The organism is Parabacteroides sp. PFB2-10, from assembly GCF_029893085.1.
In the GTDB taxonomy this organism is placed as follows: domain Bacteria; phylum Bacteroidota; class Bacteroidia; order Bacteroidales; family Tannerellaceae; genus QVMG01.
On the sequence record NZ_JARXWI010000005.1, the window covers coordinates 57,672 to 173,014 of the forward strand.

The following is a 115,343-nucleotide window of genomic DNA, read 5'->3' on the forward strand; positions in this document are numbered from 1 at the left end:
TCTATTGTCACATGCAATGATTTCTCATTAGTCGACGGCATACTATACATGGCATCCGTCATAATGGCCTCTACAATAGAACGTAGTCCGCGAGCTCCTAATTTAAACTCTAACGCTTTGTCTACTATATACTCGTATACATCTTCGTTAAACGACAACTGGATATCGTCCATTTCGAATAACTTGACGTATTGTTTGATAATCGAGTTTTTCGGTTCGGTCAGGATGTTGCGCAATGTCTTACGATCGAGCGGATCCAGGTAGGTAAGAATCGGCAGACGTCCTATGATCTCAGGGATCAAGCCAAATGACTTTAAATCGGTCGGCGTAATATACTGCAGCATATTTTCCCGGTCGATCCCTTTAGTACTTTTGCTGGAGGCATAGCCCACCACACGCGTATTCAACCGCTGGGCAATCTTTTTCTCTATGCCGTCGAAGGCACCGCCGCAAACAAAGAGGATATTCTTCGTGTCGACCGGTATCATTTTCTGCTCCGGATGCTTACGTCCTCCCTGAGGCGGCACATTCACCACCGAACCTTCCAACAGTTTCAACAACCCCTGCTGAACACCTTCCCCGCTCACATCACGGGTGATCGACGGGTTGTCGCTCTTACGGGCAATCTTATCGATCTCGTCGATAAAGACAATGCCCCGCTGAGCCGCTTCCACATCGTAATCGGCAGCCTGCAGCAAACGCGTCAGGATGCTTTCGATATCCTCGCCCACATAGCCGGCTTCGGTCAGAACTGTCGCATCGACAATCGTAAAAGGCACATGCAACAATTTGGCGATGGTGCGAGCCAATAGGGTTTTGCCCGTACCGGTTGCCCCCACCATGATGATGTTCGATTTTTCAATCTCCACATCATCGGATGTTACCTTCTGGATCAATCGCTTATAATGGTTATAGACTGATACGGAAAGACGCTTTTTGGCAGCATCCTGTCCGATCACATATTGATCCAAAAAAGCCTTAATATCTTCCGGTTTAGGCAGATCTTTCTGATTCAACCGGAAGGAGGTTGCCTTTGCAGGCATTTGTTCATTAACTATTTCGTACGCCTGCAATGCACATTCATCACATATCGCACCGGAGATACCATTAATCAAGAGATTAACATCCCGGCTTCCTCTTCCGCAAAACGTACAAACGTCGCCTACTTTGGCCATATTTATCTTTCCTTCTTAGTGAATATATCATCGATCATACCATACGCTTTGGCTTCCGCGGAGGTCATCCAATAGTCACGATCGCTATCGCGTTCGATCTCTTCAATCGTTTTCCCGGAATGGTCGGCAATGATCTGGTACAATTCTTTCTTTACCTTCAACACTTCGCGTACAGCAATCTCCATATCAGAAGCCTGTCCCTGCGTTCCGCTCATCGGTTGGTGGATCATCACGCGTGAGTGTTGCAAACCGAAACGTTTTCCTTTGGTTCCGGCCACAAGCAATACCGAAGCCATCGAAGCTGCAATACCGGTACAGATTGTCGAAACGTCGCTGCCGATAAACTGCATGGTGTCGTAAATACCAAAGCCTGCGTAAACAGACCCTCCCGGAGAGTTGATATAGATAGAAATGTCCTTGCCCGGATCGCTTGAATCCAGGTAGAGCAATTGCGCCTGTATCACATTAGCCGTATAGTCGTCTATCTGTGTTCCTAAAAAGATAATACGATCCATCATCAGACGGGAGAATACATCCATTTGTGCAACGTTTAACTGGCGCTCTTCTATAATCGTCGGAGATATATAGCTACTTGTTATATTCATATAACTATCCAGGGCCGTGCCACTCAGACCCAAATGCTTTGTAGCATAATTTCTAAAATCTTTCATACTTCTAAATTATTGTTTTTATCTCTATAAACACACTTCTTAACCCTTATCCCTTTTTTTAACGGAATAGCAAAGTTATAAATAAATTTCTAAAACATACAAATATTTCACTCCACGCGGGTTGTTTTTTTCTTTGCGCTTAAGTTCGTCAAGGTAAATGGCTGAATATCAAAAACAAAACACCTCAAAAAGACATAAATAACCGCAGGAAACAGATATTTTTCCAATAGAAATTATCTATTAACCCTGCGGTTATCCTTTTATTTGTCGAATAAATAAAATTTACGCTTCAAACAGCTTATTGAATTCGTCGATCGTCACCTCTTTGGTATCCAGCTTCACATGGTCTTTCAACCAGGCGGTCAGTTTATCCTCCACCGCTCTGTCGATCACGTTCTGCAATGTCTCTTTGTTCTTCAGCATATCCTTGGCGTAGTTGTCGAGGATATCATCGGGCACAGAAAGCATGCCGTACTGGGCAAACTGTGACTTAGCCACGCGACGAGCGAAGAGATTCACATCTTCCTCTTCCACTTTGATATCGTTCTTGCGGATGATTGTTTCTTTTACCAGGTGGAATTTCAGGTCGTCGATGATCTGAGGATATTCAGCTTCTATCTTTTCCGGTGTATTCTTCTCATTGGCAAGCAACAACCAGCGCTTCAACAGATCGTCGGCAAACGGCAGGTCGCCTGCTTTTTTTGCCAATACCGCACGTGCGTCTGTCAGGAACTTATAATCTGCCTGCGGAGCAAACTGTTCGGCCAACACCGCGCGAATGCGTGATTTGAATTCCTCTTCCGTAGTCACTACGCCTTCACCAAACACTTTATCAAACAACTCCTGATTCAATTCGCCCATCTGATGACGGGTGATTTCCTGAATCTCAAAACTGAAATCCGTATTGGTGGCAGCTACCTGATCTTTCTCAATTTTCAGGAAAGCGGCAATTTCCGCTTCAGCGCCTTCGTAGGCCTTAAAGGGATTGAATATGACAACCGAGTTGAGCCCTGCCTCCATAAATTTAGCCTTTTCAGCCTCATCTTTGATATACATCGGCATAACCACCGACTCTTCCGTGCGGATTCCTCCCTCTTTCGGCAGGTCGTTTTCCAATTCGACTACCAATCCTTTGATCATATCCCGCTCTTCCACATCTTTCACCTGCTCATAGGTACCAAAGTTCTGACGGTATGATTCAACCTGTTTTTCTACCATATCATCGTCGATCGTAACCTGGTAGAAAGGGATTTTAGTCTTTTTATTGAGTTCTATTTCGATTTCAGGAGCCAACGCTATGTCGAAGACAAACTCAAACGTTTCATCCGTATCAAAGTTCAACGGCTTCTGTATCTCTTCGTTCGGAAGCGGCTCACCCAGGATATTCAGCTTTTCTTCACGGATGTATTTATACAGATTATCTGAAACCAGCTTGTTTACCTCTTCAACCAATACATGTTTTCCATACATCTTCTTTACCATTCCCATCGGTACCATGCCTTTCCGGAACCCCGGAACGTTGGCTTTCTGACGGAAATTACGCAAGCTTTTTTCTACCTGTTCTGCATAATCTTCTTTTACTATCTCCATGGTAATCATACCACGAGAAGCATCCTTATTCGTTAGTGAAATGTTCATTCTGAATGATTTATATGATTAATTTGTTACTTCCTCGCTCAAATTAGGCTGCAAAATTAGACTTTATCTTTCAATCACGCAAATGGAAGGTAGTATTTTTATTTTAGATTTTCATCGGTTCGACCTAACCGATTGAGGAATAAGCCTTTCGCAGAGTTTTTGCTTTTCAGAAGTAACGATTTAGTAACCGTTCGTATTTCAGCGATTTGCAGTATAATACTACCGAAATAACTCGGGTATAAAGGCAAGTAATTTCTTGGAATATCTATTTGTATTCAGATAATAACACTATTTTCTATGAATATTATAGACTTTATTATTACCCTCAATCATTATTTCATCGCAATTCCACTTAAGAGTAATATCATTTAATTCAGTTGTATCAAATTCGTTAATTGCGCTTAGTGGTGGTTTGATATAATTATCAATAAAATGCGACATTATATTACCTGATCTTTCTTCTAAGTGACTCCAAGCCTCTGCTCCCACATATACGGTGCCTCCATTGTCTTTAAATGCTTTAGACAATTCGGTTAATCTATTTGATGGCGTAGGATCTAATACAACAAGAATCGGCTGGATACCTGCTGCCATACATTCCATAGGGAATGATAATTCCTCGCCAAAACGACCCTGCCCACTTGCTGCAATAGTAACACGAAGCTTAAATTCATAAGCTACATTTTCAGCCCCAATATAACAATCGATTTGTCTCCCGGTAGATTTTGGTTGACCATTTTCATCTAACCGTTTTACAGGAGAATTTGTCGAACTTACAGATTCGCCCCCCAATGAACTAGCTAATATAGGTTCAAACAAATAGCCTGTCTCTTGACCTGAACGATTATCGATGTCAAAAATCCATTTTCTCCAAATCAGCCAACTATTTAACAAAGAATTATCACAGATTCCATATTCAAGCAATCCTCTCGGCCCAACTTGATCCATTGTTGGTTTAGGCTGTGTACATAAAATCCTATGGTACTTCAAACGCCTTTTATGTAAGGAACATAAATTCAGAAAATAGAGTCCAAAATCCCCTTCAATTTCAACACCAAAGGCTAAAGCTTGTTGAAGCTCTTGTATTGATGGTGGGTTGCTATGAGAGCAAAACCATTCAAATTCTATCTCATAATAGTTTTGATTAGGAAGTTCGGATGCGTCTAAACCTAAAGCCATTGGTTCCCACTTTAGATCATTACAAATAATCAAAAGGATTGCGTATAATTCAGACTCACTTAAAACCACTGTTGGAGAGCCTGATTCAAGAAGTCTACTCCTGCTAAATAAATTTTTTACAGTTGAATTAATAGCCATTATCAAATATGTTATATTGTTTGTTCTTCATTAAGATTAGCTCTGTCAGTTGTCTTTCTGTTTCTTTTAATGCAGGACTTAGTCCATTGGATTTTGTGAGAACAAAGTCCAATAGTGATCCGGTATTTGACTTAACACTTTGGATAGATTCAATGCTATAAATGTGCCGAGCAAATATTTCAGCCAGCAATGGAGGTATTGCATTCCCTATTTGTTGTATTTTATCTCCAGTGCATCCACAAAACATGAAATTATCAGGGAACGTTTGTATTCTAGCACATTCCCGGATTGTTAAATAACGATTCTCAGTAGGATGGACAAACTCTCTAATTGCAGCACTTGTGATAGTAAGACTAGGCTCATTTTCTTTCAATCGTTTTAAACCAGATGGAGCTCCTCCTCTTTTCTCTGTTGGCATTCCATCTTTAACTCTCCTGGCAGCTCTCTTACAAAACGAAGGGTGTTGTAAGTGATCAGGAAGGTCTTTCATTGTTTGACCTTGATTGAGTTCTTTAACCCTATCATACTGAATTCCTGTAAGACTCTGAGTAAAGTGATCGGTTACGATTCCTGTAGGGTTTTTTAACACTTTCGCCCAACTATTTGAAAAATCAATTTCATACTGAAGGCTGATATTCTCACTCGAGGGAGACGGAAGTCCCGTTAATGCTTGGGCAATGGTGACTATTTGTCCTTGAGGCTTCGGAAACTTAAATACTTGTCCAAATCTATTCCCGATGATAATAACCCGCTTACGTTTTTGTGGAATTCCATAGTCGTGAGAATAAACCTTTTCTAATCTTACCGTATATCCTAATTTGGTCAAAGCAATTATGGTCTCTCTAATATATTCTCCCTTTTTAGCTGTCAATAAACCTTCAACATTTTCCATTAAAAACCATTTAGGCTTTATTATATCCAAGGCTTGAACATACTGCTTTAAAAGGCTATTTCTAGGATCATTCTCAGATCTAGATCCTGCTGTACTAAACCCCTGACAAGGAGGCCCACCTATAACAATATCGACCTCTCCCGTATGTATGTTTAACGTAGATAATATGTTGTGAAAGTCAATATCCCGTATGTCTTTACATTCCGCAAAAGTCTCAGGAAAATTAGTATTGTATGTTTCTATTGCAGATCTATCAATATCTGAAGCATACATTATTTTATAACCCGCATTTTTAAATCCGAGTGAGCACCCTCCTGCTCCAGCAAAGAGACTTATTGCTATTGGTTTGATATTCTTCATTATTTTCACTAAATTGAAATAGCGCTATATCACCAATGCTAAGAAGATGTTAGTTGATCATATATGCGTATTTACTATGCAAATTTAAGAAATATAGCGGAAAGCACCAGCATCAATCGGCACTAAATAAGAACCATGTGGCAGTAAATTGACTCCCTTGTTCAAGTAGCGAAATAGAAACTCATCTCCTGTTGCGTTCTGCCGAAATACGGTTTTCCGCCCATAATCATATATGTAAATAAACGTTAATTTACCCGTTTTCGATAAAATGCCCAATTTACGATTTGTAATTTCGGCAGGACTTTGCGCGCAAAAAAGGGGGAGTTTGGAGACAAACTCCCGGGAGAAACACTTTTTAACGTATGGATTTGTAAGCAAAATGGCCGTTTTGCTTACAATCGCTATTTTAACATTTAAATGGGGTCGGGTTGAAAAAAAGAGGGGGTGGTTACGGTTCTTCGGTCGCTTCTTTATAGAACGCGTACCGGTTCATCACGTCATAGACATAATTTAATGTTTCCGTCGCCCGCAAATAGCCGTGTTTGATATCGGGATCGTTATAGTATTGCGGATCGCTTTTCATGCGGATGCCTTCCGATACATTATCATCCCAAACGGTCGGGTCCTTCCCTATTTTTTCAGCCAGGATCTGGGCATCGTAGACATGGCCGACACCGGCATTATAGGAGGCAAGGGTAAGTTTTATAACCTCCTCTTCCGAGTCATAGTTCTCAAATCTACGACGGAAATTTTTCAGTACCCTGACAGACGTTTGTATGCTTATTTCAGGATCTTTCACCTCGTGAGGGCTGACCCCAAACGCACGGGCTGTTCCGGGCATAATACCCATAAGTCCTTCCGCACCAGCCCAAGAAACGGCCAACGGGTTGAAGGTTGATTCCTGAAAAGCGATCGAAGCGAGCAATTGCCAATCCCAGCCCAAGTCGGGCGCATACTTTTTAAACAAATGGTCGTAGGGCGAGATATGTCCGTCTTGTATGGCGGAAGTCACTCCGCCATAGGGTTGTTTGCTTAGTTCGAAATAGCGCTTCGTTACAGCACGATAGCTTTGCTGGCCGATCTGTCCTTCCGCCCATTCGTCGATGGCGGCTGCCAACAACGGACTCTGCCGGCTTACGATCCAGGAGGCGCGCTGCGGGAAGCTAACCGGCAGGTTCAGGTTGATATTCCAGTGATAAGTCTTGTTGAGACGCGCGGTCATCTCGTCGCTCACCGTGTAGGGGATCTCTCCTCTGGAGACCATACCGATCAGGTCTTCGGTCGTTATGGTGTCTTTTTCGATGTGTCGGATCAGGATGCCACCGCCCAGTTCGTCATTCAGGTTGTTGAGGCGTTGGGCATAAGGCGTGCCTGCCTGCAGGTAGACCTCCCGGCCAATCAGTTGGGTGACATCGGTTAGGATGGTGTCGCCTCGGTTGGATCGCTGGATCAATACCTGCGCGGATTGTCTCTCCTGGCCGGTATACAAAACATTTTCTTTCAATTCGTTATCGACCTGAATGGGGTAAGCTACGACGTTGGCCTCGCCGGCAAGCAGCATCTCGATCAGGCGAGAGGAGTTCTCGGCGATCTTCAGGTTGAGGGTCAGGTTGTGGGTTTGCGCAAAATCCTTGATCAGTTCGTATTCATAGCCCATCTCTTGCATACGATACTCGAAGTAGGAGGTGGAACTGTATAAGGTGACGGCAGTCAGTTCGCCCGCATCGATTAATTGAGGAAGGTCTTTGTGGATGGGGTCTTCTGCCTTCTTTTTTATACATCCCCCCAGGATCATACATGTAAACAATGAGATAAACAGCCCGAAAGCCGCTTTCTGCGAATGAGTCATTGCATTAATCTCTTTTCTCTAATAAAACCACATTCTCCACATGGTGGGTATGTGGGAACATATCGACAGGTTGTACCTTCGTTACCCGGTAGGCCGGATCCAACAATTGCAGGTCGCGTGCCTGGGTGGCGGGGTTACAACTAACATAGACAATACGTTCCGGAGCAGCGAAAAGGATGGTCTTGATGACATCATCGTGCATACCGGCACGCGGAGGATCGGTAATGATCACGTCGGGACGGCCATATTGAAGGATAAAATCTTCGTTGAGAATATCTTTCATATCGCCGGCAAAGAAGAGGGTGTTATCTATCTTGTTAATAGAAGCGTTTACCTTCGCGTCTTCAATGGCTTCGGGTACATACTCGATACCGATCACCTGTTGTGCCTGGCGGCTGACAAAGTTGGCGATGGTGCCGGTTCCGGTGTAGAGGTCGTAGACGAGCTCTTTTCCGGTCAGTCCGGCAAACTCGCGCGCCACTTTATATAAGGTGTAGGCCTGTTCGCTGTTTGTCTGGTAGAACGACTTGGAGCCGATCTTAAAGGACAAACCTTCCATCTCTTCAATAATATGGTCTTTGCCGTGGTAGACAATCACCTCCTGGTCGGTAATGGTGTCGTTGCGCTTTTCGTTTATCACATATTGAAGCGAGGTGATCTCCGGGAACTGCTCCATCAGATAGGAAAGAAGCGCTTCGCGAAGCGGGGCATCTTCCTGGTAGAACACGACCACGACCATCAGATCGCCGATCGAAGTGGTGCGTATCATCAGGGTGCGCATGAATCCCTCCTGGTTGCGCAGGTCGAAGAACGAATAGCCTTCGTGCGCGAAGCAATAGTCTTTGATGGCTAAGCGGATGCGGTTGGAGATATCATTTTGCAGCCAACATTGATTGATATCGAGCACTTTGTCGAACATGCCCGGGATATGGAAACCCAATCCGTTCATATTGTCGAACGAGGCGTCCGACTTGATTTGTTCCTCTGTCAGCCATTTCTTGTTAGAGAAGGTGAACTCCAGTTTGTTCCGGTAGTAGACCGTCTTCTCGGATCCGATGATTGGGAATATTTCTCCTAAGTCAACCTTGCCGATCCGGGTCAGGTTGTCGATCACCTGTTTGTGTTTGTAGTTGATTTGCTCTTCGTAGGGGAGATGTTGCCACTTGCAACCGCCGCACACACCGAAATGTTCACAAAAAGGTTGTGCCCGCTTTTCCGAATACGAATGAAAATGGATTGCTTTCCCTTCCGCGTAACTGTTCTTTTTACGGGTTAATTGGATGTCAACGATGTCACCGGGAGCTACGTAAGGAATGAAAATAACTTTGTCGTTTACCTTTGCAATTGCCTTTCCTTCTGCGGCCACATCAATGATTTCAACGTGTTCAAGCAGGGGTAATTGCTTCTTCTTCTTAGCCAATGTAGTTGTCTTTAAAAATTTCGCCACGCAAATGTACATATTTCATCGATACAATAGGTCTAAAATGGTTATAAAACAGTTTGTTTATTCTTTATTGATAGCGCGTTATGCTATGAAAATTATATATATCTTTGCACTTTGCAATGTCGAGTTGGCAAAACCGCAAACATATTACATCATAATAATTACACTATTAGTCTATTTATGGAGAAGAAAAGAGTTTACACCTTCGGTAACGGAAAAGCCGAAGGAAAAGCAGACATGAAGAATCTGCTGGGAGGTAAGGGAGCAAACCTTGCCGAGATGAATTTAATTGGCGTTCCGGTACCTCCGGGATTTACGATCACTACTGACGTATGCTCTGAATACTATGAACTTGGCCGTGAAAAAGTTGTCGAATTACTGAAGTCTGACGTTGAAAAAGCCATTCAAAACGTAGAAGGATTGATGAACTCCAAATTTGGGGACATCGAAAATCCGTTGTTGGTCTCTGTTCGTTCGGGTGCGCGTGCTTCTATGCCGGGTATGATGGACACGATCCTTAACTTAGGGTTGAACGACGAGGTGGTTGCCGGTATGTCTCGCAAGACAGGCAACGAACGTTTTGCTTGGGACTCCTATCGACGCTTTGTGCAGATGTACGGCGACGTGGTGTTGGGTATGAAGCCAACCAGCAAAGAAGAGATCGATCCGTTCGAAGCGATTATCGAAGAGGTGAAGGAAGCCAAAGGCGTTCACTTAGATAACGAGCTGGAAGTGGCCGACCTAAAAGAGTTGGTAGCGAAGTTTAAAGCGGCTGTGAAAGCGCAGACCGGTAATGATTTCCCGACCGATGCCTACGAACAACTGTGGGGCGCTATCTGCGCCGTGTTCGATTCCTGGATGAACGAACGCGCTATCCTGTATCGTAAGATGGAAGGTATCCCTGCGGAATGGGGAACGGCTGTGAACGTACAGGCGATGGTATTCGGTAATATGGGCGAGACATCGGCAACCGGTGTTTGCTTCTCGCGCGATGCCGGTAACGGTGACGACGTGTTCAATGGCGAATACCTGATCAACGCGCAGGGAGAAGACGTGGTGGCCGGTATCCGTACACCGCAGCAGATCACCAAGGCTGGTTCACAGTTGTGGGCTGAAATGGCAGGCATTCCGGAAGAAGAAAGAAGAACGAAATATCCTTCTATGGAAGAGGCGATGCCGGAAATCTATAAAGAACTGGATGCGATCCAACAGAAACTGGAAGACCATTACCGTGATATGCAGGATATGGAGTTCACGGTTCAGGAAGGAAAACTTTGGTTCTTGCAGACCCGTAACGGGAAACGTACCGGATCGGCGATGGTTAAGATCGCGATGGATCTGCTTCGTCAGGGCATGATCGATGAGAAAACAGCGCTTTTACGTATCGAACCGAACAAATTAGACGAACTGCTTCACCCGGTATTCGATAAAGACGCTTTGAAGAAAAGCAAGATATTGGCTAAAGGGTTGCCAGCTTCTCCGGGAGCAGCTACCGGACAGGTTGTTTTCTTTGCCGAAGACGCTACCGAATGGTATAAAGGCGGCAAGAAGGTAATCCTGGTTCGTATCGAAACTTCTCCGGAAGACTTGGCAGGTATGGCAGCGGCAGAAGGAATCCTGACGGCTCGTGGCGGTATGACTTCGCATGCAGCAGTGGTTGCCCGCGGTATGGGTAAATGTTGCGTATCGGGCGCCGGATCTATCAAGGTTGACTACAAAAAGAAAACCATAGAGATAGACGGTAAACTGTTCAAAGAGGGAGATTTCATCTCATTGAACGGATCAACGGGTGATGTGTATGAAGGACAGATCCCGACGATGGCTGCCGAAGTGACTGGTGACTTCGAAGAACTGATGACGCTGGCCGACAAATACACCAAGATGGGTGTACGCACCAACGCCGATACGCCGCATGATGCCGCTGTAGCTCGTAAGTTTGGTGCTTGTGGTATCGGTCTTTGCCGTACGGAACATATGTTCTTCGAAGGCGAAAAGATCAGAGCGATGCGCGAAATGATCCTGGCCAACTCTGTCGAAGACCGCAAGAAAGCGCTGGAAAAACTGCTTCCTTATCAGAAAGAAGACTTCAAAGGCATCTTCAAAGCGATGGAAGACTGCCCGGTAACCGTTCGTTTGTTGGATCCTCCTTTGCATGAGTTCGTTCCACACGACGAAAAGGGACAGAGCGAAATGTCGCAGGCGATGGGCTTACCGGTAGAGGTGATCCGTCAACGCGTGGAGTCTCTGGTGGAATTCAACCCGATGTTGGGTCACCGTGGTTGCCGTTTGGGTAATACCTATCCGGAAATCACCGAGATGCAGACACGTGCTATCCTGGGTGCAGCCCTGGAGCTGAAGAAAGAAGGCGTGAAAACCTATCCGGAAATCATGGTGCCGTTGACCGGTATCGTATACGAATTCCTGGAACAGGAAAAGATTATCCGTGATACAGCGAAGAAACTCTTCGAAGAAATGGGCGACGAGATCGAATTTAAGGTGGGAACCATGATCGAAATCCCTCGTGCGGCACTGACTGCCGACCGTATTGCTTCTGCAGCTGAGTTCTTCTCTTTCGGAACAAACGACTTGACACAGATGACATTCGGTTATTCCCGCGACGATATCGCTTCGTTCCTTCCGATCTATCTGGAAAAGAAGATCCTGAAGTTCGACCCGTTCCAAGTGCTCGACCAGAATGGTGTAGGCCAGTTGGTACGCATGGCAGCCGAAAAGGGACGCGCGCAACGTCCGGATCTGAAATGTGGTATCTGCGGTGAGCATGGAGGCGAACCCTCTTCTGTGAAGTTCTGCCATAAGGTTGGATTGAACTACGTGTCTTGTTCTCCGTTCCGTGTGCCTATCGCACGCGTATCTGCCGCGCAAGCCGTGCTCGAAGACTAAACGATAAACGCGTTTACATATACAAAAAGAGTTGCCTGGAATCAGGCAACTCTTTTTGTATAGTCATGTTTGTATTTTCAATTACTTTACGCTTCGCTAAACGATCTTCATTCTTCATTGCTTTACGCTTCGCTAAGCGATTTCCGCTTCGCTCCAATTCCCCATCACCTCGGTGCTCTCGTATAAAGGAATATAGCAATGACCGAATAGATGATATTCGGGATCCAGGCGGCCACCATAGGAGTCACATAGCCATTGATAGCAAAGGTGGAGGTGACGGTCGTAAAGAGAATATAGGTAAAACTCAACCCGATCCCGATCCCGATATTCAGCCCCATTCCCCCTTTTACTTTGCGGGAGGAGAGCGATGCCCCGATGGTAGTCAGAATAAAGGCCGCCAGAATACCGGCATACCGCTTGTGATATTCTATTTCAAACTGTTGGATATTGCCGATCCCTCGCTGCTTCTGCCGTTTGATATAGGTATAAAGCTGCGGGGTAGTCATCGTTTCGTTGTCGTTGACCGCGATCAGAAAGTCGGAAGGAATGATAACAATAGTCGTATCTTTCCGCGACCCCTCGGTAATGGTTTCACGCATCCCTTCAAAATCACGGATCATATAATCCATAATCGTCCATTGGTATAGGGTGTCATATTTGATAGAACTTGCCGTCAGGTTAGAGACCAATCGTTTGTCTTCAAAATGTTTCAGGGAGAAACGATACCCCATGCGCGACTTCGTGTCGTAGCTGCCGAAATAGGCAATCACACCCGGTTCTACCTCCAACTGGATATCCCGGGCATATTCCACCCGTTTATCCTTTATGTAATTGTTTTGGAACTCAATACGCGTGATATTGGCCGGAGGAATAATAAAAGCATTCAAAACAAAGGTCGCTATGGCAATCACCGCCGCCGAGATCATATAAGGCAACATCAATCGCTTAAAACTCACCCCACTCGCCAGCATGGCGATGATTTCCGACTTATCGGCCAGCTTCGAGGTAAAAAAGATAACCGCAATAAAGGTAAACAGCGGGCTGAACAGATTCGCGAAATAGGGAATAAAGTTCATGTAATAATCAAAAACGATTGCCCGCAGCGGCACTTCCGGATTCAGGAACTTATCGATCTTTTCATTGATATCGAACACCACGGATATGGAGATAATCAAAACAATCGCGAAGATATATGTCCCCAGAAATTGCTTGATGATATACCAATCGATCCGTTTGAGTCCCAAGGTGTATTTCATTTTTTACAGGCGGTTTGAAAGTTGAACAACCATGCCACGTTTCCACGCGACAAAATCCCCGGCGATAATATGACGGCGCGCCTCTTTGACCAGCCATAGATAGAAGGCCAGGTTGTGAAGCGAAGCAATCTGAAGCCCCAACAGCTCCTCCACCTTGATTAGATGGTGCAGGTATGCTTTACTATACAGGGTGTCAACATACGAATTGGCATCCGGATCGATGGGAGAAAAATCATCTTCCCATTTTTTGTTCCGTATGTTGATAGTACCATATTGTGTGAACAGTTGCCCGTTGCGCCCGTTGCGTGTCGGCATGATGCAATCGAACATATCGACGCCCCGCTCGATGGCCTCCAACAGGTTCACCGGTGTGCCGACGCCCATCAGGTAGCGCGGTTTGTCTTCCGGCAATATCTCGTTCACCACTTCAATCATTTCATACATTTTTTCCGTCGGCTCGCCTACCGCCAGGCCACCGATTGCATTACCATCCGCCCCTTTACTGGCGACATTCTCCGCCGCTCTCCGCCTGAGGTCGGGGTATACACATCCCTGAACAATGGGGAAAAGGCTTTGCGCGTAGCCATATTTTGGTTCTGTCTCGTTGAAACGCTTGAAACAACGATCCAGCCAGCGTTCGGTCAGTTCCAGGGATTGCTTCGCATAGGCATACTCGGCATCTCCCGGCGTACATTCATCGAAAGCCATGATGATATCGGCTCCGATAGCCCGTTGGATATCCATCACGTTCTCCGGTGTAAACAGGTGTTTGGATCCGTCGATATGCGAACGAAATTCAGCTCCCTCCTCTTTGAGTTTGCGGTTTTCCGCGAGAGAAAAAACCTGAAATCCACCACTATCGGTCAGTATCGGACCGTTCCAACTGTTGAACTTATGCAGTCCCCCCGCCTTTTCCAGGATTTCGATGCCCGGCCGAAGGTAAAGATGGTACGTATTTCCCAGAATGATCTGTGCGCCGATATCCGTTGTCAATTCAGGCATCTGCACTGCTTTTACCGTCCCCTGCGTCCCTACGGGCATAAAAATAGGCGTCTCGATCACTCCATGGTCTGTTGTGATCGTTCCGGCTCTGGCATGGGAGTGAATATCTTTTTGTTCTACTTCAAATGTCATCTCGCGGTAAATTGTCAGCAAAGGTAATATTTCCATTGGTATTTGACAATAAAGACGGGAAGAAGTGTTTGCTTAAAGATTCAGCGGAAGGCAAGACCCGTTTTTGGGTCTTTCTCCGACAAATGTTAAAATATCGATTGTAAGTAAAACGGCCGTTTTGCTTACAAATCCATACGTTAAAAAGTGTTTCTCCCGGGAGCTTGTCTCCGAAGTCCCCCCTTTTTGCGCGCAAAGTCCTGCCGAAATTACAAATCGTAAATTGGGGGTTTCGCTGAAAACGAACGATTTAACATTTGTTTATAAATTGGTTTTAAATAAGTTTAATACTCTCCTTCTTTTGCACGAGAGACTATTAAGCTATTTTTACAGCTCGAATTGTAATTCATAGCGACCAATAACTTTTTTATTAATATTATGATGAAACGAATTAGCTTACTCACTCTCTTCTTAGTATGTTTAGTAACCCTTTTGGGGGCAGAAACGCAAATCAGAAATTTAAAGACGGAATATTCCACGACCCCGCTGGGAATCGATGTGGAAAAACCGCGCTTTAGTTGGCAAATGCATTCCGAAGAAAACGGGATGAAGCAACAGGGGTATCAGATTGTCGTTACCGATGAGGCCGGGCAGATCGTATGGGATTCCGGGCGAGTCGGGAGTGATGTCTCGTTGAATATCCGCTACGATGGAATGCCGTTAAAACCGGCTACGCGTTACGATTGGAAGCTGGCAGTCTGGGATCGAAAAAACAAACAACACAAGGCGGCATCCTGGTTTGAAACCGGTTTAATGAATCCAACCCTCGCAGCCTGGCATAATGCTAAGTGGATTGGTGGGAGCGACGAGGATATGGTTTTCTATGCGCATTATCTTCCGGTATTCCGGATGGAGTACAGCCTTCAGTTAGACGAAGCAACGAAATCGACCAGAGCAGGCTTTGTCTATGGAGCCAACGATGCGCGTCTGATGGATAAGAACATGAATATCTTTCATCTGGAAAACGCTCCGGATACTTCCTATTGTATGTTGGAGATCGATATCGCGCCTTTGTCTTCGGGTGCAGAAGCTCTGTTGCATATCTACCGGAGAGGCTATCACCCCGATGATAAAAAGGAGGAGCCGTTCAGGAGCTTCCCGATTCCTTTATCGCTTATTCACGATCAGAACAAATACGAAAAACACCGGATCCGCTTGACCAGCAATCTGGGGCATACCCAGGTGGCGATCAACGACACGACCGTTGCCTCCCTGGGAATGAACCCTATCAATCAGGGAGGTGATTACATCGCTTTCCCGGTGGTGGGCGATATCGGTTATTGCGTTCCTCCTCACCAGACGGCGACCTTCTCGGATATCGAGATTCGTCATTTTCGCCGGCCTTCTGCGGTGATTGCCCAAGGGAGAAACGAAACAGTGGCGGGCGGAGAAGAGGGCTCGTTCAAGACCTACGATCCGAGCCGCAACGCGATGTCCATGTTGCGTACCACCTTCGCCACCGGGCAGCCCGTGAAAAAGGCGCGCCTCTATGTGACGGCACGTGGCATTTATGAGTTTTATATAAACGGAAAACGGGTAGGCGATGATTTCTTTAATCCCGAGATGACGCAATACAACAAAACCCATATGTACCAAACCTTCGATGTGACCGCCTTTGTACAGTCAGGAAAAAACGCGATGGGCGCCATTCTGGGCGAAGGTTGGTGGAGTGGCGGAGCTACCTATACCGGCGACAACTGGAACTTTTTTGGTGACCGGCAGTCGCTCTTAGCCAAATTGGTGGTGACCTACGCGGATGGGAAAGAGGATATTATCGTTTCCAACCCCGACGACTGGCAGTGTTTCAACGACGGCCCTGTGGTTTATGGCAGCTTCTTCCAGGGGGAGGTCTATGATGCCTCGAAAGAGAAACAGATAAAAGGATGGAATAGTGCGTCGTATGATGCTTCCGGTTGGAAAAAGGCTGTGGTGGTTCCGCTTGCGGGCACGATCGCCTTTCCGGAGGAGCGTTATGCCGGTATGCAGCTTATCGGGCAATACGGACAAACGGTGAAAGCCATCAAAGAGCTGACAGCCCAGTCGGTGGAAGAGGTGCGTCCGGGTGTGTTTGTGTATGATATGGGGCAGAACATGGTCGGTGTGCCCCGCATTCATCTTTCGGGACAAAAAGCGGGGCAGAAGATCAACCTGCGTTTTGCCGAGGTGAAATACCCTGACCTGCCGGAATATAAAGAGCTGGTGGGAATGCTCATGCTCGAGAATATCCGCGCAGCCATGGCACAGGATATCTATTATACCAAAGGAGGGGAAGAAACCATTCAACCCCGCTTCACCTTTCATGGGTATCGCTTTCTGGAGATCACCGGCATCGATCGCCCGTTGCCTCTGGAAGCGGTCAAAGGCGTGGTGATCAGCTCCGTTCACAACCTGGCCTCTTCGTATGAGACATCCAATGAGCAGGTCAATAAACTATGGGAAAACATCACCTGGTCGACCTATGGAAACTTCCTCTCTATTCCGACCGATTGTCCGCAACGCAATGAGCGGATGGGATGGAGTGGCGATATCTCTGTCTTTGCCCGCGCTGCCAGCTATTTGGCCGACGCGCCTCAGTTCCTGCGCCGCCATATGCTTGCCATGCGTGATTCGCAGCGTGAAAACGGTCGTTTCCCGGATGTGGCGCCGATGGATGTCGGCTTTGGCGGTTTGCTTTGGGGAAGCGCCGGCATTACGGTTGCCTGGGAGGCTTACCAACAATACCAGGACGAGGATCTATTGGCTGAACACTATGACGCCATGAAGCGTTATATCCATTTCCTTCAAGATGAAATGATGGATAAGGAGAGCGGTCTGATTGTGCAAACCCGCGCCTGGGGTGATTTGGGCGACTGGTTAGGCCCCGAGGAGAGACGCGACGATAAGTCATTATTGTGGGAAGCCTACTTTATCTATGACCTGGATATTATGCAGCGGGTAGCCACGGTGCTTGGAAAGACAGCGGATGCCTCCCGATTTGCCACCCTATTGGCGGAGCGGAAAGCCTTCTTCAACGCGACTTATATCCATCCCGCCACCGGGAAAACAATCTTCTCGGCATTCGATGAAAAGCGTAAAGGAGAATGGGTCGATACACAAACCTCTTATATCCTTCCCCTTGTTTTCGATCTGGTAGAGGGCGAAGCGAAGAACAAACTAACCGCCCGTTTTATAGAAACCATGCGTCGCGAAAACAAAGCGGATAACGGTGTGATTTGTCCGCCCTACTCGCTGATGACAGGCTTTATCGGTACCACCTGGGTAGCAAAAGCCCTGTCGGACAATGGCCATACAGCCGATGCCTATCGGTTGTTGCAACAAACCTCGTACCCCTCCTGGCTCTATCCGGTAGAGCAGGGCGCAACTACCATCTGGGAGCGTTTGAACTCCTATACGCATACCCATGGCTTTGGCGGAAACAACTCGATGAACTCGTTCAATCACTATTCCTTTGGCGCCGTAGCCTCCTGGATGTATAACTATTCCTTAGGAATCGAACGCGATGAGAACGAACCGGGATTCAAACACTTCCTATTGAAACCCGAACCCGACCCGACCGGTGAAATGACCTTTGCCAAAGGACATTACGATTCGATGTACGGGCGCATAGAGAGCGCCTGGAAGAAAGAGGGGAATGTTTGCACCTATTCCTTTGTCGTACCGGCTAATACAACAGCCACGCTTTCCCTGCAGGCCACTTCCGAAAAGAATATAAAAAGCGGAAAGAAAGCCTTCAAAAAGATGAAAGGAGTATTATATAAAGGATCAGAAAACGGCCGATACCTCTTCGAACTCGAACCGGGAAGCTACCATCTGCAATGTGATTTTTAAGGAATCACCCTCTCTCAATACCTACATATAGGTATTGGGCGGTTTATGTAGAAGCTGTACCTTTGCAAGGAGAAACAAAACGAGATGAAATTATCGGAATTAAATACCGGAGATAAGGGAGTCATAGTGAAAGTGATGGGGCGTGGCGCCTTTCGCAAGCGCATCGTCGAAATGGGTTTTATCCGTGGGAAAGAGGTCGTGGTGATTCAGAACGCCCCATTAAAAGACCCTATTCACTACCGGATCATGGGCTACGACGTATCGCTCAGGCGCAGCGAAGCGGCACTGATCGAAGTGGTCAGCGCCGAAGAGTTTGCCTCCACCCTCCTGGAAGCAGAAAACAACACTTCTTACCCAGGCTCTCCCATAATGCCTTCCGATGAAGACCTGCAGGCAATCGCTATGCGGGAACGTAAGATCATCAATGTGGCGTTGGTGGGCAACCCCAACAGCGGAAAAACATCTCTCTTCAATTGGGCCTCGGGCCAACACGAACATGTGGGTAATTACAGCGGCGTGACGGTCGATGCCAAGGAGGGAACATATAAATTAAACGGATATACCTTCCGTATCGTCGACCTGCCGGGCACCTACTCTCTATCGACCTATACCCCTGAAGAGCTCTATGTGCGTAAACACCTGCAGGAGGAACATCCCGACGTGGTGCTCAATATCATCGACAGCTCAAATCTGGAGCGTAATCTCTACCTGACGACCCAACTGATCGATATGGATATGCGCATGGTGATCGCGCTTAATATGTACGATGAACTGCAGAACAGAGGCAATAAACTCGACCACGAAGGGCTTTCGGTCCTATTGGGGGCACCTGTTGTACCGACGATCAGCAAAAACGGCTTTGGTATCAAAGAACTGTTCGATCGTATTATCAAGGTGTACGAAGAGGAAGATCCGGTGGTTCGTCATATACATATTAATTATGGAGAGGTCTTAGAGAAAGGGATCAAGCAAGTAAGGCGCTGCCTGAAGCAGCATGCCAATATTCCTCATAATAATTCCAAACGTTACCTGTCCATCAAGTTACTGGAGGGGGACAGCCAGGTCGAATCCTATATTCAAAGCCATTCGGAGGGAGAGATGATTCTGGAAGAACGCAACAAAAGCGTGGCCGAAATAGAAAATCTCCTGCAGGAGGACTGTGAAACGGCTTTCACCGACGCGCGCTATGGGTTTATCTCCGGCGCTCTATTGGAAACATACGAAGAAAATCAGCTGCAAAAGATCAACAAAACACAGATCATCGACACCTTTGTGACCAACAAATTATTGGGTTTCCCTATCTTCTTCCTCTTTATGTGGATCATGTTCGAAGCCACCTTCCGCTTCGGTGCCTATCCGATGGAATGGATCGAATCGGGGGTGGCCTGGTTTGGCGACACCATACGCCACACTATGACGGATGGGCCACTGAAAGACCTATTGGTCGACGGCATCATCGGCGGCGTGGGGGGTGTGATCGTATTCCTTCCCAATATATTGATACTCTACCTGTTTATCTCCTTTATGGAGGACTCGGGCTATATGGCACGGGCTGCCTTTATTATGGATAAGATCATGCACCGGATGGGGCTGCATGGAAAGTCGTTTATCCCGCTGATTATGGGATTCGGTTGCAACGTACCGGCGATTATGGCCACACGCACGATCGAAAGCCGCAACAGCCGGATGATCACCATGCTGGTCAATCCATTGATGAGTTGCAGCGCCCGCCTGCCGGTCTATGTCTTGTTGGCAGGAGCCTTCTTCCCCAAACATGCCGGAGCAGTGCTTTTCAGCATGTATATTACCGGCATTCTATTGGCAGTCGGCATGGCTCGTCTGTTCAAACGCTTCCTGTTCAAGAAAGAAGATGTGCCGTTTGTAATGGAGTTGCCGCCTTATCGCATGCCGACTCTCAAATCGATCCTGATCCACATGTGGGAAAAGGCACGGCAATACCTCCGGAAGATGGGGGGTGTCATCCTTTTTGCTTCTATTATTATCTGGTTCCTGGGCTATTACCCCCGCCATTCGGCCGGAATGGAGGCCTACGATGAACGGATAGCCGTGGTGGAAAACAGCCTGGAGGACTCGGAAGAGAAAGAGGCCACCCTGGCCGAACTGGAGCGTCTCAAATCAATGGATCACCAGGAACATTCCTATATCGGGCGTATCGGTAAAACCATACAACCGGCTCTGGCACCGTTGGGCTTCGATTGGAAAATGAGCGTGGCATTGATGACGGGCATGGCAGCCAAGGAGGTGGTAGTGAGCACCCTGAGTGTATTATACACCGGCGACGAGGAGGATTCGCAGAAATTGGCCGAACGGCTGATGGATGATCGCGATGCGTCGGGCAAGCCGGTATTTAATCCGTTGGTAGCGCTCAGCCTGATGCTCTTCGTCTTGATCTATTTCCCGTGTGTTGCTACGGTAACGGCTATCAGCAAAGAGTCGGGCTCCTGGAAATGGGGGCTGTTCACGGTGGTTTACACCTGCATCCTGGCCTGGATTGTATCCTTCGTTGTCTATCAGACGGGCGGATGGCTTGTTCAATTATTAACCTAAAACCCCAAAAGAATATGTGGCAGGAAATAATCGTTCATCTGATCGGCGTCTTAGCTCTGGCATACGCTGGCTGGAAGATCTATCGTCTTTTCCGTCGTTCCAAACAGACTAATAATCCCTGTGCCGGTTGTTCGGGGTGCGCTTTTGCGGAGGAGGCGCACAAAAGAAAATAAATTATCCCTATCTTTGAGCCTATTACATCTAATAGTATCGACCTTATGAAAAGAAACTTAATCGCTTTATGCGCTCTGTTCCTATGCGGCACGCTATGGGCAGCGCCTATTTCTATCCAACAGTTCAACTATGCCGGGCCTTACGAGGTGAAAACACCTTTTATCGGTGATAGTGCAAATGTTCAAAACAAGAAGTATTCCGAGAAAGAGCTGTTGAAGAGCCCGCTCTCTTTTTCCCTGTTGCGTACGAATGGCCGGGTATTGACAGCCACGGACGAAGGCATCGCCCTGCCGGGATCGTCTTATGATTACGCGCTCCATCTACTCTCTTTCTACCTGGCGAGCGATCGCTACTGCGCGGGTTCCCTTGTGATCGATGGGGCCGATGAGGTGGAGATCTATGTGGATAATAAACTGCAAAAGGGGAGTGCCCAAAAGCTATCACTCACATTAGAGCCTCGCACCTACGAGGTGGTGATTAAATACCTGTCGAAAGGAGCTGCTGAAAGCACGCTTAAGGTCTCCTACGAAAGCGAACAGTCTGCCGAGATTACGGCAACGACATCGCCCGAACGCACCTATACACTTGGCGATGTGTTCGACGGGAAGCGCATTCAATCGGCATCGCTCTCTCCCAGTGGCAAATATTACCTGGTTAGTTATAGCGTGAGCTTTCCGGGCGGGCGGCAAAACAGCTACCGTCAATTGGTGGAAGTGGCTACCGGGCGCCTGATTCTTACGGGCGATCAGCGCAATCTGCAATGGATGCCGCGGGGCGATCAGCTCTATTTCACCCGTCAGGGCCTTGAAGGACGTGAGCTTGTCACCTTCGATCCGATGAATCTGAAAGAGAACATTCTGGCCAACAACCTGCCGGAAGGCGGCTTCCGCTTCTCACCGACAGAAGATTTTCTGTTGTTCTCCATCTCCGAAGAGGGACCGGAAGAGCGGAAAGATATTTACGAAGTATTGGTGCCCGACGACCGTCAACCGGGTTGGCGCACGCGTTCCTTTATTCATAAGTATGATCTGGCCACCGGATTGATGCAACGCCTCACATTCGGTTACCTGACCACCAGCATCAACGACATCTCGCCCGACGGCAGGTACCTGCTTTTCTCTACGCGGGAGCCATTCCTAACCGAGCGTCCATTCACACGCGCCTCGCTCTATCGGATGAATCTCGAGACATTCGAAACGGATACGGTCCTGAAATCGGCTGGGTTTGTCAACCGTGCGCAATACGCTCCCGATGGGAAACAGTTGCTTATCAGTGGCTCACCGGAAGCATTCGATGGCATTGGCCTCAACGTGGCACCGGGACAGACTGCCAATATGGGCGACGCACAGTTGTTTCTTTACAACCTGTCGAATGGCGAAGTCAAGCCATTAACCAAAGAATTCGATCCCTCGATCGACCAAGCGGTTTGGAACAAATTCGACAATCTGGTATATATCATGGCCAAAGACCGCGACCGGGTGCGCCTGTACACCCTCGATCCGATCAAAGGATCTTTCCGGACAGTGGAAGCTGAAGAGGAGGTAGTCAGTGATTTCGCGCTGGCTAAAACATCTCCTTCCCTGCTCTATTACGGATTGAGCGCCTCCAATTCACAGCGTTTGTATGTGCAGGACACAAAGAAAAACAAAACAACTCTATTGGAAGATCTCTCCAAAGAGATCCTGAAAGATATCCGCCTGGGAGAGGTAAACGACTGGAACTTTACGAATGCCCAGGGCGATACGATCTACGGACGCTATTACCTGCCGCCGAACTTCGATGCAAACAAAAAATATCCGATGATCGTTAATTACTACGGTGGCACTACGCCTACGGCACGCGTAATGGAAAGCCGTTACCCGTCGCATGTATATGCCGGCATGGGCTTTATCGTTTACATCATTCAACCCAGCGGAGCCACCGGCTTTGGTCAGGAATTTTCTGCCCGCCACGTCAACACCTGGGGCATACAAACAGCGGATGATATTATCGAAGGAACGAAGAAATTCTGCGACACTCACTCGTTTGTCAACCGGGAAAAGATCGGTTGTATGGGCGCTTCCTACGGAGGCTTTATGACTATGTTGCTGCAAACCAAAACAGATATATTCGCGGCTGCCATGTCGCATGCCGGTATCAGCGACATCACCAGCTATTGGGGCGAAGGCTACTGGGGTTATTCCTACAGCGCACAGGCCACAGCCAACCGATATCCCTGGAATGCCCGTGATATTTACGTGGAGCAAAGCCCGCTTTTCCATGCCGATAAGGTAAATACGCCGATCCTCTTCCTGCATGGAGCCAGCGATACCAATGTGCCCGTCGGGGAGAGTATTCAGATGTTTACCGCCTTGAAACTCTTAGGAAAGCCGACCGCTATGGTGTTGGTCGACAAACAAGACCACCATATCCTCGACTACGACAAGCGAACCCGTTGGAACAACAGCATCTACGCCTGGTTCTATAAATGGCTGAAAGACCAGCCCGAATGGTGGGATGCACTCTATCCGCCGAAGAATTTATAAGATAATTGAGGAATATAAGCCGGCCGGGATCATTCAAACCGAATGGTCTTGGCCGGTTCGATTTTAGTGATCAGGTAAGAAGGGCCTAAGAGCATCAGAAGTGTAGCAGCCAGTGTACCGATATTCAGGAGCAGAAGCGCTCCGAGGCTCAGGTCGATAGGCACAGCATCTAAGTAGTAGGTAGCCGGATCGAGCGGTATCAAACCGAACTGCGCCTGCAGAAAACAGATCACTAACCCGATCACATTGCCCCAAAGCATGCCTTTGCCTATAATAAAAGAGGAAACATACAGGAATATCTTACGGATACTCCGGTTGTCTTGCCCCATCGCTTTCAGGATACCGATCATATTGGTGCGCTCAAGAATAAGCACCAATAAACCGGAGATCATCGTAAATCCGGAGACCAAGATCATCAGGAGAAGAATAACAACTACATTGATATCCAACACCTCCAGCCAACCAAATATGGCAGGATTCAACTCTTTGGCCGAACGGGTGTAGAAATTATTGCCGTCACGATCCTGCTGTTCCGCCATCTCAAAATAGACATTTTCGGCTATTTCATCAAGGCGTTCGTAGTCGTTGATCTGCAATTCGATACCGCTTACCTGGTCGGAATCCCATCCATTTAAGCGGCGCACCTGCCGAATATCAACCAATACAAACAGTTTATCGTAATCCAGAAAGCCCGTATCATAGATGCCGGTAATCGAAAAACTACGCGCCCGCACATTGTCCTGCACAAAATAGGAATGAAACCTGTCGCCTACCTTCAGACCAAGCATATCGGCCAGCGTGCGCGAGATAATGGCATCCGTCGAATTCTTCTCCGGATCCAGCGAGAAGACATCCCCCTCTTGCAGGTTTTCGCGGAAGAAGGTCCAGTCGTAATCCGCGTCGATACCTTTTAGGACAATACCTTGGAAGTCCTCGTCGGTCTTCAGAATACCCGGCTTGGTGGCAAATGTTTCCACATGCCTGATGCCCGGAAGCGACCGGAGCTGCTCCATCAAGGTGTCGTTAACCGCTATCGGAAGATATTCAAAGGAAGCATTATTATCGAAGTTGGTGATTTGGATATGCGCGCCGAAGCCAATCACCTTTTCGCGTATCTGCTTCTTAAAGCCGACAATAATGGCAATCGACAGAATCATCACCGCCAGCCCCAGGGCAATACCCGCCATGGCCACCTTCACCGTTGGCGAAGTCACCTTCTTGTCTCCATCCTTATCGAAATGGATCCTGCGTGCGATGAACAGTTCTAAATTCAATTATAAATGAATTTAGAATTATGAATTATGAATTATGAATGATGATTTGACCGCAAGAGGCCTCTCATAATTCATAATTCATCATTCATAATTCATAATTTATTATAGGTTTCAAGTGCCTTCTCCAGCACCACAAGCGCTTTCGCCAGTTCCTCTTTATTCAGGACATAGGCGATGCGCACCTCGTTGCGTCCCAGGTTAGGATTGGTATAGAAGCCGGAAGCCGGAGCCATCATAACGGTCTGCCCTTCGTATTCAAAGTGTTCCAAACACCAGGCACAGAATTTATCGGAATCGTCGACCGGCAACTGAGCCACGGTATAGAAAGCACCCATCGGAATGGGCGAATAACAACCGGGAATACGGTTCAATCCATCGATCAGGAAGTTGCGGCGTTCTAAGTATTCATTGTACACATCGAGCATATACTCTTCCGGCGTATCGAGCGATGCCTCGGCAATGATCTGACCAATCAATGGCGGACTCAAACGAGCCTGACACCATTTCATCACATTCTCGCGCACCTGCTTGTTCTTTGTCAGAATAGCCCCGATGCGGATACCACATTCACTATAACGCTTCGATACGGAGTCGACCAATACGACATTATTTTCAATCCCTTCCAGGTGAAGCGCCGAGATATAGGGAGCGCCGGTATAGCAGAACTCACGGTAGACCTCATCGGAGAAGAGAAACAGATCGTATTTCTTGACCAGATCACGGATCTGCTCCATCTCCCGGCGGGTATACAGATAACCGGTCGGGTTGTTCGGATTACAGATCAGGATCGCCTTCGTGCGCTCGGTGATCAGTTCTTCAAACTCTTCGATCGGCGGCAGGGCAAAGCCTTTCTCGATAGAAGAGGGAATGGTTTTGATCACCGCACCGGCCGAGATAGCAAACGCCATGTAATTGGCATACGCCGGTTCCGGCACAATTATCTCATCACCCGGATCCAGGCAGGCCATAAAAGAGAAGGAAACCGCTTCCGATCCGCCGGTCGTGATGATGATATCGTCGACATCCACCAGGATATTGAAGCGCGCATAATAATCCACCAACTTTTCGCGAAACGAACGGATCCCTTCGCTGGGAGAATATTCCAACACCTTGCGATCTACCTGCCGCATCGCCTCCATCGCGACTTCAGGTGTAGGGATATCCGGTTGACCGATATTCAAATGATACACCTTCGTTCCCCTTGCTTTAGCCTTATTAGCCAGCGGAACAAGCTTGCGAATGGGAGAAGCAGGCATACTGACTCCTCGTTGCGAAATGTTGGGCATAATACTCTATTTATTGAAAGTTGAATTGCAAATCGCTTTGCGAAGCGTAAAGCAAAATGGAAAATTGAACGTTTTTCAAAGCATATACTGTTACTTTGTCACAAACAACCTTCCATTTGAATTATTTTGCTGCAAAAGTAGCGCAATTAGCGATATTATGCAAGTAAGTCGTTTTTTTATTTACCCGGAGGAGGCGAATCTTTGCTGGCGTGCATCGTAGAGATGAAAGCATGCGGATCGACCTCTTTCACCTCTTCCTTCAAACGAGGCATATCTTTGCGCTCGGCAATCGTAAAAATAATCTCACGCTCTTTGCCTTCATACATGCCACGCCCATGCAGAAACGTACCCCGCATTTTCATCTTATCGACAATAATATGCTTGATCTCCTCTGTTTTGTTGGAAACGATAAACACCGCCCGGTTGGGATTTTCCACCTGGAACATATCCACCACTTTGCCATACACAAAGATGGTAAACCAGGAATACAAAGGCACTGTCCAATCCTGGAAAGCCAAAAGACCCAATACCACAATCGCCGAATCCAATAAAATAATCAGATTACTCACTTTTATATTGGAGTTTATAGCTATTACCCGTGCCAACACATCGGTTCCCGCGCTGGTACTCTGTGCTTTGAATATACAGGCCACCCCGGCTCCCAGTATGGCACCGCCATAGAATCCGGCGATAAAGGGGTCGTTCTCCAATAAAGGCTCTGTCAGGAAGTAAGAAAGTCCGTCGGTAAAGAAGGAAATCAACAGAAAGGTAACAGCGGTTTTCGGCCCCGACGACAAGCCCAGTTTCTTCAAAGCAATGATCATCAGCGGCACATTAAAGAAGAGCGCCGTTGCCCCCATTGGCAAGCCATCAGGCAGAAAAGAGAAGACCCCCTTCGTGACATGATGAAGCACAATGGAAATACCATAGACACCTCCCGGTACAATCTTGTAGGGCGCAATAAACAGGACATAACTCAACGCTTGCAGAAACGATCCCACGACAATAAAAGAGTAGTCGGTCAGATGCTTTTTCCATGTAATCGGCGTGGAAAGCTGGATTTTTTGTTTCATGTTTTGACTAATAATTATTTGTGTGTTTACCAGCCGCAAAGATATATAAAAAAAGAGGTTACCTTTTTCAGACAACCTCTTATTTTATATTCTGCACCGAATTATTTTGAATCGGCATAATAGGTATCGGGATCAGAAAACCTTTCCGTCATGATATAACCGGAATTAATCCCGTTAAAGATCCTCAGGTATTCTTTCATCTGCCTTTTAGTCAACACCTTTTCCATCGAATCAAGCATCTCTTTCACCAAAGCCTTCCTCTTTGTATCTCTCACCTGAAGATCTTTCATTCCGGCTATTTCCAGTTGAACCGCAATAAAATAGTTATTGATCTCCCCTACTCTCTTCTCCTGCCGGAGCGTCACCCCAAGCATATCACACAGCCAGTCGGTATGTATACTGATTGGTTTCTGACAGATCACTATATCTGCCTTTTGCGCGAAACCCATACTCCCGGTAAACAAAACCACCATTATTGCAATCACCCATCTTTTCATAATCTTTCTACTTATTAAACTATTTATACTATACGACCTACCCTATACAAAATGAATGTATAGACAAAGTAAATAATAGTCTCAGGGCCCGGAGATTTCAATTACGACTTCTACTATATAGACTCATACACTTAGGAAAACGTTGCAGAAAAAAGAAGATTTATTTCGTTAAAAGAAATCATCGTGCATTTTTGCAGCACGACAATCCCTCAAATGTTAAAATAGCGATTGTAAGCAAAACGGCCGTTTTACTTACAAATCCATACGTTAAAAAGTGTTTCTCCCGGGAGTTTGCCTCCGAAGTCCCGCTTTTTTGCGCGCAAAGTCGGGCGGAAATTACAAATCGTAAATTGAGGGATTATCCAAAATCGAGCGTATTAACATTTAGAAACACTTACTTATTCAATAATTTGGCGGTGGTCGATTCTCTTTCCGTATATACCTTCACAAGAAGCACCTCCTGGTTGTAGTGTGCCACCGGTATCTCCAATTGGGATTTGCCGGTATTATACTGTTGCCAAATCGTTTCGCCATTTGTGCGGACAACACTCACATTTTTGATCTCACTGCCATCCATCGAATGCACATAAATCACTCCCTGCGACAGGTAGACGGCGATCGACGATCCGGAGATCTCTTCCAATCCGGTCGGTGAAGCGAGACTGATCAGGCTGAAACGTCCTAATTGGTCGCCTTCTGTGTTCTCAAAGCTGTATGTGAAGCTGTCGCCTGTTATGCGTGTCAATACATTCTCCTTGGTGTCCTTGAAGTAGAACTCATCGTAGTCGCCCTTCAAGGCTAAGAAGCCGGAAAGCGTCAGCGTGGTCTTCAGTTTACTGTCGGTCACCAACCCGATAGGCAATTCTTGCGGCAATCCCCACATCCGGTTAATATCCAGGTACATGCCTTCGGTTACTGTAAAGACTTTCGGCACCTCTTTCACCCCTTCGATCAGCATCACACGGGAGTCCTCGTTGGCATGATAGGCCTTGCCCGCCTTTTCGGAAAGCACCACTACTGCCTGCGAACGATGATCAACCGTCGACGCCTCGATGGTCAACAACGGATAAGGCGAAGATTCGCCGGAGGCGGAACGCAATCGGCTGCCGGCAGGATCCGTTACACTCATCGCGCCGGTGATCAATAGCTGATTTCCTGCGGCGACTGTTTCGCCTTCTTCTCCGGCTTTTTGCCTGATCTTTACGATAAAAGACTGCATCGGAGGAATGGATTTCCAGGTCAAATTCTTATCCGGATCCGTAGTGGCTACGACATTCAGCCCACCATATACATCTTTATTCTCGTCGTCCTTAACTGTATATTCCTCCCCACTCAAAGCAATGTATTGATTACCTCCCGATAGGATCCGGTATTCCGGTGTGATAACAGCCGCATTCACCCGATAGAACTCTTCAAAATCGATATGGCTCATAAACGGATTACCCACCAGCTTGACCGTATCGGTCGCTTCGATTGGAATAGTCACCAACGCATTCTCATCCTGAGTTGCCTCAAACGCAAAGCGATGTCCGTAATCGCGTCCCTTATCCGGGATGGTCTGGTAGTTTTTCTGATGCAATGCTTTGGATATCTCATCGTAGAAATGGAATGACATGCGATTATCCGGGAAGAAATAGGCCATACTATCCATATCTGTCGTCTTGCTGTAATTACTGATTCCAAGATCCGGATTGGCATAGAAGGCATCGTTTGTGTAATAGATCTTACCAATCCGCGCGCTAAATCCTGTTCCGGCTTCCAAGCGCTCGTTTACATTGTGGAACGGCTGTGTCCAGTCGACATAGACAGCACCTGTCTGCGGACTGCTTGTGTCATGCAGCCGCATCTCCGTCAGTGGGTTTTGCCGTTCGAACATAAAGTCACCCGAATACATATCGCGCAACGGTGCCGAGAGACCGAACCAGCGGTTGGTTGGCAACTTCAAGTCGACCTTGGCATAGTTATATATCAACTGATCGACACGTCCCAACTCCGAACCTGCCTTGAAGTGGATCGTATCGCAGGCATTGGGCACATAGTTGTAATCGAATTCGATAAAAGGGGTCGCGTGTATATCAACTAAATCTTTTTGTATATACATCTCCGGTTCAAACAGCAATGCTTCCACCTCCATCGAAATAATCTTCTTCGAGGTGTCATAGCCGGTAGCTTCTGAGTCTCCCTGAGTTACATGAAGTGAATCCACCAAGTTTTCATATTCCTCCAAGGCCGCGTATGTACTTTTCCCCGCGGGAATAATCACTTTTGTTTGCGGGAGCGGAGGGAAGGTCTTCACCTCGGAAGCTGTCTCGGTATATATGCCATCTTTCTTTACCGGTATATACCAGTTGCCGTCGCGGTTCCAATCACTCTTGCCTCCTGTAGCTTCATCATCCCAGTTAGCACCCCAGATCACGGTATCAGGCACTACCTTCAGGCGATAATCCACTGACAGGTCGCAATCGCTTCCTTCTAACGCCCAGTCGTCGGCTCCGGTAGCCTCCAAGACAAAGTCGTAGGTATAGCCGGGTTTGAAGTGATATTGTGCATTCTCACCTGTCCCCTCGACACTTACGAAGTTGCGCAGAACCGCATCATTAGCCAGAATCTCTATGCCGATCTTGTTGTTCGTAATACGGAAATCACCGATCATAGAATCGATAGGCAAGGGGTCTCCCTCCTGTGAGACTTCGTTTACGACCGGATCTTCGAAGAAATAGTTGTAGCCATTATGCACCATCGGATAAGATTCCAAAGCAAAACGCGGACCACGCTCAGTCGCTAACTTCCAGCGCACATTCATCATGTCGGCGGGCGAAATATCCCTATAGCCTTCTTCTGCTTCCGGATCATATTCTCGGGTGATCGGAACCTTGACATCCCGTGCTAACTTATCGGTATAAACCGGATCGATCAAACCGATATAAGCCTCGGCAATCGCTCGACCTTTCATCTCACCAATCACTGATTCCCCTTCTTCATTGAGTACATCCGTAAGCCGGACAAGCGCGTTGCGTATCTCATCAAAATAAAGCATCGGAAGCACAAACTGCTCGGTAGGCCGTATCTCTTTTCCGTCAACCTTTTTCCTTTCCGGCAGACGTACGGTAAAGATATATTCCTCGCTATCGATATCGAAATAGGGCATATCGGGTTGGCCGGAGGGCATTACCTGTCCGAACCACGAGTCGGGCGACCAGCTCTCGGCTTGCAAAGCGATCTGCGTCGGAGTGGTACAGATATGTACAAAATCCTTCATTTCCTCATTGGTGAGTTCATTGAGGTTTTCGACCAGAAACGCCACATTCGACGGCACCACCGTCAGGTAGTTGGCAGCCAATGAGGTAATAGAGAGATCGGTATGATCCTTGTATAATATCACATAGCCCCGGTGTTCCCAATAAAGCATACGCGCCAATAACTTATTCAGATCCTCCAGATCCTTGATATAGGGGACTCGCTTTGAATCATCGGTGGTTATATTTCCATCCGCATCAATATAATTATCGTTATAGTCGGTCATATAATAGACGACGTGGTAGTCAGTACTATTATCCTTATAAGAGTCGGCTGTAAAACGGGTTGCTGTTTCAGCATTTATTTCTGTTCCCGGTGTATGTTTGATATCTGTATAATACTTACCGGTTTTAAAATCAATATATTCCCAATAATGATGATTATTCGGATCTGTGGATAGCGTTCTGTAATCGACCGGGAAAGCTTTCTGATTAGCAGAAGGCAGGTTGGGTTCGTATGGATAAAAGTAACGATAGGCCGAGAGATCTTTCTTCAATGTCCGGAAATCAACCGGTTTCTGTTCCAAGGTATTCCCTGTATTCTTATTATCCCGTGCGCCAATACGCGTAGCGGAGGTGACTGCATCTAAAGCAGTGGGTTCTATTTCAGCTCGCGTTACCGATATGCCGGGAATGATATGCCTGAAATAGCCTCCATACTGGTTAAAGCCGACGTAGTTGGGCTCGCCCCAAACCCAGGCAGGGCCATTATAGTTTTCATCCAATTGCCAGGCTTGCCCCTGAATGGTATCTAACCAGACATCAAACCCGTCGCGGTTGCGGATAATGGCATTCTCTATGGTTCTGAAAAGCAGCGTATCCATAGAATTAACATCTTCATATTCCCCTTTAAGCGTATACGTAAACTCCCGCGCGTTGTATATCGTATCTTTTTTCGCACTATCCTCGTCGTTTTGCACAACGATAAAAGGCTGCGTATTGAGCGGTCCGAGATACCAGTCATAATAGGCAAACATCTTCTCCTCGGTATTGGGTTCGGTCGCGTATGCCTTCACATTCACATCGTTATTGGTACAGATAGCCAGGTCGCCCGTCTCCTCCAAAGAGGCTCCCCCGACAGTCATCTCGAAGTCGGTGGCATCGAACTGAATCTTAAAGGCGGCAGCACCGGCACATTTGGGAGAGAGAATAGAGGCGGTAGATTCCCCTACATAAATACTATATATGCCCGTATTGAATTCACCTGCCGATCCACTCCCGTCATTCAATACAGAGGTAGGTATCAACTGACTAAACACCAACATATAATCTCCGTCAGCAGAGCCATACCGATAGAGATACATACCGTTGTATTCAGGGTGTGCAGGATCTCTGCAAACCTTTATATTAAATTTATTATTACCGTAATCTGTTTTTCCTGCAATACTGTCTGTATTGAACACTTTGATGGGTATAACACCATAGTGATATTTGTATTCTTTATCATAATACCCCATATTGACATACATATTATCACTGCCTGAACCATTTTGTTTGGCAGGGAAGGTCTTGTCGGCCGCATCTATAAAACGGAAGAATAAGGAATCGCGAATCGCAGTATCTCCTCCCGGCCAAAGCTGACTTAGGTTCACCTCTACGGACATGGTCAATGGTTCGGTAATTTCAACCCCACCACCATCAGGCAAACAAAATACTTCATTCGTACGCACCGCCGAAATAGCCGGGTTGGTACGGTAGACGCATATATCATCGAGGGCAAAGTCATTCCCGGTGGTGCTTAAGCCGTTATTTTGTATTTCCAGACGGAAATCGATCGCTTGTTCTCCTTGTTCTTTTTCTTCTCCTTCTCCCTCTTCCGGTATCAGTTCCGGAGGAATCACAAAATCGAAGCCAATCTGAAACCATTTATTGACATTCCCATAACCAATATCGCCGGTATAGAAACGTTTCACAATGGTTTCCGTTCCGTCATCACCAATAGTTTTCAATACAAATACCAGGTTGGGGCGGGTAGCAACATTTGTTGCACCATTGTCGGCAGAGGTACTGGAACTATTATTCAGATTCACTACCCAAGCGGAGAAATACAATTTCGCTCCGGCACAAAACGATTCATTAAAGTTGAGGGTAGCAAAGATCCCCGGCTGCTCCGAGGCATCCACATAAAGCATATTCCCCATTTTGGCAGTGCCACCACCAGCTTTCAGATAGGTAATGTCACTCACGGTCGCAGTAGTTGACCAGCTATCACTTTCGGTAACCCCATTGATCTGCTGTGGGAAGCCATATTCACTCCAATAGGGTGGTCGGTGGTGAAGATGGGTTCCGGTACCTGACGATGAATAGTGAAGCGGATTGGTAAATCCATAGGTCGATTCATCGGGAGCAAGGCGTTGTACCCCCATCCCGTAAAGCGAATATTCTCCCCGTATATTGGCGGGAGGGAAAGGTTCGGGAAGCGGACTCTGTTCCTCCCCCATCTGGTCGAAGGTTTTCGAGATAATCAATTTCTTATCCGGCAGATGGGCGAAAAGGTCATCTGCTGCTTTGGCAGGATCAATTAGTTTAGGACCCACCGCGCTTTTTGCTTTATAGGTAACCTGAAAGATAGCCACACGCTTTTGCACCGTAACCCCTCCTCCGCTATAGTACGCATCCACCGCATAGTATTCTGTTCCACCGGCGGTTTTACTGGATGTATTGATCTGCAAATATTTATTATTATTAGTAGTACCAGGGAAAGAGTAGATTCCTCCGGTCAGAGGTTGAGTTGTATTGTTAACATCATCTATTTTATCTACTTTGTACCATCTGAATTCCCCGGCTCTATACAGTTCCTTACCGCTTTTTATCCAATAGTCACCAGTAAATGTTCCAGCTTTGTATTGCGGCGTCAGACGCAAGCGGGTTCCTCCATCGGCTGTTCCAACAGGAGCCTCTAATTCATAGACTTCGTAGGTTGTACCTTTACTTAACGCATCATCAATAGCATCAGCCATCTCACTTGCCGGGAGGATATGAAATACATTACGTACCGAGAGTGACGGTTCGATCATCTCCCCGGAATTATCACTTACATCTCCCGTCCATGTGAAATCACTATAGTTACTTAAGTCGCAATAGATAGTCGCGTCATCGCTATAAAAATCATCCGGTATATCATAGTCTACCTGGGATCCACGATCTATTCCACTTTTATTGGCATTAAAGTACATTACCCCGTTGGTCATCGTAGCCTCGGTGGAACCGGTGTTAAGCACAGGGGCAAACAGATCCAGATCCGGTGCCAGTTCTTGCCCCGCAGTCGTTATTTTATACCATCGGTAATAAGCAAAATTTTTGGTTGAGGTAATCAATCGTTCCGTAGCCCCATCAACGGTATAAATGTTATGGTGCAGTTCATGCACATTCTGACGCGACTGTATAGGTTGTTTGCTGTGTTTATAAATAAAGGTTGCCTGTGGAATAAGCGATCTTGCCTTGATCACAATATTATCAACATCCAATAGAGGGGTCTTTTCTCCTTCGGCCGTTTGCATTGTATTCTCAACTTTCACCTGTATGATCGATTTGCCGCCATGGGATATATCCCCCACGGTTTCAGGTTGGTAATTGATCGTGTATGCATAATAATACCAGGCATCCGGATAGTTCGGATCTTCATGCGTGGTGATAGCCCAGTCGGGAACGGTTAGTTCCAAAAATTTCTCTTCAGTGTTTCCTGTTGACGCATCCTTAAAAGTCAAGGTCACCTTACCAACAGAGTAAAGTCCCGGGGTTGTTGAGGTTTCCTGCAATGTGCCATCCGTGATGGCACGCATCCAAACCGAAAAGCGGATGACCGTATTTTTATCTGCATCAAACTCATTCAGGTTCTGGTAAAAAGACTCACTCTTTGGCAAACGGGTGAAGTAATAGCCGTCACCATCGGTATTTCCAGCTGCATAATGACCATAAACAACCTTGGCTTCTGCACTTCCTCCATATCCGATCGGGACCAATGTATAGTTAAAACCTACCATCTCCTTGCTCAAGTCTCCTTTCTCCTGGTTCCAGATATCATTGATTGTCGGAGTGGGTGGCAGTTTGTCCCAAACATTTTCCGCATTAGCTGCTACTTCATTGGACACAATCTCCTGATCATCATTTTTTACAATACTCTCCTCTGTCGAGGTCAGTAAGAAAACAGAATTTGCTTGTCCATAATTAGCGGCTGCTGATACGGTGGTAGTCGTAGATACTCCATTATGATAGAGCAATGTTCCCCCTCCTGCTTCTACAGTAGCTCCGGACTTGGAAACCAATTTAAAATACATAATATCTTCCGTATTCTTATCAGAAACCGGAACCTTGATCAAACGCCACATGGCGCCATCCGAAGAGGGATCATCGGTCAAGGTGGGAGTTCCGTCCTCACCCACCGCCAAGCAATAATCACCCAGTCCCAATCCTGTATTGCGGATATGATACCATCCGGGCTGTCCATATACCTTGCCATCAACTCCCGTCCTATATTCTACAGCCTCAAAGGTCCATTCGGCACCGATATATGTAGCGGATTGGGTAGCTATACGGGAGGTATTGGTTTCCGAACTATATGACACCGCCCCTTCTACGATCGTATTTGTTCCCCGATTTCCAAAGCTCAAGGTTGGAGCGTTTGAAATATCAGACCACTCTCCCCATTCGCCTTCTGTCCATCGATTTTGCCACCATGATTTAGTATCTGTCCTCGTCCTCGTCCCACTTCCCGTAGCTGTTAAATAGGTATTCCCCGATATATTCCCTCCGGTATTTGTCTTTACCTGCAGGCTATAGCTATATTGTGCTTCGGCCGTCACGCCGCCGAATAGAAATATCAGTAGTAATAAATAAATTCGTTTCATATTGTTGTAAAAACTATGATTCAACAATGGCTTAATTCACCGATTCCGCTTCAATCCGTGTCGCGACAATCGGCGGGATAGTAGGGGCACCGATGGAGGTTATTTTCTGGATATCGAGGTTGTAGCTGTTGTTGCGAACCACCCCGAAGCGTCCATACTTGCCGGCGCCTCCAGCCTCTGTCTGGCTGAAATGTTCGATCGGTATCTCGTAGTAGATCTCGCCGTTTTTGTAGAATAACAGGTTGTCGGAATAGGCAGGGGTTGCTTTGCTTAGATCACTCCAGCTAAACGTAGGATTATCATTTTTAAACTCCGCAATCGCAGCTGCCAGTGAAACAGAGATTACCGTCTGACCATCCACCACTTCCCCATAATTATAAGGGGGAGTCTTTGTTTCATTCGCATATTTCACCACATCGTCAGCCAACAGGATGTAGTAATTATTGTCATTTTTATCGGTATTATAGCCACTATATCCGGTGGTCATTCCACCAATAAACACAAAGAAGTCACCGATCCTGTAGCTCTCCTCTAAGGTCGAGATCGTGGATCCGTCGGACTCTTCAACAGAGATATTTTCCCGTTTCAGGATGGCTTTAACGATTACCCGCGTGGTCGCATCATACAATTGCTCCTCTTTGACCATCGTATTCTCCGGCACATAGACCGGTTGGGCAGCAGCCGTCTGCCACGACCAATAGCTGCTGTAGGGGTAGCCGGAGAAAGGTGCCAGCTTCCGGGCTGAGTCGCCGTTGACTTTAAGGGCGTTTGCCGTGATATAGGTAAACTCGTCGTACAGTTTGGTTCTATCAGAAAAAACCAGGAAGTTCGGGTCTTCCGCATAGAAGGATTCACGACCGGTATCGCCTTGTTTTTCTATTTTGTCTGCATCGTCAAACCCTTTCGCCTTATAGGTGAGGTGTCGGTTCCAGTAGCTTTTCTTATTAGTGATATCCACCTGCCAGGTGAAGTCGGTCGCCACCATATAGCGCACCGCCGTCACGGTAGCTCCCAGTCCATCGCCATAGCCATATTGATAGTTGCAGGAGGTCGTCTTGCATAGTTTGGTTACCCGGTTAATCGCACCGCCACAGATAGGACAGCGGAAATTTGCCAGTACATCATCCGGGATATCATAGTCATTGTTCCAGACCGTTCCGGATAGTCCGTCTAAGCGCATGGCAAAGCGCCCGATATTGGTGGTTGCTACGGTGGAAGGTCCCGCATAGGTCAGCCCCACCTTGGCTGCCACACGCTCCACGGCGCAGCCTATAACAGGATACTGCTCAGCCTCCTCCTCGGTACTGTAAAAGTTACTTTCTGTTATATCTATCAGTCCCTGTGCATTCAGCATCAGGAAGTAGACCGCCTCTCCTGCCGTTACACCGGGTATATTGCTTCCGGCTATTTTGTGGAGAGCAGATTTGGTTGTGTTAAAAGGGGCGTTTAAGTCGTCAATTGTCTTTCCGGATCTGGTTACATCTTTAATGGAGTCGTTGGGGTTAACAATAATAAGCATTTTATAGTTCCCCTTCTCTGCCCGCTTAGCTTGGGTTTGAATAATAAAGGTATTGTTTTCATACTTTCCGTTCCCCAGCACATCGCTGCCGGTAGCCCGCAGCTTTCCGGTGACAGTTTCGTCATAGACAGTCTTTATATCAAGATCCCAGACATACTGCACCGTACTGCCTGTATAGAATACAATCCGCACGCTATCGATCAGGCTCTCCCCTATGGTGCCGATGCTCTCGGCTTTTGTCACAGGGGCTTCGTAAGGAAAGCTCAACCGGAAAGAGATCGTATTGCCGGAAGCTCCGACAATTGGTTTTTCTTCCCCTGCGCTTCTTATAATATCTTCATCTACGCAAGCGACAAGCAGCAGAGCTGTTGCCAATAGCATACATAGTTTATAGAAGTACTGTTTCATTTTTAATTTATTAAACACAAAGGACACGAAGAACTATTTGAAAAATGGAGCTCACGGAGAAAGAAAGCGCTTATGGCGTTTCTCGGTGCCGATCGCTATCTAAAGCTCCTCGCCTGGTCAGGAGAGGGGGACCGCTGCTTGCAGTGGTGGAGAGGTTGTTCGTATTTGAACTACTATATATTTATATGTATTATATAGAGACAACCACTCCACCCCCGCAAGCGGCGGTTCCCCTCGCCTGTCCAGGCAAGGAGCCGAGATACTGTATTATTATCTTTGAATCATCCTTTTGTAATGATTATAAGTCGATACCTTGTGAACGTACCATCCAAGGCAGGATCTCAAACTGAACAGACAGCCAGGCATTACCCTTATCATCCGGGTCTTTCCGGACAGTAGGAATCGTTGCAGTTCCATACTTGTTGATACCGTTCAGTGTCAATTTATACCAGTTATTGCGTACCACACCGTAACGACCATACGTCATATCGTCTTTTTGAAGGTCATCGCCAAAGTGACGGATAGGCACATAATAATAGTTAGGTGCATCTGCCGCGAAGAAGCGTACAATAGCACTTCCGGAGGCCATATCTCGGGAGGCAGTCAGCTTTCCTTCACTTGAAGTAAAGTAATCGGTATCAACGGTTGTTACTCCTTCTGTTGTTGTTGATGCTATAGCTTTCAAAATAGCCGGTAAAGAAGAGATTTCCGCATTGCCAGCCGCCATAAGGTTTCCCCAGGTAACAGAACCAGTGTTACCATCTTTGTCTTTGGCATTTGTAATCACTACCGCATTAGCTGCTGCTTCTGTTGCTGCCCGACCGACTGCGAATAGATCCTGTATATCCTGACGGTTGAATACATTGTTGTTGAACAGGAAATATTCATCGCTGGGGACTGCATCTGTTTCATCGCCCGCAGGTGTACCGGCTGACAATGCAACCTCAAAATAGGTTTTAGCAGGCGTAATCATGGCTGAAATAAGAACAGAAGTTGTTACATTTTCATATTGAGCATCAGCAATCATGGTATTTTCTGTTACATAAGCGCTGGCGTCCATTGCCAGGGTAGCAGCCGTAGCAAGCGTGTAGTTGTTGGTATCAACGGCGCCGTCAGTCCCCGTCACCGACATATTCGGGTCGGTGGCGTACATCAGGTAGCGGTATTGAGGAAGAGCGTAGTCATAGTCAGAAGTTTCACCTTCTGCTACCTTTTCAGGTATCAGATTGCCAGTTTGAGTAGTCAACACCAATGGGAATTGTGAGGCCAACGGATTCAGCATATTTGCCGGTTTCCGCATCCAGTATGTTTTCTTGTTAACAATATCGACATTCCAGGTAATATCTCCGATAGTGACACCCTCCATAGCAGAGAAACTCTCTGCATTTTTAGCCAGTGTCACTTTCGCTACTGCACGTTCGACATACAATGCCACCGGCGCGCCATCGACTTGCGCCTCTGCTGCTGTCGGTTTAATATCCGCCTCTTTCACATCTTTCAGTCCGGCGAAGTTACTCATCAGGAAGTTTGCCGGTGGATTATTGCCGCTTGCTGTTCCTGTAAGATCGGTTACGGCAACTGAAGCAAAATCTTGAATAGCTGACAAGGGTTGACCGCTTCCGGTAATAGCGTTGGATGTTGTGTTGGCTGTTAACACTGCCGGTGGGTTAACCAAGACCACCAATTTATAGTCGGCCTTTGCAACTGCTTGCGCCTTGGTACGATAGGTGGTCGCATCATAAGTGGGAACAATCGACACCATATCCGTACCAGGGGCGGACGGGGTTCCGATAGATGTCAAGTGGAAACGGTATTTCACAACGGCTGTATTACTGTCGTCATTATACAGGAGTATCAACACCGTATTTACTGTATTTTCAGCCGCCGTACCGTAGTTGGTAGTACCTGTAGGAGCCGCCTTCGTCCCCCGCAGGCTACTATTAATCAACGAAAAAGAAACATACCCCACTTCGCCTGTCGGATTGTTTTTGTCGTTTTCTCCACCCGGCACATTGTCCGAACAGGCAGTAGTCAGGATGGTTCCTGCTGCCAGCAGCATCATGGCTGCCCGTTTAAAAAAATTTGTTTTCATAAAATGTAAATTTAAATAATTATTGTTGTTTTCACTCTCTTTCTTTATGGATCAGGATCAATATTGATATCCTGGAAGCGGATCACCCAGTCGTTGATCATGACCTGCACCGCCAGCCAATTGCCCTCTTCGGGACGGACGGGGTCTTTCACCCGCTGTACAAAAATGAGAATATGATATTCATCTTCCCGGTCGAGGTATTCCTGAAAAGGCATATTCTCGAATTCCAGCAAACGCAGGGCATTCAGGTATTTCATCAGGGAGATATCCAATAGGGATTTCCCGTTTTTCTTGTCGGTGACCACTAAGCGGTTCGCGCGGCCATCGTTCAATAAACGCATGGTGTTTAGTTCGGCAATCATGCCTACCTCCGGATCATCCTGGGTGAAATAGGGCAGATAGGTGATAGCTCGCTCTTTGGGGTCTAACACCTGGTTGGCATTGTCGTACCAGCCACCCGACGAGAGGATACGAACATCCAGGTCGGAACTGGTGACGATCTCGTTGTCGTCCATACACTGCACCACCAAACGGAATTGGCGGGTGTCTTTTCGCAGCGAAAGGGTATGTATCTCTTCCCCACTCCAGGCAAACGACACATCCGTCAGGCTACCATGCCAGAGAGGCTCCAGAGCCGAACGACGATCGACCAATTGGCTTTCGTACTCTTTTACTTTCAGCTGGAAATCAGCCAGGGTGGAAACACCCGGCGTAAGCGTCGGAAAGTCGTAGGAATCGGCTTTGAGCCCCGCCCATGCCATCAAGTTATAACGCTTTCCGAACCATGCCTCGGGTATCTCAATGCGGTAATTCGCCGGAAACGGATTCTGCGCCTCCTTTACTTCGCGCACCAACAGCCCTGTTTCGGCATCGAACATAAAAATACTCAAAAAGGATACCTGAACAGGGAACTGATCGACAAACTCCATGTTGTAGTCGTACGTGATATTCAGATAATTAGTGCAAGGCGCAAGATCGTCTTCCACACAGGATGAAAGCAAAACCAGCGCTCCACACAACAGCAGAGACAAGTGCCGTAATCTTTTCATTTCAAAAATATTTTTACTCTAAAACTTTAGCGAAAAAGTTAATTCTATTCCAATATCTAATTAGCACACCAAAATAGCGCACATTAACAACGCCACTCGCACGATATCCATGCAAACAACTTTGTGTCAAAATATGATTTACATTATCCCCCCTATTCTATCTCGAATAAGGTACAAATGTAATAAACAAATTGAACATTTTCTGTTTTTATGCGTTGAAATTCATGTTTTCATCAAAAATCGCAACAAAGTAACTCAAGCATTCAGATACATAACAACGGATCGCATATATTGTTCACTCTAACCTGCGGAAAAAGAATGATTAATCATATGATAGTTTTCAAACAATCCCCATTTGCATTGCGCTGCTAAGCAAAATGCTTTTTTTTTGGGGGGGGAGAGAAATTTCAAAAATCACATAATTTGAATTTTTCGATTATATAAACATTTTTATGATTATGTGAACAAACGTTAATTTGTCCGTTTTCGGCAAAAACCCCAATTTACGATTTGTAATTTCAGCGGGACTTTGCGCGCAAAAAAGCGGGACTTTGAAGACAAACTCCCGGGAGAAACACTTTTTAACGTATGAGATTGTAAGCAAAATAGGCATTTTGCTTACAATCGATATTTTAACATTTCAGGAAAATAAACCTCTTCCCCTACCCCTCGTCACCTCCAATCTTCGGCAACGCGTAGGGAGTATTCTAACGGTGAGATCAGAATCAGAGACGAGCTGTCATATAATCAATAATATCCAGGCACAGCCGGGTGGTCTGCTCTTCTATGTCAAGTTCGGGATTGAGTTCAACCAAGTCCATGGATTTAATAAGATTCGTACTGAGGATAGTATCCACAAACGCATTGAACTCCTCCGGCGTTAATCCTTCCGCTACGCGGGTACCTGTGCCGGGGGCATACTGTGGGTCGATACTGTCGACATCGATACTGAAATGCACATTGCGTATCTTGCGTTCCCGAAGCTTATTGCGTATATCGTCCGCCACAAATCCGATCCCTTTCTCACGGATGAGCGTCATGGGATACACACTGAGCTTCTCGCGCCGGATCAGATCCAATTCCCCTTGGTCTAAGCTCCGGGTGCCTACCAGAAAGACATTTTCCGGATGCACCTTATTGCCGGGAGCGTAGATATTGACTAACTCCTCGCTGCCCATACCCATAAGCGCGCTCAGCGGCATCCCATGAATATTGCCACTGGGCGATGTTTCGCTCGTGTTAATATCGCCATGGGCATCGAGCCAGATAATACCGAAGTCATCAAAGCTTTTCCCTACACCCGAAGCGCTGCCCAGCCCCAACGAGTGGTCGCCGCCGACCACCAGCGGAAAGGCGCCTCCCCGCAGCGTGTCATAGACCAGTTCGGCCAGGTTATTATTTACCTCAATGATGGCATCTAAGTATTTCATGCTCTTACTACGGGCAAACTTATCCTCCTGGCTTACCGGAGGCACATAGAGGTTGCCCAGGTCGAACGCGCGATGCCCGTTTTTACGAATAATATCCATCAGTCCTCTTGCCCGGAGATGGTTAGGCGCTTTTTCTACACCTTCCCGGTCGCAACCGAGGTTGAGGGGCACACCAATTACATTGACTTTCATAGAAGGAGATTAAAATTGTGAAAATGTTTTTTTGATAATCGCTATTGCTTCCAATATCTCTTCCCGGGTGATCACTAAGGGTGGCGTGAATCGGATGATATGGTCATGCGTCGGTTTGGCAATCAGTCCGTTTTCCATCAACGCGAGGCAGACATCCCAGGCGGTTTTTCCCTCCTTGGGTTCCGTGACAATGGCATTCAACAGCCCCTTTCCTCTTACCAGGTGGATCATCGGGTGATCCATTTTCTCCATCTCTTCGCGGAAGAGGCGACCCATTTCATCGGCATTCTCCGAAAGCTGCTCCTCGCGAACCACCGCTAAAGCAGCTATACCCACACGCGCGGCAAGCGGATTTCCTCCATAGGTCGATCCATGTTCGCCCGGTTGGATTGTCAGCATCACCGCATCATCGGCCAATACGGCGGAGACAGGCGTCACGCCTCCCGACAACGCCTTTCCCAAAATGAGCACATCCGGACGCACACCTTCCCAATCGCAAGCCAACAAACGTCCCGTCCGGCCGATACCCGTCTGTATCTCATCAGCCATAAAGAGCACATCGTGCGCCTTACATAAGGCGTAACAGTCGCGCAGGTAACCCTCATCGGGCACCACCACGCCAGCCTCTCCCTGGATAGGTTCGAGTAAGAACCCGACCACATCGGGATCCTGTAACGCCTCTTTCAGCGCCTCCACATTATTATAGGGTATTTTCACAAAGCCCGGGGTATAGGGACCGAAGTCCTTGTAGGAGCTCGGGTCGGTACTCATCGAGATAATCGTTACCGTGCGTCCATGGAAATTCTCCCCGCAGACAACAATCTTCGCCTTCTCCGGAGCCACTCCCTTGCAGCGATATCCCCACCGGCGACAGAGTTTCAAGGCTGTTTCAACCGCCTCCGCACCGGTATTCATCGGCAACAGCTTATCATAGCCAAAGAAGCGGCAGGCGAATTCCATGAATTCCCCTAACACATCGCTGTAAAAGGCTCGGGAAACAAGCGTCAGTTTTTCGGCCTGCTCCTTCAATGCCTCAATAATCTTCGGGTGACAATGCCCCTGGCTCAGGGCGGAATAACCGGAAAGGAAGTCGAAATAGCGTTTTCCTTCGACATCCCAGACAAAAATACCTTTTCCTTGATTCAATACTACGGGCAGCGGATGATAATTATGCGCCCCAAACTGCTCTTCGCGGGTGATGTAATCTTTCGGTTTCATACAATAGGCATTTAGTTTTTAGCATATTGTCAGCACAAACAGCTAACAATACAGCAAATCTACAAAACCTATTGACACTTTGCTAATTTGGGATATATGTTAAGAAACAGAAGTTAGTGGTTAGTGATTAGTGGTTAGTGCGGTATACATATTAAACACTAAACACTAACCACTAATCACTATTTATTACTCTTGTACAGAGAGATGATTGCTCAGCGGATTGCTGTACATCTCCAGTATCTTTGTTTTTAGGAAGTTTTCGTCTTTATCGGGTATAACGATCTTATCGATCTGCCCTTGCAGGTAAGCCTGGAATTGCTTTTTGTCTTTCAATCCGTACATTTCACTGAAACGTTTTGTTCCGTTCAGCATATCGTAAGCCACGTAATTGCACGGATAGAAGCGGTAATGTTTATAGATTTCCCGGTCGATAATACCGGCCACCGTCGCATATAATTCCGTCTTTTCCATCTCCGGATCAAGCTTTTCCAACGCCTGGTTGATGGGAGTACAAATGGTAAAATGCACCCGTCCCTTATTGTTCAATATGCCAGTCTCCATAGCCAACAGGTCGTCGCGTTTGCTTTTTACAAACTCCGGATTATCGCGTTTCTGCTGAAACTCCTGCGCTTTGAGGAAATCACAGGGATCGAATTCGTAAGAAATAGCTACCGGCACGATATTCAGGCTCATCAGATTAGCCAGGATATCCTTCGTCTCGCCTCCCATATTGAGCATCTTCAGGATACTCGCCTGCGTCTTATCGTTGGAGTCTTTCGACCGCCCTTCGCGCTGCGCGATCCAGATAGACTCTTTGGTCTCTTTGATGGTATGATGAATATACTGGGAAAGCAGAATGCTTGCCTCCAATTGCTGGCGACCCGATACGCCGCGCTTTACGATAAAGGCATTATTCAAACGAACAACCGTATCAATCCAGGGCTTGATCAACAGGTTGTCGCCAATGGCAACCTGCGTAAGCCCGTAGCCTACTTCGTAGAGCATCACATTCAGAAATGCCGCATCCAATACGATATCGCGGTGATTGGAGATAAATGTACAGGCAGGTTTCCCCTCCGGCAAACGACTTCTTCCTGAGATCGTAAGCGAAAAGGTTGTCTTTTTGGCAATAGTCATTACCGCATTGTACGCAAGAACGGTCTTAAACTCCTCTTTCGTACGGCAGGAACGCATCGTCTTCACCAATTCTTCCTTATTTAGCTCTGGCTCGATGTAACGTAAGGCGTCTATCAGGTCTTCATTGTTGACCAACGACTCGATGGCTTCTTTCACCTCGCTGTCGATAACAGGTCGAATATCATCGAATTTATGAATATCTACTTCTTTTTTATCCATGATATTATCACTTATTGAATTCGTTTTCTATTATTTCCGTTAACACATTTTGTATATCCAGTCCCGCTGCTTTCACCTGCTGAGGGATAAAACTGGTCAGCGTCATACCGGGAGTCGTATTGACTTCCAATACCACCGGTTCCCCTTCCCGGGGAATGATATAATCAATACGTATCAGCCCTTTGGCACCCAACAGATCATAGATTTTCAATGTCTGCTGTTGTATCTTACGTGTCAGCTCCTGCGAGATGCGAGCCGGTGTTATTTCATCCACCTGCCCATTATATTTAGCATCGAAATCGAAAAATTCATTATCGGTCACCACCTCCGTCAGGGGGAAAACAACCTCTTTCCCTTTTATCTTATAACAACCGCAGGTCACCTCCGTTCCCTCCACATAGCTTTCCAGAATCACCTCGTTGCCTTCCGCAAAAGCCTTTTGGATAGCTGGTTGGATCTCCCCTTCGGTTTTTACCTTCGTCACACCGAAGCTACTGCCTCCGTCATTCGGTTTCACAAACAACGGCAAGCCAAGTTCCGACAATACCTCCTCGTTCGAGATCGCCTCGCCTTTCATCAAACGGATAGCGGGCGCGATCTGTACGCCGAAGCTGTATAGGTATTTGTTGCACATGTATTTATTGAATGTCAATGCGCTCGCCAACACGCCGCAACAGGAGTAGGGAATACGCATCATCTCCAGATACCCCTGCAACAAACCATTCTCACCGGGAGTCCCATGAATCGTGATGTAAGCAAAGTCAATGTGTACGGTAGCCCCGCCCTCTTCAAAACAGAAACCGTTCCGGTCGAGCGTCGCCATCTCGCCATTGGCCAGCTTCACCTGCCACCCCTCCTTCGTTATGATGGCAATATATACATTATATTTTTCTTTATCAAGGAAAGAGTAAATCCCATCGGCGCTTTTCAGCGAAACAACTATTTCCGATGAATCTCCCCCCGCTATGATCGCTATATTCTTTTTCATCACTTTGTTTTCTCGTTATTCAAAATCTTCCACTTCTTTTGCCTGGGCATATCGCCGCCATTTGTCGATCAATTGCTGCATATCCTCTGCCAGGGGCGAATCGAAAAACATCTCTTCGCCGGTCACCGGATGCAGGAATCCCAATGTCTTCGCATGCAAGGCTTGCCGGGGACAGGTCGCAAAACAATTTTGTACAAACTGACGGTATTTATTGAAAGTGGTTCCTTTCAGTATCTCATGCCCTCCATAACGTTCATCGTTAAAGAGCGTATGTCCGATGTGTTTCATATGCACGCGGATCTGATGCGTACGTCCTGTTTCCAGACGACATTCCACCAGCGTGGTATAGCCCAGACGTTCCACCACCCGGTAGTGCGTTACGGCGGTTTTTCCATGATCGCCTTCCGGGAATACGGTCATCTGCATCCGATCGCGCGGATCGCGTCCGATATTTCCTTCGATGCGCCCTTCCTCTTCCCGTATGTTTCCCCACGCCAACGCCAGGTATTTCCGTTGAGTCGTTTTGTTGAAGAACTGAAGGCTCAGGTGGGTCTTCGCTTCCGGTCGTTTGGCAATGAGCAAAAGTCCGGAGGTGTCCTTGTCGATACGATGCACCAGCCCTACACTCGGATCGGCGGGGTTATACAATGGATCGTCTTTCAGGTACCACGCCAGCGCATTCACCAGCGTGCCGGTGTAGTTTCCATGTCCCGGATGCACCACAAGCCCTGCCGGTTTATTAACCACCATCAGGACTTCATCTTCGTAAACAATATCGAGAGGTATATTTTCAGGAATAATCTCCAGTTCCCGACGGGGACGATCCAAGACGAGCGTGACCACATCGAGCGGTTTCACGCGGTAGTTGCTCTTCACCGGCTTTCCATTTACATGGATGCATCCGGCATCGGCTGCCAATTGGATACGATTGCGGGTAGCTCCCATCATACGATCAACCAAAAACTTATCAACACGCAACAACGCTTGTCCCCTGTCCGCGGTGAAGCGGAAGTGTTCAAACATCTCAGGCGTTTCAAGTTCTTCTTCCGGTAGGAACAAATCTTCCGGTTCGTCTTCTATATCATATAGATTATAGTCGTCCATAGGCTAAAACCAACTTTCAACATCACTATCGACAGGGACAACAGCCGGTTCTCGCTGGTCGACAGCCAAAGAGTCGGGCTTCATTTCACCACTACTTACCTTCAATACAAGCGGAGTCGTCAAGGGCAACTTCTCTCCTGCCCGTAACACCCGGCCACGCGATTCCACACCCAAGGCCAAATCTTTATATCGGCCGGGCACATATTCCGTTTCAATCGAATTAAACCCACGGGATTTCAACAAGGCATACGCCTGGCGGAAAGAAAGGTCTTCCACCTCCGGTATATCAGCCATCTGGGCTGTCGTCGCATTGATCGTTATAAAAAGAATACGACCCTCCTTCACCTTCGATCCGGTAGCCGGCTTTATCTCCACGATAGCACCGGGAGATACATCCTTTGAAAAAACAGAGTCGATCACATTGTAGCGCAAGCCACTGTTGTGAATAAAGATAGCGGCCTCATCCATCGAAAGCCCTTTCACATCGGGCACAATAACCGCCTTGTTATGCTGTGTATAAACATCAAGCCATTTGAGAACCCCGTAGAGGATAAGACCGGAGACAACGATCATCCCCAAGATATTCTTCACATACGGATTCTTTAGTATTTTTATCAGAAAGCCCTTCATGTCGTCCGGTATTAGCCAGTTTAATTACATATAGACTTCAAAAGTAGGAAAAAAGCCGCATAAACAAAGAAAGTAAAGGCTTTTTAGCAAAACCTTTACTTTCTTTATATACGTTTAAATCGAACCGATTATCCGTTGTATTCGTCAGATACAGTCAATTTAGCTCTTCCTTTTGCACGACGGGAAGCCAATACACGGCGTCCATTTGCTGTTGCCATTCTTGAACGGAAGCCGTGCTTGTTTTTTCTTTTCCGGTTCGAAGGCTGAAATGTTCTTTTCATTTTCCTATATGATTTATTATTATATTCTTAACTGATTTGGGGTGCAAAGATAAATGCTTTTTTTGAATTTACAAACGACTGGGGCAGGATTATTTTGATTTTTACCTTATTGTACGCCTGAGGCGGAAGCGGTGGCAGCAGGAATGGTTCTTTGCGGCTCGGATATAGTTACTTCTCCCGAAAAGACAACCAGTCTCAGCATTTGTACCTCTTTCTTCTCCATCAATGGCTGACCCAATGCCATCATGACCTTATACTGCCTCCTCCAGTCTTTATGCCTAACATCATTAATGATCACTATATCAGTAAAACGGGCACTCGGGGTTTTGGGATACTCCTGCGCCACCTCTTCCCAAATAATATCATCCATATTTCCATCCTGAGGCTTTTCTCCAAACCGCACCTGGTACAGGTATAGACTATCGCCTCCGATAAATTCAGCAGACTCAACACAAAAATAGAAATCTTCCACACCCGACACTTTTTTTGCTACATTAAATTTTGTCCCCATCTTATATTCAACGGCAGAGACTATCGGCTTTATTTCCCACTTGACATTGTCGTCGACCAGGATCTTTTTGGTTAGACTTCCGTAATGTGTCACATTCGGTTCGGTTTTATTAGCCATATTCTCTTGCAATGCCTTTTCCTTATCACTCCCCTTCTCAAACACATAAATCAACGCACCGCAGAAAATAGCGGCAAGCAAGATAATCAATACCCCTTTCACATTAAATAAACCCAGGATAGAAGCCTCTCCTTCCGAGGCAATGACATCTTTCCGGAAAGAAGAACTGAAGACAAAGGCAGCAATAATAATAATTAATAATGCCCCAATTATAACCAATGCAATAATTTGATTCATACTGGTAAAGTTAAGTAGATTTATTTTTTCGTACAGCCTTGTTTTCGCTTAGTGCTTGAATAAGAACTTGTCAGAAACAAAAGTAGAAATAATATTCGACAAATCACTACTGTCCGACTAAATTCCAATCAAATATATGTATTCCAATTGAAAACACAAAAAAAGAAATTAACGCACATCATTTTGTCGGGAGTATTTGCTGGTCGAGCATGGTCGGCCAACTGGCTGAGCGTGGTCGACCAATTGGCTGAGCATGGTCGACCAATTGGCTCACCATGCTCGACCAGCAAATTACCTTGCGCGTTTTACGAAAAAGAATCCGCCTACCGGATGAACCGGGAGAAAACTGTATCTTTGCTTCGCATAAAAAACGATGTTCACATGGATCAGATCATTCACCAGCTTATTTCAAAAAACATACAGATACCTGTTCGCCAGATAGAGAAAACCATCCAGTTATTGCAGGAGGGAGCTACCATCCCTTTTATCAGCCGCTACCGCAAAGAGGTGACCGGCGGATTGGATGAGGTACAGATCGGACAAATCAAAGACAGCTTAGACAAACTAACCGAACTGCAAAAACGCAAAGAGGCGATCCTCAAATCGATGGAGGAACAGGAGAAACTGACACCGGAACTCCGCAAACGCATCGAAGACTCCTGGGACAGTACGGAGATTGAAGATATCTATCTTCCTTATAAACCCAAACGGGTGACCCGGGCGGAGATTGCCCGCAAGAAAGGGTTGGAGCCTTTGGCCAAGATCATTATGTTACAGAACGAACCGGATCCGGAGAACCGCGCCTACGCGTTTGTCCGGGGTGAGGTGAAAGACGCGGAAGAGGCGCTACAAGGTGCGCGGGATATTATCGCGGAATGGGTCAATGAAAACGAAGCAGCCCGTAACACGATCCGTAACACCTTCACCCACACGGCAGCCATCTCCTCCAAGGTGGTCAAAGGAAAAGAGGAGGAAGGCGCGAAATACCGCGACTACTTCGACTTTAGCGAACCGTTGAAACGCTGCACCTCGCATCGCCTGTTGGCGCTGCGCCGGGGCGAAGCGGAAGGGATCCTGCGGGTCGCTATCTCGCCGGATGCCGAGGAGGCATGCGAACGCCTGTATAAACGTTTTGTGAAAGGCAAAGGCGCCTCGTCTGATCAGGTAGAGAAGGCGGTCGATGATGCCTATAAAAGACTATTGAAACCCTCCATAGAAACCGAGTTTGCCAACCTCAGCAAAGCGAAGGCCGACGAAGAGGCGATCCGTGTGTTCGCGGAAAACCTGCGACAGTTATTGTTAGCCGCGCCGTTGGGACAGAAGCGGGTGCTCGGGATTGATCCGGGATATCGTACGGGATGTAAGGTGGTTTGCTTAGACGCGCAGGGCAATCTGTTGCACAACGAAACCATCTACCCCCATCCGCCCCAAAACGAAAAGAGCAAAGCGGCCTCGAAGATCTCCCATCTGGTGGAGACCTACGCCATCGAAGCCATGGCAATCGGCAACGGAACAGCCAGCCGCGAAACGGAACAGTTTATCACCGGCATCCGCTACGACCGGAAAGTGCAGGTGTTTGTAGTCAGCGAGAACGGAGCCTCCATCTATTCGGCATCGAAAACGGCTCGCGAGGAGTTCCCCGAATACGATGTAACGGTGAGAGGGGCGGTGAGTATCGGTCGCCGGTTGATGGATCCGCTGGCGGAACTGGTGAAGATCGATCCGAAAAGCATCGGCGTCGGACAATACCAGCACGATGTGGATCAGGCAGCGCTGAAGAAAAGCCTGGATCAGACGGTGGAGAGTTGTGTCAACCTGGTCGGCGTAAATGTGAATACAGCCAGCAAACATCTATTGACCTATATATCCGGCTTGGGGCCGACCTTGGCACAGAATATCGTAAACTACCGCACAGAACATGGTCCTTTCCGCACACGCAAAGAGATTCGCAACGTAGCCCGCATGGGTGAAAAGGCCTTTGAGCAATGCGCCGGCTTCCTACGCATTCAGGGAGGGGAGAATCCATTGGACAACTCCGCCGTGCATCCGGAGAGCTACGCGATCGTTGAAAAGATGGCTAAAGACCTGAGATGTACGGTTTCGGAACTGATCGCCAACAAAGAACTGAAGAAACAATTGAAGCTCGACAACTACATAACGGAGAAAACCGGTATGCCGACTCTGCAAGATATTATGGAAGAGTTAGACAAACCGGGGCGTGACCCCCGCCAGACAATCCAAGTGTTTGCCTTCGATCCGACGATCCGTACGATTGAAGACCTGCGGGAGGGGATGCGCCTGCCGGGCATCGTGACCAATATCACCAATTTCGGCTGCTTTGTGGATGTGGGCATCAAGGAAAACGGACTGGTGCATATCTCGGAACTGGCCGATCGCTTCGTGAGCGACCCGACCGAGGTGGTGTCGATCCATCAGCATGTCGAGGTAAGGGTGCTTAGTGTCGACCTGGGACGCAAGCGTGTGCAACTATCTATGAAGGGAATCTGAGGCGATGGCTAAAGAGAAGATACAAAAAACCAACGCGGCGCGCCTATTGGATAAGGCAAATATCCGCTACGAGCTTATCGCTTACGAGGTGGATGAAAACGACCTGAGCGCCGTGCATGTGGCCGCACAATTAGGCGAAAATGTTGATCAGGTATTCAAAACGCTGGTACTACATGGCGATAAATCGGGCTATTTTGTCTGCATCATTCCCGGAGCGGCCGAACTGGATCTGAAGAAAGCGGCCAAAGTGTCGGGCAATAAAAAATGCGATCTGATTCCGATGAAGGAACTACTTCCCCTGACCGGCTATATCCGGGGCGCCTGCTCGCCGATCGGTATGAAGAAGCATTTCCCGACCTATATCCACGAAACGGCAACTACTTACGGCCATATCTACGTCAGCGCCGGGCAACGGGGGCTGCAGATCATGATACAGCCCGGGGATTTAATAAAAGAAGCCCGGGCTACCATAGCCGGGCTTATTCTGTAATAGCAGATATTTAATGAGGATTATTCAAACATCCGGTCGATGCCGCCTGAATCGGGCAGGAAGACGGGCTGCTCGCCGGGTTCTCTTTGGGTATTACACGGATCCTGATACTGCTCAGGGATCTCGAATACCTCGTCCTGGCTGTATCCAAGTGTCTTGTCGGCATATACCTTCTGCATAAAGATTCCGTAAATCGGCAAGGCCATATTGGCTCCCTGTCCTTCGGTCATTCGGTCGAAGCGGATGGAGCGTTCCTCCCCTCCTACCCAGACACCACCGACCAGACTTGGGGTAAAGCCCATAAACCAACCGTCGGAGTGATTCTGCGTCGTACCTGTTTTCCCGCCCATATCGGCCTGAATGCCATAGCGGAAGCGAACACGGTTACCCGTACCGCCGGTGTTTATCACATTACGCAATAGATGAATCATCTTATAAGAGGCATCTTCGGTCAATACATCGCTCATCTTAGGCGTGAATTTGGCCACCGTATTCCCATAACTATCTTCAATACGCGTCACATAGAGCGGATCGACCCGCAATCCTTTGTTGGCAAAAACGGAATAACCGGTCACCATCTCGCCCACCGACACATCGGGAGTACCCAGACAAATGGAGACAACCGGATCCATCTCGTTCTGCAATCCGAACGAATGAAGCAGGCGTACAAAGGCATATGGCGATAAACGTTTCATCAGGTAGGCGCTTACCCAGTTCGATGATTTCTGCAATCCCCACTGAATCGACACCATCTCTCCGACATTCTCTTTGCTTGAATTCTTAGGCGTCCAGGGATTCCCATTCTCATCCTGCAAGGTTTGTTCGACATGCAGCATCTGCTCACAAGGGCTGATGCCCTCGAGCATAGCCAAGGAGTACAAATAGGGCTTAATGGTCGACCCGATCTGGCGGCGTCCTCCGTTTATCATATCATACTGGAAGTAGTTATAATCAATCCCTCCCACATAGGCTTTCACATGGCCGGTACCGGCTTCCATCGACATAAAGGCGGTACGCAGGAAGCTCTTATGGTAACGGATAGAATCGATCGGCGCCATAATCGTATCGACAGGGCCAGCCCAGCTATACACACGCATTTCTACAGGTTCTTCGAAGTTCTTCGCGATCTCTTTATCGCTCAATCCCGCTTTCTTCAGCACCCGGTAACGATCCGATTGCTTCATCGCGCGACTCATAATATTATTGATTTCCTCCTTCTTCAGGTCACTGGAGAAAGGTGCATACGAGCGCCCTTTCTTTTCTTTAAAAAAGGCATCCTGCAAATAGTCACCAATATGTTCTTTCACCGCCTCTTCAGCATATTGCTGCATGCGGGAGTCGATGGTTGAATAGATTTTCAAACCGTCTGTATAGATGTTGTAATTAGATCCATCGGCTTTTTTGTTCTTATTACACCAGCCATACATTGGATCTTCGACCCAAGCGATGGAGTCTTCTTTGAACTTCTGAGCCTGCCAGGCCATATAATTCTTACGATCCGGCTCCTTGGCCGTTAGCTTCAACCGCAGATACTCCCGGTAATAACGCGCCTGCCCCTCTTTATGATCCATCCGGCTAAAACGCAGGGTTAAAGGAAGCTCTTTGAGCGAATCACATTCAAAGCGGGTAAGATAATCGGCCTTACACATCTGCTCCAGTACCACATTGCGGCGCCCGCGGGTACGCTCGTTATAACGTTGTGGATTATAAAGAGAGGGATTCTTACACATCCCCACCAGAGTGGCCGCCTCCTCTGTCTTCAATTCATTGGGAGTCTTACCAAAATAGACGCGCGCGGCCGATTGAATACCTACGGCATTATAGTTGAAGTCGAACTGATTGAGGTAAAGGTTGATAATTTCCTCTTTCGTATAGAAACGCTCCAACTGGACGGCAATCACCCATTCGATCGGTTTCTGAAAAACACGCTCCAACACATTGCCGGCAGTCGGCGAATAGAGCTGCTTGGCAAGCTGTTGGGTGATGGTACTACCCCCACCTGCATTCTTTTGGAATAATAGACCGCGCTTCACGATCGCACGGAAAAGTCCGATGGCATCGATCCCGCTATGTTGCGCGAAACGGATATCTTCCGTCGCGATCAACGCTTTCACTAAGTCGGGAGAGAGGTCTTCGTAGTTGACATGAATGCGGTTGTCATCGCTAAGCGCATAACTACCCAACAGCTTTCCGTCTGCCGTAATGATTTGGGAGGCGTATTTATCAATCGGATTTTCTAACTGCTCCACCGGAGGCATATAGCCAATCGAGCCGTTGGCTATGGCGGAGAACAGGATTACTACAACGAAAACTGCGAGAAAAAACAACGCCCATGCAGAGCCTATTATGATCTTTGTTGTCTTGGATGCCATCTGTTTCTTGAATAATGAAGAAGCAAAGGTATGGGATTGTTTTTTATTTCTTCACTTGATTGATGGTTATTTTCAACCCTTTTTCAAGACTGTCGCCAATCAGGCCATCCAACATACCCGCGAAATCCGGATAGGCTTCCTGAATAACCTGTATGAGAATGCCCAGCATCTGGGGCGAGATAGTCGTTTCCAGTTTCATTGCTTTATCCGTGATAGAAACAACTTCTAACGTCAACGGGTATACATCGATCTTAAGCGTCAGTTTTTTATCGCCATAGGTATACGAGCCCACATGATCCGACGCTTCGCCATTAGCAGGCACCAGATGGATATTCAGTTTGCCATCTGCCGTATAGGTGAAGGTTGTTTGCTCCATGTTTATAAGGCTGGGAACCATCACACACAAAGCATTTAACGCATCATTGTCCGTTGGAAAACTTTCCACGATCCATGTTCCCTGGAGCAAAGCCTGCTCATTATTTTTATCGTCGTCGTTGTCGCACGCGCTAAAAAACACTACCATACACAAAGCAGCCAAAACTACTTTCCAATTCAATCTTTTCATACTCATCTTCTTTTTTTTAATTAATAATTAATCGTTGGCTTTATACATCTGTTCGTAATAACGCATGTATTCTCCGCCGGTAATATTCTCCACCCATGCCTGATGATCTAAGTACCAACGGATCGTTTTCACAATCCCCTCCCCGAAAGAGGTTTCGGGCGTCCAGCCCAGTTCACGGGTGATCTTCGCCGGATCGATGGCATAACGCTGGTCGTGCCCCAGGCGGTCTTTGACAAACGAGATCAGATCCTCATTGATCCAGTCGATCGCAATCTCTCCACCCGGCTCGAGATCCTTTCTTTTCAACACCTGACGGTAATGAGGCTCCACCAGCATAATCTTCCGTATGGTGGAGATAATCTCTTTGACTATTTCGATATTTTGCTTCTCATTATGTCCGCCTACATTATAGACCTCACCCTCCCGGCCGTGCCGGATCACCAGGTCGATCGCTTTACAATGGTCTTCTACATACAGCCAGTCGCGCACATTCGTGCCGTCGCCATACACCGGCAACTGCTTTCCTTCCAAAATATTTTTGATAATTAGCGGAATCAGCTTTTCCGGAAAATGGTAAGGCCCGTAATTATTCGAGCAACGGCTGATTGTCACAGGCATCTTATAGGTATCATGGTAGGCCTTCACAAAGAGGTCGGCACTTGTTTTCGAAGCGCTGTAAGGACTATGCGGATCCAATGGCGTCTCTTCCGTGAAATAACCTTCCGCCCCCAGACTGCCATAGACCTCATCGGTCGACACCTGATGAAAACGAACCCCTTCGCGCCAGGTCGGGTAGCCCCCGGCATCCTTTCCGGTCACCCAATAAGCCCGTGCCGTATCCAATAGGTTTTGCGTGCCCAGGATATTCGTTACGAGGAAAAGCTGCGGATCTTCAATGCTGCGATCCACATGGCTCTCAGCTGCGAAATTAACCACATAGTTGATCTCGTATTGCTCAAAAAGGCTATTGGTCAACGCCCGGTCGCCGATGTCCCCTTTCACAAAAAGGCAACGCTCACCGTCGACATCCTCGGCAATCGTCTCCAGGTTGCCTGCATACGTAAGCAGATCCAACACGATCAAACGAACATCGTCGTAAGTCGACAGCATATATTTCACGAAGTTCGCGCCGATAAAACCGGCCGCTCCGGTGACTAAGTACGTTTTCATACAATTCCTTTTTGATAAATCAATAGTTGATATTTAATTTTGCCTCATACAACAGGGGCAGTAAACGGTCTTTTTCCGAAAGAACAACCGCCTCTTCTTCAACCAGACCCCAATCGATACCAATCGCCGGATCCGAAAAAAGAATACCCCCTTCTTGATCTGGTCGGTAGGGATTATCCACTTTATACTGAAAAAGAGCCGTTTCGCTCAATACCTTAAAGCCATGGGCAAATCCCTGCGGAATAAAAAACTGCTTCTTATTATCGCCCGACAACAACACCGCCACATGTTTTCCAAACGTAGGAGAACCGACACGGATATCTACCGCCACGTCCAATACCTCGCCCTGTATCACGCGCACCAGTTTCGCCTGCGCATAGGGAGCCAATTGATAATGCAAGCCGCGCAATACCCCTTTCGTGGAATACGATTCATTTTCCTGGATAAAATCAACCCGTCCGATATGCGCCTCGAAGTCTTCTTTTTGAAAGCTTTCCATAAAGTAACCCCGCGCATCCGAAAACACCTTTGGTTCCAAAATCCACACGCCGGGTATATCCGTTTCTCTGTATTTCATATCAGTCTTGTCAATAGAAAAGCAAAGTAAAGTCTTTTTCCCGAAATGAGCAACAAATTATCATTTTGCTATTTCCGCCCGAGAATTTTTCCAAAAAGGCAGGACTTTGGAGACAAACTCCCGGGAGTAAACATTTGTTAACATTCGAAGTGTAAGCAACACACCCTCATTTTAACTAAAAAACACCCCTCCCTGCTTACACCCCCATTTTTGAAACCACCCACTTTTCAACCAATTTCACCCCACCCCACCCCTACTTTTTCCCTCCCCCGGAATAAAAAGCTCACGACCCCTTGCTCAAACAAAATAAATTCCTTTACTTTGCACTCGCAAAACCAAAAGGTTCCTTGGCCGAGTGGCTAGGCACCGGTCTGCAAAACCGTCTACGGCGGTTCGAATCCGCCAGGAACCTCAACTGAAAGTCGTCAAGATGCTGAAATAAAAGCTCTTGGCGATTTTTGTTTTGGGGTGATTTTGAAAAATGGTACTACATTGGTACTACGTTTATAAAAAATCCCCCGAACCTAAAAACGATCCGGGGGCATCCTGTCAAACTTCTATTAGTCCGCTCTTATTCTGCCAACCGACATCCAGTAAATACTCTAACGGGAGATCTATATCTGGAGTCCCTCCGAATTTTTTCTCGAATACTTTTACATCGGCATACGTTTTCAATTCATGCTCACCCAAGTAAGCTACAGCTTCAGACGCTCTCTTAGCGCTAAAGGTTAACTCCTCCAGCAATTCCGATATATATCCGGGTTTCGCATCCTCTGTAAAATATACATCCTCCGCAACTCTTTTGATAGGGTCTGAAATGAAGTACTCCAAATGCTTAATAATCTCAAGCCTTAACTTTTCGTTAAAATCCATATTATTGTTGTTTATTGCCCTCTTACCGCTTCGGGCATTGCTTCATTCAAAAAATAAAATTTATCATACTTCTGCAGCTTCACTTTTTCTGCATAGCTAAAAAGAATTTTTGTAAATATCGGATCATCTGCATTGGTGTTTTTAATTCTCCCCCGTCATACGTATCCGAGGTGTTTATAAGAGCATCCAGGGTCTCCTCCATCCCCTGCGCCCATTCCTCGGCATAGTATTGCTGGAATAGCTCCTGCAAGGGCTGAGGCAGTGTGCTGGTCTCTTTTCTCTCCTCCTCCTTCGGTTGCGCTGTATGAAGTCTGCCTAATTCAGTTCTCAGTATTTGTAACTCTCTTTGCATTCCTTCGACACGTACGGCCTGGGAATAGTGAGATCTGGCCACCTTGTAAAACTGCTCGATAATATCGTATAACACGTTGTAGGGGTTCGGATCGTCCAGGAGATTCAACTCAGGTGTATCACAATCACGGCCGTAGTTACCTTTTATCCATTCGCTGGCCGACACTCTCTTTTCAATGTTGAATTTTTGCAGATCTTCAAACGTGTACTCTCTTTTTTCAGTTTCCATATTATTGTTGTTTATGCCCTCTTACCGCTTCGGGCGTTGCGTTTATTATAAGAATGAAAATTTACCTCTTAGGTCACGGTGAAATGAAGGTGCCGGTATCCCCTTCTCACGGTTTTCTCTACGGATCCGATCGCCTAATGACTCGGGGCGTGCTTCGGGGTGTTCCCAGTAGTATTCCTCTAACAGAGATTTTTGAATCTCCTTCTCAACCCACCAAGCTCTTGACAGACATTCTCCGAAGTTCTTAGAATAATTTCCACGGTAGATCTTCCATGCTCTATTCATTACGTCCCGCTTGCTTATTTTTGATATTGTTGTCATGATTATATGCTATTATTTATTTACCTGATGCAAATATACGCCAACAGCGTATAATATCAAAACAAATAGATGCTATTAACATATATTATGCTCATTTTTATATGCTATTAACATATAAGGTCTATATTTGCATCAAATAAAACTCAAAAATCATGTACAGAATAAAAGAACTTGCAAAGGAGAAAGGGATGACCTTAACACAGTTAGCCGAGTTAGTAGAAACTACTCAGCCAAATTTGAGTGCCATAATAAACGAGAAATCTAACCCCACAATGGAGATGATAAAACGCATCGCCACGGCTTTAGGGGTCGGGGTGGCAGAACTATTCGAGCAAGCGGCACAGAACGTTATTAGCTGCCCGCATTGTGGCGGAAAAATCAAAATCGTAAAAGAGTAAGGCCTCAATAGAAAGTCGCTTAAATCGAACGAAAAACCTCTATGCGTAAACCGTTTTTTATCGGTCGGCATAGAGGTTTTGCTGTTGGGGGATATCAGACTTCTCCGCTTTATTGTATCGGTACCATGTATTGCATAGTACCCGTACGGTATTGTCGGGGAAATACCAGCGCCAATGCCGCTCCATTACGTCTTGCATCTCCCGGAGCAACTGCATAACTCGGCAGGGGTCGTTTATTCTGTATTTTTCGTAATGACATAATATTTAACACATTATTAACATTTTCAAAATTCAAAATTCGGCTGCGTGTGTAAACTCGGGGGTGTGGGGGTTTCAGCGACTTGATTCTCAGAAATTTACACCCATATCCCCCTCTTCGTTCTTCTCACCCGTCGTCTATCGCCTTAGGCTCTATGCTATCCGGGTGACTCTCCCGCCTTGCATCCATCCGAGCTCTGTACAATAGCATATTATACCTGTAGTCGAAGTGTTGTAGTAGCTGATCGGTCGGTAAAGACTTGGCCACCTCATCGTGTATAACATAGAATACCGTATCAGCAAAGACGTCCTCCATGCTCCGTCCGCAGTAGCTGCCGATCCTCGCACAGCCGTAGCAATACTTACGATGAAGGGCGATGTACTCCCGGGCGATCGCCTTAGCCACACCCGGGTAGTAGGTCTTAGGTTTGTAGGTATTGCGTGCCATTACCAACTCCTAAAATAGAAACCTTTTTCCATCGATGCGACCCACTTCGGAACGTATCCGATCCGCTCGATTTGCTGCTGCAGAAAGGGATATTCCCCGATGAACTCGTCACGATCATCGTACCCCAGCCACCGGGCAAAGGCGTCGTTCAATTCAAACTCGACAGTACCAAAGCACCATTTACGGCTCTCCCAAGTGCCGCCGTTAAACTTATTCCGCAGCGTTGTACAGGACGGTGTGCGGCTTATTAGTGTGACCTTTCGTTTTTTCATAGCGTCACCTCCTTAAAGTCCATAGCTGCCGTTACACCATGTTCTTTGGCAATGTGGAATAAAGTACCGGGGTGTACCTTATCCATTCGCAGACAGGCTGTAAATTGCTTATCTGCCTGTCTGTATTCGTATCCGCTATTCATAGCGCTGAGGCGGTGGAATAAATTCCGTCCAGCTTTACCAAGCGACGCCAAAGCAGCACCGATACGCAGCCAGTTGTCATAACCTTCGGTCACGTCAATCAATTCTCGCTCGCAGTAGTCGACAATGCTCTCAACTCTTGCCAGGGTATCGGCGTCGATATCTTCCTGCTCCTCCTGGGACTGCGGTCGTGACTCCGATAGCGGAACGATCCAGGAATACACCTCAGCCTTCATGTTGATATACGGCTCGGGGTCGTACGACACGAACCGCTTACGGCCAACATTGATGCCTGACGGGTCAATAGTTAGCCCACAGCGGGCGAAATCCTTCTGTAAGCTGCGGAAGTGCTCCCGGTGCTTGTCGGGCGTGCTGATCGGAATGATGCAGAAATAACTCTCACCACTAAGCGAGTGACCGCAATAAGCGACGTGTGGCACCTGGTAGATGATCTCCTTTAGTTGCTCGAAGTTCTCCACGTCGAGGTTATCCTTGCGGTCAATGTCGATGCAGATAAGGCCGGAGTGCTGCAACAGGCTGCTGTCGCTGGCTCCGCTGAACGTTCCGCTAACTGTGAAGCTGGGTAAAGACTTCTTTGCGGTTTTGTAGGCATCGAGGCCGTCCTTTGCCAGCACTGCCCGAACCGACTCTACTCGGTCTTTGAATTTACCACTGGTAAGAAGCGTATATAAAGCTACTTCTTTGACCGGTGATTCTGTGACTTTCTTGTAGAAACTAACTGTTTTATTTAAAATGTTTGTCATAATTTAGTTGTTAAAATGATTTTACGGCAAAACGGCAAAAGAACGGCAAAACGGTATTTGCCGTAATTCGGGGAAAGGTAACGGCAAAACGGCAACCCCCTATATATAGGGGTGCCATTTGCCGTACCCCTTGCCATACTTTAATATTACCCCTTCTCATCTGTATATATCCTCATAAAATGGTGCTGATCCGTTGAGGTCGTCGGAAAAATCGCCGAGAGTATATGCACCGTCATCCTGCTTGCTGATTATTCCGGTATTGACGGCATCTTGTATCCGGTTTCTTGCAGTTCTGTCCTTAACGCCGCTGCGTACCATATATGCTTGGGTAAGGTCTGTGTGCCTGTATCTCGTCCGCTGACTGAATATAGATTCAAAAGCCTGCCGTAGATCCTCTTTCTTTTCGTCTTCTTTGCTGATTACATTTTCAGCAGACAGTTGCCCCTCTTCATCTATGGAGAACGCCCACTTAGATATAGGAGCATTACGACACTCGGTTTGCTCTACCGTTATTATTCCGCTATTGCTGTCCCGGCTGACCTGGTACGTCTCGCTACATTTGTTTAACAGTTCCGTGCCCAGGTGTCCCCGCATATTGCCGTCGCCCTTATTCTCATGGAGGACGCACAGGATAGCACACTCATAGCGACTACTTAGCTTCATTAGCTCACCGATCAATACACCACTCTCGCCAATGTCGTTGAAGTCCTTGCAGAGATCTCGTATGCCATCGATATACACGCAGTCCGGACGGTATCGGTCGATAGCTGCTCGCACTCTCTCCAGTCGCTGTGCTGCGTTGTACTCCCGGAGTGTTAGTGGAATATACCGATCGCTACTTGTTGAGGTAGGCCAGCCGCAAAGGTCGTACACCATGCGTGCCTTCTCGGCGACATTATAAACATTCTGCTCGGTGTCCACGTGTAGAACCTTCATGCAATCCTTCTCTGCCGTGAATCCCATGTAACCGCCGCTTAGTATTGCGGTCTCCAGTGCTGCGCAAGCAAACGTCTTACCAGCCTTGGCCTTCCCCTTCATGCCGCAGAGGTCGCCACGTGATATAAGCCCGTTACCGTAGCGATCCCGGAGAAGGAATTGCACCGGCGGGTAGTCCTTCGTGATGTCGATAACGCACCCGGCCAATATATCGGCAGCGGTATCCACTTGATCCGGCTCATGCTCCGTGAATTTCGTTAGGTCTACCCTCATACGGCCATGCTATTAGATTCGACTACCTCAGCGAATAACTCACCTTGCCGCACGTCCTCGGCCAGCCAATAGAGTTTACACCCGTTAGGCAGTCGCAGGTCTACGATATTCCAACCTTCCCGCCTCAGATCAGAGATGATCTTACGGGCGTCATTGCTGCCCGTGAGCGCATTTATTTGTTTAGCGGTAAGTTTATACCCCTGCAAAAATAAAGCCCGTACAGTGCTGTATATTCGGCCAGAATGATTATCTTTGCGGAGTACCTGTTGCCCCAGCCCCTTGGCGGGGCTTTCTTTTTTTCTCTTCATATCTTACGCCCTCCGATTACGTTTGTATTTGAATACTCTTTCTTCTTTGACGGCTTCGTCGATTGCAGCTGCATCATAAAGGACACGGCTGCCGATCTTCTTAGCTTGTAGTAGTCCATCGTTAGTAAGACGTGAGAGGGTTGGCAAAGTAATATGTAACATTGCCGCTGTTTCTTTCCGTGTGTAGAACTTTGGTTCTTGCTTTGTGGTGTTTTCCTTCATCAGGTGAACCACCTTGCAAGCAATAGCATCGATAAAGGGAGAAAATACCCCTAAGATAACTGCCTGCTGTGTTTGATCGAATTTAAAACTTTGCATAACATTATTATTTAATAGTTATGAAGTCCGTTGCGCAACTGATCTTCACAGGCAAATTTGCATCATGTGAACAAAATGAAGAAAAAAAATAGGTTGGTGTGAGTTGTCGCCAACTTCTACCAACCTACACCAACTTTTTCAAGGAAAATTAGGGAAAGAATTTAACAAAACGGGCTTTGTCTATGATATTGTTGTTTTCGGGATCAATATTTTTTCTAATAGCTTCCCAGGAGCCTATAAGAGCAAATTCGCTAACATATTCCGCTTTTGTTGGCTTTCTTATCAATCCTTCGGCAATGGCAGCCGTGAATACTATACCAACGTTAACACCACCTTTCCCATCAATCATTTCATGGAATGTATTTATTAAACTTTCTTTGTCCGAGTGCAAAATACAATCCATGAAATGTGCAGTTCGTTTCTTCTTTTCTTTTCTTGATGGCATAGCTTTTTTTCCGAAATTGTTTAAGGTTTTCACCTTGTCTGTCTTTGGTATCATCTCCAACACGGGGAGATATTTTACTATTCCTCTTTTCTCCCAGTCAGCGTAAGATTCTGCAGACAGGGGTATATTCTGTCGCTCCATAAGAAGAATGACCGGGAGTAACGCCTCACCTATAACAAGGTTGAATAAGCGTCGTTTTTCATTCTCTGTTATACCCACCTTTTTCACGTGAGCGTGTAGGTCAAGCGCTAAAGAGATAAGATCCTCCAGCACCGCCTCGCAGTACCGCTGTCGTTTATCATCGTCCATAAGTAGCAGGTGGTTCTCCAAGTACTGCGCTTCCGTCTTCGCCAGCTCCGACAACCTACTGAATGACTCCGCAGTGCATAGCCCGTCGGGGAATATAATTTTTGTTACTGGCAGGGGCAGGCGTGACCGATCCTTTGGGGCATCGTTACCCTGTGTGTCAGATTCAGCCTTTTGTCGAAGTTTCTCCACCGTCTTATGATAGTTCTCGTCGAACACCTCAAACCGCTGAGGTTTTACCTGCTCGACAAACGCTTGGAATGCTTTTTTATTGGTGTCGATCATTTCGCTACCTTTAATTTCGTGAAATATTTATCTTTCATTGCCAGCATACTCTTTTCCGCTTCATTGAGTTTGAGGTATGTTTTTAGTTGCTGCTCGTTGGCGTGTCCGGTAATAGCCATAATGGAGCTTAAAGAGGATCCGGCTTTGTACATATTGGTAGCAAGTGATCGTCGGCAGGTATGCGTTTTAAGCATATCACAGAATCGTTTGTTTGCCGTGTATTCCATTGATCCTTTCTGCTCCTCTATTGCCACCGTTTCAGTCCATTTAAGATGCTCGCCTATGTCTTTGATATAGTCGTTTATCTTCTGGTCGTGAACTTTCGGCATTGCACCTCCGTTTTTATCAATAATTGCCTTTACTCGATCATCAAGTGGAATGTAAACTATATTTCCTGTCTTTTCCTGTTTTAGTTTTATGTAGTCATGCCCATCGGTCAGGCGAACGATCATCTTTGCATTGATACGCTTATAATCACTCACACGCTGCCCGGTAAGGCATCCAACGACAAAAACGTCTCTTACCTTATCCCATGCCGGACGGTTTGACAAATCAAGATCGTAAAGCTGCTGTATGCGTTCCTCTGTTAGGTAGACATTATCCACATCCCGGTAAACAACCTCAAAGCCGGTACGGATATTAGACGCATCAATCAATTTTAAGTTTTCAGCGGCATAGCATATCGTTTTCAGTATCTTTATCATCCGGGCGACTGTATTAGGGGAATACTTCTTATCCTCCAGGAAAGAACGGAAATCATTATAGAACTCAACTGTTACATCGTCAAAGTCTATAACCTTAAATCTCTCTGTTTGGTATAGGTCGAATTGAGCCTTAAACCCCTTATAGCTTTTGATCGTTCCGGGCGAGATATTAAGCGTACCGCCTTTCTTTTTCCTTTTGCCGGTTTCACACTCATTGATATACTGTTCAATAAATCCGTTGAGGTTAGTGGCTTGTTCAGCGGCTAAACGCTCTGCTTCTTCCTGTTGTCTTTTCTTTTCTGCTTCGATCTGTTCTGCATAGACAATATCATTCATCCGACTTTTTACTATTTCGGTAGTTAGTTCAATCCCTTCTGCTATAAGAGAATCTATGAGAGCGGAAATAGCATCAAGTTTCTGATATAGTTCTTTCCCTTTTCCTTTCCCTTCTTCTTTTCTAAAGGCTGTTAATGCTTTTGCAGACGTTAGAGATTTATTCCATGCTTCTATATCAACCTCCAATCCTGTGGATACTCTGATATTGATTTTTGGTGTTCGGCTTTGTATGCGAACAAATAGTGTTGCATCTCCTTCCGTTTTGTCAGTTCTCAATATAAATGTTGCTGCCATAGTTGTAGTACCATTTTTACACAAATATACGAGGTTCTTTTTATTTGGTACTACAATGGTACTACATTTTTTTATCTTATTTACTTTTATGTTATTTTGCAAATAAAGACTATCGCTGTATATCAGTTATTTACATAAATATGTTTTTCTTCCCAATAAAGCAAAAACAAGAAAAAGAGGTTCGCCAGGAACCTCAACTGAAAGTCGTCAAGATGCTGAAATAAAAGCTCTTGGCGATTTTTGTTTTTAGGGGTATAGTGGCAGATGTATGTATGTTTTATTGAATTTGCATTGCGTAGAAATACGCACTCCATTGCGTAAAACGAAACAACATGAATAAAAAGACAGAGTGTCAATCAGTTAAGATCATTTCTAAAGAACAGCGAAGATTCATTCTTTACAAAATCGCAATCCAAACATCTACATTGTGATTACTTATCAAACACTTTGTCTGAATTACATAAAACGATATCTTTGTTCATCAGCTTAGTTGTTATTTGCTAAGATATAAGCTATTTATGGAAGAAAATTTAGTTGGAACAAATAAAATCAATACAATATGAAGAAATTAACAATTTTCATTTTCCTTGCCTTTTCGTTGAGTGTTTTTGGACAAAACAGCCAGTTGATTGAGAGTCCGAAAGTAGATAAAAGAGTTGAACTCATGAGTATTGTATTCCGGTTAGCTGGTAATGAGGAGTACAATTCAAAAGAGATGAAACTATATACTGACAAGATAATACAGCACTTTACTCCATATAAAAATCACGAATTAATTCAATTCGCCCAAAAAATGCGGAATGAAAATAGCATATCTTTCGACGCTCCCATGTCGTTGGCTATCTTTTTAGATGACAACCTGGATCCATTGAAAGAATTAACCGACAACTCATTAGACAGATGGAAGAAAGAAGATGCGATTGAATTTATAAAACTGTTGAAGAAGTTTTACATGGATGCTGCATGTGATTCGTTTTTCAATGACAATCAAGCATTATACAACGAGACAGCCTCCCGATTTACTTCAGTTTATAAGAATTTGGATTTAAATTGGTACACCAAATTCTATGGCAATGAACCTACCGAAAAGTTTAAGGTGGTAATCGCATTAGGTAACGGCGGAAGCTGTTACGGCCCTTCGTTTGTCGACTCCGCCGGAAACAAAGAGGTTTATGCGGTCATGGGTGTTTGGGATACGGATGATGAGGGAATGCCGATGTTTGATGTAGACACCTATCTTTCCATACTTATCCACGAGTTTAATCATTCATTCGTCAATCCGCTATTAGAGAAGAACAAAGATCTCTTCCAGAAAAATGGAGAAGAAATTTTTGAAGCGATGAAACAGGAAATGAACGCTCAGGCTTATGGAAAATGGGAAACCGTATTGAATGAAGCTTTGGTCAGAGCCTCCGTAATCAAATACTATAAAGATCATCATGCCGACCAGGCAACGATAGATAATCTGTACAAAACTGAACTGCAATATGGTTTCTTATGGATAAAAGAGCTTGTCGCTGAGTTAGAAAAGTATGATTCGAATAAAATAACTTACCCAACATTAGAAAGTTATATGCCAAAATTGGCAGAAGCATATCATTCATATGCTGGTATTGTTAAAGAATTTGATTCAAAAAGGCCAAAAGTTATTTCTATAAAAGAGTTTGAAAATAACGCCACAGATGTGAGTGCGGATATAAAAACAATCACGATACACTTTGACAGGCCATTAATTGGAGCAGGATATTCTATCAATATAGGAACAAAGGGAAGAGAGGCCTTTCCCCAAGTCGAAGCAATCAATTACTCGGCGGGTAATAAGTCTGTTGTAATGGAGGTACAGTTAGAGGCTGGCAAAGAATATCAATTTGTCTTGACAGGTAAAAACTTCAAGACTCCGGAGGGATTCCCATTAAAAACGTATGAAGTAAATTTCAGCACAAAGGAATAAGCAAACAGCTAAGCCATCAAGCAGACAGCCTGGACTATTTGTTGGTCGAGCATGGTCGGCCAACTGGCTGAGCATGGTGGACCAACTGGTCGAGCATGGTGAACCAACTGGCTGAGCATAGTCAGCCAGCAAATTATCTCATTTATCAATCACTTACATTAGAATCACATAAAATCGTATCTTTGTTCACCGACTCAGTTGCCATTATACACAGAAGAACCGGTACACGTTTTACAAGAATAAACAATCGATCATGAAACACACAGATATACATATTGTTTTTGGACAATCCGCAAAAGGGTTGTTTGTTCACAGTGAAAAATTTGATTTAGATTCCATTCTTTTGATTTGCTTAGAGGATTGTTTGAATATCGGCCCTATTTGCGATTTAGCATCTCTCGAAGAAGTGGAAGCGAGAAAGCGTTGGCTGTCTAAAAGATTCGATATTCCGAAGTACATAAACGAAGATGATTTTCTCATGTCTACCAACAGAGATATCGAAACGATCAAATCACTTGTTGAGAACTACAAGAATGAAAAAATCTATTTGTGGACTGGCGTTTCTCCTTTAGAAATTATTCAAACTGCAAGATTATTATACCATTTAAAACCGGACTGCAACAACGTTTTCACTTTTGATTTTTACAATTTCTCCATGAAAAATGTATTTGGAACAGTTGTATATCCAAACTGTTTGGGGGCTACGGATTTGTCACGAGTTGATGATTTGGATAAACATTTTTGCCAATTAACAGAAGGGAAATTGTCCGAATACAGAAAGATATGGGAGAAAGTGAAGTTTGGCAACTCCTTGTTGTGGATTTTAGACGAGAACAAACAGCTTGTTGCGAAAGACGAGACTTATTTTGATTCATTTCTGTTATCACATTGCACAGACGAATATCAAAAACCGGCTCTAGTTATTGGGCATACGTTATGTGATACTGATTTCAATGTAAGGGATTTCTTTTTGGCATACAGAATGAAACAATTGGTTTTAACGGGGAAATTACAAATACATGGAGAATTGAAAGAAATGCGAGATTATGAGGTAAAACTCAATAAAGAATAACTATTTTTCAGAGAAGAAAACAAGACAAAAAACCTACTTATCTAATAAAGCAATCATATGAAAACAAAAAGAATTAAAATCGGAATACTATTAGGTATGGCTGCAGGGATTTTAGACGTAATCCCGATGGTCGTACAGCATCTAACCTGGGACGCTAACCTTTCGGCATTTACGATGTGGGTGGTGGTTGGATTTCTAATCGCTACAATCGACTTAAACATCCATCCAATAGCGAAGGGAATACTCATAGCTTTCCTGGCGTTATTACCAAGTGCCATTCTGATTGGCTGGCAAGAACCCATTTCATTGATTCCGATTACAATCATGACCACCATTTTAGGTGGATTGCTTGGGTTTTCAATAGAAAAAATAATGAAGAAAAAAGGATGATGAAGTACGACTTTGACTCTTCTGAAATGTAAAACCTATTTTAACAGATATGAAAAAAGTATTAATAATCATTTTGATTGGATTGATTTCTTCGTGCGAGTTGGTTGCTCAGGAATATAAGAAGAATTGGTCGGAAGGCGCATTAACCTGGAACGACTTTATTGAAAGGAGAAACAGCCAGGGCGTTTCTGAGTTAAAATATTTCCTCGGGTATCATGCAAGAAAGCAGAAGTTTGGCGACACAACTGTCGTAAGAAATATGGCAGAAGCCTACATCGACCGAGAATCATCCTGGATAAATCCCGAATATAAGACCGAGCAGTTCCTAAGATACAATCAGGTTATTTTTGACATTGTTGAGATCTATAAACGAAGGCTACAACTCGAGTTAGACGGGGCTTCCTCTATCTTCGATACTGAAAGCAAACTATACGCCACATATGCGTATTGCACCAATGAAATAGAACAGTTTCAGTTAGAATCGGCCGATGGATTTAATCTGGAGGCGATCGAATTTTGGGAACAAATCGTGTCCAATGAGTTGAACAGGTATACCGAAAAGTCAATACCCGAATTCAAGAACAGAAGTTTTGGGTATGGCCTACACGCAGGCATCGGAGCAGGCACATTTAGCGGCTCCATTGCTGACCATTTTAGTCCCACTTTTAACTTTATGTTCGGTTTTGATTTTGCATACAAAAGATCCATTTTTTATTTAAACGGGACATTAGCCGGAGGTAAAGTAAGAAAGGATTATTTGTCCAACGATTATTGGTATGAAGATCAAAATTTCGGATTGGCAGTTATTGATATTTCCTATGGTTATGCCTTTCTCGACAACAAAAAATTCAAACTGGCACCCTTCGCCGGGTTGGGCATTACAGAGCTATCGGCAACCAATAAAAACGACAAAGAGAATGGACTCCGGTTGGTCGATTACAATGTGATTTTTGGACTAAATGCCGACTACAAACTGCGCAAAAAAATCAATCTTACCTCCGCCATAAAAGAGAAAGTAGAGACCTCCATACGGGCAAGGCTTTATGTTACGCGAGCCAATTTCGATCCAAACCTGAAGGGTTATTCCATCAACTTAACGGTTGGGATTTGCGGATTTGGAAATATGATACGGTTACAGTAAGCCAAGCTCATTCATGGCTCAACAAAAAGGCGTCCCCTTCAAGGAGACGCCTTCTTTATATATCAGCAACACGATGGTTACTTTTCGTTCTCTACGATCTTGATCATCAAATGATTCTTTCCAATCTTATCGCCTACATTTACATTGATATCCGTTACAATGCCGCTGACAGGCGCCACTACACGATTCAACATTTTCATCGCTTCATGGATAAGGAGCAACTGACCGGCTTCTACCTTTTCGCCCTTCTTCACCTTGATCTGAATGATCGTACCGGGAAGATTCGACAATACGTCGCCGGGCTCCGGCTTATTCCATTGGGGACGATTGGTGAATTTCTTAGTCAAGCGGGTCTTATAGGTACCTGCCATCACAGAGAAATCAACATACTTTTTATCTATCTTTTCCATTACTTTCTATTAATAACACATCAAAATGGAGGCAAGCCATGTTTTCTCTCCGGACGACACTCTTCTTTCAAAGCGGAAAGCTTCAACGCATGCAGGATTTGTGTACGTGTCTCTTTCGGTTCGATCACCGTATCGACAAAGCCTTTTGAGGCAGCTACATACGGATTGGCAAACTTCTCGATGTATTCGTTCACCTTTTCCTGACGCATAGCTTCCTGATCTTCTGCTTCCATAATCTCTTTGCGGAAGATAATATTGGCGGCTCCGTCGGGACCCATCACGGCGATTTCTGCCGTTGGCCAGGCAAACATAAAGTCAGCACCCAGGTGGCGTGAGTTCATAGCTATATAACCTCCTCCGTATGCTTTACGCAGGATAACCGTCACCTTAGGCACAGTCGCTTCGGAATAGGCATACAATACCTTCGCACCATGGCGAATCACCCCGGCATGCTCCTGGTCGACTCCCGGCAGATAACCCGGCATATCTTCCAAGGTAACAATAGGAATATTAAAGGAATCGCAGAAACGGATAAAGCGAGCCGCTTTGTCGGCGCTGTCGCAGTCTAATACACCGGCAAGCACCATCGGCTGGTTGGCCACGAAACCAACGGTTTCTCCGCCCATACGTCCGAAACCAATCACAATATTGGCAGCCCAGAGCTCCTGAATCTCCAGGAAGTCTGAATCATCTACAATGCAACGGATCACATCACGCACATCATAGGGTTGCTTCGGATCAGAAGGAACAACCTCTTCGATATTCAATTTTGTCTTAGGCTCTTTGGCTTTCACGGAAGGAGCCTTCTGCTGATTGTTCCAGGGGATAAACTTCAATAGGTTCTTCACCTGTTCGAAACATTCCTCTTCGTTCAAGGCATAGAAATGAGCATTTCCTGTAATCTCCGCGTGTACACGGGCACCACCTAGATCCTCCATCGAGATATCTTCGCCCAAAACCGTTTTGATTACGTTCGGGCCGGTGATAAACATTTTTGAAATGCCTTCTACCACAAATACAAAGTCTGTCAATGCTGGCGAATAAACAGCGCCACCGGCACAAGGGCCTAAGATGAGTGAAAGCTGCGGAATCACGCCCGAAGCAATGGTGTTCCGATAGAAAATTTCTCCATACCCTGCCAAGGCACTTACGCCTTCCTGAATACGGGCACCCCCCGAGTCGTTAATACCGATTACCGGACATTTCATTTTCAGCGCTATATCCATCACTTTGGTGATCTTACGGGCATGTTGAAGTCCCAACGATCCTCCTGCAACAGTAAAATCCTGTGCATAAATACAAACCGGTGCCCCCCCGATTGTTCCTGTTCCTGTTACAACACCATCGGCGGCGAACTCCTTCTTGTCCATACCGAAGTCGCGGCCATCATGTTTAACAAACATATCGGTTTCATGAAACGAATTCTTATCCAGAATAGCCTGGATGCGTTCGCGGGCCGTTAATTTGCCCATGGCTACTTGCTTTTCGATAGCGGCCTCGCCACCACCTTTTTCGACTACAGCCTTCTTCTCACGTAGTGCAAGAATGCTTTTCGTTAAATCTGCCATACTGTTTTGTTGTTTGTTTTACTTACCAACAGCCTTCGTACGATACGACGCACGGGCTGTCCCCTTTACTATATCATTTAGTTTACCTTTATTCATCTGACGACGTATGCCTGAGATATTATCAATAAACACATGACCACCCAGGTGTTCGTATTCATGCTGCACGACACGCGCCGCAAAACCCACGATCTCCTCGTCATGTTCCTGCCAATTCTCATCGAAATAGCGCACACGTATCACTTTCGCCCGGGATACCTTCTCATGGATACCGGGAAAGCTAAGACACCCCTCCTCCAATACGATCGCATCGTCGCTCTCTTCATAGATATCGGGGTTGATCATTACTTTCTTAAAATCTTTGCATTCGGGGCAGTCATCGCCCACCACATCCGCATCGATCACAAACATACGAAGAGACAAGCCTATCTGCGGAGCGGCTAAACCAACCCCATCCGCGTTATACATGGTCTCAAACATATTTTCAACTAACTCTTTTAAATTGGGATAATCACGGGGAACATCTTCTGCTTCCTTGCGCAAAACCGGTTGCCCGTACAAATAGATAGGTAATATCATCGTTCTGTTTCGTTTTACTTTCTACTTTCCATATAAGCCTGAAGGATAATAACAGCACTAATCTCGTCGACCAACGCTTTATCCTGACGTTTCTTTTTCTTTAGCCCGCCATCGCGCATGCTTTGTTGAGCCATAACCGAGGTAAACCGTTCATCGTAATAGACGACCGGGATATCCGGTATCCTGCGTTGTAGATGGGTGACAAACGCTTTCACATATGGCATATTATCCGATTCCTCGCCCGACATCTGCAAAGGATATCCCACCACAAAAAGATCAACAGGCTCGCGCACTACATAGTTGCATAGCCAATCGGCCAGTTCGCCACTTGGAACGGTGGTTAAGCCATTTGCGACCAATTGGAGCGTATCAGTAGCAGCCAATCCGGTGCGTTTCCTCCCATAGTCAATCGCTACAATCCTTCCCATCGGTTGCAAAGATAAAACAAAAAGATTAAATATTACACATATTTGCAAAATGTGTGCAATCCCTTTCGTTGTTCATGTAAAGTATATGGAATGTAAATAAAGGCATTTACCGGAAGGATAATGGCGTCAATAGGCATTCTTTTCGCCGGTAAACATATTGACAATGGTCACCACAATAATCTTAAGATCCAGGAAGAACGACCAATTCTCGATATACCAAACATCGCGCTTGACACGGCCTTCCATCTGCTCAAGCGTCCGGGTCTCTCCCCGGTAACCGGTCACCTGCGCCCATCCGGTCACGCCGGGTTTCACCAAATGGCGCACCATATATTTATCGATAATAGCAGAGTATTGCTCCGTATGCTTGAGCATGTGAGGACGTGGTCCCACCACCGACATGTGTCCGGCCAATACATTCATAAACTGAGGAAACTCGTCGATATTGGTTCTCCGAAGGAAATCCCCGATCTTCGTCTTTCGCGGATCATCCTTTTGTGCCTGCTGCGTATCGGCTTCCTCATTTACCCGCATGGTACGAAACTTATAGCAGAAGAATTCTTCACCATAAATGCCCGTCCGCTTTTGCCTGAACAGAATAGGACCGGGCGAACTCAGTTTGATCAGCAGCCCGATAACCACATACATAATAGGGAATACGGTAAGCAACACCGCCAGGGAAAAGACAATATCGAAAGCGCGTTTAAGCGAACGGTTATAAGCCGATTGCAGAGGTTCGCGACGAATCGTCAACAAGGGAACCGTATCCATCATTTCCATCAAGAGGCTTTTCTTCACCATCCGATAGAATTCCGGCACGATATAGAAGCGGATCATATTCTTTTCCGCGAAATTCAGCATCCGCAACATCTTTTCATCCTGTGTTCCGGGAAGCGTACAATAAATCTCATCCACGCTGTTCTCCAGGCAATAACGCTCCACCTCATGCGTCATTCCCAAGTAATTGGGCAAGACATCTTTCAACGCCAGGTTATCATCGAAAAAGCCCAACACATGGAAACCATACGCCAAATCATCTTTCATCACCCGATACAGTTCCATCCCGTTCTTTCCTGCCCCAACGATCACCACCGCTTTAAAGTTATACCCTTTACGGCGATATATCTTCAACGAAATACGCACAATGACACGCCAGAACGAGAAGAAAACCACTAAGCTGATATAGTAGAGCAAAAGAAATGTTGCCAACTGATCGCCTATATTCAGAAACGTCAGGCAAGTGGCAAACAGAATAATAAAAAAGGTAACTAACAGAAAGGCCCGTTGCACAATCTTTTCAAGGAAGATCACCGAAGCGTGAAGCTGAATCGGCACAAAATAGACCGAAAAGAAATAACAGAAATTCAACAGCAATACCACCTCACGCAAATGAGAATCAATCGCACGGGTATAGCCTTCTCCCATCAGATAATAGACAGCAAAAAACAAGGCATTGACAACCAGCAAATCGCCAATTCCAATAAACCATTGTATAAGATTTCCCCTTTTCTTGTTAGACTCCATTGCGTTTTTTAAAACGTACAAAAATAAGGAAATAATTCAAGTCTCCAAAAAGAAAAAGAGCTATCCCGGGGGATAGCTCTCTTTTTAAATATACGATACTGTTCTATTAGTCGTTAGCACGCATAATAACAACACGGTTCCAGTTATTGATATCATACGGTTGTTCGTCTGAACCTCTCCATTCGATAGAGATCTGGTTAGAAGGAATATTGTATTTTTCAACCAACTGTTTCGCAACCGCTCTGGCGCGTTTTTCTGACAACTGCTTGTTGTAGTTAGAAGAACCGGTCTTCACGTCGGCATAACCGATCACCTTGATAGGTGTGCTGTTTTCTTTCATGAATTCAGCGGTGTTGAAGATATTGATTTCCTGGTTCTTGTCGATCACATAGCTGTCAAGACGGAAGAATACCACATTATCAATGGTGTTGTTGTTTACAATCGGAGCAGGTACATCAGGACAATCCGGGCAAGAAACCGGACGTTTGCTCAATTCGTCGTTAGCAGCACGCAAAGAGTTGATCTGGTTGTTCAGGTCGTTCAACAGCGCGTAATCCATCGGTTCGATCACTTCGAAATCAGTTTTACCCAATTTGAAAGTCAGACCGGCCGTAGCCGTCACGATACCATCGGAAAGATGTCCCATAAACTGACGGTTGAATGTTTCATTCATCAGTGAGCCCTGTACTTCCACATTCAAATCAACACGTTTGCTCAAACGGAAAGCAGTCAAAATACCGGCATTCAAGGTAGGAGTTTCAGAACGAGGGAATCCTTGGTTTTTGAAACGCTGCGCATAACCCATACCTAACCAGGGGATCAAACGGAATACTTTCGCTTCGTTGTAAGGAGCCCAAAGATTGGTTACATCCCACATAATATCGGCGTGAGCACCCACATATTTGTTATGTTGCATAAACTCACCGTTGTTACCGATAAAGCCATGGATCGCACCACCATTCACCTGAACGCGAGCACCCAAGATCGGGCTAAACCATTTACCAACACCTAACTGAAGTGCCAAACTTGGACGATCTGCAAAATCAGCGTTTTTTGTTTCGTCAGCAATCAAAATGCTGGCACCACCACCAACAGAAATAAACCAGTTGTCACCTGCTTTATTCTTTTTAAAATTCGTTTTGTAACCAGCTTCATTGCTAAAACCTACCTGAGGTTTATATTCCTGAGCAGTAGCTGAAATAACAAATACAGACAATAATGCTAAAAGTAAAACTTTAGTCTTCATATTAATCAACTTTTAAATTAAACAATCGTTCTTTTCTCTTACATCTCTAAGCAAAACACCTAACAACGCACAAAATTAACGCTTTTTGATTTTATAACAAGGCTAAGCTTGCATTTGTTTCAAATAGTTCGGGGATTTATTCCCCAGATTGCGTAAAAAGAGAACGTTTTTGGGTTATTTTAACACATCAACGTTACACCTTGCTTTATCAGGTCTTTCAATAATAACCGAATTCATTGCTTAAAAGTTTACGCCTCGTTAAAACAAAGGCAATGAATAGATCTTTTTTTTGTCGATTTATGATCTTATTTTGTTGTCTGACTTCATTTTAACAACTGTAATAAATATTGCCCATATTGGTTTTTCTGGAGCATACGCCCCATCTTCTTCAAACGCGCCTCATCAATCCAACCCTGGTTATAGGCGATCTCTTCCAGGCAGGCGATCTTCAGCCCCTGGCGCTTCTCTACCACCTCTACAAAGGTAGCCGCTTCCGATAGCGAGTCATGGGTTCCGGTGTCTAACCAGGTGAATCCACGCCCTAAAAGCTGTACACCCAGTTTCCGCTCTGCCAGATAGAGTTGGTTCACGGTTGTAATCTCCAGCTCACCCCGTTCGGAAGGTTCGATCTGCTTTGCGACCTCCACCACAGAGTTCGGATAAAAGTAAAGACCTACCACAGCATAATTCGATTTTGGCTCTTTCGGCTTTTCTTCCAGGCTCAACACATTTCCCGCCTCATCAAACTCCGCTACGCCATAACGCTCCGGGTCATTCACATAATAGCCGAACACGGTCGCTTTGTCATTTTCTTCCGCATCGCGAACAGCATCCCGCAACATCCCCGTAAAACGTTGCCCATAAAAGATATTATCACCCAACACCAAGCAGACACTGTCGGTTCCTATAAAATCAGCCCCGATAATAAACGCCTGCGCCAATCCGTCCGGAGAGGGCTGCTCGGCATACTGAAAACGAACGCCAAAATCGGAGCCATCCCCCAGAAGACGTTGAAATCCGGGCAAATCCTGCGGTGTAGAGATAATAAGAATATCCTGTATACCCGCCAGCATCAATACCGACAAAGGATAATAGATCATGGGCTTATCATAGATAGGCAACAGCTGTTTCGACACACCTTTAGTAATCGGATATAAACGTGTGCCCGACCCACCTGCTAAAACAATACCTTTCATCATAATGTGTATTTAGGTTTCTTCTATATTATGCAAATGTAATTAAAACTTTCAGATTTATTCAAGCAAGAGAAGGCATTCGCCAAATAACCGCCAAAAAGGCAGTCGATTTAACAATCAAAAAGTAGAAAAACAGCAAAATCAATGTGTAAACAGATGATGGGGGTTTTCTAAGTATATAGGGTAGATTTACTTACACTTCGGTTTGTTAAAAAATGTTTCTCCCGGGGGTTTGCAAAAATACTCCTGCCTTTTCGGCGAAATACTCCTGCCGAAATATCAAAATGCTATTTCGGTTTTTCGCCGGATACAGGAAGTTTTTTTGTTTTCAAAAGAGATTTCGCGCCAAAATGGCAGGGCGAGAAGAGATGGATATTGTTACTATTCGAAAGAGAGATAAGGCAGCATGCGCTTGCGATCATTTTCGGTAAACTCCTCCAATAGCTGCAGGTTGTTCCACCCGGTTAGCCGCCCTTTCTGACGAACCAACTGTTTGATCACTCGCGCCTGCGGATAATCGATATAGGGGTGGCGCAACAGAGAATCCAAGGGAAGCAGATTGACAGGCAGCATCCGGACTCTCTCCGGATTCACACAAAACCAGTCTTTCAACGCCTCGTACCGATCGGCATCAATTCCATAGACCTCGCCCAGTTGCTCCACGCAATAAAAACCGCCCAACAGGTTGCGGTAACGGACAATGCGATTGGCAAATACACTCCCGATTCCCGGCACCCGCTTCAGGATGGTCGTATCAGCCGTATTCAGTTCAACCACCGTGCCTACAGGGTATTTATTGGTTCGATAGCTGTTTTCCGGTATTTTTTTCTCCGTAGAGGAACGTGAGAAGGTGCTTTCAAGAGGTTTCGCCGGGAGGTTCTTTGCGGGCGGGAGAGTGGTTACGTGCGGAGGGAGCTGAGGAGCGTTGGGCGAATAGATGGTAACCGGATAGAGTGCGGTTTCTTTTCCACCCCTATCATATCCGCGAATCAATTGGATCAATAGGGAAAGCGAGATGATGAGTAACAATAGGCCGATAGCCAGCCGTTCCCCCTTTGAGAAATAGAAAAAGTCTTTCCAGCTCATAGTCGTAGGCGTTGGTTTTCACAAATATACAATTATTTATAGATAATTGTAGGAAGGAAGGGAGCAAAAACTGTATAGGATTTTCCGGATCAGACAGCCGGCAGGCTCATGCCGGTGATTTTCCGGTAGAGATCGAGTGCGTAGACATCGGTCATGCCCGAAATATAATCGAGCACGCATTGTATTTTCCCGTAGGTCGTAGGCACATGCGTATCGTATTGGCTGGGGATTCGCTGCAATAACAATTGGCTATAAGGCTGATCCTTGTTTATCAATGCGTTTGTAAAGATGCTAATCAACCGGCTAAAAATGTGATGTCCGGCCAGTTCCACATCGACCACCTCTTTAGCATTGTAGATCTTCTGGCAAGCCACCTTAGAACAGGCAGCATACGCCTTTTTGGCCGGATCGTTGATTCGCTCGATTAATGAGCCTTTATAACGGCCGGAAAGGATATCTTCTTCGTGTTCAATAAAGACCTGCGAGCAGGCATCAACCAATAACCCGATAATGCTCGAGCGGAGATAAGCCAGTTGTTCGTTCTTATCGTCCACCATCCGCATCACCTCCTGGCGACGCTCCCTACGGTCCTCTTCAAAGAAACCCAATAATAACTCGATTGCCTCTTCATACGAAAGGATATGCAACTTGCAGGCATCCTCTATATCCATAATCTGATAGCAGATATCATCGGCGGCTTCCACTAAGTAAACCAACGGATAACGAACATATTTCCCCTCCTCTTCCGGATCGGGGCAAAGTCCTAACTCCTCAACAATCTTATAGAATGTCTCCTCTTCTGTCTGGAAGAAGCCAAACTTTTTCTTCTTCTGTGCCAGTTCAGAGGAATAAGGATATTTGATAATCGACGCCAGGGTGCTGTATGTCAAAGCGAAACCACCTTCTCGTCGCCCGGTAAACTGATGAGTCAACAGACGGAGGGCATTCGCATTTCCTTCGAAATAGACAAAATCTTCCCAACGGCCTCCCTCCTCTTTCACCTGGGATTCCCATTGCTTTCCCTCGCCCCCTTCGGTGAAAAAGGCGGATATGGCTCGCTCTCCCGAGTGTCCGAAAGGGGGATTGCCCATGTCGTGCGCCAGGCAGGCGGCAGAAACAATGGAACCGATCTCCGAAAAATTGGCATCCATACCTGGATACTTTTCCATCAATGCCCGGGCTACGTTATTGCCCAACGAACGTCCCACGCAGGACACCTCCAGGCTATGCGTCAAACGGTTGTGTACAAAGATGCTTCCCGGAAGCGGGAAGACCTGTGTCTTATTCTGCAACCGGCGAAAGGCGGATGAAAAGATCAAGCGGTCATAATCGCGTTGGAAATCCGTCCGATCATGCTTCCGGTTATTGTAGTCTTCCATTCCGAACCGTTTGTCGGAAAGTAATTGGATCCAGTTCATATATGTTTTACCAGATTAGTTCGCCTTTTCCCTCGCGGACAATCTCGAAATCATCCGTTGTACAATCCACGACGGTGGAGGGTTCCATCGTGCCATAGCCGCCATCGATCACTAGATCCACCAAATGGGCATATTTTTCATCAATCAGTTCCGGATCGGTCGAATACTCTATCACATCGTCTTCGTCATGCACCGACATGGTCAGGATCGGATTGCCTAACTCACGTACCAGTTCGCGCACAATCGCGTTGTCCGGCACACGGATTCCCACCTCTTTCCGGTGTTTGTATATCTTAGGCAGTTCGCCGCTTGTCGGCAATATAAAGGTGAAAGGTCCCGGCAAATTCTTTTTCATCAGTTTGAATGCCGCGTTACTGACTTTGGCATATTCGCTGATATTCGACAGGTCGTAACAAATAATAGAGAGGTTTGCTTTCTGCGGATTCACCCCTTTCATCTGGCATATTTTCTCCACCGCCCGTACATTCAGGGCGTTACATCCGATAGCGTAGACCGTATCTGTCGGATAAATAACCAAGCCGCCGTCCCGTAACACCGAAACAACCCGGCTTATCTCCCGTGGATTGGGATTATCGGGGTAAATCCTAAGCAACATAAAAACTGCGTTTTTAATGGATAATGGATAATTGATAATGGATAGTCAACAAGACGAACTCTTTCTCTTATCAATTATCAATTACCCATTATCCATTTATTATCATCCATATATTATCTTTCCATTCTCATCCGTGTACTCATCCAGCCCTTTGCTGTACTGGTTCATCGCGCGGAGGCTCATACCCATGCTCGAGAAGCCACCATCGTGGAAAAGGTTCTGCATGGTTACCTTGCGTGTCAGATCCGAGAAGAGGGTCACACAATAGTCGGCACATTCTTCGGCAGTCGCATTGCCCAGCGGGCTCATCTTATCGGAAAAGTCCATCAGGCTCTCCATACCTTTCACACCGCTTCCGGCTGTTGTCGCGGTTGGCGACTGAGAGATCGTATTGATACGCACATTCTTCTCCCGTCCATAGATGTAACCGAAGCTACGCGTGATCGACTCCAACAGACTCTTGGCATCCGCCATATCGTTATACCCGAAGAAGGTGCGTTGAGCCGCCACATAACTCAGGGCTACCACCGAGCCATACTCGGCAATCGCATCCTGCTTCTTGGCCACCTGCAGCATCTTATGGAAGGAGATGGCCGACACATCCAATGTCTTCTCCAGCATATTATAATCCAGGTCGTCGTATGTACGTTTCTTCCTTACATTCGGACTCATACCGATGGAGTGAAGCACAAAGTCGATCTTTCCACCCAATATCTCCACCGATTTGGAGAATACCATCTCCAGATCTTCCACACTGGTGGCATCCGCCGGTATCACCTCCGCATTCAGTTTTTTGGACAGTTCGTCCAACTCGCCCATGCGCAAGGCCATCGGCGTATTACTTAAAGTAATGGTTGCTCCTTCTTCGACCGCTTTTTCAGCGACTTTCCAGGCAATCGACATCTCATTCAGCGCACCGAAAATGATGCCCCGTTTGCCTTTCAATAAATTATGACTCATACCTATTTATTATTAATAACCGGGGCAAAAGTACACAATCTACGGGAGATACGCAATTCAACGGCGGAATCACAGCTCCCTCCTACTCCTTCAGCCACTTATCCAGCCAGTTGAAGAAGACACGCTGGAACAAGACTCCGTTCTGCGGTTGCAATATCCAGTGGTTCTCATCCGGGAACACCAGCATCTCGGCCGGTACGCCTCTCAACTTAGCAGCATTAAACGCAGCCAGTCCTTGTGAAATAGGTACCCGGAAGTCCATTTCCCCATGCGTCACCAAGATGGGTGTATCCCATTTGTCAACAAAACGGTGAGGCGAATTGGCAAACGTGCGTTGTGCCACCGGGTTATTCTTATCCCAATACGGGCCACCCATATCCCAATTAGCAAACCACATCTCTTCTGTTTCCAGGTATTGATGCTCCATATTGAACATACCGGCATGGGCGATAAAGGCTTTAAAACGCTTGTTGTGGTTGCCTGCCAGCCAGTAAACGGAGAATCCGCCGTAGCTTGCTCCGACAGCTCCCAGATGGTTTTCATCCACATACGGCTCCTTAGCCACCGCGTCGATCGCTGCCAGGTAGTCTTTCATGTTCTGACCGCCATAGTCGCCACTGATCTGTTCCAGCCACTCCTGTCCGAAACCGGGCAGTCCCCGTCGGTTAGGTGCCACAATAATATAGTCGTTGGCCGCCATAATCTGGAAGTTCCAGCGGAAGCTCCAATACTGGCTCACCATATTTTGCGGACCTCCCTGGCAGTAGAGAAGCGCCGGATATTTCTTATTCGGATCGAAATGCGGGGGATAAATCACCCAGACAAGCATCTCTTTGTTGTCGGTCGTCTTCACCCAGCGGGGTTCGCTCTTGCCCATAGTCAGTTGATCGAGCAACGATTTATTCTCAAAGCTGATCTCCGTAGCGGCACCGCTCATCGGATCGATCCGGTAAAGCTCGGTCGGCTGCTCTTGCGACTGGCGCTGTGCCACGATCTGCCCGCCATCCGAATGGATCGAGAGGTAATTGTATTGTCCGGTTGTCACCTGTCCGATCTGCTTATCCAGCGTAATACCCCAGATATGCACCAATCCCTCTTTCGCACCGAGGAAAGCAAGCATATTACCATCGGGATGCCAGATGGGCGAATCGGCATTGTAGTCGAAATCTTCAGTCAGATAGGTCTTTTTGCCGGTAGCCATATCCATCACAAAAAGGCGGTGCTTATCCGATTCATAGCCATCGCGTTCCTGGCTGACCCAGGCCAGCTTGCTGCCGTCGGGCGAGAACACCGGATTGGTATCATAGCCCATCATACCTTCCGTCAGGTTACGGGTTTCTTTCTTCGCCAGGTCATACAGATAAATATCGGAGTTGGTCGACAAGGATTTAGGCACCCCTGTTTTCTTCCGTGCCGCATAGGCCAATTGGGTTCCGTCAGGCGTCCAGGAGAGTTCCTCCACACCACCAAACGGTTTCATCGGCACATCATAGGGTTCACCTTCCACGATATCGGTCACCGTGCCCAATGTTCCGTTCCAGTCGATCGGCGCCCAATAGGTATGCGGAACAGTCTCTACCCATTCGTCCCAATGCTTATACATCAGGTCGTCTACCATGCGCCCGGTTGCCTTCGGCAGGTCGGGAAAGGTTTTATGCGTATCGATGCCATACGGGATCTGACTGATAAAGGCCACCTTCGTTTCATCCGGTGAAAGCAGGAAGCCGTCGATGCCACCTTCGTATTGGCTGATCTGCCGGCGGTTATTGCCATCGGCATCCATCACCCAGATCTGTCCGCCTGTAAGGAAAGCGATCTGCTTGCCTCCGTTTATCCATACTTCGTTATTTTCGCTTTGAGGCGTATGCGTAATCTGCTGTTTGTTTTTGCCGTCGATGTCGACAACAAAGAGTTCACGATTCCCCTTGTTCTGTTCGATACTTTGAAAGCTCACGCCATAGAGCACCTTCGTGCCATCGGGAGAAACCTGGCCGCTGCTAACGCGCGCCATGGAGTATAATACTTCGGGAGTGAGCCGTCCGTTCGGGATAGTCATTTCCGTGCGTCCGATCAGGGGCGCCTCGGGCGTTTTTTGTGTAGATTCCTGTGTACATGCCCCCAAAAACACTGTTGCTGACATGGCCATTGTTACGATAGATTTATTCATTTGCGTTATGATATATTAAGTTATGCATGCGAAAATAGCTAAATTAATTCATATCTTTGCGGCAAGTAATTAAATATCTGACAATATGAAAAAGATTTGGTTATTTGGAGCCGCGATTTGTATGATTGTATCCCTGGGTTCATGTAAACCCAAACAAAGTGCCTATAAGGCTGCATACGAGCAAGCCAAAGAGAGAGAAATGGACGCGCCGACCGAGGTGGTTGTAGTGGATGATCAGGTAGTTGATGTTGCCCCTGTTTCAAAACCGAAAGTAGCGGAAGCAACCCGTACCGAAAAGATCAAGCCCGTGCAGGGAGAAGACCCGAACCGTTTGAAACGTTTCAGTGTGGTGATTGGCAGTTTCCGTAATAAAACAAATGCCTATTCCCTGAAAGAACGGATGGAAAACGATGGTTATCATGTGGTGTTGGGTGAAAACGACGAAGGTATGCTGCGCGTGATCGTCTCCAGTTTCGACGACAAGACACAAGCCGCCGCCAGCCGCGATGCCTTCAAACGCAAATACGCCCCCAACTTCCAGGATTCCTGGTTATTGGAAAGAGCCTATTGATAAAATACCAAAAGAGATATAAAAACAAAAAAGGAAGGGGAAACTCTTCCTTTTTTGTTTTCTGGAGCTATCCCCATTTAGAAGATAATAGGGTTGTTTTTAAAACCCTAAAAGTTGTCAAATAAAGAAACTTTTACTATCTTTGCTGCATGGACAACGAGAGGCAGATTTTATACTATAAACACTATTTTATAGATTTCTTTATGTCATTAGATGATGCTGCAAAGAAAAAAATCGCCTATGTTCTTGATATGCTTAAAACCCAGCAAAGGGTGAATACGAACTTTGTAAAATGAATATTATGCAAGTAAACCCTAATGTTGGAAATATGGATGCCGTATTGGATAGTCTGTACGGCAAGGTGGGCACTCCCGAACGAGAAGAATTTCGGAGGGAAGCGTATGCTTATTGCATGGGACAAATCATATGCGAAGCAAGGAAGAAAGAGAAAATGACTCAAACCGAACTGGCAGATCGGATCGGCAGCAATAAATCTTATATATCAAAAATAGAAAAGGGTGTAGTAGAGCCTGGTATAAGTACGTTTTGCCGGATTATCGAGGCGCTCGGTTTGAAAATAGAGATTGTAAAGCCTATTACTTAACAGATAAATAAGAACAATATAACAGCCCGGACTTCTCAGGATGCTCCGGGCTTTTTATTGGGAGAAACAAAGAACACCTCTCCACACCCTGCCATTTTGGCGCAATAATTTTTCTGAAAACAAAGATTCCTCCCTTATTCGAAAAAAACTCAAAATAGCATTTTGATATTTCGGCAGGAGTATTTCGCCGAAAAGGCAGGAGTATTTTCATAAAGTCCCGGGAGAAACACTTTTTAACAAACCGAAGTGTAAGCACAACAGCCCCAAATAGTTAGAAAACCTCCATCATTTGTTTACACATTGATTTCACGCCTTTCTCACTTTTTGTCCGCAAAACAGCCGCCATTTTGGCAGTTGGTTTGCTCTATTCATGATGATAAGGCTCGTTATTCAGGATAGTCATGGCGCGATAGAGCTGTTCGAGGAAAATAACGCGGATCATTTGGTGGGAAAAAGTCATCTTACTCAGGGAAATCTTTTCGGATGCTGCTTTATAGACCGCTTCACTGAATCCGTATGGGCCGCCCACCACAAAGACCAAACGACGGGAGACGGTATGCGTCTTTTTCTCTATGTAAGCGGCAAATTGCAGGGAGGTGAACTCCTTGCCCTTCTCATCGAGCAATACCAGGATGTCACCCGGCTGCAACGCTTTGAGGATCAATTCGCCCTCTTTCTCCTTTTGCTGGGACTCAGAGAGGTTGCGCGCGTTTTTTATATCGGGGAGAACCTGCATCTCAAAAGGCATATAATGGCTCAAACGACCCTGATATTCCCGGATCGCCTCCGAGAAATAGGCACTATCTGTCTTTCCAATGACAACAAAAGCTACTTTCATTTGTTTCTTTCTAAAGGTATTTCCGATACGAAAGTACAAGAAAATGCCTATCTTTGTATCATACAACACGCAAAAGGAGGACTTTAAAATGAAAAGAATACTTTTAACCCTGGCATTGATCCTCTCCGCAGTGGGAGCCTATGCTGCCGATATCACACCGATAACCGATGCCTTTAAGAAAGGAAATGCCACAGCTATCCAGTCGCAGATGGATCAGGAGGTCGACGTAGCCCTGCCGGGTGCCTCGAAAAAGGCCAATGCTGCTGATGCGGTGGCGATGCTGAACACCTTTTTCAATACGAACAAACCGAGCGGTTTCAACCTGCTTCATCATGCCGACAAGAAAGAAAACGGCTTCTTTGTGGCCAAACTACCGACTGCCGGCAAAGAGTTTCGAGTGAATATCACCTACCGCGCGGATGGTGACAAAGCGATTATACAATCAATCAGAATAGAATAAAATAACAAATGGACCATTTTATTGAGGACTTAATCAAACTGGCCTTTGCCGAAGACATCGGCGATGGCGACCATACAACATTATCATCCATCCCCGCAACTGCTATGGGGAAAAGCCAGTTGATCATCAAAGAAGACGGTGTACTGGCCGGCGTAGAAATAGCTAAACGTATCTTTCACGCTTTCGATCCGGATCTGAAGATCAACATCTTCATTAAAGACGGCACGGAAGTAAAAGTGGGAGAGATCGCTTTTACGGTAGAAGGAAAAGTGCAATCGCTTTTGCAAACCGAGCGCTTAGTGCTCAACGTGATGCAACGCATGAGCGGAATAGCCACCACCACCCGTAAATATGTCAAGGCATTGGAGGGAACGAAGACCCGTGTACTCGATACCCGCAAGACAACGCCCGGCATGCGTATGTTGGAAAAAGAGGCGGTGAAGATCGGCGGCGGCGTAAACCACCGCATCGGCCTGTTCGATATGATCCTGTTGAAAGACAATCACGTAGACTTTGCCGGAGGCATCACCCAGGCCATCACCCGCGCGCAGGAATATCTCCGCGAGAAAGGCAAAAACCTGAAGATAGAGATCGAAGTGCGCAACTTTGACGAATTGCAGGAGGCCATGCAGGTAGGCGGCATCGACCGCATCATGCTCGACAACTTCAATGTGGAGAATACCCGCAAAGCCGTTGAGATGGTTGCCGGCCGCTACGAACTGGAATCATCCGGAGGCATCACCTTCGCCACGCTCCGCGACTACGCCGAAACAGGTGTCGACTACATCTCCGTCGGAGCCCTTACCCATTCGGTCAAGAGTTTGGATATGAGTCTGAAAGCGGTGTAAGTATTACTTCCCGGCTTTATACATAACATTATAAGACTTCCATGCGATTCGGATTGCATGGAAGTTTTTTTTATCGCTTTGTCTTATTATTTTTCATACATTTGTCAGATAGCTGTAAAGGATTTCTTTATGAAGAAAAAACTGGTCGTATTGACAGGAGCCGGGATGAGTGCGGAGAGTGGGATCGCGACGTTTCGTGATTCAGACGGGCTTTGGAATCGTTACCGGGTGGAGGATGTAGCTACGCCGGAGGCTTTCCGGCGCGATCCGAAATTGGTGTTGGAGTTTTATAATTATCGTCGCCGGGAGTTATTAAAGACCTTCCCTAACGCCGGACATGAAGGGCTGGCGGCACTCGAAAAAGATTTCGATGTGGAGATTATCACACAAAACATTGATAACCTGCATGAACGGGCGGGAAGCTCGCGGGTATTACACCTGCATGGCGAACTGATGAAGGCCTGCACCATGGAGGATTTCCATACAACATACGATCTTCCACCGGAGAATCCGGATATTCACTTGGGCGACCGCGATGCGAAAGGGCATCAGCTTCGCCCCTTTGTCGTCTGGTTTGGCGAGCCGGTACCGATGATCGAACCGGCCATATCGCTTACACAACAGGCTGATATCTTCGTAGTCATTGGCACCTCCTTGAATGTCTATCCGGCCGCCGGGCTGCTCAGTTATGCGCCAAGCGGTATTCCGGTCTACCTGATCGACCCGAAAGAGGTGGCAACCCACCGCAAAGACATACAGGTGATCCGTAGCGGCGCCTCGGAAGGTGTCCGCCAATTGACTACGCTTTTACAACAATATGTATAGGAAACGCCTATTCGTACAGGCGGATTAGGCTGTTATCTTCCAGACGATAGCGACTGCCGTCATGCGGGCATACGGCGATATTTTCTTCGTTGAAGGTCAACCGTTCGCCGGCTTCGCTTACCCAACCGATCTGACGAGCCGGGTTACCCACCATCAAGGCGTAGGGAGGCACATCTTTGGTCACTACACTGCCCGCGCCCACCATGGCATATTCACCGATCATATGACCACAGATGACCGTCGCATTCGCCCCGATCGTAGCCCCTCTTCGCACCAGCGTTTGCTGATACTGACCACGACGATCGATGGAACTGCGCGGATTCACCACATTAGTAAACACACAGCTCGGTCCAAGAAATACATCATTTTCACAAATCACCCCCGTATAGATCGACACATTGTTCTGCACCTTCACATGATCGCCCAGGATCACTTGGGGAGAGACCACCACATTCTGTCCGATATTGCAGAAGTTACCGATCACGCAGCCTTCCATGATATGGGAGAAATGCCAGATCCGTGTGCCGTCGCCGATGCGGCATCCGGCATCGACCACCGCGGTCTCATGTGCGAAATAGAGGGGAGTATCCATACGATAGCTTATTTATAGAGTAAAAAGATGGTCGGTTTTTTATTCATATCGGGCAGTTTCCCCTGCCATTCTTTGATGGTACGGGTGCGGATCGATTCATCCTCACAGGTGATATTGCTGGCGATACAAAGTCGGCTGCCCGGACGGCAGGTGCGAAGCAGTTCCTCGGCCAGTTTGTTGTTCCGGTAAGGCGTTTCGATAAACAACTGCGTTTGATTCTCGCCATAGACACGTCCTTCGAGTTTCTTGATCATCTGCGTCCGTTCACCACCGTCGATCGGCAGATACCCATGAAAGGCAAAGCTCTGCCCATTGAAGCCGGAGGCCATCAAAGCCATCAGGATTGAAGAGGGTCCCACCAGTGGAACCACCCGGTATCCCTGTCGCTGCGCCATCGCCACCACATCAGCTCCCGGATCGGCAATAGCCGGACATCCCGCTTCGGAGATAATCCCCACCGACTCTCCCTTAGCTAAAGGCGCCAGGTAGCCGGTCACCTCTTCCGGCGTCGTATGTTTATTCAGTTCATAGAAAGTGAGGTCGTCGATAACGATCGCCGGATCCGTTTTCTTCAGAAAGCGCCGGGCCGTCCGTATATTTTCCACAATGAAATGGCGCAACGTGAGGATCACCTCCCGGTTGTAGGCGGGAAGCACTTGTTCATGCGACGTTTCTCCCAGCGTCACCGGGATCAGATAGAGAGCAGGTTGCATACAGGGTTTCTTTTCGAACAAAAGTACAGGAAATTTTCCATATACCGGGAAAAAGTGATCGCCCGATCACTCTTCCGGTTGGTAAACACCTTCGCGCGTCAGCTGTTTATCAAGGTTGGCAATACCCAAGGCGACAATCGCCGTAACGGTAGCCGTATGCTCCTGGTATTCCGGGATGTTTTTGGTGTACAGGTCGCGTTCCGTATGCCAGATCTCTCCGTAATTGAAGTCATACCCCTTGAAATCCTGCGTATTAAAGCCAATGGTCGGCACGCCCTGCATCGCAAAAACAGAGGCATCGGTGCCACCTATCGCTACCGGTTTGCGGCGTGGCTGCTCGACCTCGATCACCTCAAACGGATAATCCGGGCGGATCCGCTTGATCGGTTCGCATATCTTTACCATGTCCTTATACCAGGATGTGGGCACACTGATGCCTACCGGAGGCGTCGGCCCACCGTCGCGATTGAACATATTGGCAATTTTCGACAACTTTTTCGGATGAGACTTCACCCAGGCCTGGGCACCCAGCAAGCCGAACTCTTCACCGGCAAAAGCCACAAAGAGAATCGTGCGTTTGGGTTTGGCGCCCGAAAGAGCAAGCATACGAGCCGCTTCCATCATAGGGCCGATACCGGTCGCGCAGTCGATACCGCCGGTGGCCACATCAAAAGCATCTAAGTGTCCGCTGATAATCACATATTCATCGGGGTATTTACTGCCTTTTATCGATCCCACCACATTGTGATAGGGGATCGGGCCAATCTTAAAATGGTTGCGGATATCGAATTCCAACAGGAACTCGCGCCGTTCTTTCACCATTTGTTCGATCACGGCAAACTGATGTTCGTCGAGTTTGATATCGGGCACCTCGGGCAGATGGTCGAAATCGATCAGGTTGGCGTCGATCATCTTACGGTCGTAAAGCGCGCGGATAGGCACGGAGGAAGACTGAATAAAGCCCAAGACGCCGGCTTCGCACATCTCCTTATAAAAAAGAGCCGGGAACATCCGCTGAGTCCGGAGTACCAACGGCGAAGTGCCGGAATTGGGCTGGCTCATCCGCTGGCGATTTTCTTCCTGGATCTCCCGGTTTTCCTTTTTGATGGCCGCGCGAATGGAATCACCCGTAGGCGAGCGGTCGATAGGCCATCCTTCGTTTTTCCCCGAAATAAGCACCCAGGCACCGCGAAGACGGGTTTTCATGCGGTCGAACTCCTCCTGCGTGCGTGGTTCGATCAACACATGCCCCCGCTGCAACCCTTTCGTGCCAGAGGTATAGGAGGGCGTGGCAAAATGAAGAATCATACCGTTATCGCTCAGCATACGTCCGAACCAGGGACCCCGATTGAAACCAACCGGCATCTCGCCCGCCTTTTCGTAGCTAACATCCAGCCCCCAACTTTTGAATTCACGCATCATCCATGCGGCAGCGTTCTCGTAGGCATCCGAGCCGATCGGGCGCCCACCAAAACGGTTGGTCAACACATCAATATGATGCATGGTACGGTTGTCGGTCTGACCGATCTCTATAATTTTATTCACGACCGCCTCTTGTGCAGTCAACGATAACGTGGCGAGCAGCAAACAAATCAGGCTGCCCATACATGATCTCTTCATCTTCTGTTTAGATTAATAAGTACGACTTTGCACAAAGATAACATCACCAAGCGATTTCGCTTCATCTTCATGGAAGATATTTTTATTGTAAACGGCATAAAGAACACCTTTCCCCCACCCCATCGCCTGCCACTATGACAGAAAAACAGACCATCCAAACCCATCAAAAGCTCCTAAAAACAAAAAAGCCGAAATAGCATTTTGATATTCCGGCAGGAGAATTTCGGCAAAATACAAGGACTTCGCGAAAAAAGTCCCGGGAGAAACACTTTTTAACAAACCGAGTTGTAAGCACCACACCCCCATTTAGTTGCAAAAATGGGGTCGGTTGCTAACACTTGGGTTCCGGGCTTTGGATGCTTTTAAATACCGCCAAAATGGCAGGTTAATTTACTTCACTCCCATTTGGCAGATTATGCGCTTGGAATTATCTTTGTTTCCATAATAATGTATACATGCAAGAAAAGATAGATCTCCCTGCCGATTTTGTAAAGCGGATGAAAAAGCTGTTGCCGGAAGAGTTTCCAGCATTTGAAGAGGCTTTGAATAATGCCTCGCCTGTCAGCATCCGGATCAATCCGGCCAAACAGCTTCAAACGCCGGACATGGAACGGATTCCCTGGACAGAAACGGGGCATTACCTGCCCGAGCGGCTCTCGTTCACCTTTGATCCGTTGTTTCATGCCGGGGCTTACTATGTGCAGGAGCCCTCTTCTATGTTTCTGGAGCAGGCGATCCGACAATGGATCGACAAACCGGTCTGCTGCCTCGATCTTTGTGCCGCGCCGGGCGGGAAATCAACACACCTGGAAGCGGTTCTACCCGAAGGAAGCCTATTGGTCAGCAATGAGGTGATCCGCAGCCGCAGCCATATCCTGGCGGAGAATATAGCCAAGTGGGGGAATCCAAACTCTATCGTGACCAACAACGATCCGGAAGAGATTGCACGATTGGGTGCGCTGTTTGATGTGATCGTAGCCGATGTGCCCTGTTCGGGCGAAGGCATGTTTCGCAAAGATCCGGCCAGCATAGCAGAATGGAGCGTAGCAAACGTGGCCCTGTGCGCTGCCCGGCAACGACGTATCGTAGGAGATATATGGGAGGCGTTGAAGCCGGGTGGATTATTGATATACAGCACCTGCACCTATAACACGGAAGAGAACGAAGAGAATATCCACTTCTTCACGGAAGAGCTGGGTGCCGAATGTCTGCCGCTTATTGTTCCTGAGGAGTGGCAGGTGACAGGAGCCTTGATCCACGACCATCCGGTCTACCGCTTTCTACCGCATAAAACCAAAGGAGAGGGATTCTTCCTGGCCGTTATGCGTAAGCCGGAAGGCGATCTTTCGTCACGTCGCCCGGCAAAAGGAAAGGAAAAGAGAGATAAAAACAGCGTCCGTCAGGCCATTCCGCCTCAGGTGAAGGAATGGATAAACGAGGCCGATGCGTTTGAGTTTCTTATAAATGGGGATATTATCCGGGCTATTCCGACGGCTTATAAAGAAGAGATTCAATTACTAACCACCAAACTACGCACACTCTCCGCCGGCATACCCCTCGGAGAGGTGAAAGGGAAAGATATTATTCCGGCGCATGCCCTGGCACTAAGCATCCGGAAAAACAAAAACCTCTTCCCGATCACTGATGTGAGTTGGGAAGAGGCTATCGCTTATCTAAAAAAGGAAATACTTGTATTGCCACCCGAGGCGGCGAAAGGTTATCACCTGATCAGCTACAAAGGCCATCCGTTGGGTTTTGTAAAGAACATCGGCAACCGGGCCAACAATCTCTATCCCCAGGAATGGCGCATCCGTAGCGGGTATATTCCCGAAGAGATCAGACTCTTTCCAGCGTAGCTTTGAGGAAATCCCACACTTTGGCTACACTCGGAATGTTCACACGTTCATCGGGTGAATGCGGGAATTCCAGATCGGGACCGATCGACACCATATCCATTGTGGGATAAGCGCCCTGGATAATACCACATTCCAGACCGGCGTGCATCACCTTAACGGCAGGTTTCCGGCCGTACAGGGCTTCATAAGTCGCTTGCATGGCCTGCAGGATGGGTGAATTGATGTTGGGTTGCCAGCCATTATAGCTGCTTCCCTCCTCTACCCGGGCACCTGCCAGGGCAAAGACACTCTCGAGACTGGAGCATACGGCGGCTTTTCTTGTTTCGGAAGAGCTGCGTACCAATATTTTTACTTCGATCAATCCTTCGGAGGATTTCACAATAGCCAGGTTGGAAGAAGACTCTACAGTACCCGGGAAATCGCTCAACATGCTCAAAACACCGTTGCGGCAGCCTACTATCGCATTGATAAGCGCATCTTGTATCTCTTCGGGGATAAGCGTAGTCGGCAATTCTACCTTCTCAGCGGCAAAAGTAACTCCGTCTTCTACGCCTGCAAATTCGGAACGATACAGATCCTGATAGTCGGAAACCAGTTCCCAGAATACATCGGCCTCGTCTTCAGGCAGGGTCACAATGGCAAAGGCCTCGCGTGGGATCGCATTGCGCAGCGAACCACCATCGACCGAAGCCAGGCGAACACCGTATTCCATCACCGCCTCCTTAAGGAAACGGAACAATAACTTATTGGCATTGGCTCTACCCAGGTGGATATCCACTCCGGAGTGTCCGCCTTTCAAGCCTGTCAGGCTCAGCTTCACAGCCACATCACCTTCCGGGATATATGGATCGTCTTTGTATTGGAATGAGATATTCAAGTCGGCGCCACCGGCACATCCGACAAACAGTTCGCCCTCTTTTTCCGAGTCGCAGTTAATCATCGTTTCGCCCTTCAGGAATCCGGGTTTCAGTCCGAATGCGCCATCCATTCCCACCTCCTCATCGACTGTAAACAAAGCCTCTACCGGGCCATGCGTCAGTGAGGTGTCGGAGAGAACTGCCATGGCGTATGCGGCACCAATACCATTGTCGGCTCCCAACGTCGTATCGCGGGCTGTTACCCAATCACCCTCTACGTATGCATCGATCGGGTCTTTGCTGAAATCATGCGCTACCGAAGAGTTTTTCTGCGGAACCATATCTAAGTGCGATTGCAGGATAACGGTCTTACGTCCCTCCATGCCCGGAGTGGCCGGTTTACGAATCAAGACATTGCCCACTTCGTCTTGCAGCGTTTCCAAGCCAAGGCTTTTACCGAAGTCAACAACATAGCGGGTTACGGCTTCCATCTGTCCTGTCGGACGAGGGATTTGCGTTAGATCATAGAAGTAACCCCATACATGTTCGGGGGATAGATTTTTGATTTCAGCTGACATAAAAGTTCTCTTTAATGGTTTATATTGAACAGGTAGAAACGAATGAGGTACAAGATCCTTTATCCGTTCCCTACCGGTTACTCTTGTATTTTATCATTATTCTTGATAAGGGGCAGGATCAGTATAGCTGCCAAGCCGCATAATCCGGTCCAGGCCGTCTGGATCGTATGCACCACCGCAGCAAAAGCAGCGGCATCGGTTTCTGCTACGTTAAACAATACCAGGGTAGAGATGACCATAAAGTGCCAGGGACCAATACCACCCTGCACAGGAATCGCCACGGCAATGCTGCTCATCGTAAAGGCAATCAATCCTTTGTGGAATCCCAGGTCACGCGTAAAGTCAAACGCATAGAAGGTTACATAGAAATACATGAAATAGCAGACCCAGATAATCAATGTCTGCACAAGGAATTTCGGTTTATCCTCCAATAACCAGATACTCTTTACGCCCAGCCATACGTTCTTCAGCATATTCTTTGCCTTGCGTACCAGCGAGAAATTGCTCATATATTTGAACACAAACCATACGGCTGCAATCACGATAAGCAGGCAAACATACACCCAAAGCGAGGTGAAGATAGATTGAAAACTATCCAGTAGTTCCGGATTGCGTTCGGAGAAATTGGTAAAGAAGCTAAGGTTTGAAAAGAAAAGAATAAACGTAATCAGGCCAACCACCACGACATCGCTTATGCGGTCGATCAACAGGGTTCCGAACAGTTTCGTGAAAGGGATCTTATCATATTTGGTGACGACGCCACAACGCCATACCTCTCCCATACGCGGCAATACCAAATTGACAGCGTATGTACCCAACACGGCCACGACCGCACGCGTCTTACTATGCGGTGCCTTCAGGGAATCGATCAGTAAACTCCAGCGTAAACCACGAAAAACATTGGCAAGCAAACCAAACAGAAGAGAAAAGGCGATCACCTCATAACGAACACCGCGGCGTATCACTTCCCAAATTGCTTTGATATCCATATTGCGGTAAATCAACCATAACAAAAGGCCCCCAAATACCAAGGGTATAACAATCTTTAGTGAAGTGCGCAATGTACTCTTTAAATTCATTCGAGCAAGGTTGTTATTATATTTTGTTGTACTTTTGTACGCCCGCAAAGATAAACATTATATTTGAATACAAACATTTTACTCCCAAAAGAGCAATGAGAACGGTCAAACCCAAAAAGTCACTCGGACAACATTTTCTTAAAGATATGCAGATTGCCCGTCGCATTGCAGAGACACTGGACAACTATAAAGAACAGCCTGTTTTGGAGATCGGACCGGGCATGGGCGTACTCACCCAGTTCCTGTTGGAAGAGGGACACGACCTGACGGTGGTTGAGCTCGACTGGGAATCGGTCGACTATCTGCGGGAGCATTTCCCGGCGCTTGAAGGAAAGATCCTGGCAGACGATTTCCTGCAATTGGACTTAAGCCGCCTTTTCGATCGTCCCTTTTGCGTGATTGGCAATTACCCCTACAATATCTCCAGTCAGATATTCTTTAAGGTACTCGATTACAAAGATATTATCCCCTGCTGTTCGGGTATGATCCAGAAGGAGGTAGCCGAACGGCTGGCTGCCGGCCCGGGAAGCAAAACATACGGTATCCTGAGCGTACTGATACAAGCCTGGTACGATGTGGAATATCTATTTACGGTAAGCGAACAGGTGTTCGACCCGCCCCCCAAAGTGAAAAGCGCTGTTATCCGCATGACGCGCAACGAACGAACCAGTCTGGGTTGCGACGAAAAACTCTTTAAGACCGTGGTTAAGACCTCGTTCAATCAACGAAGAAAAACCCTTCGCAACTCCATGAAACCGCTATTAGGAAAGGATTGTCCGGATTACGCGTTGCCTATTTTTGATAAGCGTCCCGAGCAACTCTCCTTCGAACAATTTATCGAACTGACAAAAATAGCGGCAGCGCACCTTGCTACCACACGCGATGGTCAATAGCTGTTTCTCCTAAATTACGTAAAGCGATGATTGAACTAACAAAAGAATTCCTCGAAAACGTCGAACGGCTGATAGCCGACAAAGACGAAAAGCAGATCAAAGCGATTCTGGAAGAATTGCACCCTGCGGATATCGCCGAAATATATGAAGAGTTGAATCTTCAGGAAGGTGCTTACCTCTATCCGTTGATGGAAGAGGATACGGCTGCCGAGGTATTGATGGAACTCGACGAGGATGCCCGTCATCGCCTCTTACGCCAGTTGCCGCCCGAACTGATCGCGCGCCGGTTTGTAGACAACCTGGAGACCGACGACGCTGTGGACCTTATCCGTGAGCTTCCGGAAGAGCAACAGGAAGAGGTACTCTCGCATATTGAAGACGTAGAGCAGGCTGGTGACATTGTCGATCTGTTGAAATACGATGAAGACACCGCCGGGGGGTTGATGGGTACGGAGATGATCGTGGTGAACGAGAACTGGAGCATGCCCAAATGTATCGAAGAGATGCGCCTGCAGGCCGAAGAGATGGATGAGATCTATTATGTCTACGTGATCGACGATGACGAACGCCTTCGTGGTGTCCTTCCATTGCAGCGACTGATTACCAATCCTTCCGTTTCCAAGATCAAGCACGTGATGAAGAAAGATCCGATTGCCGTACACGATAACGACAGCATTGAGGAGGTGGCTCAGGCTATTGAGAAGTATGACCTGGTAGCCCTGCCGGTTATCGATAGCATCGGGCGTCTGGTCGGACGCATCACCATCGACGACGTGATGGACGAGATACGCGAACAACACGAACGCGACTACCAGTTGGCTTCCGGTATCTCGCAGGATGTGGAGACCTCCGATAATATATTCCTGCAAACAGCCGCGCGTCTTCCCTGGCTATTGATCGGTATGATTGGCGGACTGGGCAACTCGGTTATCTTGGGTAATTTCACAAACAATATTGCTTCCAACCCGAAAATGGCTCTTTTTATCCCGCTGATCGGGGGAACGGGAGGGAATGTCGGCATACAATCGTCGGCTATCGTCGTGCAAGGCCTGGCTAACAAATCGCTCCGGCCGGAGAATATCTGGACACAGGTATTGAAAGAATCGGTCGTTTCACTGATCAATGCCAGCATCATCAGCTTAGTTGTTTTCATCTATAACTTCTTCACATTGGGCGACCGCATCGTAACCGCCTCCGTATCACTCAGTCTTTTTGCCGTAGTGATGTTTGCCAGCTTGTTCGGCACACTGGTTCCCATGACCCTCGAAAGGCTTAAAATCGACCCCGCCTTAGCGACAGGGCCGTTTATCACCATTACGAATGACATTATCGGCATGATGATCTATATGTTCATCGTTGCCTCACTGACCGGTATCATTTAAGAAAGGAGCGTTCAACGCAAATTGGTCGCCTTACTCTTCACGAATACCACGGCGATAGCAGCTAAGAGAAGGAACATTCCACCTGTTAATAGGGCATACATCGGATGCCCTCCGTACACATTGCGCACGATCCAGCCATGGATAATGCCGTTGGTGATCTGCGGCAGGGTGATAAAGAAATTAAAGATACCCATATAGGTTCCCATCTTTTCCGCCGGCAGGCTATTGGAAAGGATAGCGTATGGCATGGCTAAGATGCTTGCCCAGGCAATACCCACCCCAATCATAGAAACGATCATCGCGTTCGTATCAGTCAGATAATAGAGCGACATCAATCCCAAGCCGCCCAGGGTAAGGCAGATCGCATGAGTCGATTTGCGTCCCAATTTCTTGGCAATCGGAATTAATAGCAAGGCAAAAAGCATGGCGACAAAGTTGTAAACGCTAAACAACTCGCCCACCTTATCGCCGGCTGCAGCATATCCCGCCGATGTTGGGTCAGGCGAATGATAGACATGTTCGGCTATTGCCGGAGTAGAATAGACCCACATGGAGTAAAGAGCAAACCAGGCAAAGAACTGACATATACCCAACTGCCACATCACTTTAGGCATATGCGCGATATCATACATGATCTCCATCAATCCGTTCCGGTGTTTTTCTTTCGGTTTATCCCCATCCTCTCCGCTAAACTCCGCCAGCTCTTTCGGCGAATACTCCTTGGTCGTCACGATGGTCCACAGGACACAGACAAAGAGAACGGCCGCTCCGACGTAGAAAGCATATTTCACATTATCGGCCACCTCGCCCGGCTCGGCCATGTTTGAAAAGCCAAAAGCACGGTTCATCAGGCTCGGCATCAGCGAACCCACCACGGCACCAATACCGATCAGGAATGTTTGGATGGAGAAACCGACCGTATGCTGCTCGGCCGGGAGCATATCACCCACCAGGGCACGAAAAGGTTCCATGGTGACATTGATAGAGGCATCCATAATCATCAGCATACCAGCACCTATCAACACCGGCGAAAGAATGGCATGGGTGGTCTCGGGTGAGATGAAGAGTCCGGCATTCGGCATCAGAATCAGGGCGATCGTGGTCAATATAGCACCTACCAGAAAGAACGGACGGCGACGCCCCAGGCGGTTCCAGGTACGGTCGGAATAATGCCCGATAAGAGGCTGTACGATCATCCCGGTCAACGGGGCAGCCAGCCAAAACAGCGAAAGATGTTCGACATCGGCACCGTAGATCTGAAGAATACGGCTCGAATTGGCATTTTGAAGCGCAAATCCAAACTGAATGCCTAAGAAGCCAAAGGTCATATTCAGGATTTGCCAAACACTCAGGAAGGGTTTTGCTTTCATGTATTCACATTTAATGGATCAACACACAAACTTACAGAATAATCAACGAAAACTAATTCCCCGGAGTATAAAAAAAGAGATGCCCCCTGAAAACGTTTGCGGGCGAAAACTCAAAATATCAAATTGTCAAAATCGCGGGACTTTTTTTCCGAACCGGCAGGAGTATTTTCACAAACTCCCGGGAGAAACATTTTTTAACGTATCATATTGTAAAGCAAAATGGGCTTTTTGCTATCATTTTGTCAATTCACTTAACGAGCAAAGCGAAGTGAAAAGGAAAATATCAAAAGGCCATCCCGAAAAATCAGGACGGCCTTTTTCACAAATATGATCTCTTATGTAAAGATACAATTATTCTTTGGCGGCGCTTTTGCTGTGGGCAATCGATTGAAGAGCCAGGTAGTTGTCGCCGAAGTTCTTCATATTGTCCAGTTCGGTATCGAACTGATCCTGGTGCTCTTCCTCTTCCAACAGGATCGCTTCAAACAACTTCTTGGAAGCAGCATCGGATTCGTCCATGCAGATCTTAGCCCATTCGTTGTAGTTCTGGATGGTTTCCAACTCCATTTTGTTGGCCAGTTCCAGCATTTCTTTCACATCATGGATTTTCTGAACCCCTTTGGAAGCACGTAATTCCAACTCCCCTTTCAGATACAGGATGCGTTCGGCGAATTGCTCCACATGGATCATCTCTTTGATAGAGGTGCGCTTAAAATAGGCAGCCAGGTAGTCATAGCCCATATCTTCGAGCAGAATATGGAAATACATGTACTGGTTTACGGCAGTCATTTCTTCTGCTACCGCCTTGTTCAATAGTTCAATGCTTTTGTCTCTCTTGATCATAACCTATAAATTTATCGGGTAAATAATGCTTTTCAATCAGCCTGTCCGGCTTGCCACTTATATATGAAACAGTTTGTAGCTTGGATTTGTTTTTCAAAGGGGAGAGTATTTCAATAAAAAAAAGACTTTAAGGCCATTGAAGTCCTTAAAGTCTTTCATTTTTTATTGATAGAGAGCTATTGGCTATCTACATTCTCTTACCGGTATTTTATCGATCCGCGCCTGATGACGTCCGCCATCAAATGGGGTATTCAGAAATACATCTATCGCCTTCGCCGCCTCTTCCCGTTCGATAAAACGTCCGGGAAGGACAAGTACATTGGCATCATTATGATGGCGGGAAAGGGAGGCAATTTCATGGTTCCAGCATAAAGCTGCCCGAACACCCTGGTGTTTGTTGAGCGTGATGCTGATCCCGATTCCGGAACCGCATACGGCGATACCCGGATAGACCTCTCCTTTTTCAATGGCTTCCGCCAAAGGATGCGCAAAATCAGGATAATCGGAACTCTCAGCAGAGTAGGCCCCGAAATCTTGATAGGCCAATCCCTTCTCCGACAAGTATGTCTTGATATACTCTTTCAGTTCGTAACCGGCATGGTCACTGCATATGCCTATCATTTCCCCAGATATTCTTTTACCTGTTTGTACACATTATTGCCAGTGAAGCCCAATTTCTCGTCAAGCACTTTGTAAGGAGCCGAGAAACCAAACGAGTCAAGTCCCCATACTTTGCCCTGATCGCCTGCCAGACCTTGCAGGGTAACAGGCAGACCGGCTGTGAGTCCAAAGATCTTGCTACCGGGGATAATCACCGCATCCTGATAGGCTTTTGGCTGCGAACGGAAAAGACCTTCCGAAGGAACAGAAACAATACGCACCTTGATGCCGTCGGCACGCAACAAAGCAGCGCCTTCTACCAACGTAGCCACTTCCGAACCGGAAGCCAACAGGGTCACATCTGCGTTTGTATCGTCTTCCACCACGTAAGCACCCTTTTCAGCTTTCAGGGCTTCCAGGTAGCTGCTATTCGGCAAATTGGTGATATTCTGACGGGAAAGGATAAGTCCTGTCGGTGTTTTGTTTTCCATAGCCATCTTCCAAGCCACGGTTGTTTCGTTCACATCAGCCGGACGAAGCACCAACATTGAGTTCTTTCCATGATGATTCTTCAATTTTTCCATCAAACGGATCTGTGCTTCCTGTTCAACAGGCTCATGCGTTGGGCCGTCTTCTCCTACGCGGAACGCATCGTGTGTCCAGATAAAGATGATCTGTTGTTCCATCAAGGCAGCCATACGCACCACCGGTTTCATATAATCAGAGAACACAAAGAAGGTTCCGCAAGCCGGTATCACACCGCCATGGAGTGACATACCCAAGCAAATAGAAGCCATTGTCAGCTCGGCCACCCCCGCTTGGAAGAAAGAACCACTGAAGTCATCACGTTTGAAAGCATGTGTCTTCTTCAGGAATCCATCGGTCTTATCCGAGTTGGAAAGGTCGGCTGAGGCGCAAATCATATTGTCAACCTGCACAGCCAAGGCACTTAATACGGTAGCCGAAGCAGCACGTGTTGCCTGACCCGCCTTTTGTTCGATGCCGGCCCAGTCGATTTGCGGCAGTTCACCGGCAAACCATCTTTTCTTATTAGCAGCCATTTCCGGATTGGCTTTTGCCCATGCCTCTTCGGCAGCATAGCGTTCCGCTACGATTCCGGCCAGTTCTTTGGCTCTGTTGGCATACAATTCAGCCACTTCCGGGAAGATAGTAAACGGATTTTCCGCGTCTCCACCCAGGTTGCGCACCGTCTCTGCGTAAGAAGCTCCGGCAGCAGAAAGCGGTTGTCCATGAGTAGAAACCATATCTTCGAAGCTGCTCTTATCTTCTTTCACAGCCCCTTTACCCATAATAGTGTTACCAATAATCAATGTCGGACGGTCGTTCACTGCTTTCGCTTCCGTCAATGCCCGGCGAATATCAGCCGCGTCATTGCCGTTGATCGTGATCACTTTCCAACCCCACGCTTCATATTTCTGAGCAACATTTTCTATTGTTACCTCTTCTACTTTGGTAGAGAGCTGAATATTGTTGGAGTCATAGAACATGATCAGGTTATCCAACCCCAGGTTACCGGCAATACGCCCTGCACCCTGAGAGATCTCTTCCTGAACACCTCCGTCTGAGATAAAAGCATAAATAGTCTGATTCATCTGATCGCCCAGGCGTGCTTTCAGGAATTTAGCAGCAATAGCCGCTCCGACAGCCATCGTATGGCCTTGTCCCAACGGACCGGACGTATTCTCTACGCCACGCATGATATCGCGCTCGGGGTGTCCCGGCGTCGGGCTCTCCCACTGACGGAAGGCAGCCAGTTCATCCATGGTGTATTTACCGCAAAGAGACAATACCGCATAAAGCATGGGTGACATATGTCCCGGATCAAGGAAGAAACGATCACGGCCTTCCCAGGTTGGATTTTTAGGATCATACACTAAAAATTCTGAGAACAAAACATTAACAAAATCGGCACCTCCCATAGCGCCTCCCGGGTGTCCTGAATTGGCTTTCTCAACCATCGACGCGGCCAGAATACGAATATTATCCGCCGCTCTGTTCATTAATTGAATATCATTCATCTTTATGTGGAATTTAATTTCGTGCAAAGATAACTATTCTCGTTATATAACCGAATGCCCTCGACAGATTTATAACACAAAAAAGGCGTTATCGCTATCGATAACGCCTTCTCTTTATATAAATTGAAAATCAATCCTTATACCAACTTACGAGCTCCGTCGCTAATCACAACAGGATACATCTTCGGTTCGAAACCGAATTTCTCTTTGTAAGCACTGAACGCTTTCGCAATAAAGGCATCATACAATTCGTCCTTCACCAGGTTGATCGTACATCCGCCAAAGCCGCCACCCATCACACGCGAGCCGGTCACGCCACATTCTTTTGCAATGTCGTTCAAGAAGTCAAGCTCTTCACAGCTCACCTCATACAGCTTGCTCATACCATAATGGGTTTCATACATTTTCTGGCCTACCGTTTCGTAATCGTCGCGTTCCAGCGCATCACATACATCCAATACGCGTTGGATCTCCCCGATCACATATTCGGCACGCATATAATCTTCCGCACTCACATCGGCTTTCACCTCGTTGAGCATATCCATATCAGCATCACGCAGAAATTCTACATGCGGGTGGTTGCGGCGCATCGTTGCCACCACATTTTCGCACGACTGACGGCGTTTGTTGTAAGGAGAATCCACCAACTCATGCTTTGCCAGCGTATCCAACAATACCAACTTGTACCCTTTCGGATGGAACGGGAAGTATTTATATTCCAGCGAACGGCAATCCAAACGGATCAGGCTTCCCTCTTTTCCGAAGATAGAGGCAAACTGGTCCATGATTCCGCAGTTCACACCCACGTAATGGTGTTCGGTCATCTGTCCGATCTTTGCCAGCTCAAACTTATCAATGCCTAAGCTAAAGAGTTCATTCAAGGCAAATGCATAGGTGCTTTCCAAGGCAGCCGAAGAAGACATACCCGCGCCTAACGGCACATCGCCGGCAAACACCGTGTCAAATCCCTGAATCTGCCCGCCACGCTTGATAATCTCGCGGCATACACCAAAAATATATTTCGCCCAACCGGCCTTCGGCAGATCGCTTTCGTTCAATCCGAATTCTGCATAATCGTCCAGATCGACCGAATAAGCACGCACCTTACCTGTTCCGTTGGGTTTGATCTCTGCAATCATTCCTTTATCAATCGCACCGGGGAATACGAATCCGCCATTATAGTCGGTGTGTTCACCTATCAGGTTAATACGCCCGGGGGAAGCAAACACATTCCCTTCTGTCTGGAATTTCTCCTGGAATTTCTCTCTAATTTGTTTCATCATAATCTAAATCTCCTAAAATATATGTAGTGAATTTCTGTTTCCACGGATTTAATCCACCGGAATATCTTTGTTTACGTTCTTGCTTCCGATCAACGCATAATAGAGCATATAAAGCAGAGCGACAACAATTACCCAATAGCTTGTCATATAGGTAGAAATATCAGCTATCCAGTTTTGCACCAGCGGTAGAACACCTCCACCAACGACCATCATCATAAAGATACCTGATCCGGCAGCGGTATATTTGCCCAATCCTTCGGTTGCCAGGTTGAAGATACCTCCCCACATGATTGAGGTACAAAGACCGCACAATACCAATAGTAAAGCAGCAATAGGCACCTGAACCATATCAAAAGAAGATCCTGTAAACACAGGCATAGAGGTAAGAACAGTCTTAGGCAAATAGATAGCCAATAAGACCAATAGGGTACCCAATCCGGAAGCAACGGTCAACATAGCTCTACTGGACACCTTGCCACCGACAAGACTTCCCAGGAAACGTCCGATCATCATCATGAACCAATAGGTACCCGCTACGAAACCACCGATCGTCGTCGCAAGGGCAGGATCCAGGCCGGCTCCTTTGTCAGTCACATCCGAAAGGTAGAAGTTTAATGTTCCCTGTATACCGATTTCCACACCAACATACACGAAGATGGCAATCGTTCCCAGCACAAAGTGACGGAAAGCCCACGGGCTTCTTTCGTACACGATCTCTTTTCCTTTTTTCTTGTCAGCATCCGGGTCGGCAATAGGGATAAACGACAGGAGAATAAATGCCACGGCAAATACGCCCATCGCGGTCATCAACACCGGATTAACGTCGGTGATAGCTGTTTCCAGCGTAACCATACCGATCAAAGATCCTACAAACATAGGTGTCAATGTGCCGGTCAGCGAGTTGAATGTGCCACCGATCTGGATCAACTGGTTGCCTTTGTTGCCGCCACCTCCCAGGAGGTTCAACATCGGGTTCACCACAGTATTCAGCATACATACAGAGAAACCAGATACGAATGCACCTAACAGATAAACATAGAAATTCAACGGTAAAGAGAACAGGGTCGATCCTACGCCTAAAGTTCCGGAAAGGAATTGAATTAATACGCCTAAAAAGCCAACGGCAATAGCCGCCAAAGCGGTTTTCTTGTAACCGAACTTAACAAGCATCTTACCTGCCGGAATACCCATAAACAGATAGGCGAGGAAGTTCATCATATTACCCAACATGCCCAAGAAGTTAGAACCGGCCAGTTCGGGTTGATTTTTCCAGATTACTCCAATGGGAGCAGCCAGATTGGTAACAAATGAAATCATCGCAAAAAGAATCCACATGGTAACAATCGCGATGATACTACCATTTTGTTGTTTTTGTTGTGTCATAAACAATGTTTTTTTGAGTTATTTGAATAGATTATTTTTCAATCGTAAAGGCATATACTGTCTTGCTATTGAAAGTCTCGCCGGGACGAAGCACTGTCGAAGGATAATCCGGACAATTCGGGCTATTGGGGAAATGCTGCGTTTCCAGACACAACGCAGAACGTTTCGGGTAATACTGCCCCGGTTTCCCTTCAAAATTACCGGTAGTCCAATTGCTTGAATACAACTGAACACCCGGTTCTGTGGTATATGTTTCCATTACAATTCCGGTTTTGGGAGAAGAACAACGGGCACAGAACGAGAGCTCGTTTTCCTCTTTTTTATTTAATACATAGGTATGATCATATCCGTTACCAAAAATCAACTGTTGGAAATCATCCTCAATACGGGCGCCAATCTCAAACGGCGTACGGAAATCCATCGGAGTTCCTTCCACCTTTTCTGCCGGTCCGTAAGGAATCGCCGTATCGTCGGTCGGAAGATAGGTGTCGGCATTGATTTCCAATAAATGATCGCCCACATACGGGTCGCCTGCTCCGGATAGGTTGAAATAAGAGTGGTTGGTCAGGTTCAACACGGTTGGTTTATCGGTGGTTGCCTCGTAGGAGATAATCAATTCATTGGTGTCGGTCAACTGATAAACAATGGAGGTTTTCAATTCCCCCGGATACCCCTCTTCACCATCGGCAGCGGTATAGGTCAACGTCACTGTTTGGGCATCGTTCTGCACCATATCCCAAACCACAGCATTAAAGCCTTTCACTCCCCCATGCAAACTATTTGGACCGTTATTGATCGGCAATTTATCATATACAACACCATCCAGTGTGAATGTACCTTTAGCGATACGGTTGCCATAACGTCCGCAAACCGCCCCAAAATAGGGTTCTTCGGATGTCAGATAGTCATCTATATTCTTATGGCCGGTCACTACATCGACTAGTTTACCCGACCTGTCGGGAACCATCAGAGAGACAATTTTTGCACCGTAGTTCGTAATAGTTAATTCTGCACCGGCCGTATTCGTTAGTACACAGAGAGCCGTCTCTTTTCCATCCACTTGTTTGCTGAAATCCGCAATATCCAAGCCGGATAGAGTCTTTTCGTTTTTCATGAAAATTTCAATTTAATTGTACAAATTGCCTGTAAAAGTACAGACTTATCCCAAGCATAATCCGACATGATTTATGTTGTATAACATAGATTTAACTTTTATCCACGATTACAGTTTGTTTCCCTGCATTCTACGTAAGCATTATGTAGGTTTTGTATATTTTCTTCCGAAATGTTAAAAAGCAAAATGTAAGCAAAATAGCCGTTTTGCTTTACAATATGATACGTTAAAAAATGTTTCCCCCGGGAGTTTGAAAAAATACTCCTGCCTTTTCGCGCGCAAAGTCCTGCGTTTTTGTCAAAATGATAGTTGAGGTTTTCTGAGAAAATAGAGATATTAACATTTGCTAACACTTGTATCGTAAAGACAACAGGGGCTTATCTTCAGTACATAAAAATGCCCTTTACATATCTATTTGTTACTTTTTTTCTGAAAAAAATTGGATTTATTAAAATTAACACTACATTTGGCCGACTTAATCTAACAAAACATTCACACAAAATGTGTGTGGATTGAGAATCTAAACTTACGACAAAAACTCAAATTCATGGCAAACACAAGTATCACAATCAACGTCCTCCTGTTAGCATTTCATTAGCATTTAGCTAAGAGAAGACCACGCCCCCTTGCCTATATGGTCGGGAGGGTTTTTGCTATCGTGTTCATGGGTAAGCTTTATACCCGGACAGGGGTGTTGTATGCGCTAATGTTACCTACACACTCCGCGCTATTGAGACTATTTCACCTTTAAATTTAAAATATGTATATGAGAAAACTGAGTGTTGTTTTAGTTATTCTTGTGTTGTCGCTACAATGTATGCTGGCACAGGAAAGGCAAATTACAGGCAAGGTAACATCCTCGGAAGACGGACTTCCAATGATTGGTGTTGCAGTGATGGACAGACAAAGCATGCGCGGCGTCGCCACGAATGTAGACGGAGAATTTTCGATCCGAATAGACGAACGGACCAAAAGTCTCCAATTCACTTACGTCGGGTACAAAACCATGGAAGTACCTATTACAGGAAACAGCCTGACGGTTGTCATGGAGCCGGATTTTGTTGCGATCGATGAAGTGATGGTTGTGGCCTACGGTACAGGAAAGAAATCGACCTTCACCGGGTCGGCCACCGTCGTCAAAAGCGAAGCCTTAGAAAAGATCACCACCTCCAACATCACGCAGGCGCTCCAGGGACAGAGCAGCGGGGTGCAGGTAATCAACAGCAGCGGGCAACCGGGCGATAGCGGTTCGATCCTGATCCGTGGTATCGGTTCGATGAATGCCTCCAGCTCTCCGTTGTACGTAGTCGACGGGGTGGCTTACGACGGTATCATGAACGCGATCAACCCGGCAGATGTCGAATCAATGACGGTATTGAAAGACGCTTCGGCCACCGCACTCTACGGTTCACGCGCGGCAAACGGAGTAATTATGATCACGACCAAAAAGGGATCTTCCGAGAAAGGACAAATCAATTTCCGCTCCACCTGGGGGTATTCCAATCTGGCAGTCGATCTGCCACGCGCCTTAACGCCGGAGGAATTCACCGTCCTAACCTGGCGAGCCATGCGCAATGGACGGCAAGACCAAGGCTATAATGCCGACGACTCTAATCAATACGCCACCAACTACTTAAAGAACGAGCTCAAGATCAACCCGTTCAATATCGATCAACCGGTAGGCCTGAATGGCGAAATGGATCCAAACGCCCAGCTGCTGTTCTGGGGAGACTGGCGGGACGAGATTCTGAAATCGCGTCTGCGCCAGGAATACAACCTGGATTTCAGCGGAAAGAACGATAAGGCCGACTATTTCTTTTCGGGCGGTTACGTAAACGATAAAGGGATCTTTGCCGCACAGAAATTCGAACGTTTTTCACTTCGTTCAAACCTAAACTACCAGGTTAAAAACTGGCTTAAGGTAGGCACCAACACCTCTCTTTCCCATGCCGTACGGGAAGTATGGTTAGACAGCCGGACCATCTGGTTCCTCCGCACGATTTCTCCGACCTATCCGGTCTATGTATGGGATCCGGCAACGGGAGATTATAAACAGGATGGCAACGGCAACAAGATATATGATTACGGAGACGACCGTACGGCATGGACAGCCTGGAACCCATTGGCCGATGCGGCTTATAACCCTTCGCCGGAAACGACCAACAATATATCTACCCGTAATTACCTCGAGATAACCTTCCTGCCGGAACTGAAATTCCGCACCAACTTCAGTGTAGACCATTTCAACCAGACCTACGACGGATATACCAACCCCGAGTATGGTTATGCTTCAGGGTATGGCGGGGAAGTGTATAAAGAAATAAAACAGAATATCTCCTATACGATCAATAACCTGTTGACCTACGATAAAACCTTCGGCGATCATCGCGTAAACGTTCTGTTGGGGCAGGAAGCCTACTCCATGCACTACAAATATCTGCAAGCAGCCAAAAGAGGGCTTCCTTTCCTGGGACTGACAGAGATTGATTCTGCATCCGAAATGGCTTCCATGCGTTCGTATTACGATAAGTACCGCCTGTTGAGCTGGCTGAGCCGTATGGAATACGAATACAAAGACCGTTATTATGTGTCGGGTAGTTTCCGTACCGACGGTTCTTCGCGCTTCCATCCGGATAGCCGCTGGGGGAATTTCTGGTCACTGGGTGCCTCCTGGCGTATCTCCAACGAAGAGTTTATGTCTTCTTATCATTGGCTCGACAACCTGAAACTGAAAGCCAGCTACGGAGCAGTAGGGAACGACCAGTTAAACACCTATTATGCCTATCAGGGGCTGTATGCTACCGGCAACAACGACTACAGCGAGGCAGGTGTCAATATCAGCCGTCTGGCCAATAAGGATCTGAAATGGGAAACCAACCTACAGTTTAACGTCGGTCTTGAATTCGCTATCTTCAACAAACTAAGCGGTGAAGTGGAATGGTTTAAGCGCAAATCAAAAGACCTGCTCTTCGGCATGCCGATGGCTCCTTCTACCGGTTTCAGCAGCATCGACCGTAATATTGGCGACGTGCAAAACCAGGGTATCGAGTTCCAGCTCAGCTATACGCCGTTCCACTCCAAAGACTTCCGTTGGAACATTGCCTTCAATGGCACGCACTACAAGAACAAAATCACCAAACTGCCACAAGATGAGATCAACGCCGGTTATTTCAAATGGCGGGAAGGCGAATCGCGTTACAACTTCTGGGGTATCGAATATGCCGGTGTGAATCCGGAGAACGGACGCGACCAGTACTGGAAGAATATATATGAAAAAGTAGGAGATGAGGAGATATTGGTTGACCGCGAGAAAACAGAGAACTATAATGAGGTGACCAGCGACAAACATAAGAAATACCTGGGCGACGCCATTCCAAAGATCTTCGGCGGATTGACAAACAACCTGTATTATAAAGGTATCGACCTGTCGTTTATGCTTTATTACAGCATTGGCGGCAAACTATACGACGGCGACTACGCACAGATGATGTCCTACCGTACCGGTTACAGCATGCATCCGGATATGCTCAAAGGTTGGAGTGAAAGCAATACCAATGCTTCGCTTCCGCGTATTTCTACCTATTATTCCAGCTATATGGGATCGTACACCACAAAATTCCTGTACGACAACAGCTTCTTACGCTTGCGTAACCTGACTGTAGGGTATACCCTGCCGAAATCGTTGACTTCACGTTTCGACATCAATTCACTGCGTCTGTTTGTGCAAGGCGACAATCTCCTGACATTAGGAAGTGCACAGAAGCGGGGAACCGACCCGGAACAGTCTGTTTCCGGAACAACTGGCAACCGCTTCCCGACCACCCAGTCGATCTCTTTCGGCATACAGTTAAATCTATAAGACAGTCACCTACAACAAGTATATAAATATGAAAAAGATAATAAATTCCATTCGCTTTACCGGCCTCGTAGCGCTTGTAGCACTTATGGTCACCGCCTGTAGCGATTTCCTCAATACGACCCCTTCCACTTCGGTGGCCGATACCGACGTGTTTAATACGATAGCCGGCGCTCAGGCCGCGCTGAACGGTTCCTACTATCACATGCGCGCTTACAATGGCGGAGGTGCCAATCGAGAGGATGATTGGGGTATCCCGACTATCCAAATGATGTCTGATGTGTTTGGTGAAGATATGATTGTATGGAACGGCTGGTATGGCTATGACTACAACTACTGGGGACATACCCGCGGCGACATCTTCCGCTCAAGTCAGTTGTGGCGTTTTCATTACCGGTTGATCAACAATGTCAACTCCATCATCGCCTATACGGATAATTGTAGCGGATCAGAAACGGAAAAGCAACATATCAAAGGGCAGGCACATGCCATTCGCGGCTGGGCCTATTTCAACCTGGCTCGCTTGTTCCAACAAACCTATATCATTGCTAAAAATATGCCCGGCGTTCCTATCTACCTGGAACCAACGAACGATCAGACCGAAGGCAAACCGCGCGGCACATTGGAAGAGACCTACAAACAGATAGTGGCCGACCTGACGACTGCCGAAACCTTGCTGGAAGGATTCAACCGCGGAAGCCGGATCAATACGTTCGACCAATCAGTCACACAAGGCGTATTGGCACAAGTGTATCAAGTGATGCATAACTGGCCCAAATGCGAAGAATACGCCAAGAAACTATTAAATAAATATCCGCTGACCACCAACGAACAATACACAGGCGGCTTCAGCGACGAGACCGTTCCGTCCTGGATCTGGGGTATGCGTCAGACAGAAGAGCAAAACATGCACGATTATTCACCCTTCGCTATGTGGGCTAACGGCACACGCTCTTGTTACACATTCCAATGCTTCTACCTGGCCGACGTGTTTGTCGACTATTTCGATGAAAGCGATATTCGCTTCCAACAAATCGAGCGCTGGTGGGGCATCATCTGGGCATCCTACAAATTCCGGGACAAAGATGATTGCCGGGGTTCTATTGTCTTTATGCGTACGGAAGAGATGCTCCTCGCAGCCGCCGAAGCCTGTGCCTATCAGGGGAAAGAGAAGGAAGCCAAAGAACTACTGTGGAAGCTTCAGGAAATGCGCAACGCCACACGCACAGAGGCGTCGGGCAACGACTTGTTGGAAGCCATCTGGCTGGAACGTCGCAAAGAAATGTATGGCGAAGGTCATGCCCTGTTCGATCTTGTCCGCACCCAAAAACCGTTGGTGCGCGCGGGCAATCACGATGCTTATGGCGGTAGCCACCAATTCCCGGCTCGTTCCTGGCGTTTTATCTTCCAAATCCCGAACACCGAATTGCTCAACAACGACGCTTTGGTAGACGATATCTGGCCGGCCGGCGATCAGAATCCCTATAGTGGAGAGTACAAGCCCTAAACAAATTAACAGGATATTATCGTCCTGATTGTGTGTTGGAGATTTCAAGCGGGTGGTCGATGGCCACCCGCTTTTTTATTTTTCTCACGTCCAAAAGCTACCGGTTCCCGGTCATCTCCGTGACTATTTCAGGATCAGAGCGACCTCCTCTTCCGTCCCATCGTTGGGAGCCGGATCCAGTTCGAGTAGCTTGCAGATCAACAGGTAGAGATTCACATTGGCAATAGCCGGCAAGCGTTCTCCCGTTTTGAACGAGGGGCCTGCGGCATAGAAGATGGCCTGCATGGAGGGTTCATAATTGTCGTAGCCATGCGTGGCAGCATAACGGGGTGCAGCGTCGGCACGAAACTGCACGTATGTCCCGATTTCCGGCACAACCACCAGGTTGCTCACTCGCGGATGCGTCCCGTAGTTAAAGCGGGAAGGAATCTCCTCCTTTTTATACGCTTTAATATGAGGCACCGCTTGCAGTATCTGATAGGCGGTTTCGCGATAGCTCTCCTTCGTATATAACAGGGTGGGAACCCCATCGAACACATGATCAAAACTATCCCTGGGCAGGTAGTCATTTAGGTTGACATAGTTTTCCGGATAATAGGTTGCCATGCCATGATCGGAAAGAACGATGAAATCGATGCGATCGAAAATATCCAGTTGGCGCACTTCGGTAAAGAAATAGTTCAACAACTGATCCAGTTCTTCCACCATCTGCCGGGTGGCTGTCGAATCGGGGGTGGCTCGGTGGCCGATAGCGTCTGGCTCTTCTATATACCACATCAACAGATGCGGGCGTTCCTCTTCCGGCAACTGAAGCCATGCCAGAATCGAATCGGCACGATTTTTAAAGGGCACATCGCTATCGAACGGTTTCCAGATGGAGGGTTGACGGCCATTGACGGCGGTTTCGCTTCCCACCCAATAGTAATTAGCCGCTTTCACCCCCTGTCGTTCGGCCGTGTTCCAGATCGGTTCCCCTTCGTAGAAGCCGGGATTAGCCACTGCTTCCCGGTTGCCTATGGTATAGATCTTATCGAGGTCTTCCGCATAAAAAAAGTTATTGATCAACCCATGATGGTCGGGATGCAATCCGGTTGCCATTGCGTAGTGGTTTGAAAAGGTCACACTGGGAAAGCAGGGACGGAAATCAGCCCTCACTCCTACCCGTTCAAGGGAATCCAAGGTGGGCGTATGCGCCATTTCCGGATAGTCGGAACGAAAACCATCCAACGACAGGACGACTACATAACGGTCGGCTTTTGAATCCTGAGATGAACTCGCATAGAAAAAATAGAGAACGGCGCTAATGGCCAGGAAAACAAAAATGATTCTTTTTTTCATACACACTCTATTACTAAAGAGACACAAAGGTAGTTATTATTTTTTCTAAAACGCCGCCCGTTTACTTCCTATGCCACCCTTTATCGGTTGTCGACATGGTAGAACAAAAATGTCATTTCAGAATGTCAACAAACGTTAAATTGTACATTTCGGACAAAACCCCCAATTTACGATTTGTAATTTCGGCAGGACTTTGCGCGCAAAAAGGCAGGACTTCGGAGACAAACTCCCGGGAGAAACACTTTTTAACGTATGGATTTGTAAGTAAAACGCCCGTTTTGCTTACAATCGCTATTTTAACATTTCGGGCATTCAATCCAACTATGGGTGACCCCATATAACTGAACCTTACCGGAAAGAGTCCGCACGCCATGAATAATTTACAATTTAACAGCCTCTATCCGTTAAAGAATGAAAATACTCGTTATATTTGCATGTGCTAAAAAAACAAAACCGTTATTTTGTTTAATTTTAACTATTAACTATAAACAGTAGACATGGTATGGGAAAACATGTAATCCATTTCTTTTTAGTAGCTATTTTAACTATTTTTTGTGCGAATGGTCTCCAGGCACAAACCGTAGTTAACGGGATGGTGATTGACGCAGAGAGTAATGAGCCTTTAGTGGGCGCTACGATTTTGGAAAAGGGAACAGCCAAAGGGGCCGTGACCGATGTGGATGGGAAATTTGAAATCACGGTGGCTCCCGGAGCTACATTGATTTTCCGTTCTCTTGGATATAAAGATATTACCCGGACAATTGCCGGATCTGCCAGTATTGACATCGGCACCATTGCGTTGGAGATCGACGCCATCGGTTTGGCCGACGTGACCATCACCTCTTCTATTGCTATCGATAGGAAAACTCCTGTCGCTATGGCTACCGTAACGCCGGAGATCATCGACGAACGACTGGGCGTAAAGGAGTTTCCGGAAATACTGAAACTCACACCGGGTGTGCATGTTACCCGGGACGGTGGCGCCTTTGGCGACGCCAAAGTGAATCTGCGCGGCTTCAAATCGGAAAACGTAGCTGTGATGGTAAACGGGGTTCCCATGAACGATATGGAATGGGGTGGCGTTTACTGGAGCAACTGGGCCGGACTGGCCGACGTGACCCGCTATATGCAGGTGCAACGCGGGTTGGGAGCATCCAAGGTATCTTCGCCTTCTGTCGGCGGATCGATCAATATCGTAACCCGTACGATCGATGCCAAAAAAGGAGGTTTCGCCAGCTATACGATGGGAACGGACGGATATAACAAAGTGTTATTTTCTGTTTCTACCGGCTTGAGCAAATCAGGCTGGGCGCTCACCCTGATGGGAGGCAAAACATGGGGCGACGGTTATGTGCAGGGAACGGAGTTTGAATCATACAACTACTTCCTGAGCATCGCCAAAAAGATCAGCGACTCGCACCAGATCTCATTCACCGGATTCGGCGCTCCCCAGGTACACAACCAGCGGGGCAGCTACGACGGATTGACCATCAAAGGATGGCAGTCGATGCAGCAATATATGCCGGATGGCGACCTGTACAGATACAATGCGACTTATGGATTCGGAAAGAATGGCGAACGCATCACATCGGCGAAGAACAAATACCACAAACCGCAATTATCCCTCAACCATTCATGGCAGATAGACCTGAAATCATCGCTGAGTACGGCGTTGTATATGTCGATCGGCGACGGATGGGGACTGCGTGGTGAAGGAACAGACTCTTCGATGGCCAACGGCTGGTATGGCGTAAGCAACGGCGTATTGAACACAAAATACAGAAATGCCGACGGCACCTTTGCATACGATCAGATCCAGGAGATGAACGAAAACAGCACGAATGGCTCACAAATGATTCTGGCGTTGAACAAGAACCAGCATCGTTGGTATGGACTTCTCTCGACCTACGAACGCGAACTGAATGAGAACCTGAATATCTCCGGAGGTATCGATGCCCGCTATTACAAAGGAATGCATACGGCAGAGATCAGCGACCTGATGAATGGTGCCTACTATGTAGACGTACGCAACCGCTCTAATGTATTGGAAGAAAACAACAGCGCAGCCAAAAACGCCTCTTTCCTGACAGAAAAACTGACGGTAGGCGACGTGGTGTACCGCGATTACGATAGCCATATCATCCAGGGAGGTCTGTTTGGACAGGCAGAATATACCTTGGGGGGACTAAGCGCGTTTGCTTCCGGTTCGGTAAACGAATCGACCCAGTGGCGCTACGACCGCTTCTATTACGACGAAGATCATGCCAAATCAGAAACTGTTACCAATTGGGGATTCAACCTCAAAGGCGGAGCCAACTACAACTTGAACGACTATCATAATATATTTATGAATATTGGTTACATCAGCCGCGCTCCACAGTTCAACGGCGGCGTGTTCCTGCAATCGACCACAAGCAATGAAATCAACGAAGAGGCATTGAACGAAAAGATATTCAGCGTAGAATTGGGTTATGGTGTCCGCACCTCTTTCTTGTCGGCCAACCTGAACCTGTATCATACCAACTGGAACGATAAAACCATGGCTCGCTTAGGTGATTTCACCGATAAGAGCGACCGCTACACGGTGAATATGCAGGGAGTCGATGCCATCCACCAAGGGCTGGAAATCGACTTGGCGGTTCATCCATTTAGATGGTTAGACATCACCGGCAGCTTCTCACTGGGCAACTGGCGATGGAACGGAACTGCTACCGGTTATTTCTACAATTCAGCCGGACAGCCGATCACCGCCGACTATACGGAAGCCTCCGGTGTTGGTGCTTCCGACCACGCCAAATCGACATTCAAAATGGACGGAGTGAAAGTAGGTGGCTCAGCACAGACCACGCTGTCTGCCGGGATCAAATTCAAACCGACCAAAGACATCAGCTTCGGTGCTGATTGGTTCTTCACCGATCGCAATTATGCCGACTGGACACCGATCAATAACGACCTGAAGATTGGCGGCGAAACAAAGTATGAGAAGCCATGGAAGATACCATCGGCTCACGTATTCGACCTCTATGCCAGCTATTCTTTCCAGATCGGTGGTTTGGCCTCCTCTGTCAGCGGTAACATATCCAACCTGTTCAACCAGGAATACATCGAAAGCGCTTACGACGGATCGTCACACAACTGGTCGTCGGCAACGCGTGTATTCTACGGTTTAGGACGTGAGATGTCAGTTAAGTTCAGAGTTAATTTTTAACCCCCTCAAAAAGAAAACAGGATTATGAAAAAGATCAACATATATATAAGCTTACTGGCCATCCTTTTTCTGGCCGGATGTGACTATAACGAAGAGCATTTCAGCGGTTACGATAGCAATCTGGTGACAGATGTGGTGGCATATAGCGGCGAATACACCGGCGAATATCCCGACGAGGGCTATTTCACCGACCGCACATCATTAACGACAGCGGTAGACAAA

91 protein-coding genes and 1 tRNA gene (2 of these 92 cut by a window edge) are annotated in these 115,343 nt (G+C 46.8%); 25 read left to right on the forward strand and 67 right to left on the reverse strand.

Features of this window, described 5'->3' with window-relative positions; genetic code table 11:
* From clpX to rlmD, 7 genes are all read right to left on the reverse strand, one after another.
* A protein-coding gene (gene clpX / locus M2137_RS05875) for an ATP-dependent Clp protease ATP-binding subunit ClpX (protein WP_280765532.1) crosses the window boundary here: on the reverse strand, positions 1-1,175 show its 5' portion. The gene continues 55 nt to the left of window position 1, outside the view; 1,175 of the gene's 1,230 nt are visible here — the first part of the coding sequence; the start codon lies at positions 1,173-1,175; its stop codon lies beyond the left edge, outside the window.
* Between the two features lie 2 nt (positions 1,176-1,177).
* Positions 1,178-1,846: an ATP-dependent Clp endopeptidase proteolytic subunit ClpP gene (gene clpP, locus M2137_RS05880; RefSeq protein ID WP_280765533.1), complete on the reverse strand. Its 669-nt coding sequence runs from the start codon at positions 1,844-1,846 to the stop codon at positions 1,178-1,180.
* A gap of 282 nt (positions 1,847-2,128) precedes the next feature.
* The gene (tig, locus tag M2137_RS05885) at positions 2,129-3,484 is read right to left on the reverse strand and encodes a trigger factor (RefSeq protein ID WP_280765534.1); all 1,356 of its coding nucleotides are present in this window, start codon (positions 3,482-3,484) and stop codon (positions 2,129-2,131) included.
* A 288-nt stretch (positions 3,485-3,772) separates the two neighbouring features.
* The gene (locus M2137_RS05890; protein ID WP_280765535.1) at positions 3,773-4,801 is read right to left on the reverse strand and encodes a hypothetical protein; all 1,029 of its coding nucleotides are present in this window, start codon (positions 4,799-4,801) and stop codon (positions 3,773-3,775) included.
* Entirely contained in the window at positions 4,791-6,053 is a 1,263-nt protein-coding gene (locus tag M2137_RS05895) for a DNA cytosine methyltransferase (RefSeq protein WP_280765536.1), read from the reverse strand. Before M2137_RS05895 ends, M2137_RS05890 begins: the two co-directional genes overlap by 11 nt.
* 448 nt (positions 6,054-6,501) lie before the next feature.
* Positions 6,502-7,848 (reverse strand): transglycosylase SLT domain-containing protein, encoded by a 1,347-nt coding sequence (locus M2137_RS05900; RefSeq protein ID WP_348538030.1) that lies wholly within the window; start codon positions 7,846-7,848, stop codon positions 6,502-6,504.
* Positions 7,849-7,906: 58 nt separating this feature from the next.
* Positions 7,907-9,322 (reverse strand): 23S rRNA (uracil(1939)-C(5))-methyltransferase RlmD, encoded by a 1,416-nt coding sequence (gene rlmD, locus M2137_RS05905; RefSeq protein WP_280765682.1) that lies wholly within the window; start codon positions 9,320-9,322, stop codon positions 7,907-7,909.
* 204 nt (positions 9,323-9,526) lie between these two features.
* Between rlmD and ppdK the strand changes: the two genes are divergently transcribed.
* Entirely contained in the window at positions 9,527-12,247 is a 2,721-nt protein-coding gene (ppdK, locus tag M2137_RS05910) for a pyruvate, phosphate dikinase (protein ID WP_280765538.1), read from the forward strand.
* Positions 12,248-12,411: 164 nt separating this feature from the next.
* On the opposite strand, the gene M2137_RS05915 is transcribed toward ppdK, so the two are convergent.
* The gene (locus tag M2137_RS05915) at positions 12,412-13,503 is read right to left on the reverse strand and encodes an LptF/LptG family permease (RefSeq protein WP_280765539.1); all 1,092 of its coding nucleotides are present in this window, start codon (positions 13,501-13,503) and stop codon (positions 12,412-12,414) included.
* 3 nt (positions 13,504-13,506) lie between these two features.
* Entirely contained in the window at positions 13,507-14,637 is a 1,131-nt protein-coding gene (tgt, locus tag M2137_RS05920) for a tRNA guanosine(34) transglycosylase Tgt (protein ID WP_280765540.1), read from the reverse strand.
* Between the two features lie 417 nt (positions 14,638-15,054).
* Here tgt and M2137_RS05925 point away from each other — a divergent pair, with 417 nt between their 5' ends.
* The 4 genes from M2137_RS05925 (at position 15,055) to M2137_RS05940 (ending at position 23,768) form a co-directional block, all read left to right on the forward strand.
* Positions 15,055-18,501, forward strand: coding sequence for an alpha-L-rhamnosidase (locus tag M2137_RS05925; protein WP_280765683.1), 3,447 nt, complete (start codon positions 15,055-15,057; stop codon positions 18,499-18,501).
* A gap of 84 nt (positions 18,502-18,585) precedes the next feature.
* Positions 18,586-21,069, forward strand: coding sequence for a ferrous iron transport protein B (gene feoB, locus M2137_RS05930; protein ID WP_280765541.1), 2,484 nt, complete (start codon positions 18,586-18,588; stop codon positions 21,067-21,069).
* Between the two features lie 14 nt (positions 21,070-21,083).
* On the forward strand, positions 21,084-21,242 hold the full coding sequence (locus M2137_RS05935) for a FeoB-associated Cys-rich membrane protein (protein ID WP_280765542.1): 159 nt from the start codon (positions 21,084-21,086) through the stop codon (positions 21,240-21,242).
* A 45-nt stretch (positions 21,243-21,287) separates the two neighbouring features.
* Positions 21,288-23,768, forward strand: coding sequence for a prolyl oligopeptidase family serine peptidase (locus tag M2137_RS05940; RefSeq protein ID WP_280765543.1), 2,481 nt, complete (start codon positions 21,288-21,290; stop codon positions 23,766-23,768).
* A 29-nt stretch (positions 23,769-23,797) separates the two neighbouring features.
* Here M2137_RS05940 and M2137_RS05945 read toward each other — a convergent pair whose 3' ends face one another.
* The 16 genes from M2137_RS05945 to M2137_RS06020 all read right to left on the reverse strand — a co-directional run bounded on the left by M2137_RS05945 (position 23,798) and on the right by M2137_RS06020 (position 49,173).
* Positions 23,798-25,042 carry an ABC transporter permease gene (locus tag M2137_RS05945; RefSeq protein WP_280765544.1) on the reverse strand — a complete coding sequence of 415 codons (1,245 nt, stop codon included), beginning with the start codon at positions 25,040-25,042 and terminating at the stop codon, positions 23,798-23,800.
* A gap of 92 nt (positions 25,043-25,134) precedes the next feature.
* Positions 25,135-26,328, reverse strand: a complete 1,194-nt coding sequence (locus tag M2137_RS05950; RefSeq protein WP_280765545.1) for a pyridoxal phosphate-dependent aminotransferase — start codon at positions 26,326-26,328, stop codon at positions 25,135-25,137.
* Positions 26,329-26,504: 176 nt separating this feature from the next.
* Positions 26,505-27,401 (reverse strand): YitT family protein, encoded by an 897-nt coding sequence (locus M2137_RS05955; RefSeq protein WP_280765546.1) that lies wholly within the window; start codon positions 27,399-27,401, stop codon positions 26,505-26,507.
* Between the two features lie 101 nt (positions 27,402-27,502).
* A complete protein-coding gene (locus M2137_RS05960) occupies positions 27,503-27,898 on the reverse strand; it encodes a hypothetical protein (RefSeq protein ID WP_280765547.1) in 396 nt (131 codons plus the stop codon).
* Positions 27,899-28,292: 394 nt separating this feature from the next.
* Complete coding sequence (locus tag M2137_RS05965; protein WP_280765548.1) at positions 28,293-36,041, reverse strand: hypothetical protein; 7,749 nt, start codon at positions 36,039-36,041, stop codon at positions 28,293-28,295.
* A gap of 31 nt (positions 36,042-36,072) precedes the next feature.
* Entirely contained in the window at positions 36,073-37,968 is a 1,896-nt protein-coding gene (locus M2137_RS05970) for a fimbria major subunit (protein ID WP_280765549.1), read from the reverse strand.
* Between the two features lie 298 nt (positions 37,969-38,266).
* Positions 38,267-40,060: an Mfa1 family fimbria major subunit gene (locus M2137_RS05975; RefSeq protein WP_280765550.1), complete on the reverse strand. Its 1,794-nt coding sequence runs from the start codon at positions 40,058-40,060 to the stop codon at positions 38,267-38,269.
* 44 nt (positions 40,061-40,104) lie between these two features.
* Positions 40,105-41,109 (reverse strand): FimB/Mfa2 family fimbrial subunit, encoded by a 1,005-nt coding sequence (locus tag M2137_RS05980; RefSeq protein ID WP_280765551.1) that lies wholly within the window; start codon positions 41,107-41,109, stop codon positions 40,105-40,107.
* 725 nt (positions 41,110-41,834) lie between these two features.
* On the reverse strand, positions 41,835-42,731 hold the full coding sequence (rocF, locus tag M2137_RS05985) for an arginase (RefSeq protein ID WP_280765552.1): 897 nt from the start codon (positions 42,729-42,731) through the stop codon (positions 41,835-41,837).
* A 9-nt stretch (positions 42,732-42,740) separates the two neighbouring features.
* On the reverse strand, positions 42,741-43,949 hold the full coding sequence (rocD, locus tag M2137_RS05990; RefSeq protein ID WP_280765553.1) for an ornithine--oxo-acid transaminase: 1,209 nt from the start codon (positions 43,947-43,949) through the stop codon (positions 42,741-42,743).
* A gap of 186 nt (positions 43,950-44,135) precedes the next feature.
* Positions 44,136-45,305, reverse strand: a complete 1,170-nt coding sequence (locus M2137_RS05995; protein WP_280765554.1) for a 1-acyl-sn-glycerol-3-phosphate acyltransferase — start codon at positions 45,303-45,305, stop codon at positions 44,136-44,138.
* Between the two features lie 7 nt (positions 45,306-45,312).
* Positions 45,313-46,293, reverse strand: coding sequence for a D-alanine--D-alanine ligase (locus tag M2137_RS06000; protein ID WP_280765555.1), 981 nt, complete (start codon positions 46,291-46,293; stop codon positions 45,313-45,315).
* 15 nt (positions 46,294-46,308) lie between these two features.
* Positions 46,309-47,397 (reverse strand): RluA family pseudouridine synthase, encoded by a 1,089-nt coding sequence (locus tag M2137_RS06005; protein WP_280765556.1) that lies wholly within the window; start codon positions 47,395-47,397, stop codon positions 46,309-46,311.
* Positions 47,398-47,400: 3 nt separating this feature from the next.
* Complete coding sequence (locus tag M2137_RS06010) at positions 47,401-48,027, reverse strand: PASTA domain-containing protein (protein WP_348538028.1); 627 nt, start codon at positions 48,025-48,027, stop codon at positions 47,401-47,403.
* Positions 48,028-48,155: 128 nt separating this feature from the next.
* Positions 48,156-48,308: a 50S ribosomal protein L34 gene (gene rpmH, locus M2137_RS06015; protein ID WP_005633099.1), complete on the reverse strand. Its 153-nt coding sequence runs from the start codon at positions 48,306-48,308 to the stop codon at positions 48,156-48,158.
* Positions 48,309-48,414: 106 nt separating this feature from the next.
* Positions 48,415-49,173 (reverse strand): hypothetical protein, encoded by a 759-nt coding sequence (locus tag M2137_RS06020; RefSeq protein ID WP_280765558.1) that lies wholly within the window; start codon positions 49,171-49,173, stop codon positions 48,415-48,417.
* Positions 49,174-49,554: 381 nt separating this feature from the next.
* On the opposite strand from M2137_RS06020, the gene M2137_RS06025 reads away from it, so the two are divergent.
* Positions 49,555-51,681: a Tex family protein gene (locus tag M2137_RS06025; RefSeq protein WP_280765684.1), complete on the forward strand. Its 2,127-nt coding sequence runs from the start codon at positions 49,555-49,557 to the stop codon at positions 51,679-51,681.
* 4 nt (positions 51,682-51,685) lie between these two features.
* Positions 51,686-52,171: a Cys-tRNA(Pro) deacylase gene (ybaK, locus tag M2137_RS06030; RefSeq protein ID WP_280765559.1), complete on the forward strand. Its 486-nt coding sequence runs from the start codon at positions 51,686-51,688 to the stop codon at positions 52,169-52,171.
* A gap of 20 nt (positions 52,172-52,191) precedes the next feature.
* Here the strand turns inward: ybaK and M2137_RS06035 are convergent, their stop codons facing one another.
* Genes M2137_RS06035 through rfbC form a run of 4 tightly spaced genes read right to left on the reverse strand, consistent with a single transcriptional unit; the run spans position 52,192 to position 56,855 of the window.
* Positions 52,192-54,543: a transglycosylase domain-containing protein gene (locus M2137_RS06035; RefSeq protein WP_280765560.1), complete on the reverse strand. Its 2,352-nt coding sequence runs from the start codon at positions 54,541-54,543 to the stop codon at positions 52,192-52,194.
* Between the two features lie 43 nt (positions 54,544-54,586).
* The gene (locus M2137_RS06040) at positions 54,587-55,108 is read right to left on the reverse strand and encodes a hypothetical protein (RefSeq protein WP_280765561.1); all 522 of its coding nucleotides are present in this window, start codon (positions 55,106-55,108) and stop codon (positions 54,587-54,589) included.
* Positions 55,109-55,135: 27 nt separating this feature from the next.
* Positions 55,136-56,278 carry a dTDP-glucose 4,6-dehydratase gene (gene rfbB / locus M2137_RS06045; RefSeq protein ID WP_280765562.1) on the reverse strand — a complete coding sequence of 381 codons (1,143 nt, stop codon included), beginning with the start codon at positions 56,276-56,278 and terminating at the stop codon, positions 55,136-55,138.
* A 19-nt stretch (positions 56,279-56,297) separates the two neighbouring features.
* The gene (rfbC, locus tag M2137_RS06050; protein WP_280765563.1) at positions 56,298-56,855 is read right to left on the reverse strand and encodes a dTDP-4-dehydrorhamnose 3,5-epimerase; all 558 of its coding nucleotides are present in this window, start codon (positions 56,853-56,855) and stop codon (positions 56,298-56,300) included.
* 341 nt (positions 56,856-57,196) lie between these two features.
* On the opposite strand from rfbC, the gene M2137_RS06055 reads away from it, so the two are divergent.
* Positions 57,197-57,267, forward strand: a tRNA-Cys gene (locus tag M2137_RS06055).
* Between the two features lie 137 nt (positions 57,268-57,404).
* Here M2137_RS06055 and M2137_RS06060 read toward each other — a convergent pair.
* From M2137_RS06060 to M2137_RS06070, 3 genes are all read right to left on the reverse strand, one after another.
* The gene (locus tag M2137_RS06060) at positions 57,405-57,728 is read right to left on the reverse strand and encodes a hypothetical protein (RefSeq protein WP_280765564.1); all 324 of its coding nucleotides are present in this window, start codon (positions 57,726-57,728) and stop codon (positions 57,405-57,407) included.
* 79 nt (positions 57,729-57,807) lie between these two features.
* Positions 57,808-58,308 carry a hypothetical protein gene (locus M2137_RS06065; protein ID WP_280765565.1) on the reverse strand — a complete coding sequence of 167 codons (501 nt, stop codon included), beginning with the start codon at positions 58,306-58,308 and terminating at the stop codon, positions 57,808-57,810.
* Between the two features lie 45 nt (positions 58,309-58,353).
* Entirely contained in the window at positions 58,354-58,593 is a 240-nt protein-coding gene (locus M2137_RS06070) for a hypothetical protein (RefSeq protein ID WP_280765566.1), read from the reverse strand.
* Between the two features lie 188 nt (positions 58,594-58,781).
* Here M2137_RS06070 and M2137_RS06075 point away from each other — a divergent pair, with 188 nt between their 5' ends.
* Positions 58,782-59,027, forward strand: a complete 246-nt coding sequence (locus tag M2137_RS06075) for a helix-turn-helix transcriptional regulator (RefSeq protein WP_280765567.1) — start codon at positions 58,782-58,784, stop codon at positions 59,025-59,027.
* A 57-nt stretch (positions 59,028-59,084) separates the two neighbouring features.
* On the opposite strand, the gene M2137_RS06080 is transcribed toward M2137_RS06075, so the two are convergent.
* The 9 genes from M2137_RS06080 to M2137_RS06120 form a co-directional block, all read right to left on the reverse strand.
* Positions 59,085-59,213 carry a hypothetical protein gene (locus tag M2137_RS06080; RefSeq protein ID WP_280765568.1) on the reverse strand — a complete coding sequence of 43 codons (129 nt, stop codon included), beginning with the start codon at positions 59,211-59,213 and terminating at the stop codon, positions 59,085-59,087.
* 199 nt (positions 59,214-59,412) lie between these two features.
* On the reverse strand, positions 59,413-59,601 hold the full coding sequence (locus tag M2137_RS06085; protein ID WP_280765569.1) for a hypothetical protein: 189 nt from the start codon (positions 59,599-59,601) through the stop codon (positions 59,413-59,415).
* Between the two features lie 131 nt (positions 59,602-59,732).
* The gene (locus M2137_RS06090) at positions 59,733-60,005 is read right to left on the reverse strand and encodes a hypothetical protein (RefSeq protein WP_280765570.1); all 273 of its coding nucleotides are present in this window, start codon (positions 60,003-60,005) and stop codon (positions 59,733-59,735) included.
* Entirely contained in the window at positions 60,002-60,910 is a 909-nt protein-coding gene (locus tag M2137_RS06095) for a BT4734/BF3469 family protein (RefSeq protein WP_280765571.1), read from the reverse strand. Before M2137_RS06095 ends, M2137_RS06090 begins: the two co-directional genes overlap by 4 nt.
* A 156-nt stretch (positions 60,911-61,066) precedes the next feature.
* The gene (locus M2137_RS06100; RefSeq protein ID WP_280765572.1) at positions 61,067-62,119 is read right to left on the reverse strand and encodes an AAA family ATPase; all 1,053 of its coding nucleotides are present in this window, start codon (positions 62,117-62,119) and stop codon (positions 61,067-61,069) included.
* A complete protein-coding gene (locus tag M2137_RS06105; RefSeq protein WP_348538029.1) occupies positions 62,116-62,325 on the reverse strand; it encodes a hypothetical protein in 210 nt (69 codons plus the stop codon). Before M2137_RS06105 ends, M2137_RS06100 begins: the two co-directional genes overlap by 4 nt.
* A 105-nt stretch (positions 62,326-62,430) precedes the next feature.
* Complete coding sequence (locus tag M2137_RS06110; protein WP_280765574.1) at positions 62,431-62,745, reverse strand: helix-turn-helix domain-containing protein; 315 nt, start codon at positions 62,743-62,745, stop codon at positions 62,431-62,433.
* Positions 62,746-62,893: 148 nt separating this feature from the next.
* Positions 62,894-63,781: a hypothetical protein gene (locus M2137_RS06115; protein ID WP_280765575.1), complete on the reverse strand. Its 888-nt coding sequence runs from the start codon at positions 63,779-63,781 to the stop codon at positions 62,894-62,896.
* Complete coding sequence (locus tag M2137_RS06120) at positions 63,778-65,115, reverse strand: site-specific integrase (RefSeq protein WP_280765576.1); 1,338 nt, start codon at positions 65,113-65,115, stop codon at positions 63,778-63,780. Before M2137_RS06120 ends, M2137_RS06115 begins: the two co-directional genes overlap by 4 nt.
* A 559-nt stretch (positions 65,116-65,674) precedes the next feature.
* Between M2137_RS06120 and M2137_RS06125 the strand changes: the two genes are divergently transcribed.
* The 4 genes from M2137_RS06125 (at position 65,675) to M2137_RS06140 (ending at position 69,669) form a co-directional block, all read left to right on the forward strand.
* Positions 65,675-67,066 (forward strand): DUF4932 domain-containing protein, encoded by a 1,392-nt coding sequence (locus M2137_RS06125; protein ID WP_280765577.1) that lies wholly within the window; start codon positions 65,675-65,677, stop codon positions 67,064-67,066.
* Between the two features lie 253 nt (positions 67,067-67,319).
* Complete coding sequence (locus tag M2137_RS06130) at positions 67,320-68,138, forward strand: DUF3658 domain-containing protein (protein WP_280765578.1); 819 nt, start codon at positions 67,320-67,322, stop codon at positions 68,136-68,138.
* Positions 68,139-68,195: 57 nt separating this feature from the next.
* The gene (locus M2137_RS06135) at positions 68,196-68,528 is read left to right on the forward strand and encodes a hypothetical protein (RefSeq protein ID WP_280765579.1); all 333 of its coding nucleotides are present in this window, start codon (positions 68,196-68,198) and stop codon (positions 68,526-68,528) included.
* A gap of 49 nt (positions 68,529-68,577) precedes the next feature.
* The gene (locus M2137_RS06140) at positions 68,578-69,669 is read left to right on the forward strand and encodes a hypothetical protein (protein WP_280765580.1); all 1,092 of its coding nucleotides are present in this window, start codon (positions 68,578-68,580) and stop codon (positions 69,667-69,669) included.
* Positions 69,670-69,746: 77 nt separating this feature from the next.
* Here the strand turns inward: M2137_RS06140 and M2137_RS06145 are convergent, their stop codons facing one another.
* The 12 genes from M2137_RS06145 to M2137_RS06200 form a co-directional block, all read right to left on the reverse strand.
* Positions 69,747-70,079, reverse strand: a complete 333-nt coding sequence (locus M2137_RS06145) for an acetyl-CoA carboxylase biotin carboxyl carrier protein subunit (RefSeq protein WP_280765581.1) — start codon at positions 70,077-70,079, stop codon at positions 69,747-69,749.
* 20 nt (positions 70,080-70,099) lie between these two features.
* Positions 70,100-71,647, reverse strand: a complete 1,548-nt coding sequence (locus M2137_RS06150) for an acyl-CoA carboxylase subunit beta (protein ID WP_280765582.1) — start codon at positions 71,645-71,647, stop codon at positions 70,100-70,102.
* An 18-nt stretch (positions 71,648-71,665) separates the two neighbouring features.
* A complete protein-coding gene (gene def / locus M2137_RS06155) occupies positions 71,666-72,223 on the reverse strand; it encodes a peptide deformylase (protein WP_280765583.1) in 558 nt (185 codons plus the stop codon).
* A gap of 14 nt (positions 72,224-72,237) precedes the next feature.
* Positions 72,238-72,651 carry a Holliday junction resolvase RuvX gene (gene ruvX / locus M2137_RS06160; protein WP_280765584.1) on the reverse strand — a complete coding sequence of 138 codons (414 nt, stop codon included), beginning with the start codon at positions 72,649-72,651 and terminating at the stop codon, positions 72,238-72,240.
* 126 nt (positions 72,652-72,777) lie between these two features.
* Positions 72,778-74,175: an undecaprenyl-phosphate glucose phosphotransferase gene (locus M2137_RS06165; RefSeq protein WP_280765585.1), complete on the reverse strand. Its 1,398-nt coding sequence runs from the start codon at positions 74,173-74,175 to the stop codon at positions 72,778-72,780.
* A 106-nt stretch (positions 74,176-74,281) separates the two neighbouring features.
* Positions 74,282-75,421 carry an OmpA family protein gene (locus M2137_RS06170; protein ID WP_280765586.1) on the reverse strand — a complete coding sequence of 380 codons (1,140 nt, stop codon included), beginning with the start codon at positions 75,419-75,421 and terminating at the stop codon, positions 74,282-74,284.
* A gap of 323 nt (positions 75,422-75,744) precedes the next feature.
* Positions 75,745-76,617, reverse strand: coding sequence for a glucose-1-phosphate thymidylyltransferase RfbA (gene rfbA / locus M2137_RS06175; protein WP_280765685.1), 873 nt, complete (start codon positions 76,615-76,617; stop codon positions 75,745-75,747).
* 381 nt (positions 76,618-76,998) lie between these two features.
* Positions 76,999-77,703 carry a helix-hairpin-helix domain-containing protein gene (locus M2137_RS06180; protein ID WP_280765587.1) on the reverse strand — a complete coding sequence of 235 codons (705 nt, stop codon included), beginning with the start codon at positions 77,701-77,703 and terminating at the stop codon, positions 76,999-77,001.
* A gap of 89 nt (positions 77,704-77,792) precedes the next feature.
* Positions 77,793-79,121, reverse strand: coding sequence for a deoxyguanosinetriphosphate triphosphohydrolase (locus M2137_RS06185; RefSeq protein WP_280765588.1), 1,329 nt, complete (start codon positions 79,119-79,121; stop codon positions 77,793-77,795).
* A 7-nt stretch (positions 79,122-79,128) separates the two neighbouring features.
* A complete protein-coding gene (locus M2137_RS06190) occupies positions 79,129-79,737 on the reverse strand; it encodes an L-threonylcarbamoyladenylate synthase (RefSeq protein ID WP_280765589.1) in 609 nt (202 codons plus the stop codon).
* 102 nt (positions 79,738-79,839) lie between these two features.
* Complete coding sequence (locus tag M2137_RS06195; RefSeq protein ID WP_280765590.1) at positions 79,840-80,697, reverse strand: enoyl-ACP reductase; 858 nt, start codon at positions 80,695-80,697, stop codon at positions 79,840-79,842.
* A gap of 82 nt (positions 80,698-80,779) precedes the next feature.
* A complete protein-coding gene (locus M2137_RS06200; RefSeq protein ID WP_280765591.1) occupies positions 80,780-82,864 on the reverse strand; it encodes a S9 family peptidase in 2,085 nt (694 codons plus the stop codon).
* An 85-nt stretch (positions 82,865-82,949) separates the two neighbouring features.
* Between M2137_RS06200 and M2137_RS06205 the strand changes: the two genes are divergently transcribed.
* Positions 82,950-83,435, forward strand: coding sequence for an SPOR domain-containing protein (locus tag M2137_RS06205; RefSeq protein ID WP_280765592.1), 486 nt, complete (start codon positions 82,950-82,952; stop codon positions 83,433-83,435).
* Between the two features lie 301 nt (positions 83,436-83,736).
* Positions 83,737-84,039, forward strand: a complete 303-nt coding sequence (locus tag M2137_RS06210) for a helix-turn-helix transcriptional regulator (protein ID WP_280765593.1) — start codon at positions 83,737-83,739, stop codon at positions 84,037-84,039.
* Positions 84,040-84,403: 364 nt separating this feature from the next.
* Here M2137_RS06210 and rlmH read toward each other — a convergent pair whose 3' ends face one another.
* Complete coding sequence (gene rlmH / locus M2137_RS06215) at positions 84,404-84,877, reverse strand: 23S rRNA (pseudouridine(1915)-N(3))-methyltransferase RlmH (RefSeq protein ID WP_280765594.1); 474 nt, start codon at positions 84,875-84,877, stop codon at positions 84,404-84,406.
* 88 nt (positions 84,878-84,965) lie between these two features.
* Between rlmH and M2137_RS06220 the strand changes: the two genes are divergently transcribed.
* From M2137_RS06220 to M2137_RS06230, 3 genes are all read left to right on the forward strand, one after another.
* Positions 84,966-85,337, forward strand: coding sequence for a DUF4783 domain-containing protein (locus M2137_RS06220; protein ID WP_280765595.1), 372 nt, complete (start codon positions 84,966-84,968; stop codon positions 85,335-85,337).
* A gap of 8 nt (positions 85,338-85,345) precedes the next feature.
* The gene (gene nadC / locus M2137_RS06225) at positions 85,346-86,185 is read left to right on the forward strand and encodes a carboxylating nicotinate-nucleotide diphosphorylase (RefSeq protein WP_280765596.1); all 840 of its coding nucleotides are present in this window, start codon (positions 85,346-85,348) and stop codon (positions 86,183-86,185) included.
* A 129-nt stretch (positions 86,186-86,314) separates the two neighbouring features.
* A complete protein-coding gene (locus tag M2137_RS06230) occupies positions 86,315-87,010 on the forward strand; it encodes an NAD-dependent deacylase (protein WP_280765597.1) in 696 nt (231 codons plus the stop codon).
* 7 nt (positions 87,011-87,017) lie between these two features.
* Here the strand turns inward: M2137_RS06230 and M2137_RS06235 are convergent, their stop codons facing one another.
* The 3 genes from M2137_RS06235 to M2137_RS06245 all read right to left on the reverse strand — a co-directional run bounded on the left by M2137_RS06235 (position 87,018) and on the right by M2137_RS06245 (position 89,935).
* A complete protein-coding gene (locus M2137_RS06235) occupies positions 87,018-87,602 on the reverse strand; it encodes an acyltransferase (RefSeq protein ID WP_280765598.1) in 585 nt (194 codons plus the stop codon).
* An 8-nt stretch (positions 87,603-87,610) separates the two neighbouring features.
* Complete coding sequence (locus M2137_RS06240) at positions 87,611-88,315, reverse strand: SAM-dependent methyltransferase (protein WP_280765599.1); 705 nt, start codon at positions 88,313-88,315, stop codon at positions 87,611-87,613.
* A gap of 66 nt (positions 88,316-88,381) precedes the next feature.
* Positions 88,382-89,935, reverse strand: a complete 1,554-nt coding sequence (locus tag M2137_RS06245) for a M28 family peptidase (RefSeq protein WP_280765600.1) — start codon at positions 89,933-89,935, stop codon at positions 88,382-88,384.
* Positions 89,936-90,402: 467 nt separating this feature from the next.
* On the opposite strand from M2137_RS06245, the gene M2137_RS06250 reads away from it, so the two are divergent.
* A complete protein-coding gene (locus M2137_RS06250; protein WP_280765686.1) occupies positions 90,403-91,791 on the forward strand; it encodes an rRNA cytosine-C5-methyltransferase in 1,389 nt (462 codons plus the stop codon).
* Here M2137_RS06250 and M2137_RS06255 read toward each other — a convergent pair.
* Positions 91,772-93,226, reverse strand: a complete 1,455-nt coding sequence (locus M2137_RS06255; RefSeq protein ID WP_280765601.1) for an aminoacyl-histidine dipeptidase — start codon at positions 93,224-93,226, stop codon at positions 91,772-91,774. The two genes, M2137_RS06250 and M2137_RS06255, sit on opposite strands and share 20 nt — an antisense overlap.
* Before the next feature lie 77 nt (positions 93,227-93,303).
* The gene (locus M2137_RS06260; RefSeq protein ID WP_280765602.1) at positions 93,304-94,305 is read right to left on the reverse strand and encodes a lysylphosphatidylglycerol synthase transmembrane domain-containing protein; all 1,002 of its coding nucleotides are present in this window, start codon (positions 94,303-94,305) and stop codon (positions 93,304-93,306) included.
* Positions 94,306-94,400: 95 nt separating this feature from the next.
* Between M2137_RS06260 and rsmA the strand changes: the two genes are divergently transcribed.
* Entirely contained in the window at positions 94,401-95,198 is a 798-nt protein-coding gene (gene rsmA / locus M2137_RS06265; RefSeq protein ID WP_280765603.1) for a 16S rRNA (adenine(1518)-N(6)/adenine(1519)-N(6))-dimethyltransferase RsmA, read from the forward strand.
* Between the two features lie 26 nt (positions 95,199-95,224).
* Positions 95,225-96,580: a magnesium transporter gene (mgtE, locus tag M2137_RS06270; RefSeq protein ID WP_280765604.1), complete on the forward strand. Its 1,356-nt coding sequence runs from the start codon at positions 95,225-95,227 to the stop codon at positions 96,578-96,580.
* 11 nt (positions 96,581-96,591) lie between these two features.
* Here the strand turns inward: mgtE and M2137_RS06275 are convergent, their stop codons facing one another.
* From M2137_RS06275 to M2137_RS06305, 7 genes are all read right to left on the reverse strand, one after another.
* Positions 96,592-97,950, reverse strand: a complete 1,359-nt coding sequence (locus M2137_RS06275; protein WP_280765605.1) for an MFS transporter — start codon at positions 97,948-97,950, stop codon at positions 96,592-96,594.
* 351 nt (positions 97,951-98,301) lie between these two features.
* Entirely contained in the window at positions 98,302-98,793 is a 492-nt protein-coding gene (locus tag M2137_RS06280) for a bacterioferritin (protein ID WP_280765606.1), read from the reverse strand.
* A gap of 183 nt (positions 98,794-98,976) precedes the next feature.
* The gene (rpiB, locus tag M2137_RS06285; RefSeq protein ID WP_280765607.1) at positions 98,977-99,414 is read right to left on the reverse strand and encodes a ribose 5-phosphate isomerase B; all 438 of its coding nucleotides are present in this window, start codon (positions 99,412-99,414) and stop codon (positions 98,977-98,979) included.
* Positions 99,411-101,432, reverse strand: coding sequence for a transketolase (locus M2137_RS06290; RefSeq protein WP_280765608.1), 2,022 nt, complete (start codon positions 101,430-101,432; stop codon positions 99,411-99,413). Before M2137_RS06290 ends, rpiB begins: the two co-directional genes overlap by 4 nt.
* A gap of 137 nt (positions 101,433-101,569) precedes the next feature.
* Positions 101,570-102,715, reverse strand: coding sequence for a galactokinase (galK, locus tag M2137_RS06295; RefSeq protein WP_280765609.1), 1,146 nt, complete (start codon positions 102,713-102,715; stop codon positions 101,570-101,572).
* Between the two features lie 48 nt (positions 102,716-102,763).
* Positions 102,764-104,098, reverse strand: a complete 1,335-nt coding sequence (locus M2137_RS06300; RefSeq protein WP_280765610.1) for an MFS transporter — start codon at positions 104,096-104,098, stop codon at positions 102,764-102,766.
* 31 nt (positions 104,099-104,129) lie between these two features.
* The gene (locus tag M2137_RS06305) at positions 104,130-105,212 is read right to left on the reverse strand and encodes an aldose epimerase family protein (RefSeq protein ID WP_280765611.1); all 1,083 of its coding nucleotides are present in this window, start codon (positions 105,210-105,212) and stop codon (positions 104,130-104,132) included.
* A gap of 766 nt (positions 105,213-105,978) precedes the next feature.
* Between M2137_RS06305 and M2137_RS06310 the strand changes: the two genes are divergently transcribed.
* Positions 105,979-109,071, forward strand: a complete 3,093-nt coding sequence (locus tag M2137_RS06310; protein WP_280765612.1) for a TonB-dependent receptor — start codon at positions 105,979-105,981, stop codon at positions 109,069-109,071.
* A 28-nt stretch (positions 109,072-109,099) separates the two neighbouring features.
* A complete protein-coding gene (locus M2137_RS06315; RefSeq protein WP_280765613.1) occupies positions 109,100-110,575 on the forward strand; it encodes a RagB/SusD family nutrient uptake outer membrane protein in 1,476 nt (491 codons plus the stop codon).
* 123 nt (positions 110,576-110,698) lie between these two features.
* Here the strand turns inward: M2137_RS06315 and M2137_RS06320 are convergent, their stop codons facing one another.
* Entirely contained in the window at positions 110,699-111,913 is a 1,215-nt protein-coding gene (locus M2137_RS06320; protein ID WP_280765614.1) for an ectonucleotide pyrophosphatase/phosphodiesterase, read from the reverse strand.
* A gap of 502 nt (positions 111,914-112,415) precedes the next feature.
* Here M2137_RS06320 and M2137_RS06325 point away from each other — a divergent pair.
* Positions 112,416-115,121 (forward strand): carboxypeptidase-like regulatory domain-containing protein, encoded by a 2,706-nt coding sequence (locus tag M2137_RS06325; RefSeq protein WP_280765615.1) that lies wholly within the window; start codon positions 112,416-112,418, stop codon positions 115,119-115,121.
* 24 nt (positions 115,122-115,145) lie between these two features.
* Positions 115,146-115,343, forward strand: the 5' portion of a protein-coding gene (locus M2137_RS06330; protein WP_280765616.1) for a hypothetical protein. The gene runs 1,119 nt beyond the window's last position; 198 of the gene's 1,317 nt are visible here — the first part of the coding sequence; it begins with the start codon at positions 115,146-115,148; its stop codon lies beyond the right edge, outside the window.

Coding starts and splice junctions, on each gene's coding strand:
- M2137_RS05935 (WP_280765542.1), top strand. CDS start 21,084: ATGTGGCAGGAAATAATCGTTCATCTGATCGGCGTCTTAGCTCTGGCA.
- ruvX (WP_280765584.1), bottom strand. CDS start 72,651: ATGGGAAGGATTGTAGCGATTGACTATGGGAGGAAACGCACCGGATTG.
- clpP (WP_280765533.1), bottom strand. CDS start 1,846: ATGAAAGATTTTAGAAATTATGCTACAAAGCATTTGGGTCTGAGTGGC.
- M2137_RS06125 (WP_280765577.1), top strand. CDS start 65,675: ATGAAGAAATTAACAATTTTCATTTTCCTTGCCTTTTCGTTGAGTGTT.
- rfbB (WP_280765562.1), bottom strand. CDS start 56,278: ATGAAAACGTACTTAGTCACCGGAGCGGCCGGTTTTATCGGCGCGAAC.
- M2137_RS06150 (WP_280765582.1), bottom strand. CDS start 71,647: ATGGCAGATTTAACGAAAAGCATTCTTGCACTACGTGAGAAGAAGGCT.
- M2137_RS06260 (WP_280765602.1), bottom strand. CDS start 94,305: ATGAATTTAAAGAGTACATTGCGCACTTCACTAAAGATTGTTATACCC.
- M2137_RS06100 (WP_280765572.1), bottom strand. CDS start 62,119: ATGAGGGTAGACCTAACGAAATTCACGGAGCATGAGCCGGATCAAGTG.
- M2137_RS06280 (WP_280765606.1), bottom strand. CDS start 98,793: ATGATCAAGAGAGACAAAAGCATTGAACTATTGAACAAGGCGGTAGCA.
- M2137_RS05895 (WP_280765536.1), bottom strand. CDS start 6,053: ATGAAGAATATCAAACCAATAGCAATAAGTCTCTTTGCTGGAGCAGGA.
- rpmH (WP_005633099.1), bottom strand. CDS start 48,308: ATGAAAAGAACATTTCAGCCTTCGAACCGGAAAAGAAAAAACAAGCAC.
- M2137_RS06210 (WP_280765593.1), top strand. CDS start 83,737: ATGCAAGTAAACCCTAATGTTGGAAATATGGATGCCGTATTGGATAGT.
- M2137_RS06230 (WP_280765597.1), top strand. CDS start 86,315: ATGAAGAAAAAACTGGTCGTATTGACAGGAGCCGGGATGAGTGCGGAG.
- mgtE (WP_280765604.1), top strand. CDS start 95,225: ATGATTGAACTAACAAAAGAATTCCTCGAAAACGTCGAACGGCTGATA.
- M2137_RS06310 (WP_280765612.1), top strand. CDS start 105,979: ATGAGAAAACTGAGTGTTGTTTTAGTTATTCTTGTGTTGTCGCTACAA.
- M2137_RS05975 (WP_280765550.1), bottom strand. CDS start 40,060: ATGAAAACAAATTTTTTTAAACGGGCAGCCATGATGCTGCTGGCAGCA.
- M2137_RS06120 (WP_280765576.1), bottom strand. CDS start 65,115: ATGGCAGCAACATTTATATTGAGAACTGACAAAACGGAAGGAGATGCA.
- M2137_RS06085 (WP_280765569.1), bottom strand. CDS start 59,601: ATGGAGGACGTCTTTGCTGATACGGTATTCTATGTTATACACGATGAG.
- M2137_RS06235 (WP_280765598.1), bottom strand. CDS start 87,602: ATGGATACTCCCCTCTATTTCGCACATGAGACCGCGGTGGTCGATGCC.
- M2137_RS06010 (WP_348538028.1), bottom strand. CDS start 48,027: ATGAAGGGCTTTCTGATAAAAATACTAAAGAATCCGTATGTGAAGAAT.
- M2137_RS05970 (WP_280765549.1), bottom strand. CDS start 37,968: ATGAAACAGTACTTCTATAAACTATGTATGCTATTGGCAACAGCTCTG.
- M2137_RS06315 (WP_280765613.1), top strand. CDS start 109,100: ATGAAAAAGATAATAAATTCCATTCGCTTTACCGGCCTCGTAGCGCTT.
- M2137_RS05890 (WP_280765535.1), bottom strand. CDS start 4,801: ATGGCTATTAATTCAACTGTAAAAAATTTATTTAGCAGGAGTAGACTT.
- M2137_RS06245 (WP_280765600.1), bottom strand. CDS start 89,935: ATGAAGAGATCATGTATGGGCAGCCTGATTTGTTTGCTGCTCGCCACG.
- nadC (WP_280765596.1), top strand. CDS start 85,346: ATGGACCATTTTATTGAGGACTTAATCAAACTGGCCTTTGCCGAAGAC.
- M2137_RS06240 (WP_280765599.1), bottom strand. CDS start 88,315: ATGCAACCTGCTCTCTATCTGATCCCGGTGACGCTGGGAGAAACGTCG.
- M2137_RS06005 (WP_280765556.1), bottom strand. CDS start 47,397: ATGGACGACTATAATCTATATGATATAGAAGACGAACCGGAAGATTTG.
- M2137_RS05980 (WP_280765551.1), bottom strand. CDS start 41,109: ATGAAAAGATTACGGCACTTGTCTCTGCTGTTGTGTGGAGCGCTGGTT.
- M2137_RS06195 (WP_280765590.1), bottom strand. CDS start 80,697: ATGAGTCATAATTTATTGAAAGGCAAACGGGGCATCATTTTCGGTGCG.
- M2137_RS05925 (WP_280765683.1), top strand. CDS start 15,055: ATGAAACGAATTAGCTTACTCACTCTCTTCTTAGTATGTTTAGTAACC.
- M2137_RS06165 (WP_280765585.1), bottom strand. CDS start 74,175: ATGGAGTCTAACAAGAAAAGGGGAAATCTTATACAATGGTTTATTGGA.
- M2137_RS06075 (WP_280765567.1), top strand. CDS start 58,782: ATGTACAGAATAAAAGAACTTGCAAAGGAGAAAGGGATGACCTTAACA.
- rocF (WP_280765552.1), bottom strand. CDS start 42,731: ATGAAAGTCAATGTAATTGGTGTGCCCCTCAACCTCGGTTGCGACCGG.
- M2137_RS06040 (WP_280765561.1), bottom strand. CDS start 55,108: ATGAAAAGATTGAATTGGAAAGTAGTTTTGGCTGCTTTGTGTATGGTA.
- ybaK (WP_280765559.1), top strand. CDS start 51,686: ATGGCTAAAGAGAAGATACAAAAAACCAACGCGGCGCGCCTATTGGAT.
- M2137_RS06140 (WP_280765580.1), top strand. CDS start 68,578: ATGAAAAAAGTATTAATAATCATTTTGATTGGATTGATTTCTTCGTGC.
- M2137_RS06170 (WP_280765586.1), bottom strand. CDS start 75,421: ATGAAGACTAAAGTTTTACTTTTAGCATTATTGTCTGTATTTGTTATT.
- M2137_RS05965 (WP_280765548.1), bottom strand. CDS start 36,041: ATGAAACGAATTTATTTATTACTACTGATATTTCTATTCGGCGGCGTG.
- M2137_RS06290 (WP_280765608.1), bottom strand. CDS start 101,432: ATGAATGATATTCAATTAATGAACAGAGCGGCGGATAATATTCGTATT.
- M2137_RS06060 (WP_280765564.1), bottom strand. CDS start 57,728: ATGGATTTTAACGAAAAGTTAAGGCTTGAGATTATTAAGCATTTGGAG.
- tig (WP_280765534.1), bottom strand. CDS start 3,484: ATGAACATTTCACTAACGAATAAGGATGCTTCTCGTGGTATGATTACC.
- M2137_RS06090 (WP_280765570.1), bottom strand. CDS start 60,005: ATGAAAAAACGAAAGGTCACACTAATAAGCCGCACACCGTCCTGTACA.
- M2137_RS06020 (WP_280765558.1), bottom strand. CDS start 49,173: ATGAATCAAATTATTGCATTGGTTATAATTGGGGCATTATTAATTATT.
- M2137_RS06180 (WP_280765587.1), bottom strand. CDS start 77,703: ATGAGCTGGAAAGACTTTTTCTATTTCTCAAAGGGGGAACGGCTGGCT.
- M2137_RS06025 (WP_280765684.1), top strand. CDS start 49,555: ATGGATCAGATCATTCACCAGCTTATTTCAAAAAACATACAGATACCT.
- M2137_RS06145 (WP_280765581.1), bottom strand. CDS start 70,079: ATGGAAAAGATAGATAAAAAGTATGTTGATTTCTCTGTGATGGCAGGT.
- M2137_RS06130 (WP_280765578.1), top strand. CDS start 67,320: ATGAAACACACAGATATACATATTGTTTTTGGACAATCCGCAAAAGGG.
- M2137_RS06000 (WP_280765555.1), bottom strand. CDS start 46,293: ATGAAAAAGAATATAGCGATCATAGCGGGGGGAGATTCATCGGAAATA.
- M2137_RS06205 (WP_280765592.1), top strand. CDS start 82,950: ATGAAAAAGATTTGGTTATTTGGAGCCGCGATTTGTATGATTGTATCC.
- M2137_RS06305 (WP_280765611.1), bottom strand. CDS start 105,212: ATGAAAAACGAAAAGACTCTATCCGGCTTGGATATTGCGGATTTCAGC.
- M2137_RS05995 (WP_280765554.1), bottom strand. CDS start 45,305: ATGGATAAAAAAGAAGTAGATATTCATAAATTCGATGATATTCGACCT.
- M2137_RS06200 (WP_280765591.1), bottom strand. CDS start 82,864: ATGAATAAATCTATCGTAACAATGGCCATGTCAGCAACAGTGTTTTTG.
- M2137_RS06065 (WP_280765565.1), bottom strand. CDS start 58,308: ATGGAAACTGAAAAAAGAGAGTACACGTTTGAAGATCTGCAAAAATTC.
- feoB (WP_280765541.1), top strand. CDS start 18,586: ATGAAATTATCGGAATTAAATACCGGAGATAAGGGAGTCATAGTGAAA.
- M2137_RS05950 (WP_280765545.1), bottom strand. CDS start 26,328: ATGCCCAACATTTCGCAACGAGGAGTCAGTATGCCTGCTTCTCCCATT.
- M2137_RS05940 (WP_280765543.1), top strand. CDS start 21,288: ATGAAAAGAAACTTAATCGCTTTATGCGCTCTGTTCCTATGCGGCACG.
- M2137_RS05915 (WP_280765539.1), bottom strand. CDS start 13,503: ATGAAATACACCTTGGGACTCAAACGGATCGATTGGTATATCATCAAG.
- M2137_RS05960 (WP_280765547.1), bottom strand. CDS start 27,898: ATGAAAAGATGGGTGATTGCAATAATGGTGGTTTTGTTTACCGGGAGT.
- M2137_RS06255 (WP_280765601.1), bottom strand. CDS start 93,226: ATGTCAGCTGAAATCAAAAATCTATCCCCCGAACATGTATGGGGTTAC.
- M2137_RS06300 (WP_280765610.1), bottom strand. CDS start 104,098: ATGACACAACAAAAACAACAAAATGGTAGTATCATCGCGATTGTTACC.
- M2137_RS06110 (WP_280765574.1), bottom strand. CDS start 62,745: ATGCAAAGTTTTAAATTCGATCAAACACAGCAGGCAGTTATCTTAGGG.
- ppdK (WP_280765538.1), top strand. CDS start 9,527: ATGGAGAAGAAAAGAGTTTACACCTTCGGTAACGGAAAAGCCGAAGGA.
- M2137_RS06080 (WP_280765568.1), bottom strand. CDS start 59,213: ATGGAGCGGCATTGGCGCTGGTATTTCCCCGACAATACCGTACGGGTA.
- M2137_RS06035 (WP_280765560.1), bottom strand. CDS start 54,543: ATGGCATCCAAGACAACAAAGATCATAATAGGCTCTGCATGGGCGTTG.
- M2137_RS06135 (WP_280765579.1), top strand. CDS start 68,196: ATGAAAACAAAAAGAATTAAAATCGGAATACTATTAGGTATGGCTGCA.
- tgt (WP_280765540.1), bottom strand. CDS start 14,637: ATGACATTTGAAGTAGAACAAAAAGATATTCACTCCCATGCCAGAGCC.
- M2137_RS05955 (WP_280765546.1), bottom strand. CDS start 27,401: ATGAAACAAAAAATCCAGCTTTCCACGCCGATTACATGGAAAAAGCAT.
- M2137_RS06220 (WP_280765595.1), top strand. CDS start 84,966: ATGAAAAGAATACTTTTAACCCTGGCATTGATCCTCTCCGCAGTGGGA.
- galK (WP_280765609.1), bottom strand. CDS start 102,715: ATGATGAAACAAATTAGAGAGAAATTCCAGGAGAAATTCCAGACAGAA.
- M2137_RS06095 (WP_280765571.1), bottom strand. CDS start 60,910: ATGACAAACATTTTAAATAAAACAGTTAGTTTCTACAAGAAAGTCACA.
- rfbC (WP_280765563.1), bottom strand. CDS start 56,855: ATGAAATACAGAGAAACGGATATACCCGGCGTGTGGATTTTGGAACCA.
- rocD (WP_280765553.1), bottom strand. CDS start 43,949: ATGAAACCGAAAGATTACATCACCCGCGAAGAGCAGTTTGGGGCGCAT.
- rfbA (WP_280765685.1), bottom strand. CDS start 76,617: ATGAAAGGTATTGTTTTAGCAGGTGGGTCGGGCACACGTTTATATCCG.
- M2137_RS06320 (WP_280765614.1), bottom strand. CDS start 111,913: ATGAAAAAAAGAATCATTTTTGTTTTCCTGGCCATTAGCGCCGTTCTC.
- rlmH (WP_280765594.1), bottom strand. CDS start 84,877: ATGAAAGTAGCTTTTGTTGTCATTGGAAAGACAGATAGTGCCTATTTC.
- M2137_RS06275 (WP_280765605.1), bottom strand. CDS start 97,950: ATGAAAGCAAAACCCTTCCTGAGTGTTTGGCAAATCCTGAATATGACC.
- M2137_RS06070 (WP_280765566.1), bottom strand. CDS start 58,593: ATGAATAGAGCATGGAAGATCTACCGTGGAAATTATTCTAAGAACTTC.
- M2137_RS06190 (WP_280765589.1), bottom strand. CDS start 79,737: ATGTTGCTTAGGATTTACCCCGATAATCCCAATCCACGGGAGATAAGC.
- M2137_RS06115 (WP_280765575.1), bottom strand. CDS start 63,781: ATGATCGACACCAATAAAAAAGCATTCCAAGCGTTTGTCGAGCAGGTA.
- M2137_RS05900 (WP_348538030.1), bottom strand. CDS start 7,848: ATGATCCTGGGGGGATGTATAAAAAAGAAGGCAGAAGACCCCATCCAC.
- rsmA (WP_280765603.1), top strand. CDS start 94,401: ATGAGAACGGTCAAACCCAAAAAGTCACTCGGACAACATTTTCTTAAA.
- def (WP_280765583.1), bottom strand. CDS start 72,223: ATGATATTACCTATCTATTTGTACGGGCAACCGGTTTTGCGCAAGGAA.
- M2137_RS06325 (WP_280765615.1), top strand. CDS start 112,416: ATGGGAAAACATGTAATCCATTTCTTTTTAGTAGCTATTTTAACTATT.
- M2137_RS06185 (WP_280765588.1), bottom strand. CDS start 79,121: ATGAACTGGATCCAATTACTTTCCGACAAACGGTTCGGAATGGAAGAC.
- rpiB (WP_280765607.1), bottom strand. CDS start 99,414: ATGATAGGCATATGCAGTGACCATGCCGGTTACGAACTGAAAGAGTAT.